The sequence below is a fragment of the Nocardioides sp. NPDC000445 genome (assembly GCF_040300245.1).
Lineage (GTDB): Bacteria > Actinomycetota > Actinomycetes > Propionibacteriales > Nocardioidaceae > Nocardioides.
In genome coordinates this window covers 1-113,532 of record NZ_JBEPDH010000015.1, presented here as the reverse complement: position 1 = coordinate 113,532, position 113,532 = coordinate 1, and the positions used below count along the sequence as shown (strand labels likewise).

Here is a 113,532-nt window from a genome sequence, read left to right as displayed (position 1 = left end):
CGTGCACCTGCCGGAGGGCTGGTCGCCGATCTGGGAGGACACCCCGCCGGACAAGGCTTACATCATCCTCGACGGCACCGTCTCCGTCCGCCGGGACAAGGAGGAGATCGCCCAGTGCGGTCCCGGTGACATCATCGGCGAGGCGGCGATCATGAGGGGCTCGCTGCGCACAGCCTCCATCGTCGCGCTCACTCCGCTCGACCTGATCCACCTCAGCGCCGACAAGCTGCAGCAGCTGTCCGTCGAGATGCCGACGTTCGCGAGGGCGCTGGAGAAGGTCGCCAAGGACAGGTTCGGCTCCTGACGCTCGACGAACAGGCTGACGAGGGCCTCGGTCAGGGCCGGAGCCGCGAGGCAGACATCGAGCTGGCCGAGGCTCTCGCCGTGGTCGAGTCCTTCGTCCTCGGCCAGACGCCCACGCTGACCCGCGCCGAGGTCGCGGGTGCCGTCGGCGTGCCCATGGAGGTCGCCGAGGACCTGTGGCACCATCTCGGCTTCCCGCACGCGGGCGATGACGAGATCGCCTTCACCGAGGCCGATGTCGAGGCGTTGCGGATGACGCAGGAGCTCGTACGCCTCGGGGTGCTCAGCGAGGACCGCCAGGCCGCGCTCGTGCGGACCTGGGGACGGTCCTACGCGCGGCTGGCCGAGTGGCAGACGTCGCTGCTGGCCGAGGTCGCCCGGGAGCGGGGTGGCGACGAGGTCGAGGACCTGGTCGCCCTGACCGGGCAGGTGCTGCCGCTGGTCGAGTCGCTGCAGGACTACGTCTGGCGGCGCCATCTGGTCAGCGCGGCGCGGCGGATGCTCACCGTCGCGGACGCCTCCGCGGTGCCGCTGGCGGTCGGCTTCCTCGACATCGTCGGCTACACCGCCCGGTCCAAACGGCTCAGCGACAAGGAGCTGGTCGACTGGGTCGAGGAGTTCGAGGACACCTGCTCCGACGTCGTCGTCGAGCACGGCGGACGGGTGATCAAGTATCTCGGCGACGGGGTGTTCTTCACCTTCGAGGACGTCGCCGCCGCGGCCCGGACCGCCCTGGACCTGGCCGCCCTCGGGGAGGATCGCGACAGCGCGTTTCCGCACGTCAGGGCCGGGATATCCTACGGCGACGTGGTGCTCCGGCTCGGCGACGTCTTCGGTCCGACGGTCAACATCGCCGCCCGCCTCACGACCGTCGCCCGGCCCTCGTCGGTGGTCATCGACGAGAACGCCGCCGCCGCACTAGAGGACGTCGACGGCTTCCAGGTCGAGAAGATGCGGCGTACGAGCGTGAAGGGCTACTCCCGCCTGCAGGCGTTCCGGCTGCGTTCGCGGTCCGACTGAACCTGATCGAACCGGGCCAGGATAGTCGGGCGCCGGAGGTTGCTCCCGGGCGAGGCTTGATGGCGAAAGGAGGACCACATGATCGGAACGCTCAACACCCTGGTCGACCTGGTCGAGGCAGATCTCACCGGCGAGGTGGACGTGGCTCGGGTCGCTCGCCACCACGGCACCACCGAGTACCACCTGCGCCGGATGTTCTCGGCGCTGGCCGGGATGCCCCTGTCCGACTACGTACGCCGCCGCCGGATGACCCTGGCTGCGGCCGACCTGGTGGCCGGCGCCCCTGACCTCCTGGAGGTCGCGGTGCGCTACGGCTACGGCTCGACCGAGGCGTTCGGGCGCGCGTTCCGTGCCGTGCACGGAACGGCTCCCGCCGACGTACGCCGATCCGGTGGTCCGCTACGCACACAACCCACGCTCAGGTTCCGCCTGAGCGTCGAAGGGAGCACCCCGATGGACGTCACCATCAACGACATGCCCGAGCTCCGGCTCGTCGGCCACGCCACCAAGGTCCCGCTGATCTACGAGGGCGTGAACCCGCACATCCAGGCACACATCGCCTCGCTCGCACCCGAGGAGCATGTCCGCCTCAAGGAGCTCAACGACACCGACCCGCGCGGCATCCTCGCCGTCACCGAGTCCGCGTCGCCCGATGCACCGGAGGGGTCGATGATCACCTACCTGCACGGGGTCGCGGTCACGCCGTCGGCCGAGGTTCCGGACGGGCTCGACAGCATCACCGTGCCGGCCGGCTCCTGGGCGGTCTTCGCCTCCAGCGGCCCGCACCCGGAGACGCTGCAGCGGCTCTGGGCGGCGACCGCCACCGACTGGTTCCCGTCGAACCCGTGGCGGCTCCGCCCCGGCCCGTCGATCCTGCGCTACCTCGAGCTCACCGAGACGTACGCCTCGTGCGAGCTCTGGTTGCCGGTGGAGCAGGCGTGAGCGGCGAATGCTCACCGAGGTACCTCGGTCAACTGTCGCTTCCCTCGCGGAACTCCACGAAGTAGGTGAGTGCTGACCGAGGTAACTCGGTCAGCACTCACCTCAGCGGATGGTGACCTGTCGGTTGGCGAGCCCGGCGCGAGCGGAGCGCACCTCGGGGGTGATCTCGGAATCGTCGGCGAGAGCCTCGTCGAGCAGCTTCTTGAACGCCACCGCCGGCTCCTCGAGCGCCTCGGCGCCGGTGCCGACCGGCAGGTCCCAGACGGGCGCGAGCAGACCGTGGGCGCGGAACATGCCGACGAAACGAGCGTCGGGGACGATCACGTCCTCGCCGGTCACGTGCAGGCGCGCGAGCGCGGTCAGCAGGGCGTCCTCGGGCTCGGGCATCACCCAGCGCAGGTGCTCCTTGGAGCCCACCGAGGTCCAGTACGCAGCCTCGACCGACGCCAGTCGCAGCGTCGGCAGCACCGACTCGTTGGCGTGCTCGAGCGCGTGCTCGAAGTCGCCCTTGTCCTCGACGTCGGCGAGCCACCAGTCGAAGCCCTCGTGGACGGTCACGTCGAGCGAGGAGTTGGTGATCAGGTCCTGCAGCCGCGGCCCGTCGCCCGGTGCGGTGGTCAGGCCGAAGATGCCGGACTCACCCGACGCCCGCGCCTCGAGCGCCTGGAGCAGCGCCGCAGCCACATCGCGCGACACGTCGCCGTAGTTGTGCTGCACCTGCAGCCCGGCCCAGACCTCGCCGGAGTCGCGCGACATCGCCGGCGCGGCGCCGGGCAGCAGGGTGCCCAGCGTGACCGGCGTCGACTCGAAGCCCTTCACCGTCAGCGACACCGTCGCCGAGGGCACCAGCTCACGCAGCGCGACCAGGTCGCACTCGCCGGGCAGGCCCTCGAACGGGCGCCCCACGAACGCGCCGCCGGCGGCACCGTGGCACGCCTTGTAGCGCTTGCCGGACCCGCACGGGCATGCCGCGCGCGGGTTGGGACCGTCCGTCGGGGCCGCAGCCGCCTGACGGTTCTTGACTCGGGACTTCTTGGCCACGGCCAAACCCTAACCTGCCGGGCCCGCGCGCCAGGTAACACGCCTCAGCGGCCGAGCAGCTCCAGCATGAACCCCGGCCGGTCGGTGATGACCGCATTGACCCCGAGGTCGAGGCAGAGCTTGAGCTGCTCCTCGGTGTTGACGGTGTAGACGTGGAGGTTGCGGCCCTTCGACGCCAGCCGACGCCCGAGCTTCGGGTGGGCGGTGAGCATCTCGATGCTGGCCCCGAGCCACCAGTCCGGGCCGATCGCGTGCCGCAGGAGCGACCAGTTGGCGGCGCGGTCGACAAGCTGGACCAGAGGTACGCCCGGCGCCAGCCGCTCCACCCGCTGCAGCGCCGTGAACGAGAAGCTCATCACCCGCACCGGGCTGCCCGGACCCGCCCAGCCGAAATCGTTGAGCACGTCGACCAGGCGCCCCTCGGTCAGCCCGCCGTAGCGCGTCGGGTGCTTGGTCTCGATCGCCATCTCGACGTGCCGGCCATAGTCGCGCACGACCCGCAGCAGACGGTGCAGCGTGAGCACGCCGCGCATGTCCCGGTCGGGCTGCTCGTTCTCCCCCTCCCAGAACCCGTTCTTCCAGGCCGCGAAGTCGATCGCCTGCAGCTCGGCGAGGGTCATCTCCGAGACCAGCCCCCGCGCGCCGATGCGGCGCAGGTGACGGTCGTGGACGCAGACGAGATGCCCGTCCATGGTCAGACGTACGTCGCACTCCAAGGCGTCCGCGCCCGCATCCAGGGCTGCGACGTACGCAGCGAGGGTGTGCTCCGCGATCTCATGACTGGCGCCGCGATGCGCGACGACCTGGGGCCTCATGAGGAGATTGTTGTCCATCGGACAACCGCGTGGGGGCACGACACGACGTCGAAAGCGTTACCTCGCTGTGTACGCCGCGGTCCTGGACCGGGCATCACCGTCCGCCGGTCACCCGCAGCGTCGTCGCGGTGACGTACCCGGCCTTCTCGCTCATCAGCCAGGCGACGGCCTCGGCGACCTCGTCGGGTGAGCCCGCGCGGCCGATCGGGATCTGGGGCGCCATCCGCGCGATCCGGCCGGGGTCGCCGGTGTTGGCGTGCATGTCGGTCTCGGTGAGCCCGGGGGCGACCGCGACGACCCGGATGCCGAGCGGGGCGACCTCGAGCCCGAGGCCCTTGGTGAGCGCGTCGATGCCGGCCTTCGCGGCGGCGTAGTGGACGTACTCTCCCGGTGATCCCAGCGTGGCGGCACCCGAGGAGATGTTGACGATCACCCCACCCTCGGCGAGCGCCGACACGGCCGCGCGGGCGACCAGCGTGGGGCCGACCAGGTTGACCGCGTACGTCCTCCGGATCTCGTCGATAGGAGTGTCGACGAGGGGCGCGTAGCGGTAGGTCGCGCCGGCGTTGTTGACCACGCCGGTGACCGGGCCGGCAGCCTCGAAGAGGGCGGCGATCCCGGCGTCGGTGGTGATGTCCGCGGCCACGATCTCGCAGGAGACCCCGAGCGCCCGGACCTCGTCGCGCGTCGCGACGGCAGCAGGTTCGTCGGACAGGTAGCCGAGCACGAGCGAGTGGCCGTCAGCCGCCAGCCGACGAGCGACAGCGGCACCGATCCCGCGGGTGCCTCCAGTGATGAGCGTACGTTTCACACCCGAAGGGTGTCACGCAGCCTCCACGCCACCATCGCCAGTGCCAGGACTCCGGCGAGCGCCCAACCGGCGGGGTAGTGCACCGCGGGTTCGTTCCAGCGCTCGTGGAAGTAGACCAGGTGCGAGGAGAGCAGCCCGGCGTCGACCGAGCGGCCCTCCTGGATGAGTACGCCGATGGCCACCAGCACCGTCAGCAGCGTCTGCATCGCCCAGCCCAGGATCCAGGCGGGCACCCACGCGACGACATCAACGGCGCGGCGTACGGACGTCACGAGCACGGTCACCAGGGCAGCCGCCAGCAGCGCATCGATGACCGACGACGGCAGCTCACCGGGGAGCATCCCGTCGAGCCAGAGGGGTACGCAGACGGCCGGCGCGGCCAGCATCGGCGCCCGCAGCACGCACGGCCCGAGGCTCGCGGCGATCCCGGCGGCGAGACCGGCGACCGTCGTGATCGCGGCGATGGCGATCAGATGGGTCAGCATCGACGGGTTGGTCGCCGCCGGGCCGGCGGCGAACATCAGCCCGAGGAAGGCAGCGGCGACGACACCGGTGCCGGCGAGCACGGCACTGAGCAGCCAGCGGTCCGGACGCAGCCCCGCAGCGAGCCCGCCGAGCGCGGCGGCGAGCAACGTGAACGAGACCAGCTCAGCGACCATCGGGGCGAGCAGGAGCGGCTGCGGCTGGACGAGCTGGGGAAGGAAACCGACGCCCCAACCCGCGGCCGCGACCAGCGGAACCATCCACAGACGAGTCCGTTCAGTCATGTCGTCCACGGTGACAGGCGGAAGGTGAGCCCAGGCGGCGTACCGGGGAACACCAGCCCAACGTCAGGTGGCCCGACCGTTGCCGTTCATCACCAAGGTGGGGGGATTTCTAATTGCCAGGCGCAGAAATGGAATACCTGGGTAGGCTCATGGGACGGACACGTACCCCACGCGTGGAAGAGGTGAGACCGGCATGACCAAAGAACCCCGAAAATTCTGGGCCAGAAGCATCAGTACAGCGGCGCTGACCAGCATCGGGCCTCGGGCCGTTGCCGCCGTCGCGCTGACCGCTGCCTTCGCGGTTCTGGCCCCGAACGAGGCACGCCTCGACACCGGTCATCAGCAGCCTGAGCTTCCCGATCCGGGCGCCCTTCAGGACCCTCTCGGCATCTCCAACGGCCTGGGTGGCGTGAAGAACCTGACCCCGACCGACGCAGTAAGGCTGGCCTCCAACGCAGAGGAACTGTCGATCCCGGCGGTCGCCCTGGCTGCGTACCAGCGCTCGGCCACCGTGCTCAACGACGCCGACGCCCCCTGCCGCATCGACTGGGCGCTGGTCGCTGCGATCGGCATGGTCGAGAGCAACCACGGCCGCTTCGGCGGCAGCGAGCTCAACTCCAACGGCCTCGCCCTCCCCGCGATCATCGGCCCGCAGCTCAACGGCGCCGGCAACTACGCGGCGATCCGCGACACCGACAACGGCCTCTACGACCACGACACGGTGTACGACCACGCTGTCGGCCCGATGCAGTTCATCCCCTCCACCTGGACGGTCGTGGGCACCGACGGTGACGGCGACAACCGCCGCGACCCCCAGGACGTCGACGATGCTGCCGTCGCCACCGCGGCCTACCTGTGCGCCGGAACCGAGGACGTCAGCACCGACTCCGGCGCGAACGCCGCGGTCTACCGCTACAACCAGAGCGACACGTACGTCGAAGCGGTGCTGAAGATCGCCGATCAGTACCGCAACGGGGAGTTCCCCGGCTCACCGAGCGTGGACGGTGGTTCCACCTCAACGATGAGGCCCACCGCCTCCGCCCTTCCGCGCACCTCGAACACCGTCGCACCGGCGCCGAAGTCGGAGACCAAGTCCGCTCCCAAGGCCGCCGCGAAGCCTCCGGCTCCTGCTCCGACACCGTCCGCTGAGCCGACCAAGCCTGCGGAGCCGGACGATACCCAGACAGGCACCGACCCGGACGACAACACGTCGGGCGACGGCGACGGGACGGCGACGCCGACCCCCACGCCGACTCCCACCCCGACGCCCACCGATCCTCCGACGACCGAGGAGCCTGAGCCGGTGCCCACGGTCGCAAGCCGGTGTGAGGAGGCGATCGTCTTCACCTACCCCACTCTCGAGGTGGACAGTGACCTCTACAGCGCGGTTCTCCTGGCGTGCACTACCAACTTTGGCGACACGGTCCCCGAACTGGCGATCGCCAAGGCGTACGTAGCGGGCCTCGCCGACCCGGCGAACCCGGAAAACCAGGCCTTCGCAGGTCTCCCCGAGCCGGTCAAGGACGACACCGTCACGGAACCCGCGCCCGGCGAATGACCCGGGTCAGCTGACCTTGATCACCGTCTTGCCGAAGTTCTGACCCCGAAGCATCCGGTTGAACGCGGCAGGCGCGTTCTCGAGACCCTCGGTGATGTCCTCGCGGTAGCGGAGCCTGCCCTCGGCCAGCCAGCCGGTCGCCTCGGCGAGGAACTTCTGCTCGTGGTCGCGGACGAACTCGGTCTGGATGAAACCCCTGATCAGCAGCGACTTGTTGAGCACCTGCCGCATCAGTCCCGGCGCTCGGTCGGGTCCCTCAGGAGCGGAGGTGTCGTTGTAGTGCGCGACGATCCCGCAGACCGGCACCCGGGCGAACTTGTTGAGGCGCGGCAGCACCGCGTTCCACACATGTCCGCCGACGTTCTCGAAGTAGACGTCGATCCCGTCGGCGACCGCCGCCTTCAGCTGCTCCTTGAAGTCGGGTGCGCGGTGGTCGAGGGCGGCATCGAAACCGAGTTCAGTCAGATGCGCGACCTTCTCCGGTCCGCCCGCGATGCCGACGGCACGGCAGCCGAGGATCTTCGCGATCTGTCCGACCGTGGCGCCGACGGGACCGGTCGCGGCCGCGACCACGACGGTCTCGCCGGGCTTCGGCTGCCCGATCTGGGTCAGACCCGCGTACGCCGTGAACCCCGGCATCCCCAGCACGCCCAGCGCGGTGGAGACCGGTGCGACGGACGGGTCGAGGCGGCGGGTGTGCTGGGCCGGCGCGACGGAGAACGCCTGCCAGCCGCCGTACGCCAGCACCACGTCGCCCACCTGCCGCGACGGATCCCGCGACTCCACCACCTCGGCGACCGTGGCACCGGGCAGCACGTCGCCCAGGGTGGTCGGAGCGGCGTACGACGGTGCATCGCTCATCCGCCCGCGCATGTAGGGGTCGAGCGAGAGGAATTTCGTACGCAGCAGCACCTCGCCCTCCGCGGGCGACGGCACCTCGGAGGCAACGATCGAGAAGTCTTCGGCGGTCGGCTCACCGACCGGGCGAGCGCGGAGCAGGATCTGGGTGTTCGTGTCGGTCATCCCGCCATGGTGCCTCACCGGCGGGTAGGCTTGCTTAATTACAACTAAACCTATTGACTTAGCGCATGAAGCGCCAGGTCGACGTCCACCAGCACCTGTGGCCGCCCGCGCTGGTCGAGGAGCTGCGCCGCCGGCGGCAGCCTCCGTACCTCGATGGCTGGGTGCTCCACCTGGACGGAGAGCCGCCCTACTCCGTCGACCCGGCAGATCATGACCTCACCCGCCGCGCGGCACAGGAGGACGGCCTCGTCCTGCTCTCGCTCTCGAGCCCACTGGGGATCGAGTCACTCGCCCCGGGCGAGGCACACGGACTGCTCGACGCCTGGCACGGCTTCGCCGACGACCTGCCCGCCGACTACGGACTGTGGGCCGCACCGGCGCTCGTCGAACCGGACCTCGACGGCCTCGCCAAGGTCCTGGCGCACGACCGCGTCCACGGCCTCCAGGTCCCGGCGACGGCGCTGACGACCCCGTCCGCGCTCGAGACCCTGGCTCCCGTCCTGGCCACGGCCCAGCAGGCCGACCTGCCCGTCCTCGTGCACCCGGGACCCGCCGACCCGGGACCAGCGAGCGAGCTGCCCGGATGGTGGCCCGCACTCACCTCGTATGTCGCCCAGCAGAGCGCCGCATGGCACTCCTGGCACGTCGCGGGGCGGTCGCTGCTGCCGACCCTGCGGATCGCGTTCGTGGCGCTGGCCGGCCTCGCGCCGCTGCACCACGAGCGCCTCGCGCAGCGCGGCGGGGAGCTCGGGGCGATCGACCGGCACGTCTACTACGAGACCTCGTCGTACGGCACCCAGGCGATCGACGCGATGTCGCGCGTGGTCGGCGTGGACCCGCTGGTGAACGGCTCGGACCGGCCCTACGCCGAGCCGACCGATCCCGACCTCGGCGAGGCCCTGAGCCGGGCGATCTTCGTCGCCAACCCGCACCACCTGCTCACCGGAGGAGACCGATGACCATCACCGAACCGACCGTGACCGCGCCGGCCGCCGACACGGTCCTGAGCGGCGCGGAACTGCCCGAGCTGCCGGGACGTACGCTCGCTCCCGGCGAGCTGCGCGCCTGGGTCGACGAGCTCGCAGCGCACCCCGAGCGGTGGGAGCACCTGGTGCGCCACGACACCGGCGGGCGCCACTACGTCTCGCTCTACCGGGACAAGGACATCGACGTCTGGCTGCTGTGCTGGAACATCGTCGACGACACCGGCTGGCACGACCACGACGTCTCCTCCGGCGCGGTGGCGGTCACCCGCGGAGCGGTCTTCGAGCAGCAGCCGAGGTTCGGCGGCGATCCCGTACAACGGGAGGTCGGCGCGGGTCGCAGCTTCGGCTTCGGGCCCGACCACATCCACCGGATGAGCGGTGCGGTCGACGGCGCGGTCTCGATCCACGCCTACTCGCCGCCACTGTGGCGGATGGGGCAGTACGCGATCAGCGACGACGGCGTGATGCGCCGCGTCTCGGTCTCCTACGCCGACGAGCTGCGCCCGCTGGAGGACTGAACGACCTACGCCGCGCCGAGTCGGCATCTCGGGCATCGAGTCCCGGGATGTGGCAGATTTCAAGCATCGAGGAGCCAGGCTCGGACGGCGAACCCGACGTCCCTGTCCGTTTAACATCTTCGGTTCCTTCCCCAGATCTGGCAGGCTGAGGATCTTGTGCAACGGCGTCCGCAGGTGAAGAACAACAGACAGGAGCGGTGGCTGTGATCGAGTTCGAGGGCGTGACCAAGCGCTATCCGGACGGCACCGTTGCCGTGGAAGACCTCTCTCTGACGGTCGACACCGGGAAGATCACCGTGTTCGTCGGACCGTCCGGATGCGGCAAGACGACCGCGCTGCGGATGATCAACCGGATGATCGAGCCGACCTCCGGCCGGATCCTGATCGACGGTGACGACGTCACCAGCCGCCCGGAGGCGCAGCTGCGGCGCGAGATCGGCTACGTGATCCAGGGCGCCGGGCTCTTCCCGCACCGCACGGTCCTCGACAACGTCGCGACCGTCCCGATCCTGCAGGGCATCTCCCGCCGGGAAGCCCGCACGAGCGCCCTGGACCTGCTCGAGCGCGTCGGGCTCGCCGCCAACCTCGGCGAGCGCTACCCGGCCCAGCTCTCGGGCGGCCAGCAGCAGCGTGTCGGGGTCGCCCGGGCGCTCGCGGCCGACCCGCCGGTTCTGCTGATGGACGAGCCGTTCTCGGCCGTCGACCCGGTCGTCCGCGACGACCTCCAGCAGGAGCTGCTCCGGCTCCAGGGCGAGCTCGGCAAGACGATCGTCCTGGTCACCCACGACACCGACGAGGCGATCCGCCTCGGCGACAAGGTCGCCGTCTTCGCCCAGGGCGCCCGCCTGGCCCAGTTCGCCCCGCCCGCCGACCTTCTCGCCGCGCCGGCCGACGACTTCGTCGCCTCGCTCGTCGGTCGCGACCGCGGCTTCCGGGGCCTCGGCTTCGCCGACGGGAGCTCGGTCACGCTCAAGCCCATAGACCACGGTGTCGACGGCCTCACCCTCGAGGTCGACCAGGACGGCCGACCGCTGGGCTGGCGCGGTTCCGACGGGCTCCTCCCGACCGAGGGCACCTTCGGCGACGGCGCCAACCTGCGTACGGTCACCGACCTGGTCATCCTCTCGCCCGCCGGCGCGGCGATCCGCGTCGACGCCGAGGGTCGAGCCGACGGGCTGGTCCTGCTCGAGGACCTGGCCGGCAGCGTACGTTCGCAGCATCGCGAGCGCCTGGCGGCCCTGGCTTCCGCGGAGGAGGCCGGGTGAAGGACCTCTGGCGCTATCTCGAGACCAACGCGGACGACGTCCTCACCGCGCTCGTCCAGCACATCTGGCTCGCTCTGATCCCGGTGGCGATCGCCTTCGTCCTCGCCCTGCCGCTGGGCGCCCTGGTCCATCGCTACGTCCCGGCACGCCACATCGCGCTCACCGCCGGCAGCGTGATCTACACCGTCCCGTCGCTGGCGCTGCTCCTGCTGCTCCCGGGCATCCTCGGCACCAGCGTCCTCGACCCCATCAACGTGATCATCGCGCTCACCCTCTACTCGCTCGCCCTGCTCGTCCGCACGACGGCCGACGGTCTCGACGCGGTCGACACCACCGTCCTGCAGGCCGCGACCGCGATGGGCTATCGACCCGTACGCCGCTGGTTCACGGTCCAGCTGCCGCTGGCCATGCCGGTGATCCTGACCGGTCTGCGGGTGGCGACCGTGGCCAACGTGAGCATGGTCAGCATCGCGGCCCTGATCGGCATCGGCGGCCTCGGACAGCTCTTCACCCGCGGGTTCCAGCTCGGCTTCTACCTGCCGCCGATCATCATCGGTCTGGTCCTCTCGGTCGCCCTCGCGGTCATCGCCGACGTCCTCATCGTCGCCCTCCAGCGCGGGCTCACCCCGTGGGCGCGAGCGGGTGCGCGATGAGTCTCGACTACCTGCTCGACGCCGCCAACTGGTCGCTGACCAGCCCTGACGGCTTCCCCCAGCGCATCCTCGAGCACCTCGGCTACACCGTCCTCGCCCTGGCGATCGCGGCCGTGATCGCGTTCCCGATCGGTCTGCTGATCGGTCACACCGGCCGCGGCGCCCTGATCGCCATCAACCTCGGCAACGCCGGCCGCGCGCTGCCGACCCTCGGCGTACTCATGCTCGCGCTCGGCCTGGTCGGGATCGGTCTGGTCCCGGTCACGATCGCCCTGGTCGTGCTCGCCATCCCGCCCATCCTCGCCACGACGTACGCCGGCATCCAGTCCGTCGGCGACGAGACCGTCGACGCGGCGCGAGGCGTCGGCATGACCGAGACCCAGATCGCCTGGCGCGTCGAGGTCCCGATCGCCCTGCCGATCATCATCGGTGGCCTGCGCAACGCGTCGCTCCAGGTGGTCTCGACCGCGACCATCGCCGCGTACGCCGGTCTCGGCGGTCTCGGCCGCTATCTCTTCGACGGGCTGGCGACGCTCCAGTACGACCAGGTGGTCGCCGGAGCGATCGTGCTCGCCGTGCTCGCGGTCGCGATCGACCTGGCGCTCGCGGGCGTACAGCGACTCCTCGTCTCGCCCGGCGTCGACGGCCGCGAGGCCGGCAACCGCCCGACCACCCTCCGCCCCGCCGGCCGACCCGCTGGCACACCCGCCGGCTGACCAACCCAGCAACCCGAGAGGTATCTCAATGTCCCGCCGAATCCGCACCACCGCGTATCTGTTCGCGACGCTCGCCGTGGCAGGCACCCTGACCGCCTGCGGCGGTGACCCGCTCGACTCGGGATCGGACTCCGACTCGGGCGGCGGCACGATCGTCGTCGGCTCCGCCAACTTCCCCGAGAGCGAGCTGCTCATGGAGATGTACGCCCAGGCTCTCGAGGCCGAGGGCGTCAAGGTCGAGACCAAGCCCAACATCGGGTCCCGCGAGGTCTACATGGAGGCCTTCAAGAGCGGCGACATCGACCTGCTGCCGGAGTACAACGGCGCCCTGCTGGCGTACCTGAAGCCGGACGGTGTCCCGGAGAACGTCTCGGCGCCCGAGGACGTCTACGAGGCGCTCCAGGAGGTCCTGCCGGAGGGCAGCGAGACCCTGCCGCAGTCGGAGGCCGAGGACAAGGACACCCTCACCGTCTCCAAGGAGACGGCGGAGAAGTACTCCCTGAAGAGCATCGAGGACCTGGCTCCCGTCGCGAAGGACCTCACGCTCGGCGGCGCCCCGGAGTTCAAGGAGCGCCACCAGGGTCTTGTCGGTCTCGAGGAGGTCTACGGGGTCACGTTCAAGGAGTTCAAGCCGCTCGACGCCGGCGGCCCGCTGACCACCGGTGCGCTGGCGAAGGGCGACATCGACGTCGCCAACGTCTTCTCCACCGACTCCTCGATCCCCACCAACGGTTGGGTGGTCCTGGAGGACCCGGAGAACCTCTTCCTCTCCCAGAACGTCGTCCCGCTGATCCGCTCCGAGGCGCTCAGCAGCGACGCCGAGACCGCGCTCAACGCGGTCTCCGAGGCGCTCACCACCGCCAACCTGACCGAGGCTCTCGCCAAGGTCCAGGTCGACAAGGCCGACCCGGCCACCGTCGCCAAGGAGTTCCTCGCCGACAACGGCGTCAGCTGAGCACTGACCCCAGGCCGCTCCGGTAGGTCAGAAGTCCTTCGAGCCCTCGTAGGAACGTCTCGCCGACCGGGGCGGGATCGGTCAGACAGCCGGCCGCCATCGCACCGTCTCGCAACATGACGAAGTGGCGGCCGGCAAACTCCGAATCAGGCTTCCCCGTCGCCGCGAAGAGATCGGTCATCGTGGCCAGGAACCACTCTCGGTGCTTCAGCACCGCCTGATGGACCACGTGTTCCGGGTCCGGGTATTCGGCGGCGGCGTTGAGGAACGCGCAACCACGGAACCCCTCGCCCTGGATGTCCGCGGCGATCGACCGGCCGACGGCACGGATGAGCTCGTCGGGGTCGTCGACCTCCGCCCGGGCGGCATTCACGCGCGCCCGGATCGCCTCGTCGGCCTGCGTCAGGTACGCCACGACCAGCTCGTCCTTGCTCCGGAAGTGCCGATAGAGCGTCGCCCGCGTGACCTGCGCCTCGGCGATCACGCGATCCACCCCGACCGAGTGCAGACCCTCGGCGTAGAAGAGCCGGCTCGCCGTGCTGAGCAGTCGGTCCCGGGCCTCAGACATCCGTCATCCCTCTCGTTCGCGTGGTCTCAACGCTAGCAGACAGAACGATCGGTCTTGCATTTTCCGGACGGCTGCGACAGACTCTCGATCCAGGTAGAACGATCGTTCTGTCTCCCAGCTTGATCCACGAAAGGGATCTGATGTCCACCTCCGTCGAGACCGGTCGATCCGGCACACTGACCGCCCCGCCCCGCGCACTGCCGAGGCTCTACTTCTTCCGCTTCGGGTTCGCGATCGTCTGGGCCGGGCTGGTCGCACTCACCGCGACCACGCTCAACGCGGCGAGCATCGCGCTGCTGGTCGTCTACCCGCTGTTCGACGTGGCGGCCGCCGTTGTCGACCACCGCACCTCGGGCGCCAGGGGCCCGCGCGTACTGCTGTACGTCAACATGGCACTCAGCCTGCTCACCGCTGTCGGCGTCGCTGTCGCGGCCACCTCCGGGATCCCGGACATCCTGCGGGTGTGGGGCGCCTGGGCGATCACCGCCGGCCTGGTCCAGCTGTTCGTCGCGGTACGCCGCTACCGACTCGGTGGTCAGTGGGCGATGATCCTCAGCGGCGGGATCTCGACCTTCGCCGGAACCGGATTCATCCTGATGGCCACCGGCCCGAAGGCGTCACTCACCGGCCTCGCGGGCTACGCGACCCTGGGCGGCATCTTCTTCCTGATTTCTGCCCTCCGACTGCGCCAGCGCGCGGGTAAGGTCAACTGACATGACGAGCACCAGCCAAGATCTGACCGTCGATGTCATCGTCATCGGCGCCGGCCCGACCGGCGAGAACGTCGCAGACCGAGTCGTGCAGGGCGGCCTGACCGCAGCGATCGTCGAGCGCGAGCTCGTCGGCGGCGAGTGCTCCTACTGGGCATGCATGCCGACGAAGGCCCTGCTTCGGGACGCAGCGGCGCTGCGCGCCGCCCGCGCGCTTCCCGCCGCAGGTCAGGCGGTCACGGGCACGCTGGATGCCTCCGCCGTCTTCGCTCGACGTGACGGGTTCACCTCCAACTGGAAGGACACCGGTCAGGTCGAGTGGCTGACCGGGGCCGGGATCACCCTGGTCCGCGGGCACGGGCGCATCACCGGCACCCGCTCGGTCACCGTCACCGCCGACGACGGCACGACCACCAACCTTCAGGCACGCCACGCCGTGGTCGTCTCCACCGGCAGCTCCTCCCTCATCCCGCCGATCCCGGGACTCGAGGAAGTCGGTCCCTGGACCAACCGCGAGGCCGCCGGCGCCCAGTCCGTTCCCGATCGCCTGGCGATCATCGGCGGCGGGGTGGTCGGCGCCGAGATGGCGACCGCCTTCAGCGCCCTCGGGTCGCAGGTGACGCTGATCTCCCGCACCCGGCTCCTGCCGGGGGTCGAGAAGTTCGCCGGCGAGCAGGTCGCCGAGGCGCTCCGGGCGTACGGGGTCACGCTTCATCTGGACGCCGGTGCGTCCGAGGCGCGGCGTGATGATGGCGGCGAGGTGCGGGTGACTCTCTCCGACGGCACCGAGGTGACCGCGGACGAGGTGCTGGTGGCCACCGGTCGGGTGCCCAACACGAAGGACCTCGGTCTGGAGCACGTCGGCCTCGAGCCCGGCAGCTGGCTGAAGGTCGACGACGCCCTGGCCGTGGTCGACGACAACGGGCAGCTCGAGGAAGGCTGGCTCTACGCCGCGGGCGACGTCAACCATCGGGCGCTGCTGACCCACCACGGGAAGTACCAGGCTCGCGGGCTGGGCGATCTGATCGCGGCACGTGCTCGTGGCGAGAAGCCCGACCTGAGCGCCTGGGGGCGCCACGCCGCGACCGCCGACGAGCGAGCCACCACCCAGGTGATCTTCACCGACCCCGAGGTCGTCGCGGTCGGACACTCCGCCGAATCGGCCGAGGCCGCCGGCATCGAGGTCGGCGTCGTCGACTACGACCTCGGCTCGATCGCCGGAGCGTCGCTGCACGCCGACGGCTACCGCGGCCAGGCGCGGATGGTCATCGACGAGCAGCGCAAGGTCCTGGTCGGCTTCACCGCGGTCGGGCCCGACACCGCCGAGATGCTGCACGCCGCGACCATCGCGATCGTCGGCGAGGTCCCTCTCGACCGGCTCTGGCATGCGGTCCCGGCCTACCCGACGATGAGCGAGATCTGGCTGCGTCTGCTCGAGACGGCGGGACGCGACCGCTAGAACAGCTGGCGCAGGTTGGCCTTGCTGAGGTCGATCAGCTCGTCACCCCGACCCGACATCACGGACCGCAGGGCGTAGAGGGTGAAGCCCTTGAGCTGCTCGGCGGTGATGTTGGGCGGGATGGAGAGCTCCTGACGCTCGGTGACGACGTCGAGGAGGGCGGGGCCGTCGTGGCCGAGGACATCGGCTACGGCGTCCGGGAGATCGGCCGAGTGCTCGACGCGGCGGGCGTAGATGCCCATCGCGGTGGCGACGTCGGCGAAGTTCGGGTTCACCAGGTCGGTGCCGTATGTGACGAAGCCGGCTGCCTTCATCTCCAGCTCGACGAAGTTCAGCGAGGAGTTGTTGAAGACGACGAGCTTGACCGGGAGCCGGTTCTGGATGAGGGTGACCAGCTCGCCGAGCAGCATGGTGAGCCCGCCGTCACCGGCGAGCGCGACGATCTGCCGCTCCGGATGGGCGACCTGGGCGCCGACCGCCTGCGACAGCGCGTTGGCCATCGAACCGTGGGCGAAGGAGCCGATCAGCCGCCGGCGACCGTTCATGGTCAGGTACCGCGCCGCCCACACGACCGGCGATCCGACGTCGGGGATGAAGACCGCGTCGTCGGAGGCGGTCTGGTCGACCAGCCGAGCGAGGTACTGCGGGTGGATCGGCGCCTTCGACCGGGACGGGGTGGCGAGCTCGTCGAGCCTGGTCCGGGTGCGGCGGTAGTGGTCCAGGGAGTCGTCCAGGTGGCGCCGGTCATCGCTCCGGTCGAGCAGCGGCAACAAGGCCGAGGCGGTGTCCTTGACCGTTCCGACCAGCCCGACGTCGATCGGGTGGCGACGACCGAGCTGCTCGCCGCGTACGTCGACCTGGATGGTCTTGGCATGCTTCGGGAAGAACTGCCGGTAGGGGAAGTCGGTGCCGAGCATCAGCAGCGTGTCGGCCCGGTCCATCGCGCGATAGCCGGAGGCGAAACCGAGCAGGCCGGTCATCCCCACGTCGTAGGGGTTGTCGTACTCGAGGAACTCCTTGCCGCGGAGCGCGTGCACCACGGGGGCGCCGAGCGTCTCGGCCAGAGCCACCACCTCGTCGTGCGCACCAGCGCAGCCGGCACCGGCGAGGATGGTCACTCTCTCGCCGGCGTTGAGCAGGTCTGCCGCCCGCCTGATGGCGTCCTCGTCGGGGATGACCCGCGAGCGCGTCGGGCGGATCTCCACGGCCCGCTCGACCACGGACTCGGCCAGCGCGACGTCGCCGGGGATCACCAGCACCGCCACGCCCTGCCTCTCGACCGCCGTACGCATCGCGATCTCGAGCACGTGCGGCATCTGGCTCGGCTGGGCGACGTACTCGGTGTAGACCGAGCACTCCCGGAACAGCTCCTGCGGGTGCGTCTCCTGGAAGTAGCCGGTGCCGATCTCGGCGGTCGGGATGTGAGCGGCGATCGCGAGCACCGGAACCCGTGAGCGGTTGGCGTCGAAGAGGCCGTTGATCAGGTGGAGGTTGCCCGGCCCGCAGCTCCCCGCGACCACTGCGAGCTCACCCGTGGTGGCCGCGTCGGCGGCGGCCGCGAACGCAGCAGCCTCCTCGTGACGTACGTGGATCCAGCTGATGTCTCCGTTCTTGCGGAGCGCGTCGGTGAACCCGTTGAGGGAGTCACCCGGGATCCCGTAGACGCGGCGGACACCGCTGGCGGACAGGGTGGACACGATCTGTTCGGCGATGGTCGACATGCAGTCTCCTTCTCGACGCGTACGTCGTCCACCGTAGAACAGCGGCGGGCTGCGGCCGTCCATCGACGACCGCAGCCCGCTCGTTGGGTGCCGGGATCAGCCGCCCGGTTGGGTGACCCCGTCGACCGTCAGGGTGTAGCGCGCCGGGTCGGACACGCTCTCCGTCGGATCGTCGAACATCACGACCGCCGCCACGGTCTCGGCGGTGTCACCGATCGCGGCGTCGAGCGCAGCACCACTGAGGGTGCCGTCGAACGACTCGTCCAGCGCGAGCGTGTGCACCCACGCGGGCGAGCCCGCCGGGCCGTACGCCACCAGCTGGACCGTCCAGCCCTCGACCGGTGTCGGGTTGACCTGCGACATCGACTGCCAGCCGTCCAGGGTGTCGCTGGGCAGCGCGGTGCCGCCGACGGCGATGTCACGCACCCAGAAACCGGACTCGTCGACCCCGGAGTCGGTGATGTAGCGGAACGCCACCAGCACGTTCTGCCCGCCGTACGCCGACAGGTCCGCACTCTGCGGCCGCCAGCCTCCGGAGTCGCCGGAGAAGCCGGGCAGGTTGTCGACCACGGTCGGGATGGCACCCGGGTCGTGCTCGCTGGTCGTGTCGGCGGTGGCCAGGCTCTGCCAGGTCTCACCACCGTCGGTGGAGACCTGCACGTAGCCGAAGTCCCAGCCGACCTCGGCGTCCCAGAGGGCGTCGAAGGTCAACGACGCTCCGCCGGCGGGCACGTCGACCGCTCGCACGACCGACCGGTCGAGGTTCGGCCCACAGCCGGCGTAGAGCGCTGCGGCTCCGGTGCCGTCGGGAGGCGGCGAACCACAGCTGCTGTCGGCCGCCGTGGCGTCCGGCGGGGTCGCGTCCACCGTCCACTCGACCGGCTTGGGCTCCAACGCCGACGCCCCGTCGAAGCCGATCGAATCGATCTCGCCCGCGGAGAGGTAGGCCCCGGCGCCGTCGCGCAGGCGTACGTAGTCCGAGCCGTTCGGCGGTGCGCCGCTCTCGTTCCACGACTCCGGGTTGTCCCAGTTGACCTTCGCGGAGAGCGAGTCGGCCTGGAACGTCGCCGCGTCACCGCCGTTCAGGTTGCCGCCGTTGGCGTCCAGTGCCGCGTCGAGAGCCACCATGGCGGCCCAGTCGTGGATCGTCTGCTGGGCGGAGATCCCGGCATCGAACTGGTCCAGCACCACCTGGAGCCCCTCGAGTCCGCCGGCATCCTCGCGGTGCAGGGCACTGAGGAAGTCCGGGCCGTAGTGGCTGGCCAGATACTCCATGAAGGAGTAGACCGCGCCGTAGTCGCACAGCGTCTCCGGCCCACCCTGGTCGCCCCAGCCGGTCAGCGAGTTCTCCGAACCACCGAACGCCGGATCGAGATAGCCCATGAAGCACGCCAGGTGCGAGTCCGCGCCGGGATCGTCAGGTGGGGTGCTCGGGTCTACGTAGCCGACCAGGGTCTGGGCGTAGTCGGAGAGGCCCTCGTTGACCCAGGAGACCTCGTCGGTGTCCTCGTAGTACTCCAGCAGGTGCTGGTACTCGTGCGCGAAGGTGCCCTCGTACAGCAGCGGCCGAGGTGCTCCGACCAGCCGCCCGGGAGCGCTGTTCAGCTCCTCGTTGCAGGCGACGTACGCCGGATCGGTGCTGTCGTCGGGCGGGTTGGTGCCGGTGCGGTGCAGCCAGTCGAAGACATCGATGCTCATCACGTTGCGGTCGAAGTACTCGTTGAAGACCGAGTAGAAGAAGCCTGCGATGTAGGTCTGCCCGTCCGGAGTGGCGGGCTCGTAGAAGTTGGCGTCCCGGACGTTGTCGACCAGGACCACGATGTTGTCGCCGTCGCCCTTGTACTCCGAGGACGGCAGGTTGGGGATCAGCCCCGGCAGGGTGGCCTGCTTGCCGTCCCGGTCGGGCGGGACCGAGAACTCCTCCGACTCGATCGGGTAGATGGTGTTGTCGAACTCCGAGATGAAGTTCGAGACCTGGGCGTCGGTGACCTCGGTCAGGCCGAGGGCGTTGCGGCAGTCACCGTCCGGGAACGCCCGGTCCTCGGCGACCCACACCTCGATGTTGTCGCCGACGCCTCGCAGTGTGTAGTCCTTGAGGTAGATGCTTCCCTGGGCGTCGTCGAGCCCCAACCAGGTGCGGCTCTGGCCGACCTTCGCGGGTCCCTTCGGTGCCTGCTTGCCGGCCAGATCGCCCCGGTGCCGCTCGACCCCGAGACGCTTGCCGTTGTTGTAGTCGGACCCGGTCTCCTTGAGCTCCTTGGCGGCCCGGCCACGATCGTCGTCCGACGGCGGCGCGCTGCCGGCGGGTGCGCCGGGCAACGTCAGACCGAGGACGAGCGCTCCTGCGGCTCCGATGGTGAGGAGCCCCATTCTCTTCCCGTACAGCCTCTTCCAACCCCGCATGCGTGGTTCTCCCTCCACTCGCTTCATGCTGCGCCCGAGCTCGCTGCGGGAGTACGGCCCGATGTGATGTGCGTCACGAGCCATGCCTGAGTCAAGCACCGGCCGTACGCGAAGGGAAGACCGACTTTCGGCATGTTTGGTTGGAGTGGGTCCAGATCGGGAACGGGCCCGTCGCCCTCACCTGGGCGGCACAGGCGCCCGGCGTCCCACCCGACTCGCCGAGACCAGCCCACCGATCAGGAGGGCGAGCGCCACCAGCAGGAGTACGCCACCGCTCACGAGCAGCACACCGATCGTCGTGCCGAGTGCCGGCAGGGTCGCGCCGACGGCCGCCTCAGCGGTCACCGGCGCATGTCCATCGGCATTCATCACCACGAGGGTCCAGTCGCCCGACTCGACCTCCCAGGTCAGCGACCGAGTCCCGGTTCCGGACGTCGAGGCGGTCCAGAAGCCGGCGTCCGCGGGAAGCGTCGCGGGGGCACCGCCGTCGACGACGTCGTACGTCGGGTGGCGGCCCTCGAAGCCGTCGATCGTCGAATGTCCGACGCCGGCGAGGAAGGCATCGACCTCCGCTGAGGGAGCAAGGCCGATGAAGAGCGGTCCCTCCTCGGCCGAGGTGACGGCCAGCTTGGTCTTGCCGATCAGTCGGCCGGGCATGTCCACTCCGGCGTCCGTCTCGATGGTGATCGTCTCCGAGGTGATCGCGTGGCCAGGGGCGGAGATCGTCGTCTCGTCGGTCATCAGGTAACCGTCATCGTCTCGCTGGGCCGAGCCCACGGCCAGGGCTCCGCCCCCGGCGATGAGACCGAGCGAGATCAGCAGAAGGACGCTGCCCACCACGACGGCGATGATTCGGCCGGCAGTCCACCGAGGTCGGTCCGGGAGAACGTCACTCATCGAACAGGCCGATCATGTTGCCGCCGGGATCGCGGACCATGGCGAACTTCCCGACGCCCGGGATCTCCATGGGCGGGACCACGGTCTCCCCGCCCAGCTCCCCGACGCGACGGAGGCTGTCCTCGAGGTCGTCGGTCGAGACGTACACCGTGACGTAGGCGGGCATCTCGTCACGGGTCTGCATCAGGCCGCCACCGATCCCACCCTCCTCGGTCGTCACGAGCCAGTAGTCGGGCCCGGACGGCTGGATCTTCCAGCCGAACAGGTCTCGGTAGAACGCGACGAGTCCCTCCCCGTTCGCGCCGGCGATCTCGAAATGCACCACAGGATGTGCCATGACTGTCTCCTTCCGTCTCGGTCGAGCATCCGCCGAGACGGCGGGGCGGCCCCAGGGACGAAGTGCCGCTATGGCCGGTCCTTGGTCCCCGACCGCCGGGCGCTCGACCACCCCAGGGCCACCAGGGAGACCGCGACGATCCCCATGACCCCTTGGAGGGGATCGAGGCCGACGAAGGGCACCTGGACCGCCAGCTCCACGCCGAGCAGCACACCGGATCCGACCGCTGCCGGACCCATCCATGGCGACCGCCGCCACGCCAGGACCGCGGTGCCCACGCACGGGACCGCGACGCTTCCGGCAAGCCACAGACCGGGTAGTACCCACGATTCCAGCCCCAGCGGTCTCAGGTCGCTGACCGGCGGGGTGAAGGTGCCGGTGACCAGCTGGATCGACCCGGCCACCGCGGCCGCACCGGTCAACGCGGAGATCGCACCGAGGGTACGTCGCCACGCGGGCTCCGAGAGGCCCACAGCGGCGCCCGGAGCGCTCACCGTTCTCGCCTCGACGACACCGTTCCTGCGTGCGCCCCGGCGAGGTCCAGCGCGATTGCGAGGATCAAGGTGCCGGTCCAGACGTTGACCGGGTCCAGCAGAAGGGGCTCATCGGCCCCCACGTTGTTCGCGATGAGCCAGATGATGAACCAGACGATCGTCATCGGCGATCCCACCCTTCCCAGTACGTTCTCGACTGCACGTGCTCGCGACGCTAGGTGCTCCTCGTCGCTCCGAGGAGGGTCGAACTTCCCGCACACCGGGACGGTGGTCCTCGACCGGCCCGGAGTCGCCCGTCAGGTCAGCCGCCGGGCCCGAGGACTCAGGCACGAGGGCCTTTGGACCGCTGCCCCCGGCCTCGCCGACACCTAGCGTCGACGACGTAGATGAACGGAGAAGAACATGTTGTACGCAGCAGTCGGTGACCGACTGGTGATCCGTGGCCACCAGGTCGGCGAGCCGATACGCGACGCCGAGATCCTCGAGGTCCGGCACGAGGACGGGAGCCCGCCCTACCTCGTACGCTGGTCCGACAACGGCCACGAGGCCCTGGTGTTTCCGGGCTCGGACGCCTTCGTGGAGCACTTCGAGCACGAGGCCTCAGACACCTAGCTCAGGAGCACCCGTTCACCCAGCCGGGGCACCACGGCCACGATGCCGAGCTCGTCCTGGATCCGGTCCGCGAGGGCACGCGATGCGTTCGCCTCGCCGTGCACGACGTAGACGGTCTGCGGGAGCTCGGGCGCTGAGGCGACCCACGCGACCAGCTCGTCGGCGTCGGCGTGCACGCTGAAGTCCGAGATCGCGACCACCTCCGCCCGGACCGGGACGTACCGACCGTGCATCTTCACCGCCCGGGCGCCTTCCAGCAGCTGCCGTCCGCGGGTGCCCTGGGCCTGGTAGCCGGTGAGCACGATGCTGTTGCGTGGATCGGGGAGCTGGCGAAGCAGGTGATGGACGATCCGACCGCCGGTGGCCATCCCCGAGGCCGAGATGATGATGCACGGCTCCTTGGGGCGGTTGAGCCGCTCGGATCCGGCGGCGTCCCGCACCCGGTGGACATCCAGCTGGTCGAGATCGCTCAACGGCGCCGACCGCCTGACCTTGAGCTCGTCGCTGTGGACCGCTGCGGCCGCCCGGTAGACGTCGAGCGCGTCCAGCGCCATCGGGCTGTCGACGAAGATCGGGACCTTGGGGATCTCGCCGGCGCGACGCAGCCGGAGCAGCTCCAGGAGGACCAGCTCGGTCCGGTCCACGGCGAAGGCGGGCACGAGGACGACACCGCCGCGGTCGATCGTGCGACGTACGGCGCTCGCGAACAGGTCGGGGTCGGGCGCAGGATGCCTGCGGTCGCCATAGGTCGACTCGAGCACCAGCGTGGAGGCTGCCGGCGGGGGAACGGAGGCTCGCAGGATGGGATGGTCCGGCCGGCCCAGATCTCCGCTGAAGACGACTCGGGCACCACCGACATCGACCGCGGCCACCGCCGAGCCGAGGATGTGTCCGGCGCGACGCAGCGTCACGGCCATCTCGCCGACCGACCGCTGCTCACCGAACCCGATCGGATGCAGCCGTTCGAGCGTGCGCTCGACGTCTGTCGAGGTGTAGAGCGGGAGCGCGGGGTCGTGCTTCGACCAGCCACCCTCGTTGGCATACCGCGCGTCCTCCTCCTGAAGATGCGCGCTGTCGCGCAGCACGATCGCGGCCAGCGCTGCGGTCCCCGGCGTACACAGCGCCTCTCCGGCGAAGCCGTCCCGCACCAGCCGCGGTAGATAGCCCGTGTGGTCGAGGTGCGCGTGGGTCAGCACGACGGCGTCCAGGTCCACGGGCCGCACCGGGAACGGCGCCCAGTTGAGCCGTCGCAGGTCACGTACGCCCTGGTAGAGACCGGCGTCCACGAGCAACCGATCGGCTCCGCCCGTCACCAGGAACCGGCTTCCTGTCACCGTGCCGGACGCCCCGAGGAACATCAGGGCCGGATGCTTCGAGCGGGAGGCGCCGGCGTCGATCTCGTCGACGACAGAGGTCTGGGAAATGGCCATCGGGCTTCCCTTCGCAGGTGATGGTGTCACCACGCTGCTGCATCCCTCAGGGCGCGGGGAGGGTCATCCGGCCTTCGCGAACGTGACCGATGACCCGATCAGCCTCATCCCTGCTGGCGCAGGTAGCGGCCGAAGTGGGGAACGGTGAACGCGATCCGGCCGCGTTCGCCGGAGTAGATCAGCCCCTTCTTCATCAGCGCGTCACGCGCCGGGGAGAGCGACTGCGGCTTCTTGTTGAGGAAGGCGGCGACGTCAGCGGTGGCGACGGTGCCGATGTCGTCGGCACCGAGCTCGACGGCGGCGTCGGCCATCGCCCGCAGGTAGTCCCGCTCCGCGGGGGTGGCGCGCTCGTAGCGCGAGCCGAAGAAGCCGACCGCCAGCTCGCGCTCGGCCTCGGGGGCGGCGACCTTCACGTCCTCGACGGTGATCGGGGAGCGCGGTGCCTGGTCCCACACGGTCTTGCCGTAGGCCTGGATGAAGTAGGGGTAGCCGCCGGTGGCGGCGTACATCTCCGCGAGGGCTTCGGGCTCGAACTCAGCCTCCTCCTCGCCAGCGGGAGCGGCGAGGGCACGGTCGGCGGCCTCCCGCTCGAGGCGGTCGATGCGCTGGTAGGAGAAGAGGCGCTCGGAGTAGGACTTGCTGGCCGAGAGCACGGCCGGCAGGTGCGGCAGGCCGGCGCCGACGACGATCACCGGCAGCCCCGACTGGCTGATCTCGTGGCAGGCAGCGCACATCGCCGAGACGTCGTCGGGGCCGAGGTCCTGCATCTCGTCGATGAAGACGCCGACGCCCTTGCCGACATCGGCGGCGAGCCCGCCGACGTCGGTGAGCAGCTCGACCAGGTCGATCTCTATGTCACCGGAGTCGGCCCTGCCCCGCACCGCCGCGACCTCGATGCCCGGCGACCACTGCTCGCGCAGCTTGGCGTTGGGACCGGCCTCCCGCTGGGCGAAGGAGCGGATCACGCCGAGCACGTGGTCGACGTCGTCGGAGCTCGGATGACCCAGCTCGCGCACCGCCTGGTGCAGGGCGCTCGACAGCGGCCGGCGCAGCGACTGATCGGGGCGAGCCTCCATCTTCCCGGTGCCCCAGCCCTTGCGGACCGCGGCGGACCGCAACGTGTTGAGCAGGACCGTCTTGCCGACGCCGCGGAGCCCGGTGAGCACCAGCGACCGTTCCGGGCGACCGCGCGCCACCCGCTCCAGCACCACGTCGAACTGCCCGAGCTGCTCGTTACGACCAGCGAGCTCAGGGGGCCGCTGACCGGCGCCAGGAGCGTACGGATTGCGGATGGGGTCCATGATCAGACGATATCCACATCTCTAGGACGCGTCTTAGATTTGGCTAGCGAGCCACATCTTTCATGAGCGTAGGTCTCTATTCGCCTTTCTAGGATGAACCCTAGAAAGGCGCAGACTCTCACATCGATCGCTAGCATCGAACGCGTGTTCGATCGTAGCGGGATTTCCTCCCCTCGCGCAAGCCTGACGATCTAGACTCGCGGACATGCCGGAACTCCCCGAGGTGGAAGCGCTCGCCGAGGACCTGCGCGGGCGCCTCGACGGCCGCGCGATCACGAAGGTGCACGTCGCGCAGTTCAGCGCACTGAAGACGTACGATCCCCCGCTGACCGCGGTCGAGGGCACGCTCGTCGACAACGTGACCCGCCACGGCAAGTTCATCGACATCGAGGCGAGCGGCGTCCATCTCGTGCTCCACCTGGCCCGCGGCGGTTGGATCAGGTGGCGTGACGAGATCCCGGCGACACCGCCCCGGCCGGGGTCGAAGTCCGGGCTGGCGATCCGGGTCGTGCTCGACGACGACACCGGGCTGGACATCACCGAGGGCGGCACCAAGAAGCGCCTGGCGCTCTACGTCGTCCACGATCCGCAGGACGTCCCGGGCGTCGCCTCGCTGGGCCCCGACCCGCTGGCCGACGACTTCACGCTGGCCCGTTTCCGCGAGATCCTCGCAGGTCAGGGCCGCAAGCAGATCAAGGGCGTGCTGCGGATGCAGTCGATCATCGCGGGCATCGGCAACGCCTACTCCGACGAGATCCTGTGGGCGGCGAAGATGTCGCCGTTCAAGCCCGCCGAGATGACCGAGGAGGAGTCCGAGAGCCTCTACAACGCGCTGCGGACGACCCTGCAGGAGGCCGTCGAGCGCGACTCCGGCCTGGCGATGAGCGAGCTGAAGGGCGAGAAGAAGTCCAACCTCGCGGTGCACGGCAAGGCCGGCAAGAAGTGTCCGGTCTGCGGAGACACGGTCCTCGAGGTCAGTTTCGCCGACTCGAGCCTGCAGTACTGCCCCACCTGTCAGACCGGCGGGAAGCCGCTCGCCGATCGCCGGATGTCCCGGCTTCTCAAGTAGGCTTGACGGGTGACCATCCCCACCGTCGAGATCGCTGGCGTGCCCGATCCCCTGCCCGTGGCCGTCCTGGACGTCCGTGAGCACGACGAGTGGGCCGCGGGCCACATCGAGGGCGCGACCCACATCCCGCTCCAGGAGCTCCCAGCGCGCCTCGGTGAGCTTCCCGAGGGCCAGACCCTGGTGGTCTGCAAGGTCGGCGGACGCAGCGCCCAGGCGGTCAACTACCTCGCCCAGCAGGGCTTCGAGGTCGTCAACCTCGCCGGCGGGATGCTCGACTGGGCCGCCGCCGGGCGACCGATGGTCAGCGAGACCGGCGCCGAGGCGTACGTCCTCTAGGACTACCGCTAGGACTCGGCCGGAGGGCCGCCGAACGCCTCCGGGAGCGGCAGCCTGAGCGCCTTCTCCAGGCGGTCGAGGTAGTCGTTGCGACCCACCTCGACGACGCCGAGCGAGGCCAGATGGTCGGTGCGCCACTGCACGTCCAGGATCCGCTGGTCGATCGACCCCGCCTCGCGCAGCGCCGAGACGAGCCCGACCAGGGCGACCTTGGACGCGTCTCGGACACGGTGGAACATCGACTCCCCAGCGAAGAGACCGCCGATCGCGACCCCGTAGAGCCCGCCGACCAGGCGATCGTCCTGCCACGCCTCGACCGAGTGCGCCCAGCCCAGCTCGTGCAGGTCGCCGTAGGCCCGGCGGATCCGCTTGTCGATCCAGCCATGGGGCCGGCGCGGGTCGGCGCACGAGGCCACCACCTGGTCGAAGCTGGTGTCGATCCTGATCTCGAAGTCCCGCACGGACCTGCGCAGGGACCGCGAGACGACGAGCCCGTCCAGCGGAAGTACGCCGCGCCTGACCGGCGAGAACCACATCATCGGATCACGCGGGGACTCCCCGGGCATCGGGAAGATCCCGTGCCGGTATGCGGCCAGGAGTGTCCCGGGCGCAACGTCCGCACCCATCCCCACCAGATCGTCCAGATCGGCCCCGCCATGGCCCGCGCCTGGGTCCCGGAGGTCGGCGAAGGCCCACGGCGAGGGCTCGGGTTCGATCGGTCCCCGAAGATTCGCCACGACGAAACGTTATCGCCCCGCGCGGCGCCAACCACCACACACTTAAGATTTGCCTCATGATCGGTCCCAAGGCAGTGCTCAGCAGTGCGGCTGGCCGGCTCGCACCCAAGGTCATCCAGTCCGCTCCCGGCGTGACCACCACCGTGGTCCGGCAGGCGCTGCACCACGCGATCGTCGGTGTCGGCCCGCTCCCGGCAGCGGCCGCGGCCGCCGAGAAGCACCTCAAGGACCACGACAACGACGTCGAGCTCGCGGTCAAGCACGTCATCGACAACCACGTGCGGCTGGCCGGTGTCGGTGGCTTCGCGACCAACATCGGCGGTCTGGTCACCCAGGCGATCACGCTCCCGGCCAACATCACCGGGATGGCCATCATCCAGTGCCGCATGGTGGCCGCGATCGCGCATCTCCGTGGTTACGACCTGACCGATCCTCGCGTGCGCAACGCCATCCTGCTGACCCTCCTGAGCGAGGAGAAGGTCGGCAAGTGGATCCACGAGAAGAGGATCCCCGCTCCGCCGATGGCCATCGCGACCGCTCCGACCTACGACCGCGCGATCGATTCCATCGTCGCCTCGGAGGTGGCCCAGGAGCTGCTCAGCCGGGTCACCGGCAGGGGCATGATCTCCATGGCCGCCAAGCGGATCCCGCTGGTCGGCGGTGTCGTCGGTGGCGGGGCTGACGGGTGGATGACCTACCAGATCGGTCGCTACGCCTCCCGCGAGCTGCTGCCGCGTCACCCCGACGCCGGCTGAGCTCGGCTCACAGGAACTTCACAGGTCCGTCCAACGTTCCTCTGAGCACGGAACGCCACACTGTTGGTGTCCGCTTGGGAGGAGCAGTCGATGACCCTCGACACGACGTACGCCCCGATCAGCCCGGCCCGCGCTGCCGGGGCCGAGGTGAGACCTCACCTGCTCCTCCTGGGCGGCGTACCCGGTGCCGGCAAGAGCACGCTGATCCGCGACGTGGCCGACCGTCGTCCCGACGTACGCACCCTCGACCCGGAGACCCCGGGGCGCTGGCTCGCAGCACGGCTGCCGGAGGTGCCCTACCGCCTGTACCGGCCACTGGTGCACCTGTGGCACGCGATCGCGACCCTGATCCTGGTCCTGCTCGGCCCGACCCCCGGTCGTCCCACGCTCCTCGTCCACGACCCGGCGACCCGGCCCGGCCGGCGCGAGCTGCTCGGGCGGATCGCCCACGCCCGCGGCTGGCGTACGTCGCTGGTCATGATCGATGTGCCGCGCGTCGCGGCGATCGACGGCCAGCACGAGCGCGGCCGGATGGTCCGTACGGAGTCCTTCGAGCGCCACTGGCACCGCTGGACCGACGACCAGCCCCGGCTCCTGACCGCGGCGACCTTCGGTGACGCCGACAACTCCTGGGACCGGGTGCACGTCTTCGACCGTGCCCGGGCCGCGGGACGACTCGAGGCGCTCCTCTAGCGACGAATGAGGCGGTAGACCTTCAGGATCGCGCGACCCCACCAGCGCCGTTCGAGACCTTCGCGGGCCCGCTGCTTCGGCACCAGCGACCGGGTGTGCTCCAGCTCGGCGCGCAGCTCACCGACCTCGTCCTCCAGCCGAGCCTCGGACTTGCGCAGCCGGATGGCCTCCTGGAGCAGCGCGTCGATGGTGGCGATGCCGGCGTCGAGGACCTCGCGCGAGGAGATGGTGTCCGGGTCGACGAAGGGCTTGCCCGCCAGATCAGCGGGGACCAGCAGCTCCTCCAGCCCACCGACGACGTCGTAGCCGCGTCCCGACAGCGCCTTGACCCAGCTCTCGGAGAGCGACTCGACCCACGGCAGGATCGAGGGCGACAGCGCCAGGCGGGCGGAATCGCGGCGCTTGGCCAGCGTGCGGTGGGCCAGGAACTCGCGCACGAAAGGCCGGTAGTCGGCCGGCTCGAGCACGGGCACGACGGCCAGGTTGATCTCGCGGAGCAGCGCCGCCTCGGGCACACCGAGGGACGGGTTGCCGCGGTCGATCCCCTCGAAGTCGATGGTCAGGTCGTCGAGGCCGAAGGCGGTGGAGAACCGCTCCCACAGCAGCGACGAGGACGACCCCGGCGGCGGGACGGTGATCAGGTGGACGCGCTCGGGTGCGATCCCCTGCGTCCACCGGTCGAGGATGTCGGGCAGCTCCTGGACGCCCCAGAACCACGATCCGATCCGGCCCTCGCGGGCGGGGTCGCGGATCTCGTCGAGGAACTCGGCGTAGGTCACGACCGAGCGGTGCTTGACGTTCTCCTGCCACTCGGCCGGGATCTGCCGGGCCAGGTCGCGCGCGGAGAGCATGATGTGGATCTCGGAGTCGCCCAGCGAGTCCAGCGCGTGCTTGGCCTGCTGCCAGGAAGCGCTCGCCAGGATCTCGTGGGAGATGATCACGGTGCCGTTCTCGACCGAGCGCACCTTCTCCGCGAGTGCGTCCCAGGCGCCGGTCGCCTCCTCCTCGATGCCGCCCCAGGGCAGGTCCATCAGGTCGAGGGCTGCCAGGAAGTGGGCGTCGAAGCGGTCGGCGAAGTAGTGGACTCCCTGCTCGGCGAGGGACACCCGGTTGTGGAAGAGGACGTCTTGAAGATAGGACGTGCCCGTCTTCGGGGTGCCGACATGAAGCAGCACGCGCCGCCCAGTCTCCAACGTTCTACTCCTCTAGGAATGCCCCGCCAGCAATGACAACGCGAGCGCCAGCGCCCGGCACTCGTCGGGACCCTGCGTCGCCGCCCCCGAAGGGAGCAGCCGGTCAGGGTCTCCGTGGAGAGCGTATCCGGCTCGGACCAATGCATCACGTTGGGCCCGCGCCTGTGTTTCGAGCCAAGGCAAACTTTCCGCGGGAACGCCGACCTCCCGGGCATCCGGAACGAGCGGTTCGAGCTTTTCCAGCCGCGGTCGCAGCCGGTCGACCAGCAGCTTCCGCTGGATCTCGAGATCGGTTCGTACGCTGAGAACCTGCCCGATCACGCGCGCGACCTCGTTGCCCTCGGCCGAGATCGGCCAGGGGCCGGGCAGGCTGTCCACGCCGAGCAGGCCGGGCAACAGGGCAGGATCGGTGACGATCTCGACACGATCCTTCCCGACCCGCCGGGCCCACCAGCGGGCGATCCTGGGCAGATCGGCACGCGGGCCGAGCCAGCCACGCCACTGCGCGTCACGGATCCAGATGTGCCAGGGGTTGACCCGGTTGGTGAAGGTGCGGAACTTCCACGCACCGGCGGCGACCTCGTCGAGCGGGCCGCCGAGGACGTAGACGGTGTAGCCATCGGCGCCGGGCAGCCTTCCCTGCCGCTCCAGCTCCTCGCGGATGGGCAGCGTGAGCCACGGCGAACCGACCAGGCGATAGGGAAACTTCTCCTGCTCAGGCTGGGATTTCTTGGGTCGGCGCGACCACCTTCGCGGCCGCCGCGCGGGCGCCGTCTCCACGGTGGCGAGCAGGTCCTCGGCGAGCAGCACGCTCGCCGCCCTCAGCAGCTCTCGCGCCGACAGCGTCGCCGGATCGACCGGCAACGGGCCGTACGTCCTGGTCTCGGTGTCGCCGAGCAGCGGAAGGTCGCGGCGGCCTCGGCCGGGCGGGCTCGTACGCAGCAGGGCATCGACCCGATCAGGATCGGACGGGCCTGTCTCGTTGAGCCGCCGCAGCAGCTCGAGCATCTCGGCACCCGGCAGGTGGTCGGTCGTGAAGGGCGTGGCGGGCTCGGACCAGGCTGCCCACGGAGTCGTACCGCCCTCGCGCAGGTGCGCGGCCCAACCCCAACCCCTGGTGGGTGCAGCTGGCATCAGGAGCGTCGCCCCTTGACCCGCCGCATCAGGCTGGCGGCGCGGGAGGCGACAGGGCGCTGGGGCGGGTCGGTGCGCGCGGCCTCGACGACGACCGCGACCAGGGCGTCGATCGCCGCGTCGGCGACGTCCTTGGTGCGCGGCGCGTCCGGGTCGATCCACTCGACGTCGGCGTCGGGTCGCTGCGGGCGGAGGTCTTCGAGGTCGCCGGCGATGTCGACCTTGGCCAGCTCGGCCCACTCGATCCACGAGTCGGCGACCTGGTCGGCCCAGTCGAAGGCGGTCGGCGGCATGGTGACCCGTTCGCGGCCGTCGCGGTGGGCGAGGGTGCGCTTGGCGATCACCTCGGTGACCATGTGGCGGTAGTCCTCGCGGGGGAGCTCCTGCGACTCGAGCCGCGCGTTGAGCCTGCGCAGCAGCGTCGCCTCGGCGCGGCCGAGCGACTGGTTGTGGCGGTCGCTGTCGATCGGGGTCCAGGACTCCTCGATCCCGACCACCTCGCAGAACCGGCGCCAGAGCACCTCGCTCGGCGCGCCGTCGTGCGGCACGGTGACCAGGTGCACGCGCTCCGGCGGCAGGTTGCGCCCCCATCGGCTGAGCACGTCGGGCAGGCCGTGCGTACGCCAGAACCAGGCCGCCGAGCGCGACTGCTTCGCGGTCTGCATCCGCTCGAGGTAGCGCGCGAAGGTGACCTTGCGCTCGCGCTGCACCTGGTCCTGCCACTCCGCCGCCAGCACGCGCGCGATGTCGCGCGCGGTGTAGACGATGTGCACCTCGGTGCGCCCGCCCTCGCCGAGGTCGGTCATCGCCTTCTCGACCCGGTCGGGCCGGGCCCCGGCGAAGAGGTGGTGACTGATCAGGATCGTCTCGGACTCGTCACGGCGCACCCGTTTGACCAGCGCGTCCCACTCGCCGTGGACGGTCTTCCTCATCCCGCCCCACGGACGGTCGATCAGGTCGAGCGCCGGCCGGAAGAAGTCGGGCTGGCCGCCGACCGGATAGAAGACGCCATGCTTCTCCAGGGACACCCGGTTGTGGAACAACCTGTCCTGGAGGTACGTCGTGCCCGTCTTCGGAGCGCCGACGTGGAGGAAGACTTTGCGCGCCATGATCCCGCTATTCTGCACCAAGTTAGTAGAGATTGTCGCGGCGGTCCGTCTTTTGTCACCCGGCCGTCACTCTTGGATGCAGTCTAGGGCGTGTCTCCAGCTAGGACCGCAAGGCACGTACGACGGCCGAGGGACTCGGCCTGCCGAGGTGTCCGGCGAGCCAGCTGCTCGTATCGGCGACCTTGTCGAGATCGACACCGTGCTCGATCCCCAGGCCGTCGAGCATCCAGAGCAGGTCCTCGGTGGCCAGGTTGCCCGTGGCTGACTTCGCATAGGGGCAGCCGCCCAGGCCGCCCGCGCTGGCGTCGTAGGTCGTCACCCCGGACTGGAGCCCGGCGAGGGTGTTCGCCAGGGCCTGGCCGTACGTGTCGTGGAAGTGCAGCGCGAGCCGATCGGTCGTGACGTCTTCTTCCTTGAACGCCTGGATCAGAGCCTTCACATGGCCGGCGGTCGCGACGCCGATCGTGTCCCCGAGGCTGAGCTCGTCGGCACCGAGATCCAGGAGCTTCTTGCCCGCCTCGACGACTCGGGTGATCTCGACCTGGCCCTCCCAGGGGTCGCCGAAGCACATGCTGAGGTAGCCGCGGACGGTCATGCCCTCGGCCTTCGCACGGCTCATCGTCGGCTCGAACATCGCCCACTGGCCGTCGAAGGTCTGGTTGAGGTTCTTGTTGGCGAACGTCTCCGTCGCGCTGCCGAAGATCGCGATGTGACGCAGCCCGAGCTCGAGGGCCCGGTCGAGGCCCTTCTCGTTGGGGACCAGCACCGGAAGCTCTCTGGCCCTGTCCCCGAGCCGGTCGACCAGCTCTTCCATCAGCTGTTTCGCGTCCGCCAGCTGCGGCACCCACTTCGGGTGCACGAAGCTCGTCGCCTCCACCGGGCTCAGCCCGGCATCGAGCAGCCGGGTGATCAGGTCGGCCTTGATTCCAGTGTCGATCGCCGTCTTCTCGTTCTGGAGGCCATCACGCGCACCGACCTCGTAGATCGTGACCCTGCTGGGCAGGTTGTCGTGGCGTACGACTGCGGGGAGATCAGTCATGGTCGGCTCCTATCCGTTGAGAGTGTAGGCGCCCGGGGCCGAAACACACCCCGGGCACCATCGACACCAGCTAGCGCAGCTGCTCGCTGATGTCGACCGTCGCGGCGGCATCGTTGTAGCCGGTCGCGGAGACCGTCACCACCAACCGCAGCGCGTAGTTCTTGTAGCGGTCGGCCAGCGTGAAGCTCGAAGCCGCGCCGACCTCTTTGAAGGTGTCCGAGCTCGACCCCGCAGCAGGCGACCGAACCTGCCAGGAGTAGGTCACCTCGGCCCCGTCCGGGACGTCGACCGACGCGGTGAGCGTATTGCCGATGCGTACGTCTCCGGAGACAGCCGGCTTCAGGTCAAGGTCGCCAGGCGCAATCGGCGCGGTGCCCGACGCGATACCGAAACCCGGCTCCCAGGTGGGCTTGAACGCGTGGATCTCTACTCCCAGGGCCTGGCCCAAGTACCCAGCATGTACGTCCAGGGTCGTGCCAGTGGCGCCATCGATGGGTTCACCGTTGACGAGCCACTGATACGTGAAGGTCATTCCTTCTAGGCTCGTGTTCCAAATTCCAGGAACGACTTCGAGAGTTTCCCCCACCTTTGGCTCGCCAACGATCGTGGCGTTCTCCATGCAGATCAGCGAGCCGTAGGTCACCGCGACGGCGGCGGACTCGGCTACTCCATCGCTATAGCCATCCCTACTCGCTGTCACACGGACCTGAACATCGTGATTGGCATCGGCTTCAGCAGCAACATAGGTCGCCTCAGTCGCGCCGTCGATCGGCTGCCCGTCGCGTAGCCATTGGAAGGCGTAGGTGATTCCGTCGCCGATCCATTCGCCCGTGGTGGCGGTGAGTGTGTCTCCGACGTACGAGCGGCCGCCTTCGATCGTCGGGAGGGAGAGGTTGCCCACGCTCGGGAGGGTCAGGTGCAGGTCACGCACGATCTCTCCGGCGCCCTCGGTCACGGTGAAGTCAGACGAAGCCGACGCATGGACACCGTCCCGGGGCAACGCGAAGATCGTGTAACGCCCAGGCTCGAGCCACCGAGTCGTGTAGTGACCATCCTCATCGGTCCGAGTCGTGGTGTAGGTCTCGGGGCCCTCCGGGCTGGACCACACGACCTCGATGTAGACGCCGGGAAACGGACTGCCGTCGTAGCGAGTCACGATTCCAGTCGCGTGTGCGCCCATCGTCAGCTCGGCGTTGGCGGAGCTGGTCTCTCGCACGCTCACGGCAACGTCGTCGGCAGCCTCGAAGGAAGCCTTGTCGTTGTACCACTCGCTCAGGTGTCCTGAATAGCTGACGAACTCGAGCCGATAGTCACCCACAGGGAGGCCTCGGAGGGCGTACGCACCGCTTGCATCTGCGGTCACCCGATGATCTCCGCCTGCACCATCAGCTCGACGGGCGGTGACGATGGCAGACCCGACTGGCTGACCATCAGAACCGCGAACCGTCCCGGCGATCTGGCCACCGACGTGCACGACCACGTCAGCGACCGCTCCCGCGCCTTCTATGACCTGGACGCTCTTGATCGCCTGGTCTGCGTAGAGGTACGGGTCGTTGAATCCGAAACGCACGTCGTAGTACTCACCCGGCGTGAGCCCGTCGACACTGTAGGTCCCGTCAGCGCCAGTCGTGACCGAGCCGATCAGCTCTTCCTGCATGTAGTAGACGCCCACCTCGACGCCAGCGACAGGATTGCCTGCATCGTCGGTCGCCGTGCCACTGATGCTGTCGGGACCGCCCAAGGCTGCAGCCGAGGACATTCCTCCCACGATCCCTATGCCACCAATCGCGAGCAGCACGGCCAGCAATCCCGCGCACGCTCTCAGTGTCTTCATCTGATCTCCCTTTGTCCGATGCCCTTGAGGGCATCGGACACTATGGCCGAGGTCGTCTCGGACGTCCCTGCCTTTTCACTCCCTGGTGAACAGCAGGTCCGTCAGGCCTCCACCACGAACAGCTCCGCCCCGAGCGGCACCTGAGAGCCGGCAGCAGCGCCGACGACGGTGACCGTGCCGGCGAACGGGGCCTTGAGGGAGACCTCCATCTTCATCGCCTCCATGACACCGAGGACCTGGCCCTCCTCGACCTGGTCGCCGACCTGGACGCGTACGTCGATGACGGTGCCGGGCATCTTGGCCTCGACGGCACCGTCGCTGTGGTGGGCGGCGGCGCCGGCGACGCGGTCGGGTGGGGAGAAGTCGAAGCGGTGTCCTTGGTGGACGATCTCGGCGAGGCCGGGCTGGACGTTGATGGCCGCCCAGTGACGTACGCCGTCGACGATGGCCACGAGAACGTGGTCGGCCGCGCTGATCTGCCGGACGAGGTGGGTGTCTACGCGGCCAGAGGGGCGGTCGACGGTGACGCTGCGGTCGAGGTCGACGATGGTCGGCGCCGGTGAGCCGGCGAGGCGCCAGCCGTCGGCCCGGAACGGCGTCGTGGTGTCCGACACCGCCGACAGCATCGCGCTGACCCAGGCGACGAGAGCGCGCGGGACCTCGGGGTCGGGGGCGGGCACCTCGTTGCGGTCGAGCCAGGCGGTGTCGATCTCCGCGTCGCGGAAGGCGTCGGAGGCGGCCAGTACGCGCAGGAAGCCGGTGTTGGTGGTCAGGCCGAGGACCGCGGTCGCATCGAGGGCCTTGACCATCGCCGTACGGGCTTCCTCGCGGTCGGCGCCGCGGACGATGATCTTGGCCAGCATCGGGTCGTAGGCGGTCGAGACGACCTGCTCGCTCTCGAGCGCGTGCTCGACCCGTGCATCGGCCGGCCAGCGGACGATCGAGGTGCGGCCGGCCTGCGGCAGGAAGCCCTCGAAGGCGTCCTCCGCGTAGACCCGGACCTCGATGGCGTGACCGTCGATGCGTACGTCGTCCTGGGCGATGCCCAGCGGCTCACCGGCAGCGACCCGGAGCTGGAGAGCGACGAGGTCGGCGGCGGCCCCGTCGATGCGGACCGCCTCCTCGGTGACCGGGTGCTCGACCTGGAGACGGGTGTTCATCTCCAGGAAGTACGCCTCGCCGGACGCCTCGTCGAGGAGGAACTCGACTGTGCCGGCGCCGGTGTAGTCGACCTGGCGAGCGAGCGCGACGGCGCTGGTCAGGACCAGGTTCCGCTGCTCGTCGGTGAGCGTCGGGGCGGGCGCCTCCTCGATCACCTTCTGGTGGCGGCGCTGGACGGAGCAGTCACGCTCGAAGAGGTGGATGACGTTGCCGTGGGTGTCGCCGAAGACCTGCACCTCGATGTGGCGGCCCCGCTCGACGTACTTCTCGATCAGGAGGGTCTCGTCGCCGAAGGCGCTCAGCGCCTCGCGGGCGGCCGCGGCTCGAGCCTCGTCGAGCTCCTCGGGCGAGCGGACGATGCGCATACCCTTGCCGCCACCACCCGCCGCGGCCTTGACCAGCAGCGGGTAGGGGCTGTCCTCGCCCCGCGGAACCACAGGTACGCCGGCGGCGACCGCGATCTCCCGGGCCGCGTCCTTGCGGCCCATCTGCTCGATCACCTCGGGCGTCGGGCCGACCCAGGTCAGCCCCGCCTTCGCCACCGCGCGTGCGAACTCGGCCCGCTCGGAGAGGAAGCCATAACCCGGATGGATCGCCGCGGCGTCCGCCGAGACAGCGGCCGCGACCACCGCGTCGGCGTCGAGATAGGACGCGACCTCGACGGCCTCGTCGGCGTCGCGTACGTGGGGCGCATCCGCGTCGAGCGCGGTGTAGATCGCGACGGTGCGGATCCCCAGCTCGCGACAGGTGCGGAAGACGCGTCGCGCGATCTCGCCGCGGTTGGCGACCAGAACACTCTCGAACATCCCAGACTCAAACATCCCAGTCACATCCTGAAGATTCCGTAGCGGGGCTCGGGGGTCGGCGCGTTCGCCGCCACCGCGAGACCCATCGCCAGCACCCGTCGGGTGTCGGCGGGGTCGATGATGCCGTCATCCCACAGGCGCGCGGTGGCGTAGTAGGGAGAGCCCTGGGTCTCGTACTGGTCCCGGATCGGCGCCTTGAACTCCTCGTCGTCCGGCTTGCCGGCGACCGTCGCGAGCACCGATGCGGCCTGCTCGCCGCCCATGACCGAGATCCGCGCGTTGGGCCACATCCACAGGAATCTCGGGTCATACGCACGCCCGCACATGCCGTAGTTGCCGGCGCCGTAGGACCCGCCGATGACGACGGTGAACTTCGGGACCACGGAGCAGGCGACGGCGGTGACGAGCTTGGCGCCGTCGCGGGCGATGCCCTTGTTCTCGTACTCCTTGCCGACCATGAACCCGGTGATGTTCTGCAGGAACACCAGCGGGATGCCGCGCTGGTTGCACAGCTCCACGAAGTGGGCGCCCTTGAGCGCCGACTCGGAGAAGAGGATGCCGTTGTTGGCGACGATGCCGACCGGCTGCCCCTCGATGTGGGCGAACCCGCAGACCAGCGTCTCGCCGTAGAGCGCCTTGAACTCCTGCAGCTTGGACCCGTCGACGATGCGGCGAATCACCTCGCGTACGTCATAGGGGGTCTTCGTGTCGGCGGGCACCACGTCGGCGAGGGTCTCGGGAGACTCGACCGGCTCGTCGTACGTCGTCGTCCGCGTCTCCTGCTCCGGCAGGGTCGAGACGATCCCGCGGACGATCTCGAGCGCGTGCTTGTCGTCGTCGGCCAGGTGGTCGACGACGCCCGACTTCGTCGCGTGCACGAGCCCGCCACCGAGCTCCTCGGCGGTGACCTCCTCACCCGTGGCCGCCTTCACCAGCGGCGGCCCGCCGAGGAAGATCGTGCCCTGGTCGCGGACGATCACGGTCTCGTCGCTCATCGCCGGCACGTAGGCGCCACCGGCGGTGCACGAGCCCATCACGGAGGCGATCTGCGGGATCCCGCGCGCGGACATGTTGGCCTGGTTGAAGAAGATCCGCCCGAAGTGCTCGCGGTCAGGGAAGACCTCGTCCTGCTTCGGCAGGAACGCACCGCCGGAGTCGACGAGGTAGATGCACGGGAGGTTGTTCTCGGCCGCGATCGTCTGCGCCCGCAGGTGCTTCTTGACCGTCAGCGGGTAGTAGGTGCCACCCTTCACGGTCGCGTCGTTGGCCACGATCATGCACTTGCGTCCGGCGACGAGACCGATCCCGGCGACCACCCCCGCCGACGGCACCGCCCACTCGTCGCCGTCGTCGTACATCCCGTACGCCGCCAGCGGACTCACCTCCAGGAACGGTGACCCGGGGTCCAGGAGACCGTCCACCCGGTCGCGCGGGAGCAGCTTCCCGCGGTCGGTGTGCCGTTGCCGGGAGCGTTCGCTCCCCCCTTGCCGTACGCGCTCGAGCCGCTCTCGCAGCTCGAGCGTCAGCTCGCGCAGATTCGACGCCATGGACCGAGGTTAACGTTCATTAACCTCGGGTGACAAGCCCCACACCGAAGTCACCCGCGCCGGGACGACTCGGCGGCTACTCCGCGAGGGCTCCGCGGGCCATCTTGGTGAGCACGGCGCGGGTCGCTTCCTCGGGGAGAACCCGGTTGTGAGGGGTGGAGTTGATGAGGCCGAAGACGGCGTGGGCCATCGCGCGGGCACTGTCGAGGGCCAGCGCCGGGTTGCGGTCGCGGAGCTGGTCGGCCCAGAGGTCGACGTACTTCCGCTGCAGGGTGCGCACCTGCTCGCGCGCCTCGTGCGGGAGCGACTCCCAGTCGCGCTCCTGGACGACGATCAGGGCCCGGTCGCGCAGTGCGAAGTCGACGTGCCAGTCGATCAGCGCCTCGATGGCCTCATCGGTGCTCGACGCGCCCTTCACCCGGACGCGTCCTTCGCGCAGCAGCTCCTGGGAGATCGAGACGAGCATCTCGGCGAGCATCGCGTCCTTGCTCGGGAAGTGCTTGTAGAGCGCCGGGCCGGAGATGCCGCAGGCAGCGCCGAGCTCGGAGACGGAGACTCCGTGGAAGCCGCGGGCCGCGAAGAGCTCGGCCGCGGTGTCCAGGATCTGCTCGCGCCTGGTCTTCGTCTGGGCCGAGGTCATTGCACGAGGCTATCGCGTGAGCTCCGGAGGCATCTCACTCCTCGAGCAGGTGGCGTGCTCGGAGCACCGCGTCGAGCGCGATCTCGACGTCGTCGACCTGGTCGCGGGTCGACTCGCCGGGCGCAGCGACGTCGACCGCCGCCGGCCCTGCCGGCCGCTCCTGACGCAGCCGCTGTCGCAGGCCCGCCAGCAGCTCGTCGCGCTCCGCCCCACGCAGATGAAGCAGCGTGGACGCGTCGCGGTCGACGATCCAGCAGAGCTGGTGCAGCACCGCGAGCGAGTGGCCGCACACCGCGTGCCAGTGCCCGCACGTGCAGGTCACCGCGAGCTCCTCGCCATAGGGAACCAGCTCGACCCCGGCCTCCTCGGCGTGCTCGGCCACGTCCAGCGGCAGCTCCCCGGCCAGCAGCGCCTCGGCCCGCGCGGACGCGGCGCCGAGGACCTCCAGGAGCGCGGCGACGGACTCCGCGCCCAGCACCGGCACCGTGCCGCTCACGGTCCACAGTCCGCGCTCGTCGTCGACCGCGGCGGCAAACCTGCCGGGCTCGACGACCAGGCCGCCGATCCGACCCGAGCGGGCGAGTGACCGAGCGCCGGAGAGCTGGTTGTCGTCGTACGCCAGCTCCTCGATCGCCCGCAGGAACGCCCGCCCCCACCAGGACTCGACCCGCACCATCCCGCGCCGGTGCGGCTCGCGGGCGAAGGTCAGGACCTTGCTCATGAGGCGATCCGGCGACGTTTTCGGCGCTTCTGGGGACCGAGCTTGACCAGCTCACGGAGCTCGGCGTTGGACAGCTCGGTGAAGGCCGCCTCGCCACCTCCGAGGACCGCGTCGGCGAGGACCCGTTTACGCTGCAGCAGCTCCGCGACGCGCTCCTCGACGGTGCCTTGGGTGATGAGCCGGTGCACCTGGACCGTGCGCGTCTGGCCGATGCGGTGGGCCCGGTCGGTGGCCTGGTCCTCGACAGCGGGGTTCCACCAGCGGTCGACGTGGATCACGTGGTCGGCGCGGGTCAGGTTGAGCCCGACGCCACCGGCCTTGAGCGAGAGCAGGAAGACCGGCACCTCGCCGTCCTGGAAGCGCTCGACCATCCGCGAACGCTCCGCCACCGAGGTGCCGCCGTGCAGGAACTGGTGGGCGACACCGGCGGCGGCCCAGTGGGCCTCGAGGAGACGGGCCATCGCGACGTACTGCGTGAAGATCAGGACGGCCCCCGACTCGGCGAGCACGGTCGAGACCAGCTCGTCGAGGAGGTCGATCTTCTGCGACCGCCCCGTGATCCGCCCGCCCTCCTGCTTCAAGAACTGAGCCGGGTGGTTGCAGATCTGCTTGAGCCCGGTGAGCAGGCTGAGCACCAGCCCGCGCCGCTGCGGGTCATCGGCGTCGAGCCGCTCGATCCGCGCCATCGCGTCGCGCACGTACGCCTCGTAGAGCACCGTCTGCTCCCGCGTCAGCGACAGCAGGTGATCGGTCTCGGTCTTGGGCGGGAGCTCGGGAGCCACCCCGGGGTCGGACTTGCGGCGGCGCAGCATGAACGGTCCGACCAGCGCCGCGAACTCCTTCGCCTTCGCGACGTCGGCACCGGCCTCGATCTGGCTCGCCCAGGCGCGGCGGAAGGCCAGCCGACTCCCGAGCAGACCCGGCACGCACCAGTCGAGCAGCGCCCACAGCTCGGTCAGGTTGTTCTCCACCGGAGTTCCGGTCAGCGCGACCCGGGCGTGTGACGGGATCTCGCGGAGCGCCTTCGCGGTCGCGGAGGCAGCGTTCTTCACGTGCTGCGCCTCATCGGCGACGAGGAGCCCCCAGGACACCGCCGAGAGCAGCTCGGTGTCGCGCCGCATCGTGCCGTACGTCGTCAGCACCACCCCGTTCGCGCCGTCGACGTCGCGCTCGGCGCCATGGTGGCGGCGCACCTCCACCTCGGGAGCGAACCGGGCGAGCTCGGCCTCCCAGTTGCCCAGCAGGCTCGCCGGGCAGACCACCAGGGTCGGCCCCGAATGCTCCTTCTGCCGGTGGAGGTGGAGCGCGATCGTCATCAGGGTCTTCCCGAGCCCCATGTCGTCGGCCAGACAGCCACCGAGCCCGAGCGAGGTGATCCCGGCCAACCAGGTCAGCCCCTCGACCTGGTAGCCACGCATGGTGGCCTGCAGCTCGGCCGGCACGTCGACAGCAGGCCCCGAGGTCGCCGCGATGACCTCGTCGCGAAGGCGCGCGATCGAGGCTCCGATGATCACCTGCTCGCCCGGTGCCGCCTCGGCGACCTCCTTCGGCACCTGGCCGGTCAGGGCGACGGCCAGCGCCTCCCCGCCGCTGATCCGCTTGAGCAGCCGCTTGCGCGCACGTCGGAGAACCGAAGGATGGACCACCGCCCAGGCCCCTCTCAGCCGCAGCACCGGACCCGCGGCCGCCGCCAGGGAGTCCATCTCGGCGGCATCGAGCGGCTCGCCGCCGAGTGCTAGCTGCCACTGGAAGGCGAAGAGGCCCTTCTCCCCGAGCGGCGACTCGCGCATCAGGTCCTCGCGCGCGTCGGTCGATGAGGACGCCACCCGATCCACCGCCACCGACGTCGTCAGGTCCCGGGACAGCGAGCGCGGCCAGAGCACGTCGACACCGCGCTCCTTGAGCCACTCGACCCCGTCCTCGAGCAGGCCGACGACCTCATCGCTGGCCAGTGTCAGGGACGAGGGCACCGGCAGGTCGAGCAGCCTGTCGAGCACGGGCCACGCCTCCGCGGCGCCGCGGAGAGCTACCTGCGCATGCGTACGCGCCCGAGGGCCGAACCCGTGGTCGTCGGCCTCGTCCCACAGCCGAGCGGCATCGGCCACGTGCAGCGGGTCGGCCTCGCCGTGCACCTGCGGCACCAACGTCAGCGACCCGATGAGCAGGTCCTCCTCCGGCGCCTCGACCCGGAACGAGAGCCGCACCAACGACGGCAACGAGGCCGTCACCGGCCCCTCGTCGGTCCGATAGCGCGACAACCGGGTCTGCAGCGACTCCCGGAACGCATTCGACCCGGAGGCCTTCGGTGCCGAGGTCGGAACCGCGTCCGCGACCGCGGCCACGATCTCTCGCACCAGCAGCTCGGCCGCCTCGTCGTCCAGATCCTCATAGGCGCGCGACGAGGCCAGCAGGCGCACCCGCTCCTCGTCCTCAGGTGTGTAGCGGACCGCCCAGGAACCATCGGCCGGCTCCAGCTGCCCCGCCGCCACGAACCGGAGCCCGAGATGGGCCGCCGACGCGACCAGAGCGACCGAAGGATGCAGGTCAGTGGCTGCGTACGCCTTCTTCAGGACCGGCAGCGCGGCCCGCATCGGCAACGAGACCGACCGCCGGGAGTCCACGAACTCGACGGCCGAGTCCCGCGGCGGCTGCGCCGGGCGGAAGACCGCACGACCGGTGACGGGTACGAAGGACATGGACACGACCGTAGCCGCCACCACGGACAACACCCTTCATGCCGAAACCGAAGCGATGATCAGGAATCGCGCGGTGAACCCAGGATCAGTGCGTCAGGGTCAGTCGCCGAGTGCGGTGCGCAGAGTGGTCACCATCAGCTCGATGGCCTCTTTGGCCGCCGGCACCGGGCCGGTGTGGGTGAAGTAGTGGTCGACGCCCTCGAACACGCGGTGGGTGACCGGAACGCCCGCGGCGTCCAGGGCCTTGGCGTAGGCGTCGCCCTCGTCGCGCAGGCGGTCGTTCTCCGCGGTGATGACCAGGGCGGGAGGGAGTCCGGCGAGGTCGTCGGCCAGTCCCGGCGAGACGAGGGGATCCGCGCGGTCGACCGGATCGGGGACGTACGCGTCGGTGAAGATCCGCATGAGCTGAGGGCTGAGCAGCGGCTTGGCGATGAGGGACTGCTTGGTGGCAGGGTCGGCGACCTGGTCGAGCGGGGCAGAGTCGATGATCTGGAGGCGGGGCGTGAACGTGCCGCGATCCCGGGCCAGGCGGCACACCGCGGCTGTCAGGTTGGCGCCGGCGCTGTGTCCGCCCACGGCGAGCCGTGAACCGTCCCAGTCGTTCGCCGGCCCGTTGTCGGCGATCCAGGCGGTGACGTCGTATGCCTGGGTGACGGGTACCGGGTACGGCCTCTGCGGTGCGACGGCGTAATCCACATTGATCACGACACAGCCGGCCGTGGCGGCGATGTAGCGGCAGATGTGATCGTCCTGCTCCGGGCGGCCAACCACGAAACCGCCCCCGTGGAAGTTCACGTACACGGGCGCGAGCGCCGCAGTCGTAGCCGTGGCCGTGGCCGGCGGGCGGTAGACGGTGCACGTGACCGGTCCGGCACCGGTCTCCACCCGCAGGGCTTCCGTGCGCTTCGGGACGTCGGCGAAGCGCAGGTCCTTGTGGACGCGCGCCATGACGCGACCGAGCAGCAGCTGGATGCCTCTGGCCTGGATTCTCGAGCTGAAGGGCATGGCGTCGCCTCGTGTCTACGAAGTAGAAATAACAGGAATCCTGATAATGAACCATCCTGCCCCGCCGCACAAGGCTCGGCGGGTCACCAGCCGCCGGCACCGACGGTTTCTCATCCTCGAGGATGAGGTGATCGCTCCCCAAGGTTGAGGCGCGCCGTGCCGGAGCCCTGCCACGGTGGCTGACATGACCAAGACCACCCAGCCGCCCGCAGCACTCCCGCCCGGGCAGCGGCAGATCGACTTCTTCCCACGCTTCGGCCGACGTACCGACCAGCCCCCACCGACCGTCTCCGCACATCCGACAGTCGTCTTCGGCGGAGCGCTCACGACGCCGATCGAGCTCGCCGTGGACGAGATCGTCGGTGCAGATCGTCGCGAGCTCGACGCCGCCTTCCACTGCGTCGCCGGCTGGTCGGTGACCGACCTCGCCTGGGAAGGCGTCGCCTTCGCCACCGTCTATCAGCGGTACGTCGCACCGGCCCTCGTGCCGGGCACGGTCGTGACACACGTCCTCGTGCGCGGCCTCGACGGCGAACACTTCGTGGCCGAGCTGAACGACCTCCTGGCCGAGGACGTCCTGCTCGCCGATCGACTCGGCGGCCGTCCGCTCGACGGCGACCACGGCGCCCCGCTGCGTCTGGTCAACCCGGCGCAGTACGGGTACGCCAACATCAAGCACGTGTGCCGCATCGACGTGCTCACCAGCGCGCCCCAGGCAGGCTCACCGGCGCTCGTCGACCGGCTGCTGCAGTCCCATCCGCGGGCGCGGGTCTGGGAGGAGGAGCGCCACGGCACGGTGCCCGGATGGCTGATCCGCCCGGTCTACCGAGCGATCAAGACCCTCATGCTCGCCTCCGCTCGCCAGCGCTCGCTGCAGCGAGAACGCGGGTGAGCCAGGTCACTGGTCAAAAGTAAATAATGGCTAGGGGACCTATCAACCCACACGTAGGCTGTCAACCCGTGACAGACATTTCTGCCAAGCCTGAGAAGGCGCCCGACGACCACCTCGACAAGAGCGTGCTCATCGTCGCAGGCGTCGTCGTGCTCGGATCGATCATGTCGATCCTCGACATCACCGTTGTCTCCGTCGCGCTGGAGACCTTCCAGCGCGAGTTCGACGCCACCTCTGCCGAGGTCGCCTGGACGATGACCGGCTACACCCTCGCCCTGGCGACGGTGATCCCGCTGACCGGTTGGGCTGCCGACCGGTTCGGCACCAAACGCCTCTACATGACCGCGATCGTGCTCTTCGCGCTCGGCTCGGCGCTCTGCGCGCTGGCCACGACGCTGCCGATGCTGGTGGGCTTCCGCGTACTCCAGGGCCTCGGCGGCGGCATGCTGATGCCGCTCGGCATGACGATCCTGACCCGCGCCGCCGGCCCCGAGCGGGTCGGTCGCGTGATGGCGATCCTGGGCGTACCCATGCTCCTCGGCCCGATCCTCGGCCCCATCATCGGTGGCGCGCTGATCGACTCGGCCTCGTGGCACTGGATCTTCCTGATCAACATCCCGATCGGTGTCGTCGCCCTGGTCTACGCCTGGCGGGCGCTGCCCAAGGACCACGTCGAGCCGTCGCAGTCCTTCGACTTCCTCGGCATGGTGCTGCTGTCCCCGGGTCTGGCGCTGTTCCTCTACGGCGTCTCCTCGATCCCCGAGGCCGGCACCCTGCTGGACACCAAGGTCCTCTCCTTCATGGTCGTGGGCCTGGTGCTGATCGCCGCGTTCATCCCGTGGGCGCTGTCGTCCCGCAACGACCACCCGCTCATCGACGTACGCCTCTTCGGCAACAAGGAGCTCACCGTCGCGGTGATCACCCTGTCGATCTTCGCGATGGCGTTCTTCGGCGCCTCGCTGCTCTTCCCGCTCTACTACCAGCAGGTACGCGGAGAGGACGCCCTCCACGCCGGCCTGCTGCTGGCTCCGCAGGGTCTGGGCGCGATGGTCACGATGCCGATCGCCGGCATGCTCGCGGACCGCACCGGTCCGGGCAAGATCGTCCTCAGCGGTCTCACCACGATCGCGGTGGGCATGTTCATGTTCTCGCGCCTCGACGAGGCCACGCCGTACTGGTACCTCCTCCTGTCGCTGTTCATCATGGGCCTCGGCATGGGCGCGACGATGATGCCGACCTTCGCCGCCGCCCAGGCGACGCTGCGCGAGCACACCATCGCCCGAGGTACGACGCTGGTGAACATCGTCCAGCAGGTCGCCGCCTCCGCCGGCACCGCGCTCTTCTCGGTGCTGCTCACCAACGCCCTGGCGGGCAAGGAGTCGATCGCCGCAGCGGATGACCTCGCCGACAAGCTCGGGGTCCCGGCCGGCGGTCTGGAGAAGTTCATGGCCGACCCGGCCAACCAGCAGAAGGTCGGTGAGGCTGCCGCTTCACTGGGTCTCGACCCGGCCAAGCTGCCCGAGGTCTTCAAGGCCATCCCGGCCGAGATGGCCGAGGCGTTCTCGACCACCTTCGTGATCGCCGCGATCCTGGTGCTGGTCACGCTCATCCCCGCGTGGTTCCTGCCCAAGAGCAAGGCCGAGCACGGAGCCGCCGCTCCGACGGTCCTCCACTGACCCGCTCATTCATGCGGGGCCGGGCTGCCACTGGCGGCCCGGCCCTCGCTGCTCTGGTCGGCCTGTTCGCCCTGACAGGCTGCGGCTCCCCTGCGGTCGCACTCCCACCGACCGAGGGCGTCTTCGACTATCAGCTCGGCGCTCCTGCCGATCGGCTGACCGATGGCACGCCTATCGACGTGGTCGTACGCGACGCCACCGCCGCCCCTCTCGAGAACGCCTACAACGTCTGCTACGTCAACGGCTTCCAGACCCAGCCCGGCGCCGACTGGTCCGATCGCCCGTCCGCGCTGCTGCGCGACGCTTCCGGCGATCCCGTACGCGACCCCGACTGGCCCGACGAGCTCATCCTCGACCCCTCCACCGCCTCTGCTCGCGCCTCGATCCTCGAAGTCGTCGGCCCGATCATCGAGGGCTGCGCAGACGACGGCTTCGACGCCATCGAGATCGACAACCTCGACACCTGGACCCGCTTCGACGCGATCTCGAAGGACGGCGCCCTAGCCCTGGCCTCGGCATATGTCACCGCCGCCCACGACCTGGGTCTGGCGATCGCCCAGAAGAACGCCGCCGAAGCCGCCCGACTCGCCCACTACGACCTAGGCTTCGACTTCGCCGTCGTCGAGGAGTGCGGCGCCTACTCCGAATGCGCCGCCTACACCGACGTCTACGGCTCGCACGTGCTCCAGATCGAATACCCCGACTCGCTAGCCGAAGCCGACCTCACCTTCGCCGACGTCTGCGCCGACCCCACCCGCGCCCCGCTCACCCTCCTCCGCGACCGCGACCTCGTCGGACAGGACGACCCTGCGTACGTCTATGACGCCTGCTGATCGCCAGCTCAGCACAGTTAGCGCAAGACGGTCTCTTACCAAACTGTTCATGGTTACATGGCGCTATGACATCCAAACGCGTCATCTCGGGCGCATTCGCGGGCGCCGCGCTCCTGATCACCACTGCCTGTTCTGCCTCTGTCAGCACCGGAGGCTCCCTAGAGGAGACGGAGCTCGAGAAGCAGGTCTCGAGCCTTCTGGAGAAGCAGGTCGGCCATAGACCGGACAAGATCGACTGTCCTGGCGACCTCACGGCCAAGGAGGGCACAACGATGCGGTGCACGCTTGCCGCCGGTGGCGACGAGCTAGGCGTCACCGTCACGGTCACCGAGGTCAAAGGAACCAGGGTGAACTTCAATCTCGAAGTTGATGAGAGTTGACGGGGCTTCGAAGGTGGCTTCAAGTGTGGACGCCAGATGAAGTGGCACTCGGGCAAGCGCCTCGAGAGGAGCTGGAGCATCCAACTCAGCGGCCGCAACGACTCCTCAACCGGCGACGACCCCGAAGTCGGATTGACCCCGTGCGCGCGATTCGTGCCAACGAGGTTCACACCTGCCTCGCACCTGTGCGATCTTCTACGTTTAGAAACCCAGTTTGCGGGTATGAGGGTCATGAGCGGCCACCCAACCAATCTCGGGCCGCGACATCTTGGGGGCACACATGAGCAGCGACATCGTCGTCATTCCACGGGACCTGCGTCGTTCGGCTAGCAACATGGAGTCGGCTGCGGACGACGTCACGAAGGCCGATCCGAGTAGCCATATCAACGCGATCTCGTCCGCGATGCGCGGCAGCGCCAGCGCCAGACGGGCCGGAGAGCTCGAATACAAGTTGCAATGGCGCTTCGAGAACTGGCCGAAGAAGGCCCGGACCTACAGCGAGGCCTTGGTCAATGCCGCCCGCGAGTACAACGCGGCGGACCACGACGCGGGAGCAGCTGGCCGCCAGAGCGAGCAGCAAGTCAACTCGGTGGGCTGAGGAGACGTCGCGTGCCTACGATCGCCGAACTGCTCGACTGGCAACCTGACAGCCTCGCCAGCCTGGCAGACAACCTCTTCGCGTCGCGTCGCAGGCTCAAGGGCCTACAAGACGAGATCAACACCGGAAAGCCTCCTGTGTCTTGGGACGCTCCGGCCACACCGAGCGCGATGAACGACTACGAAGACCTACACCAACGCCTCAACGACATCGCCGCACAGGTCTCGGACCTCGCCGTCACCGTAGAAGAAACCTCAGCGGAGGTTCGCGCGGCTCGGTCGGCCCTCGAGGATGCGTTGGCCGACGCCAGCGTCGAGGGATTCTCAGTGGACCGTCAAACGGGTGACATCACTGCACCCGCGGTCCCGGTGGAAGAGTTTCCTGCAGGTGACCCTCGTCAGATCACCGAGAATGTGCGAGTTCAACGGGAGACCCGAAAGCGGGACGAGCGGATGGACCAGATTGGTGCGGACATCGACCGCGCATTGAAGCGTGCCGACGCGGCCGACGTCGCTCTGGCGAAGGCCATGATCTCCAGCATCGAGTACGAAGTGCGTGGGGGCGACGGCACCATCGCAGAGGCCATGGCAGCCCAACTACCACCATCCCTGGAGGGCCTGACTCCAAAAGAGATCGCCGAGAAGCTCGGCGGCGACATCGGCCTCGCAACGATCAAAGCCTATCTTGAAGGAGAAATGCCGCTCCACAGATGGTTCAAGGCTGAATACGGCGTCGCAGCCGATTACAAGGTGATGATGGACGGCACAGTGAAGATGAGCCTTCAGGTCGAAGGGGGCATCGGAGCCGCACTCGCTGGGTCCGGCGGAGGGGCGAGCCTCATGGCCGGCCGAACCGGCGAGGTTGAACTCAGCTTCGACAGTGAAGAAGAGGCAGAGCGTTTTTTGAGTGGATTCGAAGATGCTGCCACTGACATCGACCTATCGACACTCCGAACGGGCGGGGGTCTGGCCGGCAACCTCGCCCGGAATATTGCCGAGTACATTCGTGCCCAAGAAGTCACTGGTCTAAAAACAGGGGTCTATGCCAAGGGTGAGATCAAGTTCGATACGAACTTCGTCAAGGGCGACGCCAATGGTCGTATCGATGCCTACCGAGACTTCGATCAGAACGAGTACGGGTTCAAGGTGCACGGCGCCTTGAACGGCGAAAGTAAAACGTCCGGCGTAGGCGGATCCGCAAGTTTCACCGGCGAACTCAAGACAGACCTGGACGGCACACCTAAGTCGCTCTCCCTGGCAGGGGAAGTCAGCGGAAAGGTCGCGGCGGAGAAGTTGGGCGTAGATATCCCCGGCGCACGTGGCGGGACAGGCGCTGATGTGGAACTGAAGGTCGACCAATCGAACGTGATGTGGGACGAGATCCAAGAGGCCGTCAAACGGGGCGACATGGATCGCGCGACCGATCTTGCCATGGACCATGGTCAGGTTGTCGTCAAGCAGACCGCGATTGGCGGCTCAGATTTCGACGCCAAACGACCAGAAGGCGGGATCGAATGGGGAACCGAGTCCAGGACTACCCAGAATGTGTGGGTCAGAGACGCAAACTCGAACGAAGTCGTCTCGATCGATCCGAAGACCGGCGCCGCAAAGCCAGTAACAGGAGGAAACTAATGCCGGCCATGGCTGACCCGCCAACTCTGATGAATCTCCAGACCGTCAATATTGGCTCGGTTCAAACCAGTGCGCCCCGAAGTCCGTGCCATCACGTTATAGGATCCCACGGCGAGGTGTGGCAATGGTACGGGGATGGCCGCGACCTGATCACGAGAATCGTTGCCGTTCGCCGTCCATGCATGCCATCAGCGACCGCCGTTCGTCACCTGTTGATTGCAGAGATGCGCCGTATCTCGGACGAGTTTGACGACGACCCCACCGACACGGAAGTGTGCGTTTCCCAGGTGCGCGGATCACAGGCGGCCTTCCACGCCACCTCATCCGGAATCACCAGCGGGATACGCCTGCACAATGCTGTTCTGATGGCGACGGATGGAAGCTCGCTCTATCTTTCTCGAGTCGTCTCACCAGACACCGCCGACGGAAGAGGGCTCGCCGAAGCCATGCACTCAAACATTCAATTCTCTCGGAGGGCAGGCTAGTGCTGAAAGTCATTGGTTTCTTTGTTGGTTCGATCGTACTGTTGGGCGCGATCTTCGCCGGAGTGGTCTGGTTCGTCTTCAACAACGCCGAAGACCAGAGTTACCTGACCAAGCGCGTCGCCGCCACGGAAGTTCAGTCCAAATGGAACGGCGACCAATACATCGTGGTATACGGCTATGATGTTGACGGGGCCACGTACTATGGCGAAGACCGTTTGTACCGCCGGAACTGGCAGCCTGGCGATAGCCTTCGGGTTTGCGTCGATCCAAGTGACGTGGCTCAGCACGCCTTGGCGAATCAAGAATGCGGATCGTCCTCCCAAGGCACTTCCACCCAAACGGGAACGACGACGAAACCTTCAATCAATTAGTGTCCGCATTCGGTCGAACCACGCGCATCGCACGCTCCACCAACTGGGCATGGTAGTAAGTCGATGACCTCGGATGCCACAGCATCACTACTATTGCGATCGCCAATGCCTCGTTGACGATGTTGTAGGCGATGGACGGAAAGATGAGCGTGTCGGACAAGGCTGATGTAACGATCACAAATATGGCGTAGAGAAGTCCGATCGACGCCAGCACCGTAGCGACGATGCGCGCCCATCTGAACCCCTGTCGATTAGTCAGAGCCATCGTTACCCAAAGGCCGACTTCAAGCACCGCAAAGCCGATAGCGACCCCCATCGAGATCATCAGTCCCGTCTGAACTAATCCGTCTGTGGTGGCGTAATCGGCTCCGAATGTCTTCCGGTTGGTCGCATCTACCTCAAGATAGAAGACGTAGACGCCGAGTACCGTCATCGCTGCACCGACCCACATTCCGATGACTGCCCACTTGATAGTCCAAGGCCGCGAATGCTCCGTCGATGGCCGGACGGTCGCGCCGAGTCCAGCGTTGCCTTGCAGATCTGACATGAAATCCCCCCGAGTCGGCTTCGAGACCACGGTACTTGATGCCAACGGCCTTGACATAGCAACGTTCTTCGTGCCTGCACGGCTAGCTTGTGTCGTCGTCCTCGAACCGATTCGGGGGCCAAGGGGCTCGAGATCCCCTATCTGGGCCCAAGGTGGCCAACCCGAGAGTGCCGGGTTGGCCACCCCTTTCGACGGGGACCATCAGGACACCGGGCTTCCGAGGTACGGACAGTGTTCTGGCCGATGAGCGACGAACGCGCCCGGTTGGCGTCAGCGGCGCTTCTTCTCGTCGACGTCGTCGCTCGGCTGTGCGTTGGGGACCCAGCCGCGGGAGGCGTTGGGGTCCAGGACGTCACTTGCGGTCTCGGTCCAGTCGTCGGTGTAGTCGGCTTCCCACTCTTGGTTCTGGCTGCCGTTCTGGTCCCGCTTCTTGGCACCGCGGCCACCGGCTGCACCGGCTCCGGCGCGGCCGCCAGCACCGCCCCGGCCGGCACCACGTCCGCCGGCACCAGTGCCGCGCGCGCCGGCTCCTGCGCCACGCGCACCAGCGCCACGAGCACCAGCGCCACGAGCACCTGCACCAGCACCACCGGCTCCCGCGCGGGCACCGGCGGTGCCGGCCCTAGCGGCTGCGGACCGGGCAGCGGCTGACCTCGATGCGGCGCCGGCGGTTGCGGCCTTCGCGGACGCACCGGCGGAGAGCTTGCTGGCGATCGCCTTGGCCACGCCTGCACCGAGCAGAGCTCCGCCCCCGGCGATCGCGAGGGCGGACATCCCACCTGCGCCGCCAGCGAGCGGTGCGAGGCCGTCAGCGGTCTCGACCATCGCGTACGAGGTGGCGGGAGCGGGAGTGCCGTCGGCGTTGATCCACTCGGTGCCGTTCCACTCGGGCTTGTTCTCGGCCTTGTGCGCCTCGATGTTGGCCTTCTCCTGAGCGATCAGCTCGTGGCCCCAGCCGTCGGGGTAGAGCGTGCCGGAGTTGTACTTCGCAATGCGCGCTTCTGCGGCCGCTACCTGGCTCGCCGACCCGGGTGAGGCCGAACTGCCGGCTGGAACGGGATCAGAACCGCTGCCATCGTCATAAAGAGCCCGTACCTTCGGCTCAGCGTCGTCAATTGAAGTGTCGACGTCTTGCACGTGCTGCGCAGCGACCCGCTCCGCGTCGGCGATCGCGGCCTCGCGCGCGGCGTGAGCGGCGCGATCGGCCTGAAGGGCCTTCTGGTTCGCCGTTGCCTGAGCCGCGTCTACTCCTGTCCCGGACTGGGCGTACTTGGGATCGGATGCATCCGGCGCAGCGCCATGGGTCGCCGGCAGGGTTGTCTCGAGCCTGGCGTACTCGCGCATCGCGGTGGTGATCTTGGCTCGTACGTCCTGCATCGCCTCGACTGCTGCTTTGATCACGTCGCTCTTGTCGGTCGTCTTCCTGCCCGACGCCTCCATGTTGCGACGAGCGGCTTGACCTGACATCGAGGCCGCCGAGAAACCATCCTCTGCAGCCTTCCCACTCTGGACAAGCACCGATCCAGATGTGCGGAACTGGCGCTCCGCCTCTCTCCAACTGTCGATCAGCATGTCGATCGTCGACGGGTCCGCTCCGGAGACGTAGGTCCGAAGGCGTTCCATCCATGGGCCTCGTGTTGACACGCGCTTTCCTCCCCGAGCGTTCGAAACAAGGGGTCCGATCGCCCCGCGACCCCATTAGACAACACATCCGACCAGGTCGTCACCGTCGTTCATCAGGTGCCCTAGAGTGCGGTGACATGAGGACGTCTCGGGCGATCGCGATCGCCGCTCTGACCCTGGTCACCGCGACTGGTATCGCTGGGTGCGGAAATGACACGCCCACCACGGAGCCGACCACGGACGTATCGGGATCGGCGACGACAGAGCCGTCCGGGTCAAGCGGTCCAGAGGTTCCGGCTGATTGGCAGGTCGCATCGGTAGAGGTAGCGCAGCTGCAGGTTCCCGCGAACTGGAACATCAGGTCCAGCGGTGATCTTTCGTTGAGCATGCGTGCGCCGGAGGATGCCATCGGGATCTCGCCTGGCGCTGCAATCCTCCAGGGCGGCGTACATGCGGGCGAGGGAGACGACGAAGCGGCTGTTGACGCTCTCGCAGCCCTCGAGGAGAAGGCCCTAGCAGATGACGTTCAGAATCTGAAGCGCCTGCCGAACGAGACGATCAACGGGTCGACCTTCTATCACTTCCAAGGCGATACCGGGCACGAGTGGGAGGATCACTACGGAACCGTGGTCCCCGGAGGCGATCACAGCGTGACAGTCACCTGGCGGTTCACGAAGTCGGACATCGACCGCAAGGGCGCCGAGGCGCTGATCGCCGAGATCATGCCGACATACAAGGCTCTTTGAGCCAGGCTGATCTCGTCAGATCATCGGGATCTTGCCACCGAATTCCCTGCTGAAGATCACGAGCGGGTTGCTCATCACGGCGAGGGCATCAGCCATCTTCTTGGCGACGATGGCTGCGCCCTCGTCGGTCGCAGCGATGTCGTGAATGGCGTCGTCGACGGCGCTGGCGTACTTCTCCAGACCCTCAACTGTCTCCTTCTTCGCCTTGCCGATGTTCTCGTGACCCTTGATCACCGCGTTGGCGAGCCACTCACCCTTGGCTGAACCACCGAATGCGCTCGCTGCCGGTGCCCGCCCGAGGTCGAGGCTCTGAACCAGGCCCTTCTGCTCCTCGAGGTCCCGATGGACCTTGTTCAGGTTGTCGTAGTCAACGGTGAGCTCGTCGCCGTTACCCATGGTCCGCCCTCCCGAGGCTTCCGTACGCACCCCCGGCGGGTGCCTCAGTAGGAGTAGTACACCACGGCTCACAGTGCGACCGGCAGGGATGCGTAGCCGCGGAGGATGCGGGTGGGGCGGCGTACGGGTTGGCCTGTGACATGCAGGGTGGGGAAGCGCTCGTACAGCAGGCGGAGGCCTACGCGGGTCTCGAGGCGGGCGAGGCTGGCGCCTAGGCAGAAGTGGGCGCCGGCGGAGAAGGAGAGGTGCTGGTCGGAGTTGGCCCGGGTGATGTCGTACGTGTCGGGGTCCTCGAACACCGACGGGTCGCGGTTGGCGCCGCCGAGGACGACAGCGACAGCAGTACCTCTGGCGACCTCCACGCCACCGACGCGAGTCGCCGCATAGGCCTCGCGGACGGTGGCCATGACGGGCGGGTCCCAGCGCAGGGTCTCCTCGACGACACCGTCGACGCGAGATGGATCGTCGAGGAGGAGAGCACGCTGGGCCGGATGGGCGTCCAAGGCAGCAACCGCGTTGCCGAGCAGGTTGACGGTGGTCTCGAAGCCGGCCGCGAGCAACAACAACCCGAGGGCGTGGAGCTCGATGTCGTCGAGGTCGCCGGCGATCACCAGGGCGCTGAGGAGGTCGTCGCCGGGGTCGGAGCGGAGGCGGCGTACGTGGTCCTCGAACCAGTGGTGCAGGGACCTCATCGCGGTCTCGACCCGCGAGTAGTCCCGCCACGACAACCCCGGATCGAGGATGGCGGCGGCCTGGTCGCCCCAACGGAGGATGTCGGCACGGTCCGCGGCCGGCACGCCCAACAGCTCGGCGATCACGGCTATCGGGAGCTTCGCGGCGTACTCCTCGATGATGTCGACCCTCCCCTCGCGCGGGTCGATCTCGTCGAGCAGGTCGCCGGCGACCGCGGTGACCATCTCGGCCATCGAGCTGATCCGGCGGGCGGTGAACGCCTTCGAGACGTGCTTGCGGTAGCGGGTGTGCAGCGGCGGGTCGACGGCGAGCATCGACGGCGGGTCGACCGGGCCCAGAGCGTCGGGCGCGCTCACCTTGCCGAGCAGCCAGCGCAGCGGCACGGGCAGCTCGCCCTGGCCGTCACCGACGCCGAAGTCGCTGCTGCGCAGGATCTCGTCGGCGGCGGCGTACGACACCGTGCCGGCCATGAACGGGTTGATGTGGATCGGGCCGCGCGCTCGCAGACGGTCGTAGTCCGGCACGTCCCGCGACCACATCAGCTCGGCGAGCGGGTCGCCGCGCCTGGACGCGAAGCTCAGCACCGCACGGTTGATGCCCTGGGACAGGGCCCACCGAGCGTACGACCGAGCCCCATCGATCGGTGACAGCTCAGGCCGAGGCATCGGCCAGCTCCTCACGGAACTCGTGGGTGCCGATCCGCCCCATCAGCGGGGCCAGGTCGGCCAGCAGGTCGGCGAACGTCGCCTCGTACTCCTCCTGGGACAGCGTCGGGTCGAGCTGCGCCTGGAACCGGATCCGCCACCGGTGCCGGAGGGCTTGAGCCAGACGCTCCGGGGTGCCGAAGGCCTCGGCATACGCCGCTGACCACGGCAGCCGGCGCGCGAAGCCCGCACGCAGCTCCGCCTCCGCCTCGTTCAGCAGCCGGTAGCGCTCATGGGTCTGGCTCCAGGTCATGGTCCTCACCGTCTCCGTCATCGTCGCGATGGTTCGACGCTACGGATCGGTGGCACCTCGGCGCATCGGACGCTGGCAGGCACCTGCGTTCCTACCGTGGTAGGAGAGCGGCCGCCTGCCGTGGTCGGATGCGACGCGAGTCACGCGTTTCTAGACTGAACGGCATGAGTGTCCAGGACTCGGCTCGCGATGTGCGTGACTTCCTGGAACGGCGCTGCCGCAGCAAGGGCCTCGACATCCCCTGGTGGGCGCCGCTGCTGTCGGCCTTCGGCCTCGTCGCGATGGTCACCGTGGCGGTGCTCCAGCGCGAGGCCGCCGTCGACATGGTCGTCGCGGGCCTGGTCATCGTGGTCCCGTCGCTGAGCATCTTCTTCATCCCGAACACCGGTGAGTGGCTCAAGAACCACATGTGGGCCGTCGACCTCGTGCCGACCCTGGCCGGGTCGGCCTGGCTGATGTCGCAGCCCGCCTCCGCGTTCTGGCCACAGCACGACTTCGCGCCGGCGGTGCTGGTCCCGCTGACTCTCGAGATGGTCGTCCGCGAAGGCTTCCGGACCGGGACGCTCTACGCGATCGCCTCGGCTGTGGTGATGGGGGTCTTCGCCACGGACACGCCCAGCGGCGTTGGGGTCCACTTCCTGCTGCTCTTCGTCGGCTGGATCCTCGGGCTGCTGATCCTGGCCCAGATGCGGGCGCTGCGGGCCGAGCGGCAGGCGCGGTCGCAGGAGCACGCGCGTGCCACGGAGGCCGAGCGCATCCGGATCGCCCGCGAGATCCACGACCTGGTGGGGCACTCGCTCTCGATCACCCTGCTGCACCTGACCGCGGCACGGCGCTCCGTCGCCGAGGGCGACGAGCCGGACGAGGCGGTGTCCGCGCTCACCGAGGCGGAGGCCGTCGGTCGCCGGGCGATGGCCGAGATCCGGCGTACCATCGGGGCGCTGTCGACCGCTGGCGCCGGCACCGCGCCGCTCCCCGGCGCCGCGGACGTGGTCCGGCTCGTGGAGGAGGGCCGCAACGCGGGCCAGGCGATCACGTTCTCGTCGTCCGGTGACCTCTCCCGCATCGACGCCGGGGTCGGGCTGGGCATCTACCGGATCCTGCAGGAGTCCCTCGCCAACGCCATCCGGCACGCTCCCGGCGCGCCGGTCTCGGTCTCGTTGGCGGTCGCCGACGGCGTACGTCTCTCCGTGCAGAACCCGCTCGTCGGCACCCGGCGGGGCGTCGGCGAAGGGTCCGGGCTGGCCGGCATGGCCGCCCGCGCCGAGCAGCTCCGCGGCCGGTTGTCGGCGGGCGCCGAGGAGTCGATGTGGAAGGTTGACCTGGTGATCCCATCGCACTGTCTCGTACGCAAGGCCCTCGCATGACGCCGGTGAACGGCTCCGCGCCGATCCGGGTGATCGTGGTCGACGACCAGGAGCTCGTACGCAGCGGCCTGCGCCGCATCCTGCGACGGCGCGACGGGCTGGAGATCGTCGCCGAGTGCGGCGACGGCTCGGAGGTGGTCGCGGCCCTCGAGGCCAACCCGGCCGATGTCGTGGTCATGGATCTCCGGATGCGGCAGGTCGACGGGATCACCGCCACCGGTCTGGTGCGGGCGCTGCCGTCGGCGCCGCCGGTGCTGGTGCTGACCACGTTCGACGAGGACGAGCTCGTCTCCGGCGCCCTCCGTGCCGGTGCCGCCGGCTTCATCCTCAAGGACTCGCCCGCCGAGGAGCTGGTCATGGCCGTACGCTCCGTCGCACTCGGCGACGCCTGGCTCGACCCAGCCATCACCGGCCGCGTCCTGGCCACCTACCGCTCCGCCGTCGCACCGGCGTCGAGCGCCGTCGAGGTCTCCGAGCTCACCGACCGCGAGCTCGAGGTCCTCCGCGGCCTCGCCTCCGGCTGGACCAACTCCGAGATCGCCGAGCGGCTCGTCATCTCCGAGCTCACCGTCAAGTCCCACATCGGCCGCATCTTCGCCAAGCTCGATCTCCGCGACCGTGCCGCCGCCATCGTCTTCGCGTACGACCACGGCATCGTCCGGCCGGCGGTCTGACGGGGGTGTTCCTTCGGAACAGACCGACGCGCCCTACGTCGTCGTCGCCAGCACCAACGGGCTCACCGAGCCTGCACCGGCGTCGAGGAGGGCTCGGGCGGCAAGGGTGACGGTCCAGCCGGTCGCGATGCGGTCGTCGATGAGGAGTACGTCAGCACCGGGCGGAACGTCGGCGTGGAGCGAGAAGCGGCGGCCGATGGCGGCGACGCGCTGGGCGGAGTTGGAGGCGCCCTGGCCGGGACCGACGTCGGGGTCGACGATCGCCCACGAGCCGAGGACGGGGACGCGGAGATAGCGCGAGAGGCCTTCGGCGAAATCTCGGGTCAGGGTGGGGCGGGTCATCGACTCGACGTAGACGATGCCGCCGACCCGAGGACGCCAGTCGCCCAAGACCTCGACGACCGCCTTCACCAGCGGCACCGGGACCGGGCCGTCCTGCGCCGGTTCGCGGAAGAGGTCACGCAGCGCCTGGCCGTAGCCGAGGTCGGTCAGCCGCGCGACCGCGCGCCCTTCGAGGGGCCCGTCCTTGATCTTGCCCTTGAGCGAGATGCCGAGCCGGTCGAGGCCGGTGGGCCACATCTTCTTCGGCTCCACGACCACGCCGGGCCGCGAGAGTCGCGCCGACGCCTCCTCGACCGCACCCTCGGAGACCGATGAGGTGACCGCGAAGCCACCGCAGTTGTCACACCGGCCGCAGTCGACGGCGCCAGGGTCGTCGAGCTGCTCGCGCAGGAACCGCATCCGGCACTGGTCGGTCGAGATGTAGGCGAGCATCGCGTCCTGTTCGCGGCGCCGGGCCTCGGCGACCCGGGCGTACCGCTCGGCGTCGTAGTCCCACGGGACACCGGTCGCCTCCCAGCCACCGCCGACCCGGCGGGCGGCGCCGTCGACGTCGAGCACCTTGAGCATCTGCTCCAGACGTGACCGCGACAGGTCGACGTACGTCTCCAACGCCTGTGTCGACAGCGCCCGGCCCGCCTCCGACAGGACCCCGAGGGTCTGGCGCACCTGCTCCTCGCGCGGGAACGCCAGCGAGGCGAAGTAGGCCCAGATGTCGCGGTCCTCGATGCCCGGGAGCAGCACGACGGACGCGTCGGAGGTGCCTCGTCCAGCACGGCCGACCTGCTGGTAGTAGGAGACCGGCGAGGACGGCGCACCCATGTTGACCACGAACCCGAGCGTCGCGTCGAAGCCCATCCCGAGCGCCGAGGTCGCCACCAGCGCCTTGATCTTCCCGGCGGCCAGCGACTCCTCCAGCTCGGCCCGCTCGGCCGCCTCGGTTCGCCCGGAGTAGGCGGCCACGTCATGACCGCGCGAGCGCAGATAGTCGGCGATCTCCTCGGTCGCGGCCACGGTCAGGCAGTAGACGATGCCCGAGCCGGGTTGCTCGGAGAGATGGTCGGAGAGCCAGGCCAGCCGCTGCTCAGGAGTCTTCAACGTGACCACCCCGAGCCGCAGCGACTCCCGGTCCAGCGATCCTCGAAGCACGAGAACCCCCGACCCCATCTGCTCGGCGACATCCGAGGTCACCCGAGAGTTGGCGGTCGCGGTCGTGGCGAGCACCGGGATCCCGTCGGGGAGGTCGGCCAGCAGCGTGCGGATCCGGCGGTAGTCGGGCCGGAAGTCGTGCCCCCAGTCGGAGATGCAGTGGGCCTCGTCGACCACCAGCAGGCCACACTCGGCGGCCAGCCGAGGCAGCACCGCGTCGCGGAACTTCGGGTTGTTGAGCCGCTCGGGCGAGACCAGCAGGACATCCACCTCACCGGCGTGGATGGCCTCCTCGATCGAGACCCAGTCCTCGGGGTTGGTGGAGTTGATCGTCACCGCCCGGATCCCGGCCCGCTGCGCCGCCGCGATCTGGTTGCGCATCAGCGCGAGCAGCGGCGAGACGATCACGGTCGGCCCGAGACCGGCCTCACGCAGCAGCAGCGTCGCCACGAAGTAGACCGCCGACTTCCCCCAACCGGTCTTCTGCACGACCAGCGCCCGGCGACGCTCGACGGCGAGCGCCGAGATCGCCGACCACTGGTCCTCACGCAGCGTGGCGTCGTCCCGGCCCACGAGGGCCCGCAGATGCGCCTCAGCACGAGCACGTACGTCACCAGCCGGATCAGTCATGACCACAGGTCTATCAGGGACCACCGACTACTTTCCCAGTGCCAACCTCGGCCAGTCGGCCAGGTCGTCCAGCATCTGGCGATCGTGCGTGGCCACCACGACCGCCGCCGACGTCGCCCGCAGCGCGGCCGTCAGCTCGTCGACCAGCCCGGCCGAGAGATGGTTGGTCGGCTCGTCCAGGATCAGCAGCTGCGGGAGCGAGGCCAGCCGCAGCGCCAGCTCGAGCCGCCGCTGCTGCCCTTGGGAGAGCCGCGATGCAGGCGTACGCCGCGCCTCCGCGTCCACCAGTCCGGTCGACCGGAGCGACGGGACCGCCCGCTCCGGCACCACCCCGGCGGCCACCAGCCGGCCACAGTGCTGCGCATAGACCTCCGCCGCCGTCAGCCCAGGCGCCCACTCGGGCTCCTCCTGACCGACGAGCGCGACCCGCGCCCCCGGCGAGACCCACACCGACCCCTCAGACGGAGGAAGTGCGCCGCCCAGCACCTGCAGCAACGTCGACTTGCCCGCCCCGTTCGGACCGGTGACGACGAGCCGCTCGCCACCCTTGAGGGCGAACGAGACGGGTCCGGACAAGCGTCCGGGCACGCGTACGCCTTCGCACCGCAGCAGCGTTCCCCCGACCTCCGAGGAGAGCTCCGGAAACCGCAGCGACATCGGCGGCTCAGGCACGGAGACGCGGTGCGCCTCGAGCGCCGCGAGGTCACGGTTGAAGGAACGCACCAGACCGGGGGCACGGGTCTGTCGTTGATGCTTGCCGGTGCCCTTCGGCGGGCGCCAGCCGGTGCTCAGCCGGTCCCGCGCGGCCGAGACCGAGTCCTGCAGTCGCCGGTGCTCCTCCTGCTGGGCCGCGTAGTCCTGCTCCCAGCGCTCCCGGTCGCGGCGACGACCGTCCTGCCAGCCCTGGTAGCCACCGGCGTACGTCCTGGGCCTGCCGTCGTCGCTCGGGTCCAGGTCGAGGAACTCCTCGCCGACCTCCCGCAGCAGCGCGCGGTCGTGAGAGACGAGCACGACACCGCCGGCATGAGCCCGGACCCGCTCGGTGAGGAACGCCAGCCCCGACGCGTCCAGATGGTTGGTCGGCTCGTCGAGCACGAGGAGGTCGTGGTGCGCTCCGAGCAGGCAGGCGAGCCGCACCCGGTAGCGCTGGCCGACCGACAGCGTCGCCAGCTCTCGTCCGTGATCGGTGCACGCGCCGAGCGCCTCCAGAGCGATCTGGACCCGGCGATCGGCGTCCCAGGCGTCCAGCGTGGTCGCGCGCTCCAGCGCGGCGGCGTACGTCCCGCCGGAGTCCGACGGGTCGTACGACAAGGCCGCCGCAGCCTCATCGAGTGCGCGGAGCGCGGAGTGCGACTCGGCCAGCGCGGCGGAGGTGAGGGTGCCGACGGTGTCTCCGGGACGTACGTCCAGAGCCTGCTGCGCGACACCGAGACTGCCGTGCCGCTGAACCCGGCCGGAGTCGGGTTCGAGCAGTCCGGCGAGGACGTGGAGCAGCGTGGTCTTGCCCCGGCCGTTCTCGCCGACGACGGTCAACCGGGACCGGTTGGCAGCAGAGACGGTCAGGGAGACGCCGCGCAGGACGGGGCGACCGCCGCGGGTGACGGAGATGTCCTCGGCGCGCAGGTGGGCAGAGGTGTGATGGGTCTGTACAGACACGACAGTGAACTTCCAGCTCGCGAACGGGAGCCGGGAAAGCGAGAGCAGCTACCCGGCAGGGCCGGACAGCGGCGTGAGTATGCCTCGCAGCGCCGCCGTCAGGCGGCGGGGCGCAGGCGCATGTAGGCGATGCCGGAGTACATGCCTCCAGGGTAGACAGCGAGGACCTGTCCACGCGAACCGTTATTCGCCGAGCGCAGATGCGAACGCCGAGCCGGCGCTGTTGGTCCTCCCCCACGGGGACCCGCAGAACCGGCCCGGCATCTCCAGTATGCGTCCAATCGCCGAACCGGCATAACCACACGCCCGAATTCGTACTTTAGTTACCCAAAGCGGTCGACGGCGCCGCCTCCAACAGGAAAACGACGCCGTCGGACAACTCTGTTGTCAGTGTGGCGAGATCAGCTCACCGAGACCGCGGTCCACGCCGCCTCGACGGCCGCGACCTCGGGGCTGGAGGCGCCGTAGAGGTCCGAGGCCGCCTTGACCGTCGCATCGCGCGCGCCGGCGTAGTCGGTGGTCGAGGTGAAGTAGGTCGAGTTGGCCCGGAACCAGATCTTCTCGGCCTTGTCACGACCGATCCCGGCGATCGTCGAGCCGTCGCAGGTCGTGCTCGAGTGCTCGACCCCACCGATCGTCTTCGTGCCCGAGCCCTCGGAGAGCAGGTAGAAGAAGTGGTTGCCGACGCCGCTGGAGTAGTGGACGTCGAGGCCACCGGTCGAGGACGACCAGCAGTTGACCGAGTTGCCGTCGAAGGACGGGTTGTCCATCCGGCGCAGCGGGTCGCCACCGTCGAGGATGAAGGACTCACCGATCAGGTAGTCGCCCTGGTCCTCGGCGTTGTCGGCGTAGAACTCGACCGCCGTCCCGAAGATGTCCGAGGTCGACTCGTTGAGGCCGCCGGACTCACCGGAGTACTCCAGGCCCGAGGTGTTCTCGGTGACGCCGTGGGTCATCTCGTGGCCCGCGACGTCCAGCGAGACCAGCGGTCCGTAGCCGACACCGTCGCCGTCGCCGTACGTCATCTTCTCGCCGTCCCAGAAGGCGTTGACGTAGTTCTGGCCGTAGTGGACCCGGTTGAAGGAACCCGAACCGTCGCCGAAGATGCCGTCGCGGGCGTGGACGTTCTTGAAGTAGTCCCAGGTGACGTTGGTGCCGTACTGCGCGTCGGCCGCCGCCGTCGCCCGGTCGTCGTTGGAGCCGTTGCCGAAGGTCGTGGTCGGGCTCGTGACCACGTCGCCGGCCACGCAGCCCAACCCGATGATCTGGCAGACGATGCTGTCCTCGGCGTTGTTCATGTCGGTCGTGTAGGTGCCGCCGCGGGTCTCGTCACGCAGCTCGTACGTCGAGCCGTTCTGCTTGACCTGCAGCGGGACGGTCCCGGAGTAGAGGGTGTTGCCCTCGCCGTCGATGGTGTGGATGCCCTCGACCCGGCGCAGCACCTTGCCCGTCTCCGCGTCGACGTACGTCGCGAGGCGCGAGGGGGTGCCGTCGGCCTGCTTGCCCTTGGTGGTCACCCGCCACGCCAGCGTCGGGGTGCCGTCGACCGCGTCGACGACGAGCTCGGGCGTGTACTTCTTGTCGGCCTGGAGCTTGGTGATCGTCTTGGTGACGGCGTCCAGGGTCAGCGCGGCCTTGGTGGCTGCGGTCTCGGTGATCGCCGGCTTCACCGAGAGGTCGAGCATCTTGGTCAGCCCCTGGGAGACGGAGGTCAGGGTGCCGGACTTGGTCTGGTGGGCGACCAGGTCGCCGCCGACGACCTCGAGGCCCTCGTAGGTCCGGTTCATCCGGACGTGGGTGGCACCGTTGGCGTCCTTCAGGGTCACCACGGGCTCGAGCTCCTGGCCCGCGCCGACCTTCCAGGTCGACGGCTTGCTCGTCAGCGCGCTGATCGCCTTGTCCGCGATCGACTCGTCGTCGATGACCTTCTGCGCAGACAGACTCTCGGGCGTGATGGTGGAGGCGGAGCCGGCAGGGGTGGCGCCGGCTGGGCTTCCGAAGGAGGCGATGAAGGCAGTTCCTGCAACAGCGGCAGCGGTCGCTGCTCCCGCTACTCGAACGATACGCATCGTGGGGTTCTCCTCGATTGTGGGGACCAGGATGGAGGGAATCCTTGCACCGGAATCGATAGCGTGGAGAAACAAGTTCCTGCAATGCGGATTTGTGAAGCCGCCTTCCCGCGTAACTCCTTTACGTTGTTATCGAATATTAACCAATACCCCTACCCGCACGGGTCACCAGATGCGCACTCGGTCCTCGGGATCGAGCCACAGTCCGTCGCCCGGAGCAGTGCCGAAGACCTCGTGGAACTCGTCCAGGTTCCGCGCGATGTTGGCACGGAACTCCGGCGGGCTGTGCGGGTCGATCGTGAGGTACTGCTGAGCCTGCTCCTTGCGCCGCACCGTACGCCACACGTAGGCCCAGTTGAGGAAGAGCCGCTGCCGGTCGCCGACGCCGGCGGAACCGCCGGTGGCGAGCATGTAGGCGGTGTGCGCGATCGTCAGGCCACCCAGGTCGCCGATGTTCTCGCCGACGGTCAGCGCACCGTTGACGAACTCACCCGGCAGGTCCCGCGGCGAGAGCGCCGAATACTGCTCGATGAGCGCCTTGGTCTTCACCTCGAAGGCCGCCTTGTCCTCCGGCGACCACCAGTCCTGCATGTTGCCGTCGCCGTCGAACTGGGCACCCTGGTCGTCGAAGCCGTGCCCGACCTCGTGGCCGATGACCGCGCCGATGCCGCCGTAGTTCTCCGCCGGGTGGGCGTCCTTGTCGAAGAACGGGCGCTGCAGGATCCCGGCCGGGAAGCAGATCTCGTTGGTGCCGGGGTTGTAGTAGGCGTTGACCGTCTGCGGCAGCATGAACCACTCGTCGCGGTCCACCGGGCTGCCCAGCTTGCCGAGCTGCCGGTCGGTCTCGAAGACCGAGGCCGCCGAGACGTTGCCGATCAGGTCGTCCTTGCTGATCTGCAGCGCCGAGTAGTCGCGCCACTTCGACGGGTAGCCGATCTTCGGCGTGAACTTGTCGAGCTTCTCGTACGCCTTCTCCTTCGTCTCCTCGCCCATCCAGTCGAGCTCGGAGATCGACTTGCGGTAGGCCTCGAGGAGGTTGTGGACCAGCTCGTCCATCTGCGCCTTCGCCTCGGGCGGGAAGTGACGCGCGGCGTACTCCTTGCCGACCGCCTCGCCGATCGCGCCCTCCACGATCGCGACCCCGCGCTTCCAGCGCTCACGCAGCTCAGGGGTGCCGTTGAGGGTGCGGCCGTAGAAGTCGAAGTTGGTCTCGACGAAGTCGTCGGTCAGGTAGGGCGCCGCCCAGCGGAGCACGTGGAAGTAGAGCCACAGCTTCCAGTCGTCGATGTCGACCTCGCCGAGCACGGTCGAGAGGTGGGAGAAGAACGACGGCTGCCGCACGACCACCTCGCCGAGCACCGCCTCGGTGGTCAGCTTCGAGCCGGAGAGGTTGCGGACGTACGCATCCCAGTTGAAGTTGGGGGCCAGCTCGCGCAGCTCGGCGAGGGTCAGCAGGTTGTAGGTCTTCTGCTTGTCGCGGGTCTCCTCGCGCGCCCAGTGGCCCTCGGCGAGACGGGTGTCGATCCGGATGATCGTCTCGGCGGCCGCACGCGGGTCGGGGTGCTCGGCGAGCTCGTAGAGACGGGTCAGGTAGTCGGCGTACTTCCCCAGCACCTCGGCGAACTTCTCGTCGAAGTAGTAGTCCTTGTCGGGCAGCCCGAGGCCACCCTGGAGCAGGTTGAAGATGTAGCGGTCGGAGGCCTTGTCGTCGTTGTCGACGTAGGACCCAAACAGCCCGTGCCCGCCGATCCGCTCGACCTCGCCCAGGAACGCCGCCAGGTCGTCCGCGTCGCGGAGCCCGTCCACGGCGGCCCGCAGGCCGTCCAGTGGACGTACGCCGCGCGCGGCCATCCCTTCCACGTCCATGAAGCTCGCGAAGAGGTCACCGATCTTCTGGGCGTCGCTGCCCGGCTCGCCACCGGAGGCCGCGAGCTCCTCGATGATCGCGCGCACGTCCTTCTCGGCCTGGTCGGCCAGCATCACGAACGGCCCCCAGCTGGACCGGTCGGACGGAATCTCGACCTCCCGGAGCCAGGTGCCGTTGACGAACCCGAACAGGTCGTCCTGCGGCCGAATGCTGTCATCCATGCCCGGACGGGCGTCATCGAGGATCGTCACGTCCCCCAGCGTAGATGCGGGGTCCCAAGCAGGTCAGCAACAACCCCGGGTTAACCGGGTTTGACGATGCGGTTCATCTCGAAGTGCATGGGGTCGGTCCACTTCCAGTTGCCGCCCCAGGTGAAGCCCCAGCGCTCGAAGATGGAGACGACGGTGCGGTCCATCTCGCCGACGGTGCCGCGCTGGTTGCCGGCGGTGTTGAGGTCGACGGCGGTGCCGAAGGCGTGGTTGGAGAGCTGGGTGGTGTTGGCGATGAAGCGGGGGTAGTAGCAGCCGGCGTACTGCGACGGGTCGATCTTCCTGGCCAGGCCGCGGTCGACGACCTCCTGCAGGGCGGCGCGCAGCTGCGGGATCATCACCTTGTTGCAGGTCACCGAGCCGAGGATCGGCACCTGGGCGGTCACGATGTGGGAGCTCACCCAGCTCGCGGCGGGGGTGATGGTGCCGTCGCCGTTGGCCCGGTAGGTGTAGTTGCCGACGGCCTCGGCGACAGTGCCGACGACGTACGCCTTCTGGGGAGCGTTGGGGTCGAGACCCGCGCGGGCGACGACGTCGAGGCGCTGGACGGAGGCGTCCGAGCCGACGACCTTCTGGATCGGCTCGACGACCCGGTTGGGGGCGATGGCGGCGGTGGAGACGATGAGCGCGTTGCCCTTCTCCATGCCCATCTCCTCGCCCCACTTGTGGTTGACGACGGCGGCGGCGAGACCCGGCGGCTGGGGAGCGTAGGCGCCGACGTGGACAGAGGCCGCGTCCTTCTTGGAGCCGAGCCGCACGAACCCGTCCTTGTCGGCCGGGAGCTCGTCCTGGCGCTCGGGATCGATCGCCACCTCGCCACCGGCGACGCGCTGCCAGACCTCGTCGGAGTCGGCGCTCTGGAAGGGGGCGAAGTTGCGGTAGGTCGCCGGGTCGACGGCGACCACCTTCACCAGCCGTCCCTCGACGCTGACCTGGGCCATCGAGATCTGCTCGACGCCGGAGACGCCGTCGAGTCCTCGGATCTTCTTGACGTCGGCGGACGAGAGGGTGTCCTCGGAGAGGATCAGCAGGTCGGTGGAGTGCAGCGTGCCCTCGCGTTTGCCGGGGATGTCGACGGCGTGCGAGGGGTCGGCGACCGGACTCTCGACCTTGGCGGCTCCGCTGGAGCTCGGGCTGCCGCTCGGCGTGGCCGGCTTCGCCGGCTCACCCGCACAGGCGGCCAGGGTCGCCACGAGCACCGCGCCCACTGCCGCAGCCGCTCTCCACGAGACCTGTCGCATCCGTCTACCTCCCCGCAGGAAGGTTAGGCGAGGCCTGGTCAGCACCCAACTCGCTGGTAACTCATCCGTTCAGGACCCGCGAGATCAGCCAGGCGATGTCGTCGGCGGTCTCGTCGGGTGACTTGGTGGGCTGCATGACATGGCTGAGGACCACGCGCACGGTCATCTCGATGGCGGTGTCCGCCTGGTCGTCGGTCAGCCCGTGCTCGAACCTCTCGACGTGCTCGTGGATGAGCTCGGTCGCATAGCCGAGCAGCCCCTCGCTGTGGCTGGTGAGGTAGGGCAGCAGCTCGGTGTCGGCACCGTGGGTCGCCGAGACGACCGCGTGCAGCAGCTTGTTGTCCTGGGCACGGTCGAGGACGCCGTACGTCGCCTGGCGGATCGCCCGGATGAAGTCGTCCTCCTGGTCGAAGGCCGTGCTCACCACCGCGAGGAACTGCTCCAGCTCACGCAGGATCAGCGACTTCGCCAGCGCCGGCTTGGCGCCGATGTCGTTGTAGACCGTCTGCCGGCTCACCCCGCACCGCTGGGCGATGCGCGACATCGTCACACTCGCCCACCCGGACTCGGTGGTCATCTCGACGGCGGCATCGAGGATCCGCTGTCGGGTGGTTTCAGGTGCGCCGGCCGCCATGAAGGCAAAGTCTACGGCCTCTCCTCCTCGTGGAAGACGGGCAGGTGAACCCAGCCACATTGTTTTGCACTCGATACCCCCGGAGTGCAACACTGCACTCTGTGAGAGAAAGTGCAACGTCATGATGCGGCGGCTCAACAAGACCGCGGCGACGATCCACCGGGCCGCGCTCGAGATGACCGACGAGTTCGGCTTCGACGGCTGGACCATGGAGCATCTCGCCGACCGCGTCGGTGTCTCGCGGCGTACGTTGTTCAACCACGTCCCGAGCAAGATGGACGCCGTCCTCGGCCCCGAGCAGGAGCCTGACCCGGAGCTGCTCGAGGCCTTCCTCAGCGGCGGGCCCACCGGCCATGTCGGCCGCGATCTCGGCGCGCTGGTGCGTACGGTGCTCGACGCCGAGCCCATCGACCATGACGAGCTCGTCCTCGTCCGGCACATCCTCGCCACCGACCGGCAGGTGCTGGATGCGGCACGCACCCGCTTCGAGCAGATTGCCGTTCACTTCGCCGAGGTCATCTCCGAGCGCGAGGGCGACCAGATGACTCCCGAGCTCGCGGGCGTCGTCCTGCATCTCGTGATCGTGGTCTTCAACGCCTCGCTCGACGCCTACCTCGCCAATCCTTCGGCCGGCACCGTCGCCGACCACTTCACCCGGATCTTCGACGACCTCGTCGATCTGTTCTGAACCACTGACCAGGGGGAACCCCGAAATGGCCAAGCTGCTCTATCGACTCGGAAAGACCGCCTACCGGCGGTGGCCGATCTTCGTCGCCGTCTGGATGATCGTGATCATCGGGATCGGCGCGGTGGCGACCACGATGTCCAAGCCGATGTCCACGACCTTCACCATGCCCGGCCTCGAGTCGGTCGAGGCTGCCGAGGAGCTGCCCGAGATCATGGGCACCGAGGGCGGTTCGGTGCTCGACGCCGCCTCCATCGAGGTGGTCGTCGCCGCTCCCGAGGGCCAGACGCTCACCACGGCCGCGAACCAGAAGGCCGTGGCCGAGCTCGTCCAGAACCTCGCCGCGCTCGATGACGTACCCGACCAGATCTCCTACATCTGGACACCGGAACAGGCCGAGGCAGCAGCGCCCGGGTACGCCAAGGCGATGTCCGCCGAGAGCGGGCAGACGGTGACGACCCAGCAGGCGCAGCAGATGCTGCTCGGCCAGCTCCAGGCTCAGCCGACGCTGTCCGAGGACGGCCGGATCGGGCTGATCTCGACCGAGTTCGAGGATGTCGAGGCGACCGAGGTGACGCCTGAGATGCAGGAACAGGTCACCGACGTCATCGAAGACGCGAACAAGGACGGCCTCCAGGTCGAGGTGCGCGGCCAGGGCATGCAGGTCCAGGAGATGGGCAGTGCGAGCTCCGAGCTGTTCGGCATCATCATCGCCCTGTTCATCTTGGTGATCACCTTCGGCTCCTTCGTGGCAGCCGGCCTCCCGATCATCACCGCCGGCGTCGGCGTCGCGATCGGAACGCTGGGGATCACCGCACTGACCGCGTTCACCGATGTCTCCTCGACCACCCCGATGCTCGCCACGATGATCGGCCTGGCTGTCGGGATCGACTACGCGCTGTTCATCCTGTCCCGCTACCGCAGCGAGCTCGACCACACCGACGACCGCGAGGAGGCCATCGGCGTCGCCGTGGGCACCGCCGGCTCGGCGGTCGTCTTCGCCGGACTGACGGTCGTGATCGCGCTCGCCGCGCTCAGCGTCGTCGGGATCCCGTTCCTGACCGCCATGGGCCTGGGCGCGGCCGTCACCGTCGTCGTCGCGGTCCTGGTCGCGCTGACCCTGCTCCCGGCGCTCCTCGGCCTGCTCAAGTCGAAGGCCTTCGGCCTCAACGTACGTCGCTACAACCCCAAGCGCGAGGCCAACGGTCGCATCCTCAACAACGGTGTCCGTTGGGCCCGGTTCATCGGCAAGGCGCCGATCCTCTGGGTGCTGATCGCGGTCATCGGCCTCGGGGCGCTGGCGATCCCGTTCAAGGACCTGCACCTCGGCATGCCGAGCGACAGCACCGCGCCCGAGGACAGCTCGCGCCGCCAGGCGGTCGAGCTGGTCGTCGAGGGCTTCGGCCCCGGGCGCCTCGACCCGATGATGCTCGTCGTCGACGCGCGTGACATGTCCGGGGACACCGCGGCCAAGCAGCAGGCCTACGCCGAGGTCGCCGACTGGGCCGCCGGCCTCGACGGTGTGGCCAAGGTGATCCCGCCGTCGGGGAACGACAACGGCGCGGTCATCCTGATCGAGCCCGAGACCGCCCCGGAGGACGAGAAGACCGAGGACCTGCTCGCCGAGCTGCGTGATGGCGAGGCTGCCGTGGAGAAGGAGACCGGCACCGACCTCGCGGTCACCGGCACCTCGGCGATCATGTCCGACATCTCCGAGAAGCTCAACGACGCCCTGCTGCCCTACCTGGCGATCGTGATCGGGCTGGCGTTCATCCTGCTGATGCTCGTCTTCCGCTCGATCCTGGTGCCGCTGACCGCGACCCTCGGCTTCCTGCTGTCGGTCCTGGCGACCCTCGGCGCGACCGTGGCGATCTTCCAGGAGGGCGCCTTCGGCATCTTCGAGGGCCAGCCGATCGTCAGCTTCATCCCGATCTTCCTGATCGGGCTCGTGTTCGGGCTGGCGATGGACTACCAGGTCTTCCTGGTGACCCGGATCCGCGAGGCGCACGTCCACGGCGCCTCGTACAAGGAGGCCGTCGTCGACGGGTTCCGCAACTCGGCCCGGGTCGTCACGGCCGCCGCGCTGATCATGACCGCCGTCTTCTCGGGCTTCATCCTCATGGACGACCCGATCATCAAGTCGATGGGCTTCGCGCTCTCGGCAGCGGTCATCTTCGACGCCTTCGTGGTCCGCATGCTCCTGATCCCGACCCTCATGTACCTCATGAAGGAGAAGGCCTGGTGGCTGCCGAAGTGGCTCGACCGGATCCTCCCGAACGTCGACGTCGAGGGCGAGAGCCTGGAGCGGCACTACCTCGCCGACCACTACGCCGAGAAGCCACGTGAGCCGGAGCTCGTCAAGAGCTGAGGTCTCCGCACCGATGACAGCCCCCGGTCTCGTACGAGGCCGGGGGCTGTCGCCGTCCGAGTACGGCTACGAGACGGAGTCCGAGGCGAGAGGCACGAAGTCGACCTTCTCGCGCACGCCACAGTCCGGGCAGCACCAGTCGTCCGGCACGTCCCCCCACGATGTACCGGCGGCGAACCCCTCCGCCTCGTTGCCCTCCTCCACTCGGTAGGTGTAGCCGCACCCGGGACAGCGGGCGGCCAGCACCTCCTGGCCGACGACCTGCGCGACGGTGTCGTCGCCGGTCTCGGCACGATCTGCGACCGGCGCCGGATACTTCGCCAGGATCCTGTCCCGCTTGCGCGGCAGGATGTTGGCCCGCGACATGTCGCCGTCGAAGTGCGCCAGCACCCTGGGGTCCATCACCCGGCGCCAGACCGGCGGCACGATCGCGAGCAGGATCATCCCGGCATAGCCCGTCGGCAGCACCGGAGACTCCTTGTAGTCGCGCAGCGTCTGGTAGCGGCGTACCGGGTTGGCGTGGTGGTCGCTGTGGCGCTGCAGGTGGTAGAGCAGCACGTTGGTGGCGATGTTGTTGGAGTTCCAGGAGTGGCTGGGGTCGACGCGCTCGTAGCGCCGGCCGACCTTCTGCCGGATCATCCCGTAGTGCTCCATGTAGTTGATCACCTCGAGGAGCGAGAACCCGACGACCGCCTGGATCAGCACGAACGGGATCACCACCGGCCCGAGCCACACGATCAGCGCACCCCACAGCACCGCCGACATCAGCCAGGCGTTGAGTACGTCGTTGCCGATCCGGAACGGGTGCTGGTCGCGGCGGGCGTACCTCTTCCTCTCCAGCCTCCAGGCGCTCTTCAGCGAGCCCGAGACCGTGCGCGGCCAGAAGGTGTAGAACGACTCGCCGACCTTGGCGGAGGCCGGGTCCTCGGGCGTCGCGACGCGGACGTGGTGGCCGCGGTTGTGCTCGATGTAGAAGTGGCCGTAGAAGCTCTGCGCGAGCGCGACCTTGGAGAGCCAGCGCTCGACGTCCTCGCGCTTGTGGCCGAGCTCGTGGGCGGTGTTGATGCCGATGCCGCCGACGCAGCCGACCGAGATCGCCAGCCCGACCCGGTCGATGATGCTCAGGGTGTGGCCGTCCAGGGCGCCATGGGCGGCCATGGCCATGCCGCCGATGAAGACGGCGTACTGCAGCGGGAGGTAGGAGTAGACGATCCAGCGGTAGTACCTGTCGTTCTCCAGCGCCTCGATCATGTCGTCGGGCGGGTTGGACTTGTCGAGCCCCGCGAACAGGTCGATGGCCGGGACCACGATGAGGATGATGATCGGACCGGTCCACAGGAACGCGCTGATATCGGTGAGATGCCAGCCGCCGATCGCGATGAATCCGAGGAGCGGGACCACCAGACCGAGCAACCACAGATAGCGCTTCTTGTCGCGCCACTGTTCGGTCGAGCCGTCGGGCACCGTGCTGTTGGCGATCTCCATCCTTGGCCCCTTTGACGCTGAGTTTGGTTGACAAACGAGGATGATCTGTCAAGTGTCGTACGTCACGTCGGTGCTTGTAAATAGGATGGGCTCATGACGACGAGCCTGCCCTTCGGCATCGACTTCGGCGGCACGGGCATCAAGGGTGCCCCGATCGATCTCGCGACCGGCGAGTTCGCCGAGGAACGCGTACGTATCCCGACCCCCGAACGCTCCACCCCCGACGCCATCGCCGAGATCTTCGTGGACCTGCTCTCCCAGTTCCCGGACTACGACGGCAAGGTCGGCGTGACCGTCCCCGGCGTCGTACGCCACGGGGTGGTCCACTCCGCGGCCAACATCGACAAGTCCTGGATCGGCGCCGACGCGGACGCGATCTTCACCGCGGCCACCGGCCGCGACGTGCACGTGGTCAACGACGCCGACGCCGCCGGCCTGGCCGAGGTCCGCTACGGCGCCGCGAAGGGTCGCCGTGGACTGGTCATCATGACCACGCTCGGCACCGGCATCGGCTCGGCGCTCCTCTACGACGGCGTGCTCGTGCCCAACTCAGAGCTCGGTCACCTCGAGCTCGACGGCCACGACGCCGAGACCCGCGCCTCCAACATCGCTCGCAAGCGCGAGGATCTCTCCTGGAAGCACTGGGCCAAGCGCCTGCAGAGGTACTACCAGCACCTCGAGATGCTGTTCTACCCCGACCTATTCCTCGTCGGAGGAGGGGTCTCGAAGGAGGCGGCGGAATTCCTGCCGCTGCTCGACCTGGACACCGAGATCATCCCGGCGAAGCTGCTCAACACCGCGGGGGCCGTCGGGGCCGCGCTGTACGCCGAAGAGCTCGCCACCGATTGACGGCTGCCCGGGCGGTCCCGGAGGCCCCGGCGGCCCGGGCGGCCCGGGCGGCATCGGCGGCCAGGCAGGTCGCGAATCCCACGGAGCTCCCGCCTTCCGCGTCTCCTTCGCCTGCCTGAGGAAGGCCCTGCGCGCGGCCCGCCGGCGTCGCGCCGACGGGTTCCAGAACACCCGGTACGCCGCGTACGCCACGCAGGCGAGCACGAGCAGCGCGACCAGTCCGACGACCAGTGCCCAGTCGGCCCGGGCGCGCACGCCGGCCGCGGTGGCCGCGGCGTCCTCGAGATAGCCGTTGTTCAGGTCGGCTCGAGCACCGGCCGCACCCACGTCGAGGAACAGCACCAGCTCGCCGAGCTCGGTCAGCGGGTTCTGCATCCCCTCGACGTCCGCGGTCGCCTCACCGACCTCGGTGATCACCTCGGCGGTGCGGGGCAGCGTGGTGGCGAGCTCGCGATACCGGTCGTCATCGTTGGCGCCCTCGTACGCCTCCTTCGCCGCGGCCGGGACCGGCAGATCGGCCTTCTCCGCCGCCTCCTGGACCGCGGCGGCATCGGCGTTCGCCTCACCGATCAGGCCGACGACACCGTCCACGTCCTCGAAGGTCCAGGCGGCCATGACGTCGCGCAGACCCAGCGGCGGCAGCCACTCGCCGTTGACGCGGTCGATCTCGGCGTACGTCTTGCGGGCCTCGGCCCTGGGCCCGAGCTGCTTGGCCTCGGCGCGGGTGAGCACCCAGTTCTTCAGCGGCTTCTCCGGGGAGGCGTCGGTGTCGTACCTCTGCACGATGTCGAGGAAGAGGCGCCAGTCGACCGGGCCGCTGGTGATCTCGTCATCGGCGGCGTCGTAACCGGTGCGGCCGTCGTAGACGTCGTCGACGACCTGGGTCAGCTCCTCGTCGGAGAGGTCCGCGAGCATGGCCGAGACGGCTGTGTAGGCGGCCGGGTAGCCGTACGCGTCCTTCTCCTGGCTCCATCCGTTGGCGTCCCAGGTCAGGAGGGGGAACGCTTCCTTGCTGCGACGCTTCACCTTGCCGTACTTCTGCCCCTTGGCACCGACCTTCTCGGTCGCGTGCTGGGCGACGAGCTCGGTCAGGCCCTCGCTCAGCCAGCGGCCCTCGACGATGTCGGGGTTGATCCAGGCGTGGGTCATCTCGTGGTAGAGGATCGCGGTGTCCAGGTCCTCGGAGACGACGATCTCGTCGGCGTCGGAGTCGAACCAGGCGTAGCCGACGGCCTCCGCCGAACCGTCCTCACGAATCGTCTCCAGCCCACCGGGCCACTCGTTGCCGGTCAGCTCCTCCAGCACCGGCATGCCTTCGGTGACCCGCTTCTCGGCGAAGTCGAGCCACTCCTTGTCCTCGGGAAAGCTCTGCAGCGACAGCTTCGTGTCGCCGATCTTGATCTTCTTCTCGTCGAAGGCCTTGGGGTCGCGCGCGGAGACGCCGGCGTCGACGAAGTCGCCCTCGGAGTGCCAGGTCGTCGTCTTGCCCTTGGTCCGCTTGGTGAAGTCGCCCGAGGAGGCGGTGAACGTCATCGACTTCGGCAGCACGACGTCGACGGTCACCTGCCCGTCGTCACCGAGGCCGATCACCGGGAAGACGGCGTACCCCTCGCCGATCCGGGTGTGGTTCTTCTTCGCCCGGATGGGGGCGCCCTTCAGCTCGTACGTCCAGGTGATCGTGCGCGACTTGCCGTAGTAGAGGTTCGGGAAGGACACCGTGACCACCGCGAGGCCGGTGCCCTTGATCTTCTCGGTGCTCACCGGCAGGTTCGCGCCGTTGCTCGTCGCCTTGACCTTCGACGCCCCGGCCGGGATCGGGATCGCGTGACCGGTCAGGAAGTAGTAGGTCGTGGCCGTGCTCGGCTGCTGGTTGGTGACCGTGACCTCGGCCTTCACCTTGACGGTCTTGGCCTTCTCGTCGAGCACATAGCGGGTGCGGGAGGACTCGCCGACTCCGTCGTTGGGCGCGGCGACGGCCGCCGGGGCGGTCGTCACCAGCCCAGCGCCCAGCACCCCCAGCACGAACACACCTGCCACGACGCGCCGGAGCCGACCTGTTCCCTGACCGTTCTCCACCCACGAACCTTAGACCGATGCCCCGATGGGTACGTCCTTTTTAACGCCTTCCGGGACGCACGCCCCGGCGCATCAGGCCCAGGAGGTGCCCCATTTGTCGGCGAAGGCGATCTCCTCGAGCGGCCGCCGGACGCGCTCGCGCTCCTCGCGCTCCGCGTCTCGCGGGTCGACCTGCGCGGGGTCGCCGTGGAGGCCGACCGCGATCCCGGTCATCACCTTCCACCAGTCCGGTACGCCGAAGGCCGCCGCCACGGCATCATGGTCGAACCCGGCGAACTGGTGGGAGGAGAGGCCGAGGGACGCGGCCTGGACGGTGAGATGCGCGGCCGCCTGACCGAGGTCGTAGTGGGAGTAGTCCGACCACTTCGGGCCGATGCCGTCCGGGCCCACGCCGACCTGGGCGATCGCGACGAACACGGCCGATGCCCGCGGCACCCACCCGGAGTTGCCGCGCGAGAGGTGGCCCACGAACGTCGCGTGCCCGGCCGATCCGCGGGGCAGCACCAGGAACGACCACGGCTGGCTGTTGCCCGCGCTCGGCGCCCACCGGGCCGCCTCGAGCAGCAGCCTGATCTCGGCGTCGGCGAGCACGTGGTCCGGGTCGAAGACACTCACCGACCAGCGGTCACGCAGGTGCTCGGTCAGGTCCTCGGCGCCGGCCTGGGGCGCGCGCTTCGCGGCAGTCATGCCTTCTATTCTGCAATGTCTACCGACTTGGGAGACAAACGTCTCAGGCAGCGTCAGGCGAGGTACCGGCCGGGCCGGTGGTTGAAGGCCAGGATGATGTTGAGGACGACCGCACCGAGGGCAGAGAGGAGGACGGTCGCGGGCGAGACGACGAAGAGCGCGAGGAGGATGACGCTGACGTCGAGGCCCATCTGGACGTACCCGGCCCGGAGGTTGAGCCGCTCCTGCAGAAGCAGTGCGAGCACGTTGAACCCGCCCAGCGAGGCACCGTGGCGGAAGATCACCAGGAGCCCGAGGCCGACGAGCAGGTTGCCGACGACGACCCCGTAGACGGTGTCGAGCCCGTCGAGCGGGAGCAGGTCGGCATGGACGCGGGTCATCGCCGAGACCGCGATGACGCAGCCCAGCGACCGGAGGGTGAACCCGATGCCCTTCTTGGAGAGCGCGAGCCCGAAGAAGGGCAGGTTGACCAGGACGAACAGCACCTCGAACGGCAGCCCGGTCCAGTAGCTCACCAGCAGGCTCAGGCCGGCGGTGCCGCCGGTGACCGCTCCGACCGACTGGATCAGGTGGAGCCCCAGCGAGGTCACCACGATGCTGGTCACGTAGCCGAGCGCGTCCTCCAGCAACGTATGGGGGACGCGGATCGACTCGAGGGAGTCAGTGAACGGCTCGGACACGACACTCATTCTGGGTGTCGTGCCCGAGCCGTGCAGAATTCAGCAGGGCGAGACGTACGTCACGTTTCCGCTGGTCAGGTGTAATTTTCCAGGTCAGGCAGGGACCCGGGCGAGGGCGCTGACGATCTCGTCGACCTTGGCCTTGGCGTCGCCGAAGAGCATCTGCGAGTTCTCCCGGAAGAAGAGCGGGTTCTGCACACCGGCATAGCCGGCGGCCATCGACCGCTTGAAGACGACCACGTTCTTGGCCTCCCAGACCCGCAGGACGGGCATGCCCGCGATCGGCGAGGACGGGTCCTCGGCGGCGGCCGGGTTCACGGTGTCGTTGGCACCGATGACCAGGACGACGTCGGTCTCGGCCAGGTCGTCGTTGATCTCGTCCATCTCCAGGACGATGTCGTAGGGCACCTTGGCCTCGGCCAGCAGCACGTTCATGTGGCCCGGGAGACGGCCGGCGACCGGGTGGATGCCGAAACGTACGTCCACGCCCTTGTCCCGCAGGATGCGGGTGAGCTCGGCGACCGGGTACTGCGCCTGGGCGACGGCCATGCCGTAGCCCGGGGTGATCACGACGGAGGAGGCGCCGGCGAGGAGCTCGGCGGTGTCCTCGGCGTTGATCTCGCGGTGCTCGCCGTAGTCGACGTCACCGGACGGCCCGGCCTCGATGCCGAACCCACCGGCGATGACCGAGATGAACGAGCGGTTCATCGCCTTGCACATGATGTAGGAGAGGTACGCACCCGAGGACCCGACCAGGGCACCGGTGACGATCAGCAGGTCGTTGCCGAGGAGGAAGCCGGAGGCGGCCGCGGCCCATCCGGAGTAGCTGTTGAGCATCGAGACCACGACCGGCATGTCACCGCCACCGATGGAGGCGACCAGGTGCCAGCCGAGCGCCAGCGCCACGACGGTGACCGCGATCAGCAGCGGGAGCGTCGGGTTGATGACGTAGACGACCGTCAGGATCACGAAGACGACCAGGGCGCCGATGTTGATGACGTTCTTGCCCGGCAGCATCAGCGGCGCCGACTTCATCCGCGCGGAGAGCTTGAGGAAGGCGACGATCGAGCCGGTGAAGGTGACCGCACCGATGAAGACGCCGATGAAGACCTCGGCCGAGTGGATCGCGCCACCGTGGACGTGGCCGGCAGCGGCCTCGAGGTGGCCGTTCCAGCCGATCAGGACGGCCGCCAGACCCACGAAGGAGTGCAGCAGCGCGATCAGCTCGGGCATGCCGGTCATCTCGACGACCTTGGCACGCCACAGGCCGATGACCGCACCGATGGCGACCGCGGCGACCAGGACGAGCACGGCGGTCGTGGTGCCGCCGTCGACGACCTGGATGACGGTCGCGACCAGCGCCAGCGTCATGCCGGCAACGCCGTACAGCCAGCCCTGCGAGGCGGTCTCGTGCTTGGACAGCCCTGCCAGCGACAGGATGAAGAGGAGGGCGGCGACGAGGTAGGCCGCACCGGCGATCGAGAAGATATCCATGATCAGGCCTTCCGGAACATCGAGAGCATGCGGCGGGTCACGGCGAAGCCACCGAAGATGTTGATGCTCGCCAGCAGCGTGGCGATGCCCGCGAGCACGAGCACCACGTTGTCAGCGACGGTGAGCTGCAGCAGGGCGCCCACGACGACGATGCCGGAGATCGCGTTGGTCACCGACATCAGCGGGGTGTGCAGCGCGTGGTGCACGTGGCCGATCACGTAGAACCCGATCACCACCGACAGCGTCAGCACGGTGAAGTGGCGGGTGATCTCGGCCGGAGCGACCGCGTTGAGCAGGAAGAGGGCGAGCGCACCGGTGCCGACCAGCGCGAGCTTCGCACCGGCGGAGAGCGGCTTCTTCTCCTCCTTGACCGCGACCTCGGCGGGGGCCGCTACCGCCGGGGCGGCGGAGACCTGGACCGGCGGGGGCGGCCAGAGCACGCCGCCGTCGTGCACGACGGTCAGGCCGCGCTGGACCTGGTCCTCGAGATCGAGGGCGAGTACGCCGTCCTTCTCGGGTGTCACCAGCTTCATCAGGTTCACCAGGTTGGTGCCGTAGAGCTGGCTCGACTGCGCGGGAAGACGCGCCGGGAGGTCGGTGTAGCCGATGATCGTGACGCCGTTGGGCGTGGTGACGACCTCGTCCTTCACGGTGCCCTCGACGTTGCCGCCCATCGCGGCCGCCATGTCGACGATGACCGAGCCGGACTTCATGCTCGCCACGTCGGCCGCCGTGATCAGCTTCGGCGCCGGGCGTCCCGGGATCAGCGCGGTCGTCACGATGATGTCGACGTCCTCGGCCTGCTCGGAGTAGATCTCCGCGGCGCGCTGGTCGTAGGCCTCCGAGGTCGCCTTGGCGTAGCCGTCGGTCGACTTCTCGACCTCGACCTCCACCTTCAGGTATTCACCACCCAGCGACTTGACCTGGTCGGCGACCTCCGGACGAGGGTCGGTGGCGCGCACGATCGCGCCGAGCGAGCTCGCCGCACCGATCGCAGCCAGACCGGCCACACCGGCACCGGCCACGAGCACCTTCGCCGGCGGCACCTTGCCCGCCGCGGTCACCTGGCCGGTGAAGAAGCGGCCGAAGTGGTGGGCCGCCTCGACCACGGCGCGGTAGCCCGCGATGTTGGCCTGACTGGAGAGGATGTCCATCGACTGTGCGCGCGAGATGCGCGGCACCGCGTCCATCGCGAAGGCGTCGACCTTGCGGGCGGCCAGGGCGTCGAGGAGCTCGCTGTTCTGCGCCGGCGCCAGCGGGGCGACGAGGGTGGCGCCGCTCTTCAGCAGCTCGACCTCGCCGACCGAAGGCGCGTTGACCCGGAAGACCAGGTCGGCACCCCACGCGTCGGCGGCCGTGCCGATGCGGGCGCCGGCCTCGGCGTACGCCTCGTCCTTGAAGCTGGACGCCTCTCCGGCCCCACCCTCGATGACGACGTCATAGCCCAGACCGGTCAGTTGTTTGACGGTCGCGGGGGTGGCCGCCACCCGGGTCTCCCCGGGCTTCGTCTCTCGGGTCACTCCGATGAGCATCCTCGACTCCTTGGGTCTAGCTGCGCAGTGTCTTCAGTCTCCAGCATGGTGGGATCCCGGTCAGCCGATCAGCGCGTGACCGATTCTTGACCGGCGGGGTCCGGAACCCCACCGTGCTGGTTACTGGCCGGTAACGGTAGGGCAGATCAGCAGGTGGACACCAGGTTTCACCGGTTGTATCGGTCCAATACCTGTGGTCTTCCTCACGTCCTCACAGCCCGTCGTCCCGACCGGTGTGCCTTCATCATGGCGGCGCTCCGGCGACCGCGGGAGTACCCACTATTTACTGGGGTACTTACCTGTTCGTCCGGAGTGCGTCCGGAGTCACCGAGGCCGGTCGTCCGGCTCAGCCTTCGCTGTCGAGCTGTGCCATGAACTGGGTCGGGTAACGGTCGCCGCGGGCGGCGCCGACGGGCACGGCGTCGTCGATGCGAGCGAGATCGGCGTCGTCCAGGGTGACCGCGTTCGCACCTGCCATCGACTCGACCTGGCTGACCCGGCGGGAGCCGATGACGGGGACGATGTGCTCGCCGCGGGCGGCCACCCAGGCGATCGCGAGCTGGGCCAGGGTGACGCCCTTGGCCGCGGCGATCTCCTCCAGGGTGGTGAGCAGCGCGCGGTTGTGGTCGAGGTTGTCGCCCTGGAAGCGCGGCATGTGGGTGAGCGAGCCGCCGACGGTGCCGCTACCGCCGATCAGGCCACGGCCGAGGACGCTGTACGCCGTGATGCCGATGCCCAGCTCGCGGCAGGTGTCGAGGATCCCGTTGGTCTCGATCCCCCTGCTGAGCAGGGAGTACTCGATCTGCAGGTCGCTGATCGGGGCCACCGCGGCGGCCCGCCGGATGGTGTCGGCGCTGACCTCGCTGAGCCCGATGTGGCGTACGTATCCCGCCTCCACGAGCTCCTGGATCGCGCCCACGGTCTCCTCGATCGGCACCTGCGGGTCGAGCCGTGCGGGGCGGTAGATGTCGATGTGGTCGGTGCCGAGCCGCTGGAGGGAGTACGTCAGAGATGACCGGACCGCCTCGGGACGGGCGTCGAAGCCGGCCGGCATCCCGACCGGGGTGAGCAATGCGCCGAACTTCACCGAGAGCACCACGTCGTCGCGGTCGCGCTCGCGCAGCGCCCGGGCGATCAGCATCTCGTTGTGGCCGGCGCCGTAGAAGTCGCCGGTGTCGATCAGGGTGCCGCCGGCATCGAGGTAGGCGTGGATGACGCGTACGCCCTCCTCGTCGTCGACCGCGCCGTAGGCGCCGGAGAGGCTCATCCCGCCCAGTGCGGGGGAGGTGACCGTGGGGCCGTTCTTGCCGAGCTGTCGGCTGCTGAAGGTGATGTCGTGGGTCGTCATGCCACCCAGCGTGCGGCGCTCGAGATGCCCTCGGCAGGCACGGCACATCCAGGGACGAGCCGTCCCTGGATAACCGGACACCACCGGCGGAGGATGGGGAGCGTGACCGACCGCCGTGAGCTCGCCGACTTCCTCCGCCGTCGCCGGGAGCTGCTCCGGCCCTCCGATGTCGGCCTCCCGGACGGGTTGCGGCGGCGTACGCCGGGACTTCGGCGGGAGGAGGTCGCCTCGCTCGCCGGGGTCTCGACCGACCACTACACGCGGCTGGAGCAGGCGCGCGGGTCGGCGCCGTCGGAGTCGGTGCTCTCCGCGATCGCGCGGGCGCTGCAGTGCGATCTCGACGAGCGCGACCACCTCTTCTACCTCGCCGGGATGACGCCGCCTCCACGGCGGGCGGGCCATTACGTACGTCCCGGCCTGATCGCCCTCGCCCGGCGGCTGACCGACATCCCCGTCGTGATCTGCACCGACTCCGGCGAGATCGCCTGGCTCAACTCGCTCGCCACCACACTGCTGCCGCCGCTGCCCGACGGGCCCGGCCGGGGCCGGAACCTGGTGTGGCGCTGGTTCGTCGAGCCCGACCGCCGGCCGGCGCCGCGGGAGCACTGGGACCGGATGTCGGCGAGCCATGTGATGGATCTGCGCGCGACGTACGCCCGGCGGGCCGGCGACTCCGACATCACCTCGCTGGTGCACGACCTCCTCGCCGCGAGCGAAGAGTTCCGCGGGCTGTGGGAGCGACACCAGGTCGGCGTGCGGCGTGCCGACGTGAAGACGTTCATCCATCCGGAGGTCGGCGCGGTCGCCGTACGCTGCGAGGTCCTGCTCACCGAGGAGGCCGACGTGAAGCTGCTCGCCTACTTCCCGGCCGAGGGCACCGATGCCGCGGCAAAGCTCGAGCTGCTCCGCGTCATCGGCACCCAGCGGCTCACGAGCGCGGACTCATCACCCACCTGAGGGCGATGAAGCGGATCAGCGTGGCCGCGGCGTTGGCGGCGACGAGCACGACGATCTCGAACGCTCGCGCGGGTGTCGGCGCGGCCAGGTGGAGGAGTGCAAGCGATCCCGAGGTCAGGGCCAGCCCGACGGCGAAGGCGGCCAGCCCGGCGACGTGATGCTTCACCGCGCCCTGCCGCGCGGTGATCCCGAAGGTCAGCCGGCGGTTGGCCGCGGTGTTGGCGACCGCGGTCGCCAGGAGCGCGATGAGGTTGGCCGCCTGCGCTCCGACAGCGGTGCGGAGGAGGACGTAGAGGAGCAGGTACGCCAGTGTGCTCAGCACCCCGATGGCCCCGAAACGGATCACCTGAGCCGCCAGGCTCGGGCTCCGGACGGGGCCGGGAGGACGTACGCCACCGAGGTCGATCCGGCCGCTGACCAGCCCGAACAGCAGCCTGCTGATGCCGGCCAGGTCTTCCTTGATGGTGGCGGCGATGTCGACGCGCGAGTCGGGGTCGTCGACCCAGTCGACCGGCACCTCGTGCACGCGCAGGCCGGCCTCGGAGGCGAGGACGAGGAGCTCGGTGTCGAAGAACCAGCTGTCGTCCTCGATCAGCGGGAGCAGCTTCTCGGCGACGTCGCGGCGGAGCGCCTTGAAGCCGCACTGGGCGTCGGTGAACTCCGCGGACAGGACCCCGCGCAGCAGCAGGTTGTAGCCCTTGGACAGGAAGTCCCGTTTCGGGCCCCGCTCGATCCGGCTGCCGCGGGCCAGCCGGGACCCGATCGCGACATCGGAGTGGCCGGAGAGCAGCGGGGCGAGCAGGGGCGGTAGGGCCCGCAGGTCGGTCGAGAGGTCGACGTCCATGTAGCCGACGACCTCCGCTCGTGACGTGGACCAGGCCGCCTTGAGCGCTCGTCCGCGGCCCTTCTCGTCGAGGTGGATCGCGCGGACCCGGGTGATCTCGGTCGCGAGCCGCTCCGCGATCTCCCAGGTGCCGTCGGTGCTGGCGTTGTCGGCGATCGTGATCGTCGTGGAGTAGGGCAGGGTCCGCAGGTAGCCGTCGAGGTGGCGTACGGACTCCTCCAGGCCCTTCTCTTCGTCGTGGACCGGGATCACCAGGTCGATCGTCGTCAGCAGTCGCTTCTCGTCGACGACCCGCAGGCCACCCGAGAGTGTCGTGTCCGCGGTCATGCGGCCCCCTCGGTCAGGTCGTAGACCGTGGAGCTGCCGATCGTGGTCTGGGTGAAGTTCTCCTCCACCCAGGCGCTGATCTGGGAGGCGCTGGAGGTCTCGTCGCTGCCGCCTCCTGCGCCTCGCATGCCGCCCATCCCGCCGCCGGCGATGAAGTAGTGGATCTCGCCGTTGGCGACGTACTCCTGGAACTGCGCGAGCGTGATGCTGTTCGAGGTGCCGTTGAAGCCGCCGATCGCCATCACGGCCTCGCCGGTCTCGAGCTGGATGCCGGCTGCGGTCTGCGATCCTATCGTCGCGGCCACCCAGGTGTAGTGGCCGGCGTTGGTGCTCACCGCCTCGGCGAGCTCCTCGTCGACTGCGCCGCCGCCCATCATTCCGCCTCCGCGGGTCCCTCCGGGGTTGCCGCCGGGCATGCCGCCGGGCATCTGCGGGGCCTGGCCGGTGGCACCGTCGGTGGTTCCGCCCGGCAGTTGGCCGGTCGCCGGCGTTCCGTTCTGGGTCTGAGCACCGGGGCCGCCGGCGCCACCGGGGCGACCACCGCCCATCCCGCCCATGCCGCCGCCCTCGTACGGCCCGGCCGTCACGATCGAGCCGGTGTGGGCGGTGCCGATCGTCTGGATCGCGTACGCCGCAGGCCCGAGGCCCACGCTGACGGCTGCCGCCGCGAGGACCGCCGCGGCTGCCCGGCGGGTGAATCTGTCCGCGAAGACGAACGCGGCGGCGACCCCGAGACCGATGATCAGGACGGGCCAGCGCAGCGCCTCGTACGGCTGCTCGCCCGACTGCCCGAGGAGCACCCAGCCCCACACGGCGCTGACGGCCATCGCGACCGCCAGGGTGACCCGGGCGAAGAGGCTGTCGCGGTCGCGCCACATGATCACTGCGCCGACGGTCGCGGTGATCGCGATCCACGGGGCCAGCGCGACCACGTAGTAGTCGTGGTAGATGCCCTCCATGAAGGAGAAGACCAGGCCGGTGACGAGCATGGTGGCGCCGCTGAGCATCAGCGCGGCACGGGCCAGGTCGGTACGCGGCGCCCTGCGCAGCGCGACGAGCCCGGTGACGAGGAGGAGCAGGGCCGCCGGGAGCAGCCAGGAGACCATCCCGCCGGAGACGCCCTGGAAGAGCCGCAGGACCCCGGCCGCGCTGGAGAAGCCGGCGTTGCCGAGACCGCCGTAGTCGCCGCCGTTGAGCCGACCGACGCCGTTGTAGCCCAGCGTCAGCTCGAGGAGCGAGTTGCCGGTCGAGCCGTCGATGTAGGGGCGCCAGGACTCGGGGATGAGCTCGACGATCGCGATGTACCAGCCGGCGCTGACGACCATGGCGACGAAGCACGCGATGCCGTGGGTCATCCTCCTGCCGAAGGAGCCCTTGCCCGCGGTCAGGTAGACGACCGCGATCGCCGGGATGATCAGGAACGCCTGCAGCATCTTGGTCAGGAACCCGAAGCCGAGCAGCACACCGGCCAGCACCATCCACCTGCCCTTGCCGGTCTCGATCGCCTTCAGCGTCGAGAACCCGGCACCGACCAGCAGCAGGAGCAGCAGCGCGTCCGGGTTGTTGAACCGGAACATCAGCGCCGCCGCCGGGGTCAGCGCGGTGAACGCCCCCGCCGCGATCGCCGCCTGCCACGGCGCGACCTTCTTCACCATGGCGAAGACGAGCCCCACGGTCCCGACGCCCATCAGCGCCTGCGGAACCAGGATGCTCCACGAGGACAGCCCGAAGAGGCGTACGGACAGGCCCATCACCCACAGCGACGCCGGCGGCTTGTCGACCGTGATCGAGCTGCTCGCGTCGAGCGCTCCGAAGAACCACGCCTTCCAGCTCTCGCCGCCGGCTTGTGAGGCGGCGGAGTAATACTGATTGGCGTATCCGGACTCTGAGAGCGTCCATAGGTACGCCGCTGCCGTGAGGGTCAGCAGGATGGTGAGCGCTGTGCGCTCGGGGGTGGGGCGCCAGCTTCTTGTCTTCGTCGGTGATGTCGCGGTTGGCGGATCGAGGAGTTGGGTCATGGCGACCACGCTCGGGGGTGGGGCTGTGGTGGTCGTTTCTTGTGACTGTGAGTGGCCTATGGGCCTTTGGTTGGCTGATGTGTTTTCGGGGTTGGGGTGGGCCGCCGACCCTTGCTTTGAGGGTCTTCTCGACGAACCCCGGAGTCAAGGACGGCCTGCGGCCGCCGGCTTCGCCGGCCGCTGCGCGGTCCTTGACACCGGCGCCCGTCGAGAAAAGATTTGGCTGGCTATCGGGGCGGCGGCCCGGGTGTGGCGCAGCGGAATCTGCTTGGGACGGACGGGTAGATGGTGGGTGAGGGCGGCCCTTCGGGCCACTTACCATCCACAGAAACGATGCCGTTCACTCACCGCGAAAATGGTAGTTGACCAGGGAAAATAGATAGTCAACCAAGCGTTGAAAGCGTAGAATCAGACCCATCACAACACCTCTTTGAAGGGAGGGATGGCGATGAGTCTTGAACGCGACACCAACCACTGGGACACCAACCCCGGTGACGCGATCGACGCAGAACTGAGCGCCATCGAATCCTCCCTCGATCGACTGCTGACCCGGGATCCGGCCTATTGGCGCACCGGGCAGAAGAAGGACTCCCTGGAGCGGTTGGAGAAGCTCCAGGCCAAGCTGGCCGCGGTCAAACTCCGGGTGCTCGCATCTGCCGGCGATATCGCCGAGGAGACCGGTGCCAAGGACGCCTCCGGGTGGATGCGGACCGAGCTCCTGGTCGACAAGGGCGTGGCTCGCTCGCAGGTGAAGCTCGCCGCGGCGGTGGCCAAGTACGACCTCGTCGCTGACGGCCTGGCTGAGGGTGTGGTGTCCCAGGACAAGGCACGGGTGATCACCCAGGCCCTCGACAAGATCGAGACCGACCCCGTCGCGAGTGCCGAGGACCTAGTCCTCGCAGAGAAGCTGCTCGTCGACTACGCCTCTCGGTTGACCGCCAACGAGCTCCGCATCGTCGGACGACGGATCCTGCGTGAGATCGACCCGGCCCGGTTCGAGGACGCCGAAGCCCAAGCCGTGTTGGCTGAAGAAGAACGCGCCCACCAGAAGTCCGCGCTACGGGTCTGGGACAACCACGACGGCACCGTCGGCTTCGACGGTGTGCTGCCGACCTCGATGGGGATGAGGTTCAAGCGGCTGGTGGAGGCCTGGGCCCAACCCCGCAAACAGCAACTGGTCGGCAAGGGTGCCCCGTTGCCGCCGTGGGAACGACTCATGGGTCAGGGGTTCTCGCGGCTGCTCGAGACCGTCGACCCGGCCGCGCTACCTCGGCATGGCGGGGATGCGACCACCATCAACGTGGTCATCTCCCTCGAGGAGCTCCGCAAGGACCTCGGGATCGCCACGTTGGGCTATGAGGAGACCAACGGGGCCACCATCTCCGCGGCGGAGGCGAGGCGGATGGCGTGCAACGCCACCATCATCCCCTGGGTGTTAGGTGGCGACAGCGAGGTCCTCGACGCAGGTCGGGGCAGCAGGTTCTTCCAGCCCATCCAACGCAAAGCGATGCGGCTGCAGCAGAAATGCTGCCAAGCCGAGGGCTGCGACATGCCACCGGAGTGGTGCGACGCGCACCATCTAGAACCCTGGGCCGCGGGCGGGAAGACAGATCTGAAGGACGGGGCGTTGTTGTGCCCGCATCATCACCGCCTGGCCCACAACGCGGCCTACGTTCACGAGCGGCTACCCGACGGCACGATCCGGTTCACGCGCCGCCCGTGACCGGCTGGGCGAGGAACCACACCACCGGGCCTGCCCTCAGACCTGACGACCCCAACCGTCGACCGGTGTCAGCTCTCGCTGAAGGCGCCTGTCCTGGTGCCCAAATGAGCGTTCCAGCCACCCTTGCTCAACTCCACGCCCGCCGCTCCCCATCGGCGAGGACACTTCCCCACCGCAGCGAAGGTTCCCCACCCTCCGGAGCATGGGGACCCTCGACGCCCGTGGGGAACTCTCCCGATTCGGTGGGAACTCGCGACCCGACCGGCACCGAATCCGACCCGGTCAATAACAACGGCCCGCTTGTGAACCATTCACAAGGTCACGCCCACTGCCGTAGGCACCCACGAGGCACGACCCGCCAGCGCGCACGACCAGCCCACGGCCCCAAGCCCGCACCCAAACTGAATCCGCTGCGCCAAACTCTCGCCGCCGACCCGATACAGGCCAAGTCTTTCTCGATCGCGTACCGGGTCAAGGATCGCCGCAGGCGACCGGCGAAGCCGGCGGGCGAAGCCCGTCCTTGACGCGGTACGCGATCGAGAAACAATCGAACCAAGGGTCGGCGGCGAACCCCAGAAACGAAACCACGGCCACCTCCAGCGCGCCGAACCAAGACCAAACCAGACCCCGACGGCGAAGCCAGCAGAAGAAGCGCCCCTTGACTCCGGACCGACACCGAGAACACCATCGATAACAGGGTCGGCGGCCACCAGCTTCGAAGCATCCCCGACCCGATCGAGGCCCGATGACGCGCCGCACGTGTCCGAGATCACGTCCCCAGGCACCCCCTAAACGAGAACACGTTCTAGTATTGAGCGTGGAACCCACGCACGACCTCGTAACCACCTGGTGGAACGGATTCGGAGGGTTACACGACCCCCTTTAGGCTTGCCTTAGTACATCCACGGAAGGTTGAACTCCCTTATGCGTGACATCCGCGTTGCGATCGTCGGTGCCGGCCCGGCCGGCATCTACGCTGCCGACATCCTCACGAAGGAGCACCCTGGTGCGCGCGTCGACGTCATCGAGCGTCTGCCTGCTCCCTACGGCCTGGTTCGCTACGGCGTGGCTCCTGACCACCCGCGAATCAAGGAGATCATCAAGGCTCTGAAGCGCGTCCTGAACCAGGACAGCATCCGCTTCATCGGCAACGTCGACTTCGGCACCGACCTCAAGCTCGACGACCTGCACCGGTTCTACGACGCCGTCATCTTCGCCACCGGCGCGATGGCCGACCGAGAGCTCGACATCCCGGGGATCGACCTGCCCCAGTCCTACGGCGCGGCCGACTTCGTCAGCTGGTACGCCGGACACCCCGACGTCTCCCGTGAGTGGCCCCTCGACGCCGAGGAGGTCGCCGTCCTCGGCGCCGGTAACGTCGCGCTCGACGTCGCCCGGATGCTGGCCAAGCCTGCCGAGGAGCAGCTGGTCACCGAGATCTCCGACAACGTCTACCAGGGCCTGAAGAAGAACCCGGCCAAGACGATCCACGTCTACGCCCGCCGCGGCCCGGCGCACATCAAGTTCAGCCCGATGGAGCTGCGCGAGCTCTCCCACTCCCCGTCGGTCGACGTCGTCGTCGAGGAGGAGGGCTTCGAGATCGACGAGGCCGGCGAGAAGGCGATCCAGAGCCACAAGGCGACCAAGCTCGTGGCCGACATCCTCCTGAAGTACATGGAGGCGCCCGCCGGCGACAAGCCCCACAAGATCGTCATCCACATGATGCAGAACCCCGTCGAGATCCTCGGCGAGGACGGTCAGGTGGTCGCGCTGCGCAGCGAGAAGACCGAGTACAACGGCGACGGCACCGTCACCGGCACCGGCGAGTTCACCGACACCCCGGTCCAGGCCGTCTACCGCGCCGTCGGCTACCTCTCCGAGGCGCTCCCCGACGTGCCCTTCGACAGCGAGAACGGCGTCATCCCCAACGCCGGCGGCCGGGTGCTCGACCTCAACGGCGAGCACATCAACGGGACGTACGTCACCGGGTGGGTCAAGCGCGGACCGGTCGGCCTCATCGGCCACACCAAGTCCGACGCCAAGGAGACCATCGACAACCTCCTCCACGACCTCGACAAGCTCAAGCCCGCCGAGCTCGGCTCGCCCGCGGCGGTCCTCGAGCACCTTTCCGGCAAGGGCGTCGAGTTCACCACCATCGAGGGCTGGGAGAAGCTCGACAACCACGAGCGCTCGCTCGGCGAGGCCCAGGGACGCGAGCGGATCAAGGTCGTCCCCCGCGACGAGATGATCCAGATCTCCAACGCCTGACACACGCCGTACGCAGCGGGCCGGTCATCCACACGGATGACCGGCCCGCTTCGCATTTCCCGCCGCCACGCACGCGTCCCGCACGATAGGCGAAGCCACTCCGTCAACCAAAGGTTGACGCATCGAGGGCGTCAACCTAGAGTTGACGCATGGTCACTTCTGGATCCGAAGCCGCTCACCGACAGCGACAGATGGCCGAGTCGTTCGGCGCAGACGCCGACCGTTACGACCGAGCGCGGATGGCCTATCCCGACGAGTTGATCGCCCGCATCCTGGAGCTTTCCCCGGGGCCCGACGTGCTGGATGTCGGGTGCGGGACCGGGATCGAGGCCAGGCAGCTTCAGGCGGCCGGCGCGAGCGTGCTCGGCGTCGAGCCGGACGCGCGGATGGCGGCGTACGCACGTTCGCGCGGGCTCGTGGTGGAGGAGTCACGGTTCGAGGACTGGGATGCCGCAGGGCGTACGTTCGACGCCGTAGTCGCGGCGCAGGCCTGGCACTGGGTGGACCCGGTTGCCGGCGCAGCGAAGGTGAGCGATCTGCTCCGTCCCGGCGGGCTGTTCGCAGCCTTCTGGAACGTCTATGAGCCGCCCGCGCCGGTTGGCGACGCGCTTCTCGAGGGCCTGAAAGAGGTCGTTCCCGACCTCCCTCTCGGCCTGGGCGCCATGAAGCAGGCGGACAAGACGTACGAAGAGGGTGCCCGGCAGGTCGGCGAGCGCTTCGTCGAGCGCGGCGGGTTCGCCGAGCCGGAGCCGTGGCGGTTCTCGTGGTCGCGTGACTTCACGCGCGAGGAGTGGCTCGACTTCGTGCCGACGCAGGGCTTCCTCACCCGGCTCTCCCCCGAACAGTGTGCGCCGGTACTGGAGGTGGTCGGTGCGGCCATCGACGACCTCGGCGGGAAGTTCACGCTGAACACCGTCACGGTGGGAATCGCGGTCCCACTCCGGCGCGTGCCATGACCCGACAGTTCCCATCAGCAGTTCCGATCATCTTGGAGGACACATGACCACCACCCCAGACCCCGCGCTCAAGGCCGTACGCCTCGACACCCTGATCGACTCGATCAAGAAGGCTCGGACCGAGCCCCTGGACCAGCTGGCCGACGCGATGGTGGTCGGCGAGCACCTGGGCGAGGTGGCCGACCACCTGATCGGGCACTTCGTCGACCAGGCCCGACGCTCCGGCGCCTCCTGGACCGAGATCGGGACCCGGATGGGGGTGACGAAGCAGGCAGCCCAGAAGAAGTACGTCCCCAAGGCCGGCGAGACGGCGCTCGACCCGAACGCCGGGTTCGCGAAGTTCACCCCGCGCGCTCGCACCGTCGTCGTCGCCGCCCAGGGGGAGGCGCGGAAGGCCGCGAACGCGGAGACCGGCGTACCTCACCTGGTGCTCGGTCTTCTCGCCGAGCCGGAGGGCGTCGCGGGTCACGCGATCAGGGCCCAGGACGTCACTCTCGACGCCGTGCGCGCCGCGGCGACCGCCGCCACTCCGGAGCCCTACGGCGAGGTCGGGGAGATGATCCCGTTCACCGCCGACGCCAAGAAGGTGCTCGAGCTGACCTTCCGCGAGGCGCTGCGGCTCGAGCACTCCTACGTCGGCACCGAGCACATCCTGCTCGCCCTGCTCGAGTACGAGGATGGCGCCGGGATCCTCCACGAGGCCGGGATCGAGAAGGCGAGCACCGAGCAGACCATCGCCTCGATCCTCGACTCGCTCAAGGTCGACTTCGACCCGGGTACCTGATCTGAGGGACCGCCGGCACGAGCAAGCAGCACGTGCCGGCGGTCCCGATACGTTCCGAAGATGTCCCGCCGCTTCGCCCGACTCGTTCTCGGCATCGTCCTGGCCGTCGCGGTCCTCAACGTGCCTGCCGCGGTGACGGCACCGTCGGCGGAGGCGGCCTGTCGGCCGGCGCTCAAGTCGCTGACGCTCGCCAGGAGCACCGTGGCCGGAGGAACGTCGACCACCGCCACGATCCGCCTCACCTGCCGGACTCCTCGGCGCGCCAAGGTGCAGCTGTGGGCCAGCACGGGCATCCGGGTGCCGGCGTACGTCTATGTCGCCGGCGGCCGGAGCACGCGCGTCGTCACCGTCCGGACCTCACCCACGACGGTCCGCAGCAGCGGCCGGGTCAAAGCGGTCTACCGGCAGGTGGTACGCCGCGCGGCACTCGTCCGCACGGTCACCCCGTGCTACCCGACGCCGGTGCCCACCGCGGTGGCGTTGCCCGCGTACGTCCACGCCGGGCAGAGGGCCACCGGGACGGTCACGCTCGACTGCGTGGCCCGCACCTCGCTGGCCGTGAGCCTCACCTCGAGCTCGTCGTGGGTGACGGTCCCGGGCACGCTCACGATCCTGGCCGGGCGGCGTACGGCGTCGTTCACGGCGGTCACGAAGGCGCCGGCGGTCGGGACCCTGCCCGCGTTCAACGTGACGATCAGGGCGACCCGGAACGGGAAGAGCGCCGCGCGGGCGATGCAGGTCCGGCCGGAGATCCGGGCGTTCCGGGCCGGCGACCGGTTCACCGTCAACGAGCCGATCCTGACACCCGACGGGCCCGACGGGTGGGTGTCAGGCACCCTACGGATCACCCTGGACCATCCGGCGCCGCCGGGCGGGCTCGACGTCAAGGGCTCGGTCGTCCCCGAGGGCCGGACCTGGACCGAGGTGCCGATCCATCTCGACTCGTATCCGCCCGACTCCCGCGTGGCCGACCACCTCACGATCACCGACTCCGCCGGCAACGTCCTGCTCGACGAGGACTTCACCTACATCGTCCATCCGGCTCCGTGAGGGGGTCCCTGGCGTGCCGGGGCAACACCCCTGTGCCCGAAGCACGCCAGGGACGTATCAGGCGCCGGCGGGCGCGAGGACGATGTCGAACCGCACCTTCGACCAGGTGCCGTCGACGTCCCGTCCGTCCGGCGTCGGCGTCCCGGTGGCCTGCCGCTCGAACCTCTTGATCAGCGACTCCTTGACGCCGAAGACGGTGTCCTTCCAGCCGATCGGGTCGCCCTCGGGGAAGATGTGGGTGACCAGCGTGCGGCAGCCCTCGTGGGTCACCATGAAGTGCAGGTGCGAGGCCCGCAGCGGCGAGCGCCCGACCGCGGCCAGCATCTGGCCGACGGGGCCGTCGTCGGGGATCGGGTACGGCGTGGGCGTCAGCCCCCAGAACCGGTAGCCACCTTCGGCGTCGGTGAACAGGTGCGCCCGGGCCGCCCTGGCGCCCGCGTCGCGCTGGACGTCGTAGAGCCCGTCCTCGTCCGCCTCCCAGACCTCGATCCGTGCTCCGACCAGCGGTTTCCCGTCGGTTCCGGTCACCGTCCCGGTGACCCAGCACGGCTCGCCCGGAGCACCGAAGGCCATGTCCCCACCCAGCTCGATCGCCGGGGAGTCCTCCACGAAGAACGGCCCGAAGACCGTGGCCTCGGTCGCATCGGCGTACGCCTGGTTGTTGATGTTGATCGTCTGCATCGAGGCGCCGAGGGTGTCGGAGAGGAGGATGAACTCCTGGCGTACGTCATCGGTGATGTGGCCGGCCCTGGTCAGGAACTCGATGGCCGCGGCCCACTCGTCCTCGGTGAGGCGTACGTCGCGGATGAAGGCGTGCAGGTGGCGCGTCAGCGAGACCATGACCTCCTTCAGGCGCGGGTCCTCACAGGCGTCGAAGGACGCGACGACGGTGTCGACCAGGGTCTGCTCGACCGCCTGCTGCTGGGGTGAGATCTCGGTGGCCATCAGCTCTCCTCTCCCGCCCACGCCGCGGTCAGCAGCGCGGTCAGGTTCTTCTCGGTGACCGGGGTCGGGTTGTTGTCGGGGATGGCGGCCATGATCGGCGCGACCGCCTTGGCGATGCCGTTCTCGGGCATGCCGTAGTCCTTGAGCGCCGTCGGGGCGCCGAGCGTCGTACGCAGCTCAGCGAGCCCCTCCACTGCGCCGGCTGCCCCGAACGCCGCCGCCATCCGTACCTCCGCCTCCGGGGCGGACGGCGCGTTGAAGGCGAGCACGTGCGGGAGCACGACCGCGTGGGTCTGGGCGTGCGGCAGGTTGAACATGCCGCCGAGCACGTGGCAGATCTTGTGGTGCATCCCGGAGCCGGCGGACGTGAACGAGACCGCCGCCAGGTAGGCGCCGTAGAGGGTCTGCTCGATCCCCTCGACGTTCGCCGAGTCACGCGCGACCAGCGGCAGTCCGGTCGCGAGCCCCCGGATCCCCTCCGCCGCGAAGACCTGGTCGATGGGATCCACCCGCGGACCCCACATCGCGTCGACGCAGTGCGCGAGCGCGTTCAGGCCGCTGGCGACGGTCATCTCCCCGGGCAGCGTGGTCAGCAGGGAGGCGTCGTAGACGACCGACCGCGGCAGGACCCGGGCGTCGATGCCGGTCGTCTTGGTCTCGCCCGAGGTCAGGCCCCAGACGTTGGTCGCCTCGGACCCGGCGTACGTCGTCGGGACCGCCACGATCGGCAGCCCCGTGGTGAGCGCGACGGCCTTGGCCAGGCCGGTGGTCGAGCCACCGCCGACGCACACCAGCGCGTCGACGGCGGCCTCTGCCGCCCGCTCACGAGCCCGCTCGGCGACCTCGACCGGCACGTGCATCACGACCTCGTCGTGATGCAGCGCGACCGGTACGTCGGCCGTCACCCGGGCGGCGAGCTCGGCCTCGCGCGCGCCGGCGATGACCATCACCCGCCGCGCACCGAGCTCGTCGATCTCCGCTGCCACCGCGGCGGGCGCCTCGCCGGTGGCGAAGCGGACCCGCTGCGGCAGCGACTCGTGCATGAACTTCATCGAATCCCCCCGTCAGGCCCCGGAAAGGGTCAGGCCTTGCCCAGCAGCGTCGCGACCGCCTCGCCCAGCGCGGCGCCGGGGTCCTCGGGAAGCGACATGGAGCGCCAGGCGATGTGCTTGTCGGGACGTACCAGGATCGCGCCCGACTCCTCGACCTCGCGGAGCTTGGCCCAGTCGAAGTAGAGGTCGGTGACCGCCCGGCCCGGGCCGATGACGACGGTCTGGAGCGGGATCCCGAACTTCGTCCGGGCCGCCTCCGCCGCGTCCTCCCACGCCTCGCCGGCGACGCCGGTGATCAGCGTCCACTGCGTATAGGGGGCGAGGTCGAGCATCGCGTGCTTCTCGACGTTGTCCCCGACCCAGGCGTGCGGCAGGTGAGCACCCGGAGAGGTCGACATCCGGTGGTAGAGGTCCTCGTCGTCGGTCGGCGCCGGTCGGGTGCCGTCGGAGACGACCGCACACGACTCGTAGAACTGGCCGAGCTCGACGCCGTGGGCGTTGAACTCGTAGTTCTTCCGCTCCATCGCGGTGACCAGCGCGGCCCGCTTGGCCGCACCCTCGGGAGTGTTGGCCTTCCGCTCCTCGATGGCCTTGGCCATCTCCTCGCCCTCGAGGCCGACGACGCCGAGCGCCTCGAAGAGCTCACCGAACTCGCGCGCGGACTGGTTGGCGCGGGTGACGATGCGCTTGGCGACCGGGGCACGCTCGGCGGAGTAGGACTCCAGGAGCGACGGCTCGGCATAGCCCTGCAGCACCGCGGCGAGCTTCCAGGCCAGGTTGTAGGAGTCCTGGATCGAGGTGTTGGAGCCGAGACCGTTCGACGGCGGGTGCCGGTGGATGGCGTCGCCGGCGCAGAAGACGCGGCCCTTCTGGGCGTGGGTCGCGTACATCTCGTTCACGCCCCACAGCGAGTAGCCGGTCACGTCCGGCTCCAGGTCGGGCATCCCGAGCAGGTCGCGGATGACCTTGACGGCGTACTCCTCGGTCAGCTCCGGCGGCGGCTGGTTGATGTCGTAGCCCCACACGATCAGCCACTCGTCCCAGGGGCGGACCATCCGGACCAGGCCGGTGCCGATGCCGCCGACGTTCGAGCCCGGCTGGATGACCCAGTAGAGGACCGACGGGCGGTGGTCGACGAGCTCGGAGAGGTCGGCCTTGAAGGTGATGTTCATCGAGCCGGCGATGTCCATCGCACCCTCCATCGGGAGGTCGATGTCGCCGCCGACCTGGGTGCGAGCGCCGTCGGCGCCGATGAGGAACTTCGACCGGATCTTGTACTCGTGACCGGTCAGCCGGTCGCGGGCGATCGTGGTGACGCCGTCCTCGTCCTGGACGTGCGAGACGTACTCGGTGGAGAACCGCGTCTGGGAGCCGCGCTCGGTCGCGTTGCGGACCAGGATCGGCTCGAGGTACGTCTGCGGGATGTCGACCGTCAGACACGGGGAGGCGAGCTGGTAGTCGGCCTCGCGGTCAGGGCGCGTGCCCCAGGTGCGGATGCGGCCGATCTCCTCGCCGGCGATGCTCGTGCAGAATACGGTGTCACCGACGAGCTCGTGCGGGGTCGCGTCGGCGAGCACCTGCTCCTCGATCCCCAGGTCGCGGAAGATCTCCATCGCGCGCTGGTTGGTGATGTGTGCCCGCGGGGTGTTCGCGGTCCAGCGGTACTTCGTGATCATGATGTTGTCGACACCGAGCTCGCTCAGGAAGAGCGCGGCGGACGCGCCGGCCGGGCCGGATCCCACGACGAGGACGTCGGTGGTCACGACATCCTCGGTCTCGGGAACCTCGGTCTCTTTCTGACCGTCGTCGAAGACTGGCATGTTCCTCACCTTTCCGAGGCCGCGGCGGGGTGTGGGATCGCAGCCTCAGGGCGAGTCTTGCGGCCCGCTCGGGCCGCATCAAAGGTGGGGTGCCGGGTTGGCGGAAATGGGTACGCGACTAGCGCACGAGCCACTCCTGGACGGCCGCGATCGTCGAGTCCGGCTGGCGGGCCCACTTGAAGTGGTCGATGCCGGGCTCGTCCAGATGGACCCTCGCGACGTCGAGCCCGGGCATCCGCCGGTGAATCTCATCGACCGTCGCGCTCGGGGCCAGCCAGTCGCCCTCGATGGAGACGATCAGCGCGGGCTTCTTCAGGTCTCGCATCTCCGCGGTGACGTCGCGGGCCGGGCTGCCGAAGCGGAGCCGGCCGGTGCGGGCATACCTGGCCCATTCCCTCATCAGGGTGCGGGCCTCGCGCCCGGCGAACTTGAGCTGCTTGCCGGGGAAGTGGCCGACGACGCGGCCGATGAGGCCCATCGCCTGGCTGGCGACCAGGAAGCCCGGGCCGTAGTTGCGCCAGTAGGGCGTCTGCGAGGCGACGTAGATCAGGCCGGCGACCCGGTCGGGGTGCAGCGCCGCATAGGCGCTCGCGGCCTGTCCGCCGAGGCTGTGCCCGAGGACGTACGCCGCACCGGCCGAGGCCGGAACCAGCTCGCCGAGCCGCTCGACCGCGGCGGCGATGTCGTCGACCAGGTCGGCGTAGCCGAAGTCGTAGGACCAGCCGGCGACCCGCCCGCCGAGCTCCTCATGGCCACGCTGCTCCATCCGGCCCACGTTGATCCCCGCCTCTGCGAAGGCCACGATCAGCTTGTCGTAGTAGCCGGCTGGCATGCCCATCGCGGGCACGACCAGCACGGTCGGCGCCTCGGGGTCGGCCGCACGGACCACGGTCAGCGTGAAGCTGGTGCCCTCGGCACGCTCGATTCCGTACGCCTCGGGGGTGGTCGTGGGGGTCGAAGTCTCGGTCACCCTGCGAATGTTACCCGCCAGTAGGGCTTCGCCGTCACTCCGCCGTGATTCTGGACTTGTGGGTCCATTTTTTGAGAGTCATCCTGTTTGGACCAAGTAGTCCACACAGGAAGGAATGTCATGGACACCCTCGACCGCCTCGCCATCACCGAGGACGTACGGCGCCTCATGGCTCGCTACGTCCGTTACGCGGACAACCAACGCTGGAACGATCTGGCGAACCTGTTCACCGAGGACGGCACGTTCACCCCGCACAAGCCCGATGGATCGGTCTGGCTGCACATGAGCGGCCGCGACGAGATCGTCTCGACCGTCGGCGCCAGCGGCGGCCCCGGCGTCACCCTGATCCACCACGTGTTCTCCGACGAGATCGACGTCGACTCCGCGACGAGCGCCCAGGGCGTCTTCGCGATGGAGGACATCGTGACCCGGCCCGAGGACGCCGAGGTGTCCGAGGCCATCCCGTTCCGCCGCATGCACGGGTTCGGCCACTACCACGCCCGGTTCGTCAGGACCGACGGCTCCTGGCGGATCGCCGAGCTGACCCAGACCCGCGTCCGGCTCGACTTCAGCTGACCCTCACCCGACCTTCATCCCGACCTTCACCCGGAAAGCAGCACACACCATGAACAAGACCACCGAGCTCACCCCCTTCAAGATCGACGTCGCCCAGGACGCCCTCGACGACCTCCGGGACCGCCTGAAGCGGACCCGCTTCTTCGACGACCTCGACAACGAGGAGGGCTACTACGGGATCAGCACCGCCTACCTCAAGCCTCTGATCGAGTACTGGGCCGACGACTTCGACTGGCGCGCCCAGGAGGAGCGGCTCAACACCTACGACCGGTTCCAGGTCGACATCGACGGCACGCCGGTGCACTTCGTCCACGTCCGCGGCAAGGGGGCCAACCCGATCCCGCTGATCATCCACCACGGCTGGCCGTGGCCCGGGGAGTTCAGCTACCAGCTCATCGGGCCGCTGACCGACCCCGCCGCCCACGGCGGCGACCCCGCGCTGTCGTTCGACGTGATCATCCCGGATCTCCCCGGCTTCGGCTTCTCGACGCCCGTCGGCCGAGGCGATCTGAACTACTGGAAGATCGCCGACATCATGCACACGCTGATGACCGAGGTGCTGGGCCACGAGAAGTACGCGGTGGCCGGCTCCGACTACGGTGCCCTCGTCACGAGCGCGCTGGGCCACAAGTACGCCGACAGCATCATCGGCCTCCACTTCGGCCATGACCTCCCGCCGGGGATGTTCGAGAACGAGCGGTTCTGGGACCTGACCGACGGCGCCAAGACGCCTGACGACGCCCCGGAGGAGTGGCGCGCCGGTTGGAAGTACTTCGTCGACACCTACGCCTCACACGTCGCGGCGCACATGCTGGACGGCTCGACGCTGACCCATGGTCTCAACGACTCACCCATCGGCATGCTCGCCTGGCTGCTGAAGCGCTGGAAGTCATGGAGCGACAAGCATGGCGACTTCGAGGAGGCGTTCTCGCGTGACTTCATCCTCACCCAGGCGACCATCTTCTGGGTGACGCAGTCCATCGGCACCTCCATCCGGATGTACCGGAACGCGGAGCGCTATCGGTTCGTGCCCTCTCACGACCGCCAGCCCCTCGTCCAGGCGCCTGCCGGCTTCACCTTCCTGCTCGGCGACGCGTACCCGCCCGCCATCGACACCGTCGAGGACCGCATCGCCTACTTCGAGAACGGTCCGACCCGCGACCTGTTCAACGTCGTCAACGTGAACGCCCACGTGAAGGGTGGTCACTTCGTCCACTACGAGAATCCTGAGGCCTTCGCCTCCGACCTCCGGGAGACCTTCCGCAGGATCCTCGGCTGACCTGCCCACCCGCCCCGATCCGCGCAGCCTTGGCTACCGCGGGTCGGGGCGACGGCGGGTGCGGTCGACGGCGGCCTACGCCGCGACCGGTCCGGAGTCGCGCAGGTGGCTGATCAGCAGCGTCAGGATCGCTTCCAGATGGTCGGTCCGGCCGGTCACCTGCAGCACCGAGACACCGCCTTGGATACCGGCGATGATCGCTGCCGCCGTGCGCCCGGCATCGAGCTCGGCGCTCACGGACCCGTTCGCCTGCATCGTCTCGATGCCGCGCTGCACGTAGTCCTGCCACCGACGGATCAGCGTGGTCGAGACCTCGGCAGCCCCAGGAACGCTTCCCACCTGGTTCATCAGCGCTGCCAGCGGACAGTTGACGCCCTGCGCCTTGTAGCGCGCGATCACTGCCTTGCGCCAGCGGTCCCAGGCGGCCCACGAGTCGAGCTCGCTGAGGTGCGGCTGCTGGTCGTCGATCACCCGAGCGGCCTCGAGGCGGGCGACCTCGAGGAACAACTCCTCCTTGCCGCCCGGGAAGTAGTGGAAGATCTGGCTCTTGCTCGTCTGGGTGGCTGCCCGGATGTCGTCCAACGTCGCGTTCCCGGGATCGGTGCCGCGGAGGTAGGCCGCCGCGCCCTCGAGCATCCGCTGGCGCGTGGCCATGCCCTTGGTCGTGAACGCCATGTCTCGAGCCTACCTCGAACCAGTACCCGCTAGTCCAAAATCACTCGAAATCCACAGACTAGGGCCCTTGTGGAGAACCCTGTGGATAAACCGTGTGACCGATCGGGAAGACCTCGTAGCGGCCCCGGGCCGCGAGCCCCCACAACCCGCGCGGAGCCAACAGCACGACGGCGATCGCGACGGCGCCGAGCGCGACGAGATACCAGGTGCCGTACGAGTCCAGCAGCTGCTGGAGCGCGAAGAAGATCACCGCGCCCAGGATCGGGCCCTCGATCGTCCCCAGCCCGCCGATGACCACGATGAAGATCATGAAGGCGGTCCACTGGACCGAGAACATCGAGTCCGGCGAGACCCGCAGGCCGTTGACCGCGATCAGCGCCCCCGCCAGGCCGGCACCACCGGAGGCGGCGACGTAGACGAGCCGCTGCGAGCGCCGCACCGCGACCCCAAGCGACGCCGCCGCCACCGAGTCGTCACGGATCGCGGTCAGACCGAGGCCGACGCGCGAGCGCATCAGGACGTACGTCGCGAGCACGACGAGCACGGCCAGCGCGAGCGCCAGGTAGTAGACGGTGGCGATCCGGGTCACCCGGTCGACGCCCTGGAAGGCGGTGAGCGAGAGGCCGGAGCCGCCGCCGAAGCCCGGGAGCTCCTGGGTGACCAGCTTGAAGACCTCGGCCACCACCCAGGTGCCGATCGCGAAGTAGCCTCCGACCAGCCGGAACAGCAGGAACGAGGTGGGGATGGCCAGCGCGGCGCAGACTACGCCGGCCGCCACGACGGCCACCGGGACCGGCAGCCCGACGACGTCGGCGAGCTTGATCACGCCGTAGCCGCCGGCACCGATGAACGCCTGCTGCCCGATCGAGACGAGCCCGCCGTAGCCGGCCATCAGGTTCCAGGTCGTGCCGAGGATGATCAGCGCGAAGAGCGTGACCAGGTTGGTCACGTCACCCGGGCTGAACACGAACCACGGTGCCGCGGCCAGGAAGACCACGATCGCGGCGAGGACGCCGCCACCTGCGAGCGAGGGCCAGCCGCCGCGTACGACCTTCAGGTCTTGTCCGGCGAGGGTTGTGCTCATGCGACGACCGCCTTCGGGAGCAGGCCCTGGGGCCGGAACAGGAGTACGACCAGGAAGACGAGGTGACCGGCGAGGACGCCGTAGGCCGGGTCGATCTGGGCGCCGACGGTCTGCGCTACGCCGAGCACGAGGCCGCCGAGGAGGGTGCCCCACAACGAGCCGAGGCCGCCGATGATGACCGCCTCGAAGGCGAAGATGAGGACCAGATCCCCGTACGTCGGGCTGAACTGCGTCGACATGCCGAGGAAGACGCCGGCCAGGGCGACGGTGCCGATCGCGATGGCGGTGGCCAGGGCGTACATGTGCCTCTCGTCGATCCCCATGAGCGTGGCCGCCTCGGGGTCGTCCTTGGTCGCGCGCATCGCGCGGCCGATGCGGGTGTGGGAGAGGTAGAGCTGCAGGCCGACGATGACGCCGACCGCCACCACGAGCGTGATCAGCGAGAAGACACCGAGACGCAGGCCGCCGAGCTCGACGGACGAGGTCGACAGGGTGCCGATCGAGATCTTGCGGGAGTCGGCGGTGAAGATCTCCTGGAGCAGGTTGGCGCCGATGACGGCCAGGCCGAACGAGACCAGCAGCGGCGACAGCTCTCCGTGGCGCAGCGCCGGGTTGAAGAGGCCGCGCTGGATCGCGTAGCCGACCGCGGCGAGCACGGGGATCACGATGACGATGGTGAGGAACGCCGGCATCCCGGTCTGCTGGACGAGCCAGTAGGCGAGGTAGGCCGAGGCGACGGCGAGGACGCCGTGGGCGAGGTTGACGATCCGCATCACGCCGAAGATGAGGCTCAGACCGCAGGCGAGGAGTGCGTACTGCCCGCCGAGCAGAAGTCCCTGGAGGACCGCGTTGATCCAGTCCATCAGCCGACCTCCTGCTCGTCGATCCCGAAGTACGCCGCCTGGACCTGCTCTCGGGTGACGTCGGCCGCCGCGCCCTCGAGGACGGTACGGCCCTCGAGCAGGCACTGCACCCGGTCGGCGACGGTGAGCGCCTGGGTGAGGTCCTGCTCGACCACGAGCACGGTCGTTCCCTTCGCCGTGATCGTGGGGAGCGCCTTGTAGATGTCGGCGATCACGACCGGGGCGAGGCCGAGCGAGACCTCGTCGAGCAGGAGCAGCTTCGGGTTGGACATCAGCGCCCGGCCGATGGCGGTCGCCTGCTGCTCGCCACCGGAGAGGTGGGCCCCGCGGCGCGTTCTCTTCTCCGCGAGCAGCGGGAACGCGTCGTAGACGGTCTGGAGGTTCCAGGGCCCGGGGCGGCGTCCGTGCGCGCCGACCTTGAGGTTCTCCTCGACGGTGAGGGAGGCGAAGATCCGGCGTCCCTCCGGCGTGAGCGCGATGCCCTCGCGGACCCGCCGATGGGCAGGGGTGTGGGAGACGTTGTGGCCGTTGAAGCGGATCTGGCCGGCGGTCGGGCGGAGCAGGCCGGCGATCGTCTTCAGCAGCGTGGACTTGCCGGCGCCGTTGGCACCGATCACGGCCAGCGTCTCGCCCTCGGCGACCCGGACCGTGATGCCGTGCAGGGCGCGGAAGTCGCCGTAGGCGACGTCGATCGCGTCGACCTCGAGCAGGCTGGTCACGGCGCCGTTGGTCGCTCGCTCGCGCTCGCTCATGGGGTGTCGCCTTCCAGGTCGGGGGAGCCGAGATAGACGGCGGCGACCGCGTCCGAGGCCATCACCTCGCGCGGGTCGCCGGTGGCGACGACGTCGCCCTGGGCCAGGCACATCAACCGGTCCACGACCTGCAGCAACGCGTGCACGATGTGCTCGATCCAGACGACGCCGGTGCCACTGTCGCGGATCGCCGAGATGGTCTCGATCAGCGCCGGGAGCTCGTGCTCGGTGAGGCCGCCGGCGATCTCGTCGAGGAGCAGCAGCCGCGGCTGGGTGGCCAGCGCGCGGGCGAGCTCGAGCCGTTTGCGATCGAGCAGCCGCAACGAGCCGGCCCTGGTGTTGGCGAGGTGGGCGAGCGAGGCCGTCTCCAGCGCCTCCCAGGCCTGCGCGTTGGCCTCCTTCCGGCGCGTACCCGCACCGAAGGTCGACCCGACCAGCACGTTCTCGAAGACGGTGAGCCCGTCGAAGGGGCGGGGGACCTGGAACGTACGTCCGATCCCGAGGGCCGTACGCCGGGCCGCCGGCATCCGGGTGACGTCGGTGCCATCGAAGCGGATGGTGCCCGCGTCGGCCGGGAGCGTGCCGGTCACCAGGTTGAGCAACGTGGACTTGCCGGCGCCGTTGGGCCCGACGATGCCGAGCGCCTCGCCCTGTTCCACGTGGAACGAGACCGAGCGGGCCGTGACGACCTGGCCAAAGGACTTGGCCAGGTCGTCGACGAGGAGCAAGGTCACTTGAGCGCCTCGGGCTCGCCCCCGAGAGGTACGTCGGGAGCCAGCGAGTTCTGCACGACGACCAGCTCGAACGGGTGCTCCCCGCCCTCGACCTGGCGCCACTGGCCACCCGCGAGCGAGGTCTTGGCGACGTACGGCGGGACGTTCGCGTCCTTGCCCCAGGCGACGTCACCGACGACCGTGGAGACCTCGAGCCCGGCCAGCGCCTTGGTGATCGCGTCGGCGTCGGTCGAGCCGGCCTCGGTCACCGCCGCGGTCGCGACCTCGAAGAGCGCGTGCGCGAAGCCCAGCGGCTGGGTCCACTGCTTGCCGGTCTTCTCCTCGTACGCGTCCGCCAGCTCCTGCGCGGACTGGCCGGTCAGCGAGGACTCGTAGGGAGCGGTCGGGGTCCACCACACCTCGGTGGAGAGGTTGTGGGCGATCGGGCCGAGGGCCTCGACGCTGCTCGGGAAGAGGAGCGCCTTGCCGATGGTGGCGACCTTCGGGTTGTAGCCCTGCTGCTTCGCCTGCTGCCAGAACGTGGTGAAGTCCGGCGGGATCGGGACGCCGACCAGGACGTCGTGGCCCTTGTAGGCGCTGATCTGCGCGGAGAAGTCCTTGGTGCCGTTGGGGTAGTTGCCCGGGTTGTCGATCTTCACGCCCGACGCCTCGGTCAGCGCCGGGAAGTTGGCGCCCCAGGCCTCACCGTCGGGGTCCTTCGGGAACAGGCCGCCGGCCTTCTTGTTGTTCGGAACCTTGCCCCAGATGTCGGCGTAGACCGTCGCGACGTCCTCGAGACCCCAGAAGAAGTGGTAGCTGTACTTCAGCTCGGCCGGCTTGTCGCCGCTGCGGATCGCGAACGGCTGCCACGGGGCGACCGTGGTGATGCACGGGATCGAGTTGGCCTCGCACTGCTCCGAGACCGGGTTGACGATGTCGGGGGTCGAGGAGGCGACGATGATGTCGGCGCCGTCCTTGTTGATCAGGTCGCCGGCCACCGCCCCGGCCTTCGTCGTGTCGCTCTGCGCGTCGCGCACCACGATCTCGACGTCGAGCTCCTTGTCACCCACCTTGACCGGGTGGTCCTTGAAGTAGGCCTCCATCTCGTCGACGACGAAGCTGTTCGCCTCGCCGAACGGCGCCGAGGAGCCGGTCTCGGTCGAGACGAACCCGATGGTGAGCGTCTCCTCGCCGCCACCGCCTTCGTCGTCGATGCCGCCCGACCCGCAGGCCGTCAAGGTCAGCGCCATCGCTGCGACACCGGCGGCTGCCAAGCTCAGGCCGCGTCCGGTGGTGAGTCCGTTGCGCACGTACGTCTCCTTAGAGAGTGTGGGGTGTTCGAGAGTGTCGTCCGCCACCGCCCCTACAGGTGGGAAGCAGGGTCTGGTTGGCGGAAAATCGCATGGAAGACCTATCGGACTTTTGGTGGACTTGTCACCCTTTCGCGCCGAGAAGTCAGGTACGTCGGCCGAATTGGCACGCGAACGACCACTCGGCCGACGCGCCTGACGTCTCGGCCGACGCGCCTGACGTCTCGGCTGCGGGGTTAGGCGCGGGCGGCGCGGCGTACGTCTCCGGCGGAGACGCCGAAGCGCTTGCGGAAGGCCTGGGAGAAGTACGACGCCGAGGTGAAGCCGCACCTCTCGGCGACGTCGACGGTGCGGATCGTCGGGTCCGAGCCGGTGGCGAGCATCGCGTAGGCGAGCTCGAGGCGGCGGCCGAGGATGTGGCGGGGGACGCTGGTGCCGGCGTCGGCGAAGAGCCGCGACAGGTGGCGCTCGGAGATGCCGGCGCCCGCGGCGACAGTGGTGGCGGAGAGGCCCGGGTCGGCGAGATGGTCCTCGATGAACGCCTTCGCCGCCGCTCTGTGGGCCGTGGCCAGCGAGACCTTCCCGGCGGTGGCGATCACCGAGATCAGGTCGAGCACGGCGCCCTCGTCGGCCGGCACCGGGTCGTGCGGCCGCAGGGCGCGGCCGACCATCTGCACGAGGGCTCGGCCGTGCGGGTCCTGGTCACGGCCGGCGTCGAGGACGAGCGGCGACGGCATCGACGCCATCCCGGTGCGGGCGGCGAAGGCGTCCACCGGGACCTTGACCGCGAGCTCCTCGAGCCCGTGCCCGAAGCCGCGCAGGAAGGGTGCGTCGACGTCGCACACGATCAGCTGTCCGGGCCGGATGACTTTGCGGCGGCCGGCGTACTCCAGGATCGCCTCGCCGCGGAGGCTCGCGTAGACGGCGATCGACCGGGCGGGGATCTCCCTGACGAGGCTGGCCGGCCGCTCGACGACGTGGCGGGTGGCTCGGACCCGCGCCAGATGGATCTCGTCGAGCTGCAGGTTGACCTCCTGCGCGTCGAACCCGTGGCCGTCGATGGGCCGACAGGAGAGCGCGACCAGGGCGCTGGCGTTGTGGCGTTCCCAGGCCTCGACCTGCGCGTCCTCGTTCAGCCGGCTGGTCTCGAAGACCTCCGGGCGGGGAACCCGCGCGAGGAGAGGGGCTGGATCGACTCCGGCTGGCGGCACAGGCCGACTCTACGGCGTTGCGGGTGCCGCCCGCGATGCCTTCGTGACGACTTAGGGAAGACTTACCTTTCTGGAATGGTTCAAGAAAAGGTGGCACAGTGGGTGTCACCACGAAAGACCCACATCAATCCAGGGGGATACACCGAACATGGCTACGCAGACCGCCACGAGCAGCGCCACCCACACCTCGCACCCCGCGTTCATCCCGAGCCCGGCGTTCGCGACCCAGATGCAGCGCCTGCTCGTCGATCTGACCGAGCTCAGCCTGCAGGGCAAGCAGCTGCACTGGAACGTCGTCGGCAAGAACTTCCGCGACATGCACCTCGTCCTCGACGAGGTCGTCGACGCCGCCCGTGACTTCACCGACGAGGTCGCCGAGCGCATGCGCGCGCTCTACATCCTCCCCGACGGCCGCACCGGCACCGTCGCCGAGGACACCACCCTCGCGCCGCTCCCGGCGACCGAGGTCGACACCGCGACCGCCGCCGACCTCGCCGCCGCCGCGCTCTACGCCACCTCGAAGACCGCTCGTGACATCCACGACGACATCGACTCCGAGGACCCGACCACCGCCGACCTGCTGCACGCGATCATCACCCGCGTCGAGCAGCTGGCCTGGTTCATCGACTCCGAGAACCGCGTCGCCAACCAGTCCAAGCCGGCTCAGCTGACCGTCTGAGATCTTTCCCTGAGGACGGCGTCCCGCGAGCTGCTCGCGGGGCGCCGTTCTTCGTTGTGCGCGAAGTGACGCCGAGTCGGCCCGCCCTCACCGTAAAACCCGTCGAGTCGGCTCGTTCAAACGCGCCGACTCGGCACGAATCTCAGTCAGAACGAGCCGACTCGGCGCGAATCTCGTCGGGCAAGGTCGCTATCGACGCAGCAGGGTTCGGAGGCTCTTGGTCGGATCCGCAAGATCAGATGCGCGTACGTCGGCAGCACGATCGATCAGCCGGCGCGCGGCTCTCGCGGCGTTGGGGTCCTCGACCGCGACCGCGCCGATGACGCGCTGGCCACGGAGAGTGAACACAGCGAACGGCGGCTCGCCGAGGGTGCCGCGTACGACCGTCTGATGCTCGGCATCCGGCGACCGCATCTCGCCGACTCCCTCGACATGGAGGCCGTAGCGGTCCGACCACCACCAGGGCGCGGTGGCGGGCGGGGGCTCGGCGTCAAGGATCGTCGCCGCCGCCCGGGCGCCGTCCAGCTGGGCTGCCTCCCAGTGTTCGGCTCGGTGATGGTCGCGGAGGCGGGCGCAGTCTCCGACCGCGAGCACTGACGGGTGGCTGGTCACCTGACCGGAGTCGACCAGGATGCCGCGCGAGGTCTCCAGGCCGGCAGCCTCGGCGAGCCCCGTTTCGGGGACCAGGCCAACGGCCAGGAGCACGGCGTCGAACACGCGCGAGTCCGGCTCACCCTTCAGCTGCGCCGCAACTCCGGCTGGAGTCTCCAGCAGCGTCTCGACCGTGGTCGTCAGCGCCTCCACACCGTGGTCGGCGTGCAGGCCGTGCAGCCACCTGGCCACCTCGGTCCCGACCGCAGCGGCGAGAGGCGGATCGAGCGGATCGACCAGCACGACCTCGGCCCCCAGCCCACGCGCGGTCGAGGCGACCTCAGCGCCGATCAGCCCCGCACCGACGATCAGCAGCCGGGCCCCGGGCACCAGCTGCGTACGCAGCCGATCGGCGTCAGTGACCTCCCGCAGCACGTGGCTCGGAGAGCCGAGCGCCGGCCGGGCCGCACGACCGCCCGTCGCGAGCACGATCCTGTCGGCGGTCAGTACCCGTCCGTCGGCGAGCTCGACCTCGCCGGCGTCCGGGCGAATCGCCACCGCGACGGCTCCCCCGACCAGCGAGATCTTCTGGTCGGCGTACCACTGCGAGGGCTGCAGCGCGATCGAATCGAGGTCGCGGCGGCCGGCGAGATACGCCTTGGACAGGGGCGGGCGGTCGTAGGGGACCGCGTCGGCCGACACGAGCGTCAGCTCACCGGCGTACCCGTTCTTCCGCAGGTCCGCGACCGTCGAAACCCCGGCGATACCGCCACCGACGACGAGGACCGACGAGACCGTCACGGACGCTCGTTCGGGAACAGGTAGACCTCCCCGTCACGCACCTCGACGCGGTGCGCGACGGTGTCGCGGGTGGCGGGGAGTCCGTCGACCTTGCCGGTCTTGAGGTTGAACCGCGAGGAGTGCAGCGGACACTCGACGTCGCCGTCCTCGACCCAGCCCTCGGCCAGCGAGGCGGTCTCGTGGGTGCAGGTGTCGTTGAGGGCCCAGCAGGTGCCGTCGTCGTCGCGCAGGATGGCAATGTCGTCCTCGGTGCCGGTGATGTCGGAGGAGATGGCGATCCCCTCGCCCTCCGGGATGTCGTCGACGGACGCGACGCGGATGCCTGTGCTGCTTCCGCCGTTTCCACTATTTCCGGTCATGCCCCCATCTTCCAACGTGGGTGCAGAAGAACCGGCCACCTCCCCCGAGGTGGCCGGTTCGATTGCGTACGTCCGGGGCCGACGGATCAGTCCGGGCAGGTGTTGCGGTAGTCGGACAGGTTGATCGAGGACGGTGCCGGGCAGAGGAACTGCGAGTAGCGGGTGTCGTCGTCGACGTACCTCTTCAGCCAGGTGACGAACAGGCGTCCTTGCCAGTCGTCGTCGGTGTTGGCGATGAAGTGGTCGCCGTTGTTGATCTCGCCGTACGCCTTCTCCCGGGCCCCGGTGGCCGAGGTGTAGAACGGGATGGAGTGCGAGCTGACCGGCGCGACGCTGTCGTTCTCCGCGCCGATGATCATGGTCGGGATCTGGATGCCGGGCCAGGTCTTGTCGGTGTGCCAGGGCTGCAGCGCGACCGCGGCCTTGATCGAGGAGTCCTGGTTGGCCGCCGCGAGCGTGCCACCGCCGCCCATGGAGTGGCCGGAGACCGCGATCCGGGACTCGTCCAGACGCGAGGCGACCGTCGAGGAGGCGTTGTTCTTCAGATAGGAGACCGCAGCCAGGATCTGCGAGCCGCGGCTGTCGGGCTGGTCGTAGCGGGAGTTCGTGTCGATCGCGAAGACCACGAACCCGTGCGAGGCCACCCGGCGAGCGACCGCGGAGTAGGACGACGAGGAGGCCGTGTAGCCGGGGGCGAGCACGACACCGCCGAAGGTCCCCGCGGTGGTGGAGGTGGGGTAGTAGATCGTCCCTCCGCCGAAGCCGGTCACCAGCGAGGAGACCGAGGCGGTGGAGAGGGAGAACGTGCCGTTGTCCAGGACGCTGGCCGACGTCGGGTCCGGCCCGCGCTCGTAGGGGCTCTCCGCATCGGCCGGCGCTACCAGGCCGAAGAGGGGGAGAGTGACGGCCGCGGCGACCGCGGCGATTCGGAGAGAGAGTGATCTGAGCACCGAGCATGCTCCTTCGTCCGTCCGGCCCCGGGCTGTCCGGGGATCCGGTTGCTACTCGAAGGTAGGGGCGCAGCCGAGCGGCCGACACCGGCACGGAGGCAGAACCTCATTGGGCGCTTGTCACAAAACAGAAACACGACGGCGTACGCAGGTCGGGCTGCGTACGCCGTCGGTTTCTGTGCGGGATGTCCTCAGCAGTACAGGTTCCCGCCCGGGTCCACCCCGAGCAGCGAGGTCACCTCGGTGTAGTTGTCGACGCGACTCTGCACCTGGGCCGGGTTGCCACCGTTGCACTCGATGGCGCCGTTGATGGACCGGATGGTCTCGCCGAAGCCGGCGCCGTTGACCATCGCCGCGTGCGGCGTCATGGTGCCCGGGCCGTTCTGGGTGTTCCAGTACCAGAGCCCGGTCTTCCAGGCGACCGCCGGATCGGTGGCGACCAGGTTCGGGTTGTTGAGCAGGTCGATCCCGAGCGCGTCGCCGGCGGCCTTGTAGTTGAAGTTCCAGCTCAGCTGGACCGGCCCGCGGCCGTAGTACTGGTCGTTGCCGGCCGGACAGCCGTAGGGCTGGGACGTGTCGCAGTAGTGCGGGTAGTTGGCCTCGTTCTGCTCGACGACGTAGAGCAGGTCACCGGTCTCGTGGGCGACGTTGGCGATGAACGCGGCAGCCTCGCGCTTCTGGGTCGCCTCGTCCCCAGCATTGGTGAATTCCGGATAGGCGCTGAGCGCCTCGACCAGGCCCGCGTACGTGTAGAAGGGGTTGCGGTTGGGGAAGAGCTGGTTGAACTGCTCCTCGCTGACCGGGAACTCACCGGCCACCGGTGCCGGCGTCTCCGGGTCGGTGGCGGTGCCGCCGATGTTCACGTCGATGCAGGCGTAGAAGGCGTTCGCCGTGTCGGCGACGTTCCAGACCGCGAGGACCTTCTGCCGGCCGGTGAACGACCCGAAGTCGACCTGGTGCTCGACGGTCGCCGGCGGCTGCGCGCCACCGTCGTCGAACTCGGCGATCTTGGTGCCACCGATGAAGTACTGCCAGGTGCTGGTGCTGTGCCGGGCGCTCAGTGACCAGGTGAACGTCTGGGTCCGGCCGACGGGCGTGGCCTGCCAGTTCTTGGAGTCGTCGTCGAGCTCGGCGAACCTCGAGTTGCCGCCGGAGCAGCTGGTCAGGCCCTTCGGGCCCTCGACACTCTGGGGTTCGTACTTGATGTCCCCGCACTCGACGGTGCCGGCAGCACACTGGGCCTGCCTGCTCGGGGGGTTCGAGATGTAGCCGTGCGCACTTGCGGGGCTCGTCGGCAACATGGCCAGGACGGGCGCCAGCAAGATCCCGCCGAGAACGGCGATCTTCGTGGTAGTACGCATTCCAAACTCCTTGATGGGGGTTGAGAAGGATGGCGATCGAAGCCCCACTGTAAGGTTCCTTTACAGTTAACGTCTAGACCCTGCGTGGACAAACCCCGGCACGAGCCCTGCAATTGTTAGGTTGCTTTCCGTACGCCACCCCGACCCTCGAAAGGAGCGCCGCCGATGTCGAAGCCGCCCAAGACACACCTGATCCGCGACACCAACGACCGCGCGGCGCTCGACCTGATGCTCTCGAACGGGCCGGTGACGAAGACCCGGCTCGGCGAGCTCGTCGGCCTCTCGAAGGTGACCGCGGGACAGCTGTTGACCCGGCTCGGCGAGCGCGGCCTGGTCGAGGTCGTCGGGACCCAGCAGGGCGGTCGCGGCCCCAACGCCGCGCTCTACGGCGTGGTCCCGTCGGCGGGCTATGTGGCGGCCCTCCACATCGGACCCGACCAGATCACCGCGTCGGTCGCCGACATCACCGGCACCGAGCTGGCCACCGGCGCGCTCGACCCCCACGAGACCTCCGACCCGGTCGAGGCGGTCCGGGCCACCGTCGCCGACGCCACCCGGAGCGCCGGCATCACGATGACGCAGCTCCGCTGCCTCTCGATCGGTACGCCCGGGATGGTCGACCCGCGCACCGGCGACTTCCGCTTCGCCAACGACCTGCCGGACTGGCGCGCGGGCGTCCTCCAGGACCTCCGCCGCAGCTTCCAGCGGCCGATACTGATCGAGAACGACGTCAACCTCGCCGGGCTCGCCGAGCAGTCCGCCGGCGCCTCCCACGGCGTCAAGGACTCGGTGCTCGCCTGGATCGACCGGGGCCTCGGTCTCGCGGTGATCGTCGACGGCCGCCTCCACCGCGGCGCCGGCGGCGGTGCCGGCGAGATCGGCTATCTGGCGGTTCCAGGCGCCTCCACGCCCCACGGCACCGACAGCCCGCAGCACGCGGCCTTCCAGTCGCTGGTCAGCGTCGAGGCCATGGACGTCCTCGCCCGGGCGTTCGGGCTGAAGGGCAGCGGCGTGGAATGCGTACGCGCGGCCGCCGGCGGCGACCCCGACGCCGAGCCGTTCCTCGAGGAGCTGGCCAGGAGGCTCGCCCTCGGCCTGGCGGGCATCTGTGTCGTGCTCGACCCCGAGCTCTGCGTGCTCGCGGGCGAGGTCGGACGCGCCGGCGGGCCGGTCCTGGCCGCCCGCGTGCAGAAGGCGATCGCCGCCCTCGGCCCCAACGTCCCGACCGTCGTCCCCACCGAGATCTCCGGCGACCCCGTGCTCCGCGGTGCCCTCCAGATCGGTCTCGACACGGCCCGCGACGAGGTCTTCACCCACCAGGGCTGACCCCGACGAGGATCCGCCGACAGTCAGGGGAACGCCCGATGCCATAGGTACCGCGGCTACATATCGTCGTGGTGTGACCACCACCCAGACACGCGAGCGCCGACCACGGGTCAGCCTCTTCTGCTTCCGAGCCGTCGCGGTTCTGACCGCGCTCTTCGCGATCGGGCAACCGATCTTCATCGGCTCCTACTTCGCCGGCACCTTCGAGGCGTTGGGCCTCCACTCCGCGGGTGCGGTCGCACTGCAGGGCCTCGGCCTGCTGCTGCCGATCGCCGCATGCGCCGTCGTGGCGATGCGCGGGCGCTGGTGGTTCCTCATCTGGTCGGTCGCGCTCTTCTTCCTCATCCACGTCCAGGCGATCCTCGGCTACACCCGGGTCCTGCAGCTGCACGTCCCGGTCGGCGTCCTCACCGTCGGCATCGCGGTGGCCGTGGCCATCGCCGCCGTACGCCGCGGCGCCGGCAGCCCGCGGGAGGTCCGGTGATGAGGATCGGACGACGCACCCTCCTCGGCGCCGGACTGGCTGCCCCGATCGCCGGATCGCTGGCCGCGTGCGGCGAGGCCCCCGGGCAGACCGGACGGATCCTGCGCAGCGCGGCACGGCTGCCGAAGGCGTACGAGACTCCGTTGCCGCTGCCGCCGGTCAAGCGGCCGTCGGGCGAACTGATCGAGATCGCCCAGCGCACCGCGTCGGTGGAGATCCTGCCCGGGCTGCGGACCGAGATGATGACGTACGACGGGGTCTTTCCCGGGCCGACGCTCGAGACCCGCCGCGGCGAGGCGGTGACCGTGCGCCACACCAACGCCCTCACGCTGCCGACCGCGACGCATCTCCACGGCGGGCACACCCCGGCGAAGAGCGACGGCTGGCCGACGGATCTGCTGCTGCCTCCTGGCTTCGAGTCGGACCACGCCCACCACGCCGGTCACGGGGGTGGCCACGAGGCCATGGCCGACCCGAAGGCGCAGGTCACGACGGGGAAGCGGGACTACCGCTATCCGCTCGAGCAGCCGGCGACGACGCTGTGGTACCACGACCACCGGATGGACTTCACCGCCCCGCAGGTGTGGCGGGGGCTGGCCGGCTTCCACATCATCCGCGACGACGAGGAGGACGCGCTCTCGCTGCCACGGGGCGAGCGGGAGATCCCGCTGATGATCGCCGACAGGGCTTTCGACGAGGACGGCACGCTGCGCTATCCCGCGCTCGACCCGGAGCTGCTCGGCGAGCCCGGCGTCGAGGACCGCTACATGGCCGGCGTGCTCGGCGACGTCATCCTCGTCAACGGCGCCCCGTGGCCGGAGGCGGAGGTCGACGCGGCGCAGTATCGGCTGCGGCTGCTCAACGCCTCCAACGCGCGTCGCTACGCGCTGAGCCTGCGTACCTCCGACGGACGGCCGGTGGCGTTCACCCAGATCGGCTCCGACGGCGGGCTCCTCGCGGCCCCGGTCGAGCACGGTGAGATCACGATGGCCTCCGGTGAGCGGTTCGACGTCGTCGTCGACTTCCGGTCGCTGGCGCCGGGCACGACGGTCGAGATGCGCAACCGTCTCGGCACCGGCCGCACCGCCCAGGTGATGCGGTTCCGCATCGCCCGGCGCGCGGCCGACGACGTCCGGCTGGCGGAGCGGCTCGCCGACGTACCCGAGCCCGAGGCGCCCGACGGCGCGGTCGTCCGCAGGTGGCACTTCCGCCAGGCGAAGGTGCACGGCCGCCGGGGCTGGGGGATCAACGGCAAGCCCTTCGACCCCGCGGTGCCGCAGGCCCGGGTGCCGCTGGAGTCCACCGAGATCTGGGAGTTCTTCACCGACGCGCACCACCCCGTCCATGTCCACCTCTCGCCCTTCCAGGTCCTGCGGCGCGGCAACCGCGGCCCGGGTCCGATGGACCTCGGCTGGAAGGACACCGTCGACGTACGCCCCTACGAGGCCGTCCGGGTCAGGGTGAAGTTCGAGAAGTACGCCGGCCGGTTCCTGATCCACTGCCACAACCTGGAGCACGAGGACATGGCGATGATGGCCGGCTTCGAGACGGTGTGATCAGGCGGTGAAGGGGACCCAGGCGAACCGGCCGATCGCCACGAAAGCGGTCAGGGCGAGGTAGGTCGCGTCCACCAGCGCGGCCTTCGTCTCGCCTCTGCGGATCCGCAAGGTCACGGCGCCGACCATGATCAGTGTCAGCCCGCTTGCCGCCAGCGGCACCAGGATCGGCGCGATGTCGAGCAGGGCGGGCAGGATCAGACCGATGGCGCCGAGGATCTCGAGGCCGCCGATGGTCTTGAGGGTCGCGGGCCGGAAGTCGAGGACCCAGCGCGAGGCGTCGCCCATCGTGGCCATCCTCTCCCTGGGGACCAACAGCTTTCCGAAGCCGGAGAGCAGGTAGATGGCGGCCATCAGGCCGGCGACGATCCATAGTGCGATGTTCATGAGTCTTCTCCTGGGCAGAATCGATGAGGTCTGTGGCCGCGGGGGGGCCCGGCCGGGGCCGCGCCGGCCCCCGGACCGCGGGGGGGGGCGTCTGGGCGCGCGGGTAGAATCCCCCCGGCCGCGGCGGGGTAACCGAGTGTCGCTTTGAGACGGG

Annotated in this window: 103 protein-coding genes and 1 pseudogene (1 of these 104 only partly in view); 43 read left to right on the top strand and 61 right to left on the bottom strand. The window is 69.1% G+C overall.

Going from position 1 to position 113,532, the window contains the following annotated elements; genetic code table 11:
- From ABT304_RS20210 to ABT304_RS20200, 3 genes are all read left to right on the top strand, one after another.
- Positions 1-304 carry the 3' portion of a cyclic nucleotide-binding domain-containing protein gene (locus ABT304_RS20210; RefSeq protein WP_160025941.1) on the top strand. 68 nt of this gene lie to the left of the window's left edge, so only the last 304 of its 372 coding nucleotides appear in the window; its start codon lies beyond the left edge, outside the window; it ends in the stop codon at positions 302-304.
- 80 nt (positions 305-384) lie between these two features.
- A complete protein-coding gene (locus ABT304_RS20205; RefSeq protein ID WP_350717878.1) occupies positions 385-1,323 on the top strand; it encodes an adenylate/guanylate cyclase domain-containing protein in 939 nt (312 codons plus the stop codon).
- Positions 1,324-1,401: 78 nt separating this feature from the next.
- Positions 1,402-2,265 carry an AraC family transcriptional regulator gene (locus ABT304_RS20200; RefSeq protein ID WP_350717876.1) on the top strand — a complete coding sequence of 288 codons (864 nt, stop codon included), beginning with the start codon at positions 1,402-1,404 and terminating at the stop codon, positions 2,263-2,265.
- A 102-nt stretch (positions 2,266-2,367) separates the two neighbouring features.
- Here ABT304_RS20200 and ABT304_RS20195 read toward each other — a convergent pair whose 3' ends face one another.
- From ABT304_RS20195 to ABT304_RS20180, 4 genes are all read right to left on the bottom strand, one after another.
- Positions 2,368-3,306 (bottom strand): DUF5926 family protein, encoded by a 939-nt coding sequence (locus tag ABT304_RS20195; protein WP_350717874.1) that lies wholly within the window; start codon positions 3,304-3,306, stop codon positions 2,368-2,370.
- A gap of 44 nt (positions 3,307-3,350) precedes the next feature.
- On the bottom strand, positions 3,351-4,121 hold the full coding sequence (locus tag ABT304_RS20190; RefSeq protein ID WP_350717872.1) for a glycerophosphodiester phosphodiesterase family protein: 771 nt from the start codon (positions 4,119-4,121) through the stop codon (positions 3,351-3,353).
- Positions 4,122-4,215: 94 nt separating this feature from the next.
- Entirely contained in the window at positions 4,216-4,932 is a 717-nt protein-coding gene (locus ABT304_RS20185; RefSeq protein WP_350717870.1) for an SDR family NAD(P)-dependent oxidoreductase, read from the bottom strand.
- The gene (locus tag ABT304_RS20180; protein WP_350717869.1) at positions 4,929-5,699 is read right to left on the bottom strand and encodes a hypothetical protein; all 771 of its coding nucleotides are present in this window, start codon (positions 5,697-5,699) and stop codon (positions 4,929-4,931) included. Before ABT304_RS20180 ends, ABT304_RS20185 begins: the two co-directional genes overlap by 4 nt.
- A gap of 193 nt (positions 5,700-5,892) precedes the next feature.
- On the opposite strand from ABT304_RS20180, the gene ABT304_RS20175 reads away from it, so the two are divergent.
- A complete protein-coding gene (locus ABT304_RS20175; RefSeq protein ID WP_350717867.1) occupies positions 5,893-7,257 on the top strand; it encodes a lytic murein transglycosylase in 1,365 nt (454 codons plus the stop codon).
- 6 nt (positions 7,258-7,263) lie between these two features.
- Here the strand turns inward: ABT304_RS20175 and curA are convergent, their stop codons facing one another.
- Complete coding sequence (gene curA, locus ABT304_RS20170; RefSeq protein ID WP_350717865.1) at positions 7,264-8,280, bottom strand: NADPH-dependent curcumin/dihydrocurcumin reductase; 1,017 nt, start codon at positions 8,278-8,280, stop codon at positions 7,264-7,266.
- A gap of 65 nt (positions 8,281-8,345) precedes the next feature.
- On the opposite strand from curA, the gene ABT304_RS20165 reads away from it, so the two are divergent.
- The 6 genes and pseudogenes from ABT304_RS20165 (at position 8,346) to ABT304_RS20140 (ending at position 13,373) form a co-directional block, all read left to right on the top strand.
- The gene (locus tag ABT304_RS20165; protein WP_350717863.1) at positions 8,346-9,239 is read left to right on the top strand and encodes an amidohydrolase family protein; all 894 of its coding nucleotides are present in this window, start codon (positions 8,346-8,348) and stop codon (positions 9,237-9,239) included.
- Positions 9,236-9,784, top strand: coding sequence for a cysteine dioxygenase (locus ABT304_RS20160; protein WP_350717861.1), 549 nt, complete (start codon positions 9,236-9,238; stop codon positions 9,782-9,784). The genes ABT304_RS20165 and ABT304_RS20160 overlap by 4 nt, the downstream gene beginning before the upstream one ends.
- 203 nt (positions 9,785-9,987) lie before the next feature.
- Positions 9,988-10,710: pseudogene (locus tag ABT304_RS20155) on the top strand (ABC transporter ATP-binding protein); the annotation flags it as partial.
- Positions 10,711-11,045: 335 nt separating this feature from the next.
- Positions 11,046-11,702 carry an ABC transporter permease gene (locus tag ABT304_RS20150; protein WP_350717860.1) on the top strand — a complete coding sequence of 219 codons (657 nt, stop codon included), beginning with the start codon at positions 11,046-11,048 and terminating at the stop codon, positions 11,700-11,702.
- Positions 11,699-12,418, top strand: coding sequence for an ABC transporter permease (locus ABT304_RS20145; RefSeq protein WP_350717858.1), 720 nt, complete (start codon positions 11,699-11,701; stop codon positions 12,416-12,418). Before ABT304_RS20150 ends, ABT304_RS20145 begins: the two co-directional genes overlap by 4 nt.
- A 28-nt stretch (positions 12,419-12,446) precedes the next feature.
- A complete protein-coding gene (locus ABT304_RS20140; protein WP_350717856.1) occupies positions 12,447-13,373 on the top strand; it encodes an ABC transporter substrate-binding protein in 927 nt (308 codons plus the stop codon).
- On the opposite strand, the gene ABT304_RS20135 is transcribed toward ABT304_RS20140, so the two are convergent.
- Complete coding sequence (locus tag ABT304_RS20135) at positions 13,366-13,941, bottom strand: TetR/AcrR family transcriptional regulator (RefSeq protein ID WP_350717854.1); 576 nt, start codon at positions 13,939-13,941, stop codon at positions 13,366-13,368. The genes ABT304_RS20140 and ABT304_RS20135 overlap by 8 nt on opposite strands.
- Positions 13,942-14,081: 140 nt before the next feature.
- On the opposite strand from ABT304_RS20135, the gene ABT304_RS20130 reads away from it, so the two are divergent.
- Positions 14,082-14,654, top strand: a complete 573-nt coding sequence (locus ABT304_RS20130) for a hypothetical protein (RefSeq protein WP_350717853.1) — start codon at positions 14,082-14,084, stop codon at positions 14,652-14,654.
- A gap of 1 nt (position 14,655) precedes the next feature.
- Entirely contained in the window at positions 14,656-16,110 is a 1,455-nt protein-coding gene (locus ABT304_RS20125; RefSeq protein ID WP_350717851.1) for a dihydrolipoyl dehydrogenase family protein, read from the top strand.
- On the opposite strand, the gene poxB is transcribed toward ABT304_RS20125, so the two are convergent.
- The 6 genes from poxB to ABT304_RS20095 all read right to left on the bottom strand — a co-directional run bounded on the left by poxB (position 16,107) and on the right by ABT304_RS20095 (position 22,126).
- Entirely contained in the window at positions 16,107-17,831 is a 1,725-nt protein-coding gene (poxB, locus tag ABT304_RS20120) for a ubiquinone-dependent pyruvate dehydrogenase (protein ID WP_350717849.1), read from the bottom strand. The genes ABT304_RS20125 and poxB overlap by 4 nt on opposite strands.
- 96 nt (positions 17,832-17,927) lie before the next feature.
- Positions 17,928-20,201, bottom strand: coding sequence for a choice-of-anchor J domain-containing protein (locus ABT304_RS20115; protein WP_350717847.1), 2,274 nt, complete (start codon positions 20,199-20,201; stop codon positions 17,928-17,930).
- Positions 20,202-20,411: 210 nt separating this feature from the next.
- Positions 20,412-21,131, bottom strand: a complete 720-nt coding sequence (locus tag ABT304_RS20110) for a hypothetical protein (protein WP_350717846.1) — start codon at positions 21,129-21,131, stop codon at positions 20,412-20,414.
- Positions 21,124-21,468: a VOC family protein gene (locus tag ABT304_RS20105; RefSeq protein WP_350717844.1), complete on the bottom strand. Its 345-nt coding sequence runs from the start codon at positions 21,466-21,468 to the stop codon at positions 21,124-21,126. Before ABT304_RS20105 ends, ABT304_RS20110 begins: the two co-directional genes overlap by 8 nt.
- A gap of 68 nt (positions 21,469-21,536) precedes the next feature.
- Complete coding sequence (locus tag ABT304_RS20100; RefSeq protein ID WP_350717843.1) at positions 21,537-21,962, bottom strand: hypothetical protein; 426 nt, start codon at positions 21,960-21,962, stop codon at positions 21,537-21,539.
- The gene (locus ABT304_RS20095) at positions 21,959-22,126 is read right to left on the bottom strand and encodes a hypothetical protein (protein ID WP_350717841.1); all 168 of its coding nucleotides are present in this window, start codon (positions 22,124-22,126) and stop codon (positions 21,959-21,961) included. Before ABT304_RS20095 ends, ABT304_RS20100 begins: the two co-directional genes overlap by 4 nt.
- Positions 22,127-22,364: 238 nt before the next feature.
- Between ABT304_RS20095 and ABT304_RS20090 the strand changes: the two genes are divergently transcribed.
- Positions 22,365-22,574 (top strand): DUF1918 domain-containing protein, encoded by a 210-nt coding sequence (locus ABT304_RS20090; RefSeq protein WP_350717839.1) that lies wholly within the window; start codon positions 22,365-22,367, stop codon positions 22,572-22,574.
- On the opposite strand, the gene ABT304_RS20085 is transcribed toward ABT304_RS20090, so the two are convergent.
- Positions 22,571-24,004, bottom strand: a complete 1,434-nt coding sequence (locus ABT304_RS20085; protein ID WP_350717837.1) for an MBL fold metallo-hydrolase RNA specificity domain-containing protein — start codon at positions 24,002-24,004, stop codon at positions 22,571-22,573. The genes ABT304_RS20090 and ABT304_RS20085 overlap by 4 nt on opposite strands.
- A 104-nt stretch (positions 24,005-24,108) precedes the next feature.
- Complete coding sequence (locus ABT304_RS20080; RefSeq protein ID WP_350717836.1) at positions 24,109-25,305, bottom strand: DUF8462 domain-containing protein; 1,197 nt, start codon at positions 25,303-25,305, stop codon at positions 24,109-24,111.
- 205 nt (positions 25,306-25,510) lie between these two features.
- Between ABT304_RS20080 and ABT304_RS20075 the strand changes: the two genes are divergently transcribed.
- Together ABT304_RS20075 and ABT304_RS20070 are read left to right on the top strand one after the other, a co-directional pair.
- Positions 25,511-26,374 (top strand): Fpg/Nei family DNA glycosylase, encoded by an 864-nt coding sequence (locus tag ABT304_RS20075; RefSeq protein ID WP_350717834.1) that lies wholly within the window; start codon positions 25,511-25,513, stop codon positions 26,372-26,374.
- A gap of 9 nt (positions 26,375-26,383) precedes the next feature.
- Complete coding sequence (locus tag ABT304_RS20070) at positions 26,384-26,710, top strand: rhodanese-like domain-containing protein (protein WP_160025962.1); 327 nt, start codon at positions 26,384-26,386, stop codon at positions 26,708-26,710.
- An 8-nt stretch (positions 26,711-26,718) separates the two neighbouring features.
- Here ABT304_RS20070 and aat read toward each other — a convergent pair whose 3' ends face one another.
- A complete protein-coding gene (gene aat / locus ABT304_RS20065) occupies positions 26,719-27,447 on the bottom strand; it encodes a leucyl/phenylalanyl-tRNA--protein transferase (protein WP_350717832.1) in 729 nt (242 codons plus the stop codon).
- A 56-nt stretch (positions 27,448-27,503) separates the two neighbouring features.
- Here aat and ABT304_RS20060 point away from each other — a divergent pair, with 56 nt between their 5' ends.
- Both ABT304_RS20060 and ABT304_RS20055 read left to right on the top strand, forming a co-directional pair.
- Complete coding sequence (locus ABT304_RS20060) at positions 27,504-28,202, top strand: EcsC family protein (RefSeq protein WP_350717830.1); 699 nt, start codon at positions 27,504-27,506, stop codon at positions 28,200-28,202.
- 90 nt (positions 28,203-28,292) lie between these two features.
- On the top strand, positions 28,293-28,895 hold the full coding sequence (locus ABT304_RS20055; protein WP_350717828.1) for an AAA family ATPase: 603 nt from the start codon (positions 28,293-28,295) through the stop codon (positions 28,893-28,895).
- Here the strand turns inward: ABT304_RS20055 and ABT304_RS20050 are convergent.
- The 11 genes from ABT304_RS20050 to ABT304_RS20000 all read right to left on the bottom strand — a co-directional run bounded on the left by ABT304_RS20050 (position 28,892) and on the right by ABT304_RS20000 (position 43,780).
- Positions 28,892-30,070 carry a hypothetical protein gene (locus ABT304_RS20050; protein WP_350717827.1) on the bottom strand — a complete coding sequence of 393 codons (1,179 nt, stop codon included), beginning with the start codon at positions 30,068-30,070 and terminating at the stop codon, positions 28,892-28,894. The genes ABT304_RS20055 and ABT304_RS20050 overlap by 4 nt on opposite strands.
- A 30-nt stretch (positions 30,071-30,100) precedes the next feature.
- Positions 30,101-31,222: a hypothetical protein gene (locus ABT304_RS20045; protein ID WP_350717825.1), complete on the bottom strand. Its 1,122-nt coding sequence runs from the start codon at positions 31,220-31,222 to the stop codon at positions 30,101-30,103.
- Positions 31,222-32,331: a hypothetical protein gene (locus tag ABT304_RS20040; protein ID WP_160025967.1), complete on the bottom strand. Its 1,110-nt coding sequence runs from the start codon at positions 32,329-32,331 to the stop codon at positions 31,222-31,224. Before ABT304_RS20040 ends, ABT304_RS20045 begins: the two co-directional genes overlap by 1 nt.
- A gap of 100 nt (positions 32,332-32,431) precedes the next feature.
- A complete protein-coding gene (locus tag ABT304_RS20035; protein WP_350717823.1) occupies positions 32,432-33,370 on the bottom strand; it encodes a hydroxymethylglutaryl-CoA lyase in 939 nt (312 codons plus the stop codon).
- A 70-nt stretch (positions 33,371-33,440) separates the two neighbouring features.
- The gene (locus ABT304_RS20030; protein ID WP_350717821.1) at positions 33,441-35,204 is read right to left on the bottom strand and encodes a carboxypeptidase regulatory-like domain-containing protein; all 1,764 of its coding nucleotides are present in this window, start codon (positions 35,202-35,204) and stop codon (positions 33,441-33,443) included.
- Between the two features lie 101 nt (positions 35,205-35,305).
- The gene (locus ABT304_RS20025; RefSeq protein WP_350717819.1) at positions 35,306-37,171 is read right to left on the bottom strand and encodes an acetyl/propionyl/methylcrotonyl-CoA carboxylase subunit alpha; all 1,866 of its coding nucleotides are present in this window, start codon (positions 37,169-37,171) and stop codon (positions 35,306-35,308) included.
- Between the two features lie 20 nt (positions 37,172-37,191).
- Positions 37,192-38,718 (bottom strand): carboxyl transferase domain-containing protein, encoded by a 1,527-nt coding sequence (locus tag ABT304_RS20020; protein WP_160025970.1) that lies wholly within the window; start codon positions 38,716-38,718, stop codon positions 37,192-37,194.
- A 76-nt stretch (positions 38,719-38,794) separates the two neighbouring features.
- A complete protein-coding gene (locus ABT304_RS20015) occupies positions 38,795-39,358 on the bottom strand; it encodes an SACE_7040 family transcriptional regulator (protein ID WP_350717817.1) in 564 nt (187 codons plus the stop codon).
- A gap of 34 nt (positions 39,359-39,392) precedes the next feature.
- Positions 39,393-40,079 (bottom strand): SWIM zinc finger family protein, encoded by a 687-nt coding sequence (locus ABT304_RS20010; protein ID WP_350717815.1) that lies wholly within the window; start codon positions 40,077-40,079, stop codon positions 39,393-39,395.
- Positions 40,076-42,775, bottom strand: a complete 2,700-nt coding sequence (locus ABT304_RS20005) for a DEAD/DEAH box helicase (RefSeq protein ID WP_350717814.1) — start codon at positions 42,773-42,775, stop codon at positions 40,076-40,078. The genes ABT304_RS20010 and ABT304_RS20005 overlap by 4 nt, the downstream gene beginning before the upstream one ends.
- Before the next feature lie 99 nt (positions 42,776-42,874).
- A complete protein-coding gene (locus tag ABT304_RS20000) occupies positions 42,875-43,780 on the bottom strand; it encodes an alpha/beta hydrolase (protein WP_350717812.1) in 906 nt (301 codons plus the stop codon).
- A gap of 184 nt (positions 43,781-43,964) precedes the next feature.
- Between ABT304_RS20000 and ABT304_RS19995 the strand changes: the two genes are divergently transcribed.
- From ABT304_RS19995 to ABT304_RS19960, 8 genes are all read left to right on the top strand, one after another.
- Positions 43,965-44,672: a molybdopterin-dependent oxidoreductase gene (locus ABT304_RS19995; RefSeq protein ID WP_350717810.1), complete on the top strand. Its 708-nt coding sequence runs from the start codon at positions 43,965-43,967 to the stop codon at positions 44,670-44,672.
- 68 nt (positions 44,673-44,740) lie between these two features.
- Complete coding sequence (locus ABT304_RS19990; RefSeq protein ID WP_350717808.1) at positions 44,741-46,348, top strand: DHA2 family efflux MFS transporter permease subunit; 1,608 nt, start codon at positions 44,741-44,743, stop codon at positions 46,346-46,348.
- 11 nt (positions 46,349-46,359) lie between these two features.
- Positions 46,360-47,181, top strand: coding sequence for an endo alpha-1,4 polygalactosaminidase (locus ABT304_RS19985; protein WP_350717806.1), 822 nt, complete (start codon positions 46,360-46,362; stop codon positions 47,179-47,181).
- Between the two features lie 65 nt (positions 47,182-47,246).
- Entirely contained in the window at positions 47,247-47,561 is a 315-nt protein-coding gene (locus ABT304_RS19980; RefSeq protein ID WP_350717804.1) for a DUF4333 domain-containing protein, read from the top strand.
- Between the two features lie 280 nt (positions 47,562-47,841).
- Entirely contained in the window at positions 47,842-48,159 is a 318-nt protein-coding gene (locus tag ABT304_RS19975; RefSeq protein ID WP_350717803.1) for a type VII secretion target, read from the top strand.
- Between the two features lie 11 nt (positions 48,160-48,170).
- Positions 48,171-49,790, top strand: coding sequence for a hypothetical protein (locus ABT304_RS19970; protein ID WP_350717801.1), 1,620 nt, complete (start codon positions 48,171-48,173; stop codon positions 49,788-49,790).
- Positions 49,791-49,819: 29 nt separating this feature from the next.
- Entirely contained in the window at positions 49,820-50,275 is a 456-nt protein-coding gene (locus ABT304_RS19965) for a hypothetical protein (RefSeq protein WP_350717799.1), read from the top strand.
- On the top strand, positions 50,275-50,646 hold the full coding sequence (locus ABT304_RS19960; protein ID WP_350717797.1) for a hypothetical protein: 372 nt from the start codon (positions 50,275-50,277) through the stop codon (positions 50,644-50,646). Before ABT304_RS19965 ends, ABT304_RS19960 begins: the two co-directional genes overlap by 1 nt.
- Here ABT304_RS19960 and ABT304_RS19955 read toward each other — a convergent pair.
- Both ABT304_RS19955 and ABT304_RS19950 read right to left on the bottom strand, forming a co-directional pair.
- The gene (locus tag ABT304_RS19955; protein WP_350717795.1) at positions 50,639-51,193 is read right to left on the bottom strand and encodes a hypothetical protein; all 555 of its coding nucleotides are present in this window, start codon (positions 51,191-51,193) and stop codon (positions 50,639-50,641) included. The genes ABT304_RS19960 and ABT304_RS19955 overlap by 8 nt on opposite strands.
- Positions 51,194-51,463: 270 nt before the next feature.
- The gene (locus tag ABT304_RS19950) at positions 51,464-52,660 is read right to left on the bottom strand and encodes a hypothetical protein (RefSeq protein ID WP_350717793.1); all 1,197 of its coding nucleotides are present in this window, start codon (positions 52,658-52,660) and stop codon (positions 51,464-51,466) included.
- Between the two features lie 293 nt (positions 52,661-52,953).
- Between ABT304_RS19950 and ABT304_RS19945 the strand changes: the two genes are divergently transcribed.
- A complete protein-coding gene (locus tag ABT304_RS19945) occupies positions 52,954-53,562 on the top strand; it encodes a hypothetical protein (RefSeq protein ID WP_350717791.1) in 609 nt (202 codons plus the stop codon).
- Between the two features lie 15 nt (positions 53,563-53,577).
- Here ABT304_RS19945 and ABT304_RS19940 read toward each other — a convergent pair whose 3' ends face one another.
- The 3 genes from ABT304_RS19940 to ABT304_RS19930 form a co-directional block, all read right to left on the bottom strand.
- Positions 53,578-53,958, bottom strand: coding sequence for a hypothetical protein (locus ABT304_RS19940; RefSeq protein WP_350717790.1), 381 nt, complete (start codon positions 53,956-53,958; stop codon positions 53,578-53,580).
- A 68-nt stretch (positions 53,959-54,026) separates the two neighbouring features.
- The gene (locus tag ABT304_RS19935) at positions 54,027-55,316 is read right to left on the bottom strand and encodes a cytochrome P450 (protein ID WP_350717788.1); all 1,290 of its coding nucleotides are present in this window, start codon (positions 55,314-55,316) and stop codon (positions 54,027-54,029) included.
- Positions 55,303-55,608 carry a hypothetical protein gene (locus ABT304_RS19930; protein ID WP_350717786.1) on the bottom strand — a complete coding sequence of 102 codons (306 nt, stop codon included), beginning with the start codon at positions 55,606-55,608 and terminating at the stop codon, positions 55,303-55,305. The genes ABT304_RS19935 and ABT304_RS19930 overlap by 14 nt, the downstream gene beginning before the upstream one ends.
- Positions 55,609-55,772: 164 nt before the next feature.
- Here ABT304_RS19930 and ABT304_RS19925 point away from each other — a divergent pair, with 164 nt between their 5' ends.
- Positions 55,773-56,975, top strand: coding sequence for a sensor histidine kinase (locus ABT304_RS19925; RefSeq protein ID WP_350717784.1), 1,203 nt, complete (start codon positions 55,773-55,775; stop codon positions 56,973-56,975).
- Complete coding sequence (locus ABT304_RS19920; RefSeq protein ID WP_350717782.1) at positions 56,972-57,649, top strand: response regulator transcription factor; 678 nt, start codon at positions 56,972-56,974, stop codon at positions 57,647-57,649. The genes ABT304_RS19925 and ABT304_RS19920 overlap by 4 nt, the downstream gene beginning before the upstream one ends.
- Before the next feature lie 33 nt (positions 57,650-57,682).
- Here ABT304_RS19920 and ABT304_RS19915 read toward each other — a convergent pair whose 3' ends face one another.
- The 6 genes from ABT304_RS19915 to ABT304_RS19890 form a co-directional block, all read right to left on the bottom strand.
- Entirely contained in the window at positions 57,683-59,767 is a 2,085-nt protein-coding gene (locus tag ABT304_RS19915; protein ID WP_350717780.1) for a RecQ family ATP-dependent DNA helicase, read from the bottom strand.
- A gap of 27 nt (positions 59,768-59,794) precedes the next feature.
- Positions 59,795-61,423 (bottom strand): ABC-F family ATP-binding cassette domain-containing protein, encoded by a 1,629-nt coding sequence (locus tag ABT304_RS19910; RefSeq protein WP_350717778.1) that lies wholly within the window; start codon positions 61,421-61,423, stop codon positions 59,795-59,797.
- A 401-nt stretch (positions 61,424-61,824) separates the two neighbouring features.
- A complete protein-coding gene (locus ABT304_RS19905) occupies positions 61,825-63,492 on the bottom strand; it encodes a M4 family metallopeptidase (RefSeq protein WP_350717776.1) in 1,668 nt (555 codons plus the stop codon).
- A gap of 165 nt (positions 63,493-63,657) precedes the next feature.
- Positions 63,658-65,610 carry a M13 family metallopeptidase gene (locus ABT304_RS19900; RefSeq protein ID WP_350717774.1) on the bottom strand — a complete coding sequence of 651 codons (1,953 nt, stop codon included), beginning with the start codon at positions 65,608-65,610 and terminating at the stop codon, positions 63,658-63,660.
- Positions 65,611-65,660: 50 nt separating this feature from the next.
- Positions 65,661-66,869 (bottom strand): M15 family metallopeptidase, encoded by a 1,209-nt coding sequence (locus ABT304_RS19895; protein WP_350717772.1) that lies wholly within the window; start codon positions 66,867-66,869, stop codon positions 65,661-65,663.
- Positions 66,870-66,930: 61 nt separating this feature from the next.
- A complete protein-coding gene (locus ABT304_RS19890) occupies positions 66,931-67,503 on the bottom strand; it encodes a TetR/AcrR family transcriptional regulator (protein ID WP_350717770.1) in 573 nt (190 codons plus the stop codon).
- A 121-nt stretch (positions 67,504-67,624) separates the two neighbouring features.
- On the opposite strand from ABT304_RS19890, the gene ABT304_RS19885 reads away from it, so the two are divergent.
- Together ABT304_RS19885 and ABT304_RS19880 are read left to right on the top strand one after the other, a co-directional pair.
- Positions 67,625-68,191 (top strand): TetR/AcrR family transcriptional regulator, encoded by a 567-nt coding sequence (locus tag ABT304_RS19885; protein WP_350717768.1) that lies wholly within the window; start codon positions 67,625-67,627, stop codon positions 68,189-68,191.
- A 25-nt stretch (positions 68,192-68,216) separates the two neighbouring features.
- On the top strand, positions 68,217-70,556 hold the full coding sequence (locus ABT304_RS19880; protein WP_350717766.1) for an MMPL family transporter: 2,340 nt from the start codon (positions 68,217-68,219) through the stop codon (positions 70,554-70,556).
- A 66-nt stretch (positions 70,557-70,622) separates the two neighbouring features.
- On the opposite strand, the gene ABT304_RS19875 is transcribed toward ABT304_RS19880, so the two are convergent.
- Positions 70,623-72,041, bottom strand: a complete 1,419-nt coding sequence (locus ABT304_RS19875) for a fatty acid desaturase (RefSeq protein ID WP_350717764.1) — start codon at positions 72,039-72,041, stop codon at positions 70,623-70,625.
- Between the two features lie 93 nt (positions 72,042-72,134).
- On the opposite strand from ABT304_RS19875, the gene ppgK reads away from it, so the two are divergent.
- A complete protein-coding gene (gene ppgK / locus ABT304_RS19870) occupies positions 72,135-72,890 on the top strand; it encodes a polyphosphate--glucose phosphotransferase (protein ID WP_350717763.1) in 756 nt (251 codons plus the stop codon).
- 2,148 nt (positions 72,891-75,038) lie between these two features.
- Here ppgK and ABT304_RS19865 read toward each other — a convergent pair.
- The 5 genes from ABT304_RS19865 to ABT304_RS19845 all read right to left on the bottom strand — a co-directional run bounded on the left by ABT304_RS19865 (position 75,039) and on the right by ABT304_RS19845 (position 80,707).
- Positions 75,039-75,653: a nitroreductase family protein gene (locus ABT304_RS19865; protein WP_350717761.1), complete on the bottom strand. Its 615-nt coding sequence runs from the start codon at positions 75,651-75,653 to the stop codon at positions 75,039-75,041.
- A gap of 53 nt (positions 75,654-75,706) precedes the next feature.
- A complete protein-coding gene (locus tag ABT304_RS19860) occupies positions 75,707-76,342 on the bottom strand; it encodes a YitT family protein (protein WP_160026000.1) in 636 nt (211 codons plus the stop codon).
- Positions 76,343-76,426: 84 nt separating this feature from the next.
- The gene (gene pntB, locus ABT304_RS19855; RefSeq protein WP_160026001.1) at positions 76,427-77,827 is read right to left on the bottom strand and encodes a Re/Si-specific NAD(P)(+) transhydrogenase subunit beta; all 1,401 of its coding nucleotides are present in this window, start codon (positions 77,825-77,827) and stop codon (positions 76,427-76,429) included.
- Positions 77,828-77,829: 2 nt separating this feature from the next.
- The gene (locus ABT304_RS19850) at positions 77,830-79,359 is read right to left on the bottom strand and encodes a Re/Si-specific NAD(P)(+) transhydrogenase subunit alpha (protein WP_160026002.1); all 1,530 of its coding nucleotides are present in this window, start codon (positions 79,357-79,359) and stop codon (positions 77,830-77,832) included.
- 346 nt (positions 79,360-79,705) lie between these two features.
- Positions 79,706-80,707 (bottom strand): aldo/keto reductase, encoded by a 1,002-nt coding sequence (locus ABT304_RS19845; protein ID WP_350717758.1) that lies wholly within the window; start codon positions 80,705-80,707, stop codon positions 79,706-79,708.
- A 102-nt stretch (positions 80,708-80,809) separates the two neighbouring features.
- On the opposite strand from ABT304_RS19845, the gene ABT304_RS19840 reads away from it, so the two are divergent.
- Positions 80,810-81,664 (top strand): helix-turn-helix transcriptional regulator, encoded by an 855-nt coding sequence (locus ABT304_RS19840; protein WP_350717756.1) that lies wholly within the window; start codon positions 80,810-80,812, stop codon positions 81,662-81,664.
- Here the strand turns inward: ABT304_RS19840 and ABT304_RS19835 are convergent.
- Positions 81,636-82,835 carry a glycosyltransferase gene (locus ABT304_RS19835; protein WP_350717754.1) on the bottom strand — a complete coding sequence of 400 codons (1,200 nt, stop codon included), beginning with the start codon at positions 82,833-82,835 and terminating at the stop codon, positions 81,636-81,638. The genes ABT304_RS19840 and ABT304_RS19835 overlap by 29 nt on opposite strands.
- Positions 82,832-84,853 carry an ArnT family glycosyltransferase gene (locus ABT304_RS19830; RefSeq protein WP_350717752.1) on the bottom strand — a complete coding sequence of 674 codons (2,022 nt, stop codon included), beginning with the start codon at positions 84,851-84,853 and terminating at the stop codon, positions 82,832-82,834. The genes ABT304_RS19835 and ABT304_RS19830 overlap by 4 nt, the downstream gene beginning before the upstream one ends.
- A gap of 448 nt (positions 84,854-85,301) precedes the next feature.
- Between ABT304_RS19830 and ABT304_RS19825 the strand changes: the two genes are divergently transcribed.
- From ABT304_RS19825 to ABT304_RS19805, 5 genes are all read left to right on the top strand, one after another.
- Positions 85,302-86,576, top strand: a complete 1,275-nt coding sequence (locus ABT304_RS19825) for an HNH endonuclease signature motif containing protein (protein WP_350717750.1) — start codon at positions 85,302-85,304, stop codon at positions 86,574-86,576.
- Positions 86,577-87,500: 924 nt separating this feature from the next.
- The gene (locus ABT304_RS19820; RefSeq protein ID WP_350717749.1) at positions 87,501-88,844 is read left to right on the top strand and encodes an FAD-dependent oxidoreductase; all 1,344 of its coding nucleotides are present in this window, start codon (positions 87,501-87,503) and stop codon (positions 88,842-88,844) included.
- A 149-nt stretch (positions 88,845-88,993) separates the two neighbouring features.
- The gene (locus tag ABT304_RS19815; protein WP_350717747.1) at positions 88,994-89,800 is read left to right on the top strand and encodes a class I SAM-dependent methyltransferase; all 807 of its coding nucleotides are present in this window, start codon (positions 88,994-88,996) and stop codon (positions 89,798-89,800) included.
- A 43-nt stretch (positions 89,801-89,843) separates the two neighbouring features.
- Entirely contained in the window at positions 89,844-90,584 is a 741-nt protein-coding gene (locus ABT304_RS19810; protein ID WP_350717745.1) for a Clp protease N-terminal domain-containing protein, read from the top strand.
- Positions 90,585-90,644: 60 nt separating this feature from the next.
- Complete coding sequence (locus ABT304_RS19805) at positions 90,645-91,634, top strand: hypothetical protein (RefSeq protein ID WP_350717743.1); 990 nt, start codon at positions 90,645-90,647, stop codon at positions 91,632-91,634.
- Positions 91,635-91,691: 57 nt separating this feature from the next.
- Here the strand turns inward: ABT304_RS19805 and ABT304_RS19800 are convergent, their stop codons facing one another.
- From ABT304_RS19800 to ABT304_RS19785, 4 genes are all read right to left on the bottom strand, one after another.
- A complete protein-coding gene (locus ABT304_RS19800) occupies positions 91,692-92,579 on the bottom strand; it encodes a hydroxyquinol 1,2-dioxygenase (RefSeq protein WP_350717741.1) in 888 nt (295 codons plus the stop codon).
- On the bottom strand, positions 92,579-93,631 hold the full coding sequence (locus ABT304_RS19795; protein ID WP_350717739.1) for a maleylacetate reductase: 1,053 nt from the start codon (positions 93,629-93,631) through the stop codon (positions 92,579-92,581). Before ABT304_RS19795 ends, ABT304_RS19800 begins: the two co-directional genes overlap by 1 nt.
- Positions 93,632-93,660: 29 nt before the next feature.
- Positions 93,661-95,451, bottom strand: a complete 1,791-nt coding sequence (locus ABT304_RS19790; RefSeq protein ID WP_350717737.1) for an FAD-dependent oxidoreductase — start codon at positions 95,449-95,451, stop codon at positions 93,661-93,663.
- Between the two features lie 118 nt (positions 95,452-95,569).
- On the bottom strand, positions 95,570-96,421 hold the full coding sequence (locus ABT304_RS19785) for an alpha/beta fold hydrolase (RefSeq protein ID WP_350717735.1): 852 nt from the start codon (positions 96,419-96,421) through the stop codon (positions 95,570-95,572).
- 120 nt (positions 96,422-96,541) lie between these two features.
- Here ABT304_RS19785 and ABT304_RS19780 point away from each other — a divergent pair, with 120 nt between their 5' ends.
- Positions 96,542-96,997, top strand: a complete 456-nt coding sequence (locus ABT304_RS19780) for a nuclear transport factor 2 family protein (RefSeq protein ID WP_350717733.1) — start codon at positions 96,542-96,544, stop codon at positions 96,995-96,997.
- Positions 96,998-97,046: 49 nt separating this feature from the next.
- Positions 97,047-98,276 carry an epoxide hydrolase family protein gene (locus ABT304_RS19775; protein WP_350717732.1) on the top strand — a complete coding sequence of 410 codons (1,230 nt, stop codon included), beginning with the start codon at positions 97,047-97,049 and terminating at the stop codon, positions 98,274-98,276.
- Positions 98,277-98,351: 75 nt separating this feature from the next.
- Here the strand turns inward: ABT304_RS19775 and ABT304_RS19770 are convergent, their stop codons facing one another.
- From ABT304_RS19770 to ABT304_RS19740, 7 genes are all read right to left on the bottom strand, one after another.
- Positions 98,352-98,951, bottom strand: a complete 600-nt coding sequence (locus tag ABT304_RS19770) for a TetR/AcrR family transcriptional regulator (RefSeq protein ID WP_350717730.1) — start codon at positions 98,949-98,951, stop codon at positions 98,352-98,354.
- A gap of 58 nt (positions 98,952-99,009) precedes the next feature.
- Positions 99,010-100,035, bottom strand: a complete 1,026-nt coding sequence (locus tag ABT304_RS19765) for a branched-chain amino acid ABC transporter permease (RefSeq protein ID WP_350717728.1) — start codon at positions 100,033-100,035, stop codon at positions 99,010-99,012.
- Positions 100,032-100,898: a branched-chain amino acid ABC transporter permease gene (locus ABT304_RS19760; RefSeq protein ID WP_350717726.1), complete on the bottom strand. Its 867-nt coding sequence runs from the start codon at positions 100,896-100,898 to the stop codon at positions 100,032-100,034. Before ABT304_RS19760 ends, ABT304_RS19765 begins: the two co-directional genes overlap by 4 nt.
- Complete coding sequence (locus tag ABT304_RS19755) at positions 100,898-101,650, bottom strand: ABC transporter ATP-binding protein (RefSeq protein WP_350717725.1); 753 nt, start codon at positions 101,648-101,650, stop codon at positions 100,898-100,900. The genes ABT304_RS19760 and ABT304_RS19755 overlap by 1 nt, the downstream gene beginning before the upstream one ends.
- Positions 101,647-102,384, bottom strand: coding sequence for an ABC transporter ATP-binding protein (locus tag ABT304_RS19750; RefSeq protein WP_350717723.1), 738 nt, complete (start codon positions 102,382-102,384; stop codon positions 101,647-101,649). Before ABT304_RS19750 ends, ABT304_RS19755 begins: the two co-directional genes overlap by 4 nt.
- Complete coding sequence (locus ABT304_RS19745) at positions 102,381-103,673, bottom strand: ABC transporter substrate-binding protein (protein WP_350717722.1); 1,293 nt, start codon at positions 103,671-103,673, stop codon at positions 102,381-102,383. The genes ABT304_RS19750 and ABT304_RS19745 overlap by 4 nt, the downstream gene beginning before the upstream one ends.
- A 236-nt stretch (positions 103,674-103,909) precedes the next feature.
- A complete protein-coding gene (locus tag ABT304_RS19740; RefSeq protein ID WP_350717720.1) occupies positions 103,910-104,884 on the bottom strand; it encodes a helix-turn-helix domain-containing protein in 975 nt (324 codons plus the stop codon).
- Between the two features lie 148 nt (positions 104,885-105,032).
- On the opposite strand from ABT304_RS19740, the gene ABT304_RS19735 reads away from it, so the two are divergent.
- Positions 105,033-105,563, top strand: coding sequence for a Dps family protein (locus tag ABT304_RS19735; RefSeq protein ID WP_160026024.1), 531 nt, complete (start codon positions 105,033-105,035; stop codon positions 105,561-105,563).
- Positions 105,564-105,752: 189 nt separating this feature from the next.
- On the opposite strand, the gene ABT304_RS19730 is transcribed toward ABT304_RS19735, so the two are convergent.
- The 4 genes from ABT304_RS19730 to ABT304_RS19715 all read right to left on the bottom strand — a co-directional run bounded on the left by ABT304_RS19730 (position 105,753) and on the right by ABT304_RS19715 (position 109,625).
- Positions 105,753-106,955 (bottom strand): NAD(P)/FAD-dependent oxidoreductase, encoded by a 1,203-nt coding sequence (locus ABT304_RS19730; RefSeq protein ID WP_350717718.1) that lies wholly within the window; start codon positions 106,953-106,955, stop codon positions 105,753-105,755.
- Complete coding sequence (locus ABT304_RS19725; protein WP_350717716.1) at positions 106,952-107,314, bottom strand: non-heme iron oxygenase ferredoxin subunit; 363 nt, start codon at positions 107,312-107,314, stop codon at positions 106,952-106,954. The genes ABT304_RS19730 and ABT304_RS19725 overlap by 4 nt, the downstream gene beginning before the upstream one ends.
- Before the next feature lie 86 nt (positions 107,315-107,400).
- Positions 107,401-108,264, bottom strand: a complete 864-nt coding sequence (locus ABT304_RS19720; protein WP_350717714.1) for an alpha/beta hydrolase family protein — start codon at positions 108,262-108,264, stop codon at positions 107,401-107,403.
- Between the two features lie 191 nt (positions 108,265-108,455).
- Positions 108,456-109,625 (bottom strand): glycoside hydrolase family 19 protein, encoded by a 1,170-nt coding sequence (locus tag ABT304_RS19715; RefSeq protein WP_350717712.1) that lies wholly within the window; start codon positions 109,623-109,625, stop codon positions 108,456-108,458.
- 165 nt (positions 109,626-109,790) lie between these two features.
- Here ABT304_RS19715 and ABT304_RS19710 point away from each other — a divergent pair, with 165 nt between their 5' ends.
- From ABT304_RS19710 to ABT304_RS19700, 3 genes are all read left to right on the top strand, one after another.
- The gene (locus ABT304_RS19710; RefSeq protein ID WP_350717710.1) at positions 109,791-110,951 is read left to right on the top strand and encodes an ROK family transcriptional regulator; all 1,161 of its coding nucleotides are present in this window, start codon (positions 109,791-109,793) and stop codon (positions 110,949-110,951) included.
- A 73-nt stretch (positions 110,952-111,024) separates the two neighbouring features.
- Positions 111,025-111,435 (top strand): hypothetical protein, encoded by a 411-nt coding sequence (locus ABT304_RS19705; RefSeq protein WP_350717708.1) that lies wholly within the window; start codon positions 111,025-111,027, stop codon positions 111,433-111,435.
- Positions 111,435-112,991: a multicopper oxidase family protein gene (locus tag ABT304_RS19700; RefSeq protein ID WP_350717706.1), complete on the top strand. Its 1,557-nt coding sequence runs from the start codon at positions 111,435-111,437 to the stop codon at positions 112,989-112,991. The genes ABT304_RS19705 and ABT304_RS19700 overlap by 1 nt, the downstream gene beginning before the upstream one ends.
- Here the strand turns inward: ABT304_RS19700 and ABT304_RS19695 are convergent, their stop codons facing one another.
- Positions 112,992-113,378 (bottom strand): DoxX family protein, encoded by a 387-nt coding sequence (locus ABT304_RS19695; RefSeq protein ID WP_350717704.1) that lies wholly within the window; start codon positions 113,376-113,378, stop codon positions 112,992-112,994. It abuts the gene before it with no gap.
- Positions 113,379-113,532: the final 154 nt, after the last annotated feature.

Coding starts and splice junctions, on each gene's coding strand:
- ABT304_RS19825 (WP_350717750.1), top strand. CDS start 85,302: ATGAGTCTTGAACGCGACACCAACCACTGGGACACCAACCCCGGTGAC.
- ABT304_RS19980 (WP_350717804.1), top strand. CDS start 47,247: ATGACATCCAAACGCGTCATCTCGGGCGCATTCGCGGGCGCCGCGCTC.
- ABT304_RS20175 (WP_350717867.1), top strand. CDS start 5,893: ATGACCAAAGAACCCCGAAAATTCTGGGCCAGAAGCATCAGTACAGCG.
- ABT304_RS20190 (WP_350717872.1), bottom strand. CDS start 4,121: ATGAGGCCCCAGGTCGTCGCGCATCGCGGCGCCAGTCATGAGATCGCG.
- ABT304_RS19830 (WP_350717752.1), bottom strand. CDS start 84,853: ATGACCCAACTCCTCGATCCGCCAACCGCGACATCACCGACGAAGACA.
- ABT304_RS19935 (WP_350717788.1), bottom strand. CDS start 55,316: ATGCCTCGGCCTGAGCTGTCACCGATCGATGGGGCTCGGTCGTACGCT.
- ABT304_RS20090 (WP_350717839.1), top strand. CDS start 22,365: ATGTTGTACGCAGCAGTCGGTGACCGACTGGTGATCCGTGGCCACCAG.
- ABT304_RS19805 (WP_350717743.1), top strand. CDS start 90,645: ATGTCCCGCCGCTTCGCCCGACTCGTTCTCGGCATCGTCCTGGCCGTC.
- ABT304_RS19815 (WP_350717747.1), top strand. CDS start 88,994: ATGGTCACTTCTGGATCCGAAGCCGCTCACCGACAGCGACAGATGGCC.
- ABT304_RS19760 (WP_350717726.1), bottom strand. CDS start 100,898: ATGGACTGGATCAACGCGGTCCTCCAGGGACTTCTGCTCGGCGGGCAG.
- ABT304_RS19780 (WP_350717733.1), top strand. CDS start 96,542: ATGGACACCCTCGACCGCCTCGCCATCACCGAGGACGTACGGCGCCTC.
- ABT304_RS19715 (WP_350717712.1), bottom strand. CDS start 109,625: ATGCGTACTACCACGAAGATCGCCGTTCTCGGCGGGATCTTGCTGGCG.
- ABT304_RS19795 (WP_350717739.1), bottom strand. CDS start 93,631: ATGAAGTTCATGCACGAGTCGCTGCCGCAGCGGGTCCGCTTCGCCACC.
- ABT304_RS19925 (WP_350717784.1), top strand. CDS start 55,773: ATGAGTGTCCAGGACTCGGCTCGCGATGTGCGTGACTTCCTGGAACGG.
- ABT304_RS19995 (WP_350717810.1), top strand. CDS start 43,965: ATGACCAAGACCACCCAGCCGCCCGCAGCACTCCCGCCCGGGCAGCGG.
- ABT304_RS19975 (WP_350717803.1), top strand. CDS start 47,842: ATGAGCAGCGACATCGTCGTCATTCCACGGGACCTGCGTCGTTCGGCT.
- ABT304_RS19810 (WP_350717745.1), top strand. CDS start 89,844: ATGACCACCACCCCAGACCCCGCGCTCAAGGCCGTACGCCTCGACACC.
- ABT304_RS19940 (WP_350717790.1), bottom strand. CDS start 53,958: ATGGGTAACGGCGACGAGCTCACCGTTGACTACGACAACCTGAACAAG.
- ABT304_RS20115 (WP_350717847.1), bottom strand. CDS start 20,201: ATGGGGCTCCTCACCATCGGAGCCGCAGGAGCGCTCGTCCTCGGTCTG.
- ABT304_RS19770 (WP_350717730.1), bottom strand. CDS start 98,951: ATGGCGTTCACGACCAAGGGCATGGCCACGCGCCAGCGGATGCTCGAG.
- ABT304_RS19700 (WP_350717706.1), top strand. CDS start 111,435: ATGAGGATCGGACGACGCACCCTCCTCGGCGCCGGACTGGCTGCCCCG.
- ABT304_RS20000 (WP_350717812.1), bottom strand. CDS start 43,780: ATGCCCTTCAGCTCGAGAATCCAGGCCAGAGGCATCCAGCTGCTGCTC.
- ABT304_RS19880 (WP_350717766.1), top strand. CDS start 68,217: ATGGCCAAGCTGCTCTATCGACTCGGAAAGACCGCCTACCGGCGGTGG.
- ABT304_RS20180 (WP_350717869.1), bottom strand. CDS start 5,699: ATGACTGAACGGACTCGTCTGTGGATGGTTCCGCTGGTCGCGGCCGCG.
- ABT304_RS19850 (WP_160026002.1), bottom strand. CDS start 79,359: ATGCTCATCGGAGTGACCCGAGAGACGAAGCCCGGGGAGACCCGGGTG.
- ABT304_RS19885 (WP_350717768.1), top strand. CDS start 67,625: ATGATGCGGCGGCTCAACAAGACCGCGGCGACGATCCACCGGGCCGCG.
- ABT304_RS19695 (WP_350717704.1), bottom strand. CDS start 113,378: ATGAACATCGCACTATGGATCGTCGCCGGCCTGATGGCCGCCATCTAC.
- ABT304_RS20140 (WP_350717856.1), top strand. CDS start 12,447: ATGTCCCGCCGAATCCGCACCACCGCGTATCTGTTCGCGACGCTCGCC.
- ABT304_RS20020 (WP_160025970.1), bottom strand. CDS start 38,718: ATGGCGTCGAATCTGCGCGAGCTGACGCTCGAGCTGCGAGAGCGGCTC.
- pntB (WP_160026001.1), bottom strand. CDS start 77,827: ATGGATATCTTCTCGATCGCCGGTGCGGCCTACCTCGTCGCCGCCCTC.
- ABT304_RS20075 (WP_350717834.1), top strand. CDS start 25,511: ATGCCGGAACTCCCCGAGGTGGAAGCGCTCGCCGAGGACCTGCGCGGG.
- ABT304_RS19790 (WP_350717737.1), bottom strand. CDS start 95,451: ATGCCAGTCTTCGACGACGGTCAGAAAGAGACCGAGGTTCCCGAGACC.
- ABT304_RS19930 (WP_350717786.1), bottom strand. CDS start 55,608: ATGACCTGGAGCCAGACCCATGAGCGCTACCGGCTGCTGAACGAGGCG.
- ABT304_RS19755 (WP_350717725.1), bottom strand. CDS start 101,650: ATGAGCGAGCGCGAGCGAGCGACCAACGGCGCCGTGACCAGCCTGCTC.
- ABT304_RS19890 (WP_350717770.1), bottom strand. CDS start 67,503: ATGGCGGCCGGCGCACCTGAAACCACCCGACAGCGGATCCTCGATGCC.
- ABT304_RS19860 (WP_160026000.1), bottom strand. CDS start 76,342: ATGAGTGTCGTGTCCGAGCCGTTCACTGACTCCCTCGAGTCGATCCGC.
- ABT304_RS19945 (WP_350717791.1), top strand. CDS start 52,954: ATGAGGACGTCTCGGGCGATCGCGATCGCCGCTCTGACCCTGGTCACC.
- ABT304_RS19920 (WP_350717782.1), top strand. CDS start 56,972: ATGACGCCGGTGAACGGCTCCGCGCCGATCCGGGTGATCGTGGTCGAC.
- ABT304_RS20010 (WP_350717815.1), bottom strand. CDS start 40,079: ATGAGCAAGGTCCTGACCTTCGCCCGCGAGCCGCACCGGCGCGGGATG.
- ABT304_RS19915 (WP_350717780.1), bottom strand. CDS start 59,767: ATGACTGATCCGGCTGGTGACGTACGTGCTCGTGCTGAGGCGCATCTG.
- ABT304_RS20060 (WP_350717830.1), top strand. CDS start 27,504: ATGATCGGTCCCAAGGCAGTGCTCAGCAGTGCGGCTGGCCGGCTCGCA.
- ABT304_RS19845 (WP_350717758.1), bottom strand. CDS start 80,707: ATGACGACCCACGACATCACCTTCAGCAGCCGACAGCTCGGCAAGAAC.
- ABT304_RS19875 (WP_350717764.1), bottom strand. CDS start 72,041: ATGGAGATCGCCAACAGCACGGTGCCCGACGGCTCGACCGAACAGTGG.
- ABT304_RS19895 (WP_350717772.1), bottom strand. CDS start 66,869: ATGCGACAGGTCTCGTGGAGAGCGGCTGCGGCAGTGGGCGCGGTGCTC.
- ABT304_RS20110 (WP_350717846.1), bottom strand. CDS start 21,131: ATGAGTGACGTTCTCCCGGACCGACCTCGGTGGACTGCCGGCCGAATC.
- ABT304_RS20015 (WP_350717817.1), bottom strand. CDS start 39,358: ATGACCTCGGCCCAGACGAAGACCAGGCGCGAGCAGATCCTGGACACC.
- ABT304_RS20030 (WP_350717821.1), bottom strand. CDS start 35,204: ATGAAGACACTGAGAGCGTGCGCGGGATTGCTGGCCGTGCTGCTCGCG.
- ABT304_RS19775 (WP_350717732.1), top strand. CDS start 97,047: ATGAACAAGACCACCGAGCTCACCCCCTTCAAGATCGACGTCGCCCAG.
- ABT304_RS20040 (WP_160025967.1), bottom strand. CDS start 32,331: ATGGCGCGCAAAGTCTTCCTCCACGTCGGCGCTCCGAAGACGGGCACG.
- ABT304_RS20085 (WP_350717837.1), bottom strand. CDS start 24,004: ATGGCCATTTCCCAGACCTCTGTCGTCGACGAGATCGACGCCGGCGCC.
- ABT304_RS19865 (WP_350717761.1), bottom strand. CDS start 75,653: ATGACTGCCGCGAAGCGCGCGCCCCAGGCCGGCGCCGAGGACCTGACC.
- poxB (WP_350717849.1), bottom strand. CDS start 17,831: ATGTCGACCATCGCCGAACAGATCGTGTCCACCCTGTCCGCCAGCGGT.
- ABT304_RS20130 (WP_350717853.1), top strand. CDS start 14,082: ATGTCCACCTCCGTCGAGACCGGTCGATCCGGCACACTGACCGCCCCG.
- ABT304_RS19820 (WP_350717749.1), top strand. CDS start 87,501: ATGCGTGACATCCGCGTTGCGATCGTCGGTGCCGGCCCGGCCGGCATC.
- ABT304_RS20145 (WP_350717858.1), top strand. CDS start 11,699: ATGAGTCTCGACTACCTGCTCGACGCCGCCAACTGGTCGCTGACCAGC.
- ABT304_RS20005 (WP_350717814.1), bottom strand. CDS start 42,775: ATGTCCTTCGTACCCGTCACCGGTCGTGCGGTCTTCCGCCCGGCGCAG.
- ABT304_RS20135 (WP_350717854.1), bottom strand. CDS start 13,941: ATGTCTGAGGCCCGGGACCGACTGCTCAGCACGGCGAGCCGGCTCTTC.
- ABT304_RS19710 (WP_350717710.1), top strand. CDS start 109,791: ATGTCGAAGCCGCCCAAGACACACCTGATCCGCGACACCAACGACCGC.
- ABT304_RS20095 (WP_350717841.1), bottom strand. CDS start 22,126: ATGACGATCGTCTGGTTCATCATCTGGCTCATCGCGAACAACGTGGGG.
- ABT304_RS20025 (WP_350717819.1), bottom strand. CDS start 37,171: ATGTTCGAGAGTGTTCTGGTCGCCAACCGCGGCGAGATCGCGCGACGC.
- ABT304_RS20125 (WP_350717851.1), top strand. CDS start 14,656: ATGACGAGCACCAGCCAAGATCTGACCGTCGATGTCATCGTCATCGGC.
- ppgK (WP_350717763.1), top strand. CDS start 72,135: ATGACGACGAGCCTGCCCTTCGGCATCGACTTCGGCGGCACGGGCATC.
- ABT304_RS19735 (WP_160026024.1), top strand. CDS start 105,033: ATGGCTACGCAGACCGCCACGAGCAGCGCCACCCACACCTCGCACCCC.
- ABT304_RS19835 (WP_350717754.1), bottom strand. CDS start 82,835: ATGACCGCGGACACGACACTCTCGGGTGGCCTGCGGGTCGTCGACGAG.
- ABT304_RS20080 (WP_350717836.1), bottom strand. CDS start 25,305: ATGGACCCCATCCGCAATCCGTACGCTCCTGGCGCCGGTCAGCGGCCC.
- ABT304_RS19800 (WP_350717741.1), bottom strand. CDS start 92,579: ATGGCCACCGAGATCTCACCCCAGCAGCAGGCGGTCGAGCAGACCCTG.
- ABT304_RS20200 (WP_350717876.1), top strand. CDS start 1,402: ATGATCGGAACGCTCAACACCCTGGTCGACCTGGTCGAGGCAGATCTC.
- ABT304_RS19965 (WP_350717799.1), top strand. CDS start 49,820: ATGAATCTCCAGACCGTCAATATTGGCTCGGTTCAAACCAGTGCGCCC.
- ABT304_RS20045 (WP_350717825.1), bottom strand. CDS start 31,222: ATGCCAGCTGCACCCACCAGGGGTTGGGGTTGGGCCGCGCACCTGCGC.
- ABT304_RS20105 (WP_350717844.1), bottom strand. CDS start 21,468: ATGGCACATCCTGTGGTGCATTTCGAGATCGCCGGCGCGAACGGGGAG.
- ABT304_RS19725 (WP_350717716.1), bottom strand. CDS start 107,314: ATGACCGGAAATAGTGGAAACGGCGGAAGCAGCACAGGCATCCGCGTC.
- ABT304_RS20165 (WP_350717863.1), top strand. CDS start 8,346: ATGAAGCGCCAGGTCGACGTCCACCAGCACCTGTGGCCGCCCGCGCTG.
- ABT304_RS19950 (WP_350717793.1), bottom strand. CDS start 52,660: ATGTCAGGTCAAGCCGCTCGTCGCAACATGGAGGCGTCGGGCAGGAAG.
- ABT304_RS19985 (WP_350717806.1), top strand. CDS start 46,360: ATGCGGGGCCGGGCTGCCACTGGCGGCCCGGCCCTCGCTGCTCTGGTC.
- ABT304_RS20160 (WP_350717861.1), top strand. CDS start 9,236: ATGACCATCACCGAACCGACCGTGACCGCGCCGGCCGCCGACACGGTC.
- ABT304_RS20055 (WP_350717828.1), top strand. CDS start 28,293: ATGACCCTCGACACGACGTACGCCCCGATCAGCCCGGCCCGCGCTGCC.
- ABT304_RS19905 (WP_350717776.1), bottom strand. CDS start 63,492: ATGCGTATCGTTCGAGTAGCGGGAGCAGCGACCGCTGCCGCTGTTGCA.
- ABT304_RS19955 (WP_350717795.1), bottom strand. CDS start 51,193: ATGTCAGATCTGCAAGGCAACGCTGGACTCGGCGCGACCGTCCGGCCA.
- ABT304_RS19765 (WP_350717728.1), bottom strand. CDS start 100,035: ATGAGCACAACCCTCGCCGGACAAGACCTGAAGGTCGTACGCGGCGGC.
- curA (WP_350717865.1), bottom strand. CDS start 8,280: ATGACCGACACGAACACCCAGATCCTGCTCCGCGCTCGCCCGGTCGGT.
- ABT304_RS20035 (WP_350717823.1), bottom strand. CDS start 33,370: ATGACTGATCTCCCCGCAGTCGTACGCCACGACAACCTGCCCAGCAGG.